We start from the raw sequence: 110872 nt of genomic DNA, 5'->3' as shown, positions 1-110872 counted from the left end.
GGTTCACGCCCGAGGCCGTCGCGCTGCTGGCGAATCAGGTCTGGCGCGTGAGCCCGCAGTCCAACCGCGTCGGCCTGCGGCTGGCCGGCGAGGCGTCGCTCGCGCGCGCCGTCACCGGCGAGCTGCCGAGCGAGGGCACGGCCCTGGGCGCGCTGCAGGTGCCGCCGAGCGGCCAGCCCGTGCTGTTCCTGGCCGACCACCCGCTGACCGGCGGCTATCCCGTGATCGCCTGCGTGGCGACGCACCACCTCGACCGCGCCGGCCAGATCCCGATCGGCGCCGGCGTGCGCTTCAACCCCGTCCGCCCCTTCGCGGAATCCTTTTCCGACGCATCCCTCGACCCCTCCCCGGATTCGCCATGATGAAAAAAGTCCTGATCGCCAACCGCGGCGAGATCGCCGTGCGCATCGCGCGCGCCTGCGCCGACTACGGCGTGCGCTCGGTCGCCGTCTATGCCGACGCCGACATCGACGCCCTGCACGCGCGCGTCGCCGACGAGGCCCACGGGCTCGACGGCGACCGCCCGGCCGACACCTACCTGAACATCGAGAAGCTGCTGGCCGTCGCCGCGCGCTGCGGTGCCGACGCGGTGCATCCGGGCTACGGCTTCCTGTCGGAGAACGCCGGTTTCGCGCGCGCCGTCATCGACGCCGGCCTGACCTGGGTCGGCCCGCCGCCGGCGGCCATCGACGCGCTGGGCGACAAGGTGCAGGCGCGCCGGATCGCCCTGGAGGTCGGCGCGCCGCTGGTGGCCGGCACGCCGGGCCCGGTGGCCGACGCCGACGAGGTCGTCGCCTTCGCCGAGCAGCACGGCCTGCCGATCGCCATCAAGGCGGCCTTCGGCGGCGGCGGGCGCGGGCTGAAGGTGGCCTGGCGCCTGGACGAGGTGGCCGACCTGTACGCGTCGGCGGTGCGCGAGGCCGTCACCGCCTTCGGTCGCGGCGAGTGCTTCGTCGAGCAGTTCCTCGATCGCCCGCGCCACATCGAGGCCCAGGTCGTCGCCGACGCGCACGGCCACGTCGTCGTGCTGGGCACGCGCGACTGCTCGCTGCAGCGGCGCAACCAGAAGCTGGTGGAGGAGGCGCCCGCGCCCTTCCTGACCGACGCCCAGCGCGAGCGCATCCACCAGGCCGCGCGCGACATCTGCGAACGCGCCGGCTATGTCGGCGCCGGCACGGTGGAGTTCCTGCTCAGCCCGTCCGGCGCGATCTCGTTCCTGGAGGTCAACACGCGCCTGCAGGTCGAGCACCCGGTGACCGAGGAGACCGCCGGCATCGACCTGGTGGTCGAGCAACTGCGCGTGGCCGACGGCCTGCCGCTGTCGATCACGCAGACGCCCGTGCCGCGCAGCCACGCCTTCGAGTTCCGCATCAACGCCGAGGACGTGGGGCGCGGTTTCCTGCCGGCGCCGGGACGGGTGCGCGTGTTCGACGCGCCCTCGGGCCCCGGCGTGCGCGTCGACACTGGCGTGGTGGCGGGCTCGACCGTGCCGGGCACCTTCGACTCGCTGATGGCCAAGCTGATCGTGACGGGCCGCACGCGTCAGGAAGCCATCGCGCGGGCACGGCGTGCGCTGCGCGAGTTCCGCATCGAGGGCGTGGCGTCGGTGCTCTCCTTTCACCGGGCGGTGATGGCGCACCCGGACTTCACGGGCGAGGCGGAGGGTGACTTCGCGGTGCACACGCGCTGGATCGAGACCGACTTCGCTAACACGCTGGCCGCCGCCGTGCGCGCCGAGCCGGTGGCCGATGCGGCGCTGGTCAGGACGGTGATCGAGATCGACGGGCGACGGCGCTCGATCGGGCTGCCGGCGGAACTGCTGCGCGGGCTGTCGGCGGCGGGAGGCGCCGGTGCCGCCCAGGCATCGGTCGAGGCCGAGGCCGCCGTCGACCCCGCGACCGTCGCGGCGCCGATCGCCGGGACGCTGCAGGCGTGGAAGGCGGCCGACGGCGACGTCGTGGCCGAGGGCGAGGTCGTCGCCACGATGGAGGCGATGAAGATGGAGATGCAGGTGACGGCGCACCGGGCCGGGCGGCTGTCGCATCAGGCCGCGCAGGGTGCCTACGTGGCGGCCGGGACCGGCATCGGGCGGATCGAGGCCGCCTGAGATCAAGAAGCAGGTCGGAAGACCGGCCTCGCAAACCGACTCAACCGATTGATTCAAAAGGATAAATCGCCAAAGTTAAAATCAACGAAGTGGAGCCGAATGGCGGTTCTGGATCCGGAGGCGAGATGAAACTCGAGAGCAAACTGCGGGTGGCGTTGAGCAAGCGTGCCGACCATGTCGTGCTGCGTCGCGAACTCGCCCAGCTTGGCAGCAGGAGCCAGCTCACGGAAATGATCAAGCGCCTCATCGCGGACCACCGAATGGTGCGCCTGGCGCCGGGTGTGTATGCGAAGACCGCCCGGGGTTCCAAGGACAGCGCGGAGCTCGCTGCACCGCTCGACGTCATCGCCGATGAAATCCACCGCAAGACGGGGCGCTTCGCCATCGTTCGGCGGGTCGATGCCGGTGAAGGGCGGTCGAAGTTCGAGGCCGAGCTCGACAAGGCGCCGGCGACCCCCTCCGCAGGTCCGGCCACCCGCCGACGCCAGCGACGTCCCACGGCATTCAAGCTTCCCGAGAACGTTGCCCAACTCCCGGTCAAGGATGTGGCGACGTACGTCGCAAACTTGGCGGCGGCTCATGGCGTCGTCTTCAAGCGAACCCGGCTCGACGACTTTGCGGAAGCGGTCACGCGCCTGGCGGGCGACGACGAGCGGCTGGACGCCACCGGCAAACTCCTCGCGACCCTGCGGAAGAAGGCGGTCATCGACGGGCCCCAGCTCGCGCGCCTGATGTCGAATCACATGAGAGAGCAGAGACATGCCGTTCGATCCGTTCGGTGACTTCGACACGGCCGGTTATCTCCGGAACATCGAGCACGAGAAGGACATGGATCTGGTGAAGGCACAGGAGAAGGTCTTCTTCGAAGCCCATCTCGAAGAGGCGCTGTGCTTCTTGCGCGCGATCCGCGGCCCGATCACCCATGCGCACTTTCGCCGCGTTCACGCGATCCTCTTCGAGGAGTTCTATCCGTGGGCCGGACGAGATCGTCGAGAGCTGGGCGTCGCGACCCACGTTAGCAAGGGTGGCATCGTCGATTTCGAGCAGGCCGAGCGCATCGGCAAAGCCATGCAGTGGGGCTTGGACATGGGCAATAGCGCGGCATCCATGCGCCGGCAACCCGGTGCGGTCATGGGCGCCTTCGCATGGGCGCATCCGTTCCTCGACGGCAATGGCCGCACCATGATGCTGGTGCACACCGAGCTCTGCCGCCGTGCCGGGATCCTGGTCGATTGGCCGGCGACGAGCAAGATGGCTTATCTGACGGCCCTGACAACTGAGCTGAAGGACCCCGGCGCCAAGCAGCTGGACGCCTACCTTGCGCAGTTTGTACGGAAGTGGGACCAGACCGATGACCTGGTGATGCAACTTCGCGCGCTGCCGGGGCTGGACGGGCTGGCCGCGACCAGCGCGGACGACATCGCCTATGACGCGAGCGACGAGAAAGCGATGGCGTCGTACCTTGAGACGAAACGCGCTCGAGGTGAGACGCGGGATCTGACCGGCGAGGCCGGAGCCTGAACGTCGCGTTCGGTCGGGGTCGAGTGCTGAATGTCGGTCTTGGCATCGGATGCTGTTCTGTCACGCCGCCCTGGCTTATCTGAAGCTCATTGCCATGGCGACAGATTCATCGCTTCAGACTGTTTCGTTCGCCGTCAAGCCGTCTCCGCTCGCCATCGAGGCGTCGGTCGCCGTGGCGACCCTGGGTCTTCTCACCGTCGCGACGTTGATGTGCGTCATCCTCCTGTCGGCCGCCGTGCTGATCCGGGCGGCGAAGTCTCGTCCTGCCCATCCGCTCGCCCGTGCGTGGCGCCGCGCTTCCAGGCCGTGATCGGCTCGGTCGGTGTGAAGATGACGTCGACTTCTTCGAGCGGCTGCCTGAATTCCTCCACCTGTTCAGGGGCCCGCACTGGGACGTGGTCGGCGACGACGTGCGGGCGCTGTGTGAGGCGTCGCGCGCCGCGTGGGCCACGAGGTCGCGTCGCCCCACGGGTTCGCGCCCCTGACCGCGTTGCAGATCGACGTCATGCAGCACGAGGCCGCGCGCAGCCTGGCCTGGGAGCGCGCCTACCGGTCGGGGCGACTGAGCGACCGGATGCGCACGCTGCTGGACGCCGGCGCCAACGGATTGCCGATCGGCTTGCAGGTGGTGGGGGCGATGGGCGACGATGCGCGTGTATTGCGGGCGGGGGCCTGGCTGCAAGGCCTGTTGCGCGATCGGGTGGGGTGAGTGGGCAGCGAGGCGCTGTTTTCTCGCACTTCACCACCTGATCGTTGCTCGTACCCTTGGGCAGAGGAGACCGACATGGCGATCGAGAACGCGGTGATCTATGTGCTGACGGAGTTGCCGGCGCTGGCCATCGCCAAGGTGCTGCGGCGGTGCTTCGCGTGGACGCCTCGGCGGGCGGAGACGGTGGCCACGCTGGTGTTGATGGGCGTTGTCTTCGGGGCTTGTCTGTTGGGCTGGTGGTTGTACGAATGGAAGTAGGGGTGATTGAGTTGCGGTCGACGGCGTTTCATGGGTGAGCAACTTTGGGAAGTCAGCAATCCGCCAAAAGCGGACCTTTCGAACCTGTTTCCAACAAGACCGCAAAGGCGCAAGTTGCAAACTACGCAGCGATTGGATCGCCCCATCGCCGACCCGCCAGCGCGGCAATGCGCGCCCGGACAATTTCATCGATGCCTACAACTTCGCCCGCAGGCTCAAGACTTGGAAGGAACAGTGGCCATCCGAGGCCGAGCGATTCAAGATCGATCCGATCCATCCGATGCCGGGGCTGGACACCCGGTCAAGTTGAATGCACGCTCGACGAAGTCGGGCCGCCCGGTACCGCACCGAGCTGCTGCATGAGACTCAGCGTGTCCATCAGAATGCGAGTGGATTTGACCTTCATGCCTTCGAAGCGGTCGATGACCATGCCTGATACGCTGACCGACTTCTGCGTGGGAGGCATTCCCAGGAAGGCACCTCGATGCGTGCCGTGCCACACGAAGCGCGTCAACACTCGGTCGTCTTCTGCCATCTGCTCTTCCACCTCCCAGCGCATGTCGGGAAACGCCGTGCGCAGCCCGAGCAGCGTTGCCTTGAGGCCATCGAGGCCAGGGCCCTGGCCTGGCAAGGGCACCTCCTCCACCATGTCGTCATGGAAGTAGTCGCCGGTCGCATCGATGTCGCCGAGGGAGAGGACCCGGTGCAGGAACTCTCTCACGATTGCCTTTTTCTGCTCGATCATGCTCTTGGCCCGAAGGGATGGATTCGTTGCGGATACTAGCGGTCGAGTTCGATCGAACACAACATGTTCGTCCGCCCGCAACGGAGGCACGCATCCTCGCCCGAGCCGAGCGAACGAACGTCCATCCATCGTGAGTTCTGTGGCAGCGGCATTTTTGTCTGCACCCGAAGCAGAAGCAGCGGCGTCGCAAGAACGGACATTTGGCGCAGCACCTGCATGCCTGCCGTTCTCCGTCAGACTTCAGCCACCCGTCTCGTTCAAGCCGAGTGCCAGCACTTGCAGAACGACTTCCACGTCGAACGGCCTCAGGGCAACCGCCCGAATCCCGGCACCCGCAACGCCAGATCGTCCACATCCACCCCGAACCCCAGCCCCAGCAGATTCATCTCCACCCCCTCGTCCCGCGCCACCGTCACCCCCGCCAACCCCAGGACCGACAACTGCCAGCCCGTGCCGCTGGGCGCGTGGTCGATGAAGGTGGTCGCGCCCAGGTAGTCCTTGCCGATCGCCGTGGGGGGCAGGTCCAGTCGCAGCGCGGGCACGTGCCGGGCGACCCAGGCCACGAAGGTGTTGCTGTTGGGGCCGGGCCAGAGGCGGTAGGACTCGCGCCAGGGATAGGCCGCCACGGCCGCTTCGATCTGCTCGATCATGGCTTCCGCCTCCGCGCCCCGGTGGTCCGCGAGCAACTGCGGATAGGCGCCGTACCAGAGCATGTCGGGCGCTTCGACTTCGTCGGTGACCAGGGCGTCGCCGCCCCGGCGGGCTCGCCAGCCGACGATGTGGTAGGTGGTGTAGTGGTCCGCGCCGGCGCGCTTCACCGCGATCCAGGGATGGATGCCGAAGGCACCGCGCCATCGCACGATCCGGGCGCCATAGACCTGCACCACCGCGCCGCGATCGACGGCCGGGTCGGGCGCCTGCCCGGTGCTTTCCTGACTCGTCCGGTACCAGGGCGTGTCGAGATCCAGGTCGCCGAAGGCCAGCACGCCGATCGGGCCCAGCATCAGCAAGGCGATCACGCCCAGGAACCTCAGCGGCCAACGTGTCCAGCGCGATGTGCGCTGGCGCACGGGTGGTGAAGCGGAGGGATCGGGCATCGTCCCAGTATGCCGCCGGCCGTCCGGCCTTCCAGTCTTGTGGCGTGGACGCCGCCGGGCGTCATGCCCGCATGGACTCCGCCGCCGCCGCCGTGCCCACATTGACGATCGTCGCCTGCATCAGCGCGACGACCTTGAAGGCGTCGCCGTCGTCGTCCGCGAAGGCCCGGACCTCGCCCGTGCAGACCGTCAGCAGCCGACCGGCGTTGACGACCCGGCCCACGGCCAGGAAGCGCCGCCCCACGGCCGGGCGCAGCAGGTTGAGCTTGAATTCCGCCGTGACGACCTCGAAGCCCTCGGGCGCGCGGGTCAGGGCGGCGTAGCCGCAGGCGTTGTCGGCGATGGCGGCGGTGACGCCGGCGTGGAGGTAGCCGTGCTGCTGGGTCAGGTGGGAGGAGAACGGCAGTTCGATGTGGACCTCGCCGTCCGCCACGAGGACGAGCCGGGCGCCGAGGGTTGCCATCAATCCCTGGGTGGCGAAGCTGGCGGCGACACGGGCCTGGAGAAGATCGTTCATCGGAAAAGAAGAGGCGGAAAGAGTCGTCGGGACGCAGTGGCCGCCATCCTGCCATGGCGGTGCGTGTCGGGGTCGTCCGGCCGTTCCCGCCGGTCTCCGCCTCCCGCCGGCCCGACCCGCCGGGATGTGTCCGCCCGCCGCATCGCGCCTGCACCTACAGGCGGCGCGTGGGGGAGGCGATAGCGTGAAGGCTCATTCTTTTTCCACGGCCTCCCACGGCCTCCACCGCGAATCCACCATGCCCGATCTCGACTCCGCCCCCGGCACCATCATCGACCCCGAACACCGCATCGACCCCCACACCAGCGCCTCCGTCACCGAATGGGCGGAGAAGCTCGGCGTCGGCGAGGACGAGATCATCGACGCCGTGACGGCGGTGGGCGACCGCGTCGCCGACGTCGAGCGGCACCTGAAATCGAAGGGCGACACCCGATGAGGATTGCCTGCCTGGCCTGGGGCTCGCTGCTCTGGAAGACCGGTCCGCTGCGCCTGGCCTCGGGCTGGAAGGACGACGGCCCGCTGCTGCCGATCGAGTTCGCCCGCGAGGGCGACAAGGGCGAGCTCTCGACCGCGATCCTGGAAGGCGCGGCCCCGCAGAAGACGTGGTGGGCATTGCTGCAGGACGAGGACCTGGCCGTCGCGCGCGAGTCGCTGCGGTTGCGCGAGGCGATCGACCCGGCGCATCGGGAATGGGTCGGCAGCCTGCCCGCGGTCGATGCCGTGTCCCATCCCTGCGCCCGGCAGATCGAGGACTGGCTGAAACGGCAGTCCGGGGTCGACGCCGTCGTCTGGACCGCGCTGCCGCCGCGTCATGCCGACGAGGAGGGCCGCACGCCGACCCTCGACGAGGCCATCGGCTACCTCGACGGCCTGCGGGGCGAGGAGCGCGCGCACGCGGAGGATTACATCCGGCAGGTGCCGCCGTCGCTGGACACGGCGTATCGCCAGGGCATCGAGGCCCGGCTGGGGTGGACGCCGCGCGGCGTCCGGTGAGCCGGCCGACCGGGCCTCACGCACCCATCGCTCAGAACGCCGGAACGAGCGCGCCCTTGAACTTCGTCTCGATGAAGGCCTTCACCTCCGGCGACTGGTAGGCCTTCACGAGCTGCTGCGCCCAGGGCTTGTCCTTGTCGGCGCGCCGCACCGCGATGATGTTGGCGTACGGGCCCTTGGGCGATTCCTTGATGACGGCGTCCTTGGCCAGCGAGAGGCCGGCCTTCTCGGCGAAGTCGTTGTTGATGGCCGCGATGGTCAGGTCGTCGAGGGAGCGCGGCAGTTGCGCGGCGTCGAGCGGCACCAGCTTCAGCTTCTTCGGATTGCCCACCACGTCCAGCGGCGTGGCGGTGTTGTTCTTCACCGCCTCGGGCTTGAGCGTGACGAACCCGGCCGACTGCAGCAGCAGCAGGGCGCGGTTGCCGTTGGACGGGTCGTTCTGCACGCCGACCGTGGCGCCGTCGGGCAGGTCGGCGATCGACTTGAGCTTGCGCGAGTAGTAGCCCATCGGCGCGGTGAAGGTCAGGCCGGCGGGGACGATGTCGAAGCCGCGCGCCTTGTTCTGGTTGTCCAGGAAGGGCTGGTGCTGGAAGGCGTTGGCGTCGAGGTCGCCGGCGGCCACGGCGGCGTTGGGCAGCTGGTAGTCGTTGAAGACGGTGATGTCGATGGTCAGGCCGTCGCGCGCCGCCACCTGCTTGACGACCTTGAAGATCTCCTCCTGGCTGCCGACGACGATGCCGACCTTGACGGACTTCTTGTCCTGGGCGTGGGCGGCGCCGGGAGCGAGGAGGGCGGCGGTGAGGGACAGGGCGGCGGCGAGGGCGGCGCGGCGGGGAGCGGAGATCGGCATGGTGGAGAGCGAACGGAATCGATGGAAAAAGAGGCGCGACTGTAGCGGGTCGGGTGGTGTGGCCCAACGAACCGATTCGCACAAGCTCATGCCGCGTGGGGACGAGCCAGGCGGCCGGTCGGCAGGATTCAGGCCGCGCCGTCCAGCATTCCCGCCTGCCGCATCACCGATGCCGTGCCGGCCTCCTCCAGCGCGTACACGCCGCGCTTCTCCCGCCAGATCAGCGACTTGTCCTGCAGCGCGGCCAGGGCCTGCTGGACGTTCGACGTGTCGATGCGGACGTCCTCGCCGGAGGCGATCGTCGTCAGGACGCCGCGGTAGCGCGCCATCGTCGCGGCGTCGAAGGGCGCGTAGCCGGTGCCCTGCGCCGCCAGCACCCGCAGCACGGCCGACTGCAGGGGCGTGAGGGCCTGGACGATCCGCAAGGTCTGCGCGTCGGCGGCCTCGATCTGCTCGGCCACCGCGCGTTCGAAGGCCGCCGGCGTCTCCCGGGCCGTCAGCGCGAAATCCAGTCGCAGCCGGTCGGCGGCCGCGCCGAGGATCTCGGGCTGGTGGCCGGCGTCCTCGAACAGCCGCACGACGCGCTGCGGGTCCAGCGGCGCCAGCAGGTCGACGCCCCGGCAGAACCACTCGACATAGTCGGGGCCGAGCAGCGGGAACTCGACCAGCGGCGCGCCGAAGAAGGCCTGGTCCTTGCTGTTGCGCAGCATCGCCAGCTTGTCGCGGTTGGAGCCGGTCGCGACGATGCGCAGTCCGTGGTGGCGCGAGCTGTTGAGTTCGTCCCTCGCCGCCTTCAGGGCGAACAGGGCGTCGTAGCCGCCCTCGGTGGTGATGGCGTGCTGCGCCTCGTCGACGAGCAGCACGATCATCCGGCCGGTCTCGTCGGACAGCGCGGCCAGGGCGGCACTCAAGGAGATCTCCTTGCCCAGGCCGACCCGGTCGAGCGAGAACGAGACGCCGCCGACGCTCACCTTGTCCATGCCGGCCGACCTGGCCAGCCGCTGGACCAGGCCCTCGTGCGTGGCCAGCTCGGCGCGCACGGCGTCGACGATGACCGTGCCCGGGTCGGCCTTCCGGTTGGCCCAGAGGTCCACGTACATCACGCTGGCGCCGGTGGCCTGCAGCGCGGGGCGCAGGTCCTCGCGCACGAAGGTCGACTTGCCCGTGCGCCGGGGGGCGGAGAGGAAGAGTCCCGACGACGAGGCCGAGCCGACGGCCTGCGTCGTGATGGCCGCGACCATGCGGCGGGCCAGGTCCGGGCGGGGAAAGAATCGGGTCGGCATCGCGCACCTCTCGGTCCGGCGACATGCGACGGGCCGCGCCGGTGGCCTGTATGGCCAATTACAGTGGATTATAGTTTTCTATAGCTCCTCGCTGGGCGGGTGTGGCTTTATTCGGTCCATGCATAAGGTCACAGCGAATGTGTCGTTCTCCGGAAGAACGTTTCTTCGCATACTCGCAGGCTTTGCCGGAAACGGCCTGCCGGCTTCGCGCGCCCACCGGCGTGCGCGACCGGCCGATCGTTCGCCTCCATGACCGCTGCCTCCTCCTCTCCACCGACCGGCGACCATCCGGTCATCCGCCTGCGCGACGTGCGCAAGTCCTTCTCCCTTCCCGACGGCACGACCTTCGACGCCGTCCATTCGCTGTCCCTCGACATCCAGGCCGGCGACGTCTTCGGCCTCATCGGCAAGAGCGGCGCGGGCAAGTCGACCCTGCTGCGCCTGATCAACCTGCTGGAGCGTCCGGACGCCGGCCAGGTCGTCGTCGGCGGGCGCGACCTCACGACGCTGTCGCGTCGCGAACTGCGCGAGACGCGCCAGACGCTGGGCATGATCTTCCAACAGTTCAACCTGATCCAGAACGCGACCGTCGCCGACAACGTCGCCTTCCCGCTGAAGATCCACGGCCGCCACGCGCGTGCCGAGATCGCCGGGCGGGTGCGCGAGTGCCTGCGGCTGGTGGGCCTGGAGGACAAGGCGGGCGCCTACCCGGCCCGGCTCTCCGGCGGCCAGAAGCAGCGCGTGGCCATCGCCCGCGCGCTCGCGCCGCGCCCGCAGGTGCTGCTGTGCGACGAGCCGACCTCGGCGCTCGACAGCGAGACCACGCGCGAGCTGCTGCAGACCCTGCGCGACATCAACCGCCAGCTGGGCGTGACCGTGGTCATCGTGACGCACGAGCTGTCGGTGGTGGAGGCGCTGTGCCGGAACGTGGCCATCCTGGAGCGCGGCGAGCTGATCGAGCAGTTCGCGGTCGATGCCCCGTCGCCGGCGGCCGGTCGCCTGACCGTGCTCGGCCGCGAGATCGACGCCCTGGTGCGCCGGCGCGAGCGCGACGCCCGCGAGGCGCTGGCCGACGAACCCCGTGGCGCCGTCGACGTGCGTCATCTCGATCTGCGGGGAGCGGTCCATGCCTGAGAACATCGTCGCCATCCTCCCCGAGCTGGGCGTGGCCATCGGTCAGACCTGCCTGATGCTGGCCATCGGCCTGAGCGCGGCGCTGCTGATCGGCGGGCCGCTGGGCATCCTGCTGTTCCTGCTCGGCCCCGGCCAGTCGCTGGCCAACCGGCCGATGTTCCTGGTGCTGAACTGGCTCGTGAACACGGTGCGCTCGTTCCCCTTCATCATCCTGCTGGTCGCGCTGGTGCCCTTCACGCGCATCGTCGCGGGCACCTCCATCGGGCCGCTGGCCGCCGCCGTGCCGCTGTCGGTGGCGGCGATCCCCTACCTGGCGCGGCTGGTCGACCAGTGCCTGCGTGAGGTGCCGCGCGGCGTCATCGAGGCCGCGCACGCCATGGGGGCGAGCGAGCTGCAGATCATCTGGCGCGTGCTGATCGTCGAGGCCCGCTCGGGGCTGGTGCTGGCCTTCACCGTGCTGGCGGTGAGCTTCCTGTCGTACTCGGCCATCGCCGGGGTGGTCGGCGGCGGCGGCATCGGCGACCTCGCCATCCGCTACGGCTACTACCGCTTCCAGACCGACGTCATGGTGCTGACCGTGGCCGTGCTGGTGGTGCTGGTGCAGATCATCCAGATCGTCGGCAACACGGCGGCGCGCCGCCTCGACAAGCGCTGAAGCGCCGCGAATCCCTTCCTTTTCGAAAGTCCCTCCCATGAAGCACACCATCCCGCGCCGCGCCTTCCTCGCCCTGTCGGTCGCCGCCACGCTCGGACTCGGCGCCCTGCCGTTCGGCGCCGCCGCCCAGTCCGCGAAGAAGGACCTCGTCATCGGCGCCACCGCCGGCTCCAACTTCGACCAGCTCAAGCAGGGCATCGTGCCGATCCTGGAAAAGAAGGGCTACAAGGTGAAGCTGGTCGAGTTCAACGACTACGTGCAGCCCAACCAGGCCCTGGCGCAGGGTTCGCTGGACGCCAACTTCTTCCAGCACCGCGTCTACCTGACCAAGTTCGCGGCCGACCAGAAGCTCGACATCGTCGAACTGGTGCAGGGTCCGATCGCGCCGCTGGGCGTCTATTCGACGAAGCGCAAGACGCTGGCCGAGGCGAAGGAGGGCGACCGCTTCACCCTGCCCAACGACCCGAGCAACCTGGCGCGCGCGCTGGTGCTGCTGCAGCAGAACCAGCTCGTGACGCTGAAGGCCGGCATCGACCCGATCCGCGCGTCCGAGAAGGACATCGACCAGAACCCGCGCAAGCTGAAGTTCATCCCGCTGGAGGCCGCGCAGCTGCCGCGCTCGCTGGGCGACACCGAGTACGCCATCATCAACGGCAACTTCGCCATCTCGTCGGGCCTGAAGCTGACCGAGGCCGTGGCGCTGGAGAAGACGCCCGACCACTACCTCAATGTCGTGGCCGTCAAGCGCGCCGACAAGGACGCGCCGTGGGCGAAGGACATCGCCGAGGCCTACCGCTCGCCGGCGTTCAAGGCGGTGGTCGACGGCAGGTTCCAGGGCTACGCCAAGCCGGCGTTCCTGCAGTGATCGACGGCGGCGGGTCGGCGGCGCCCGGCGCGCTGTCGACTCCGGCGCAGGGCGAAAGGAGGGTTCTCGTTAGGATGCCCCTCCATCCCCGTCCCGCCACGGACCGATCCGCCTCGCGGACGACGCCGTGGCCCATCGCGCCATGAGTCCTCCCCGCCCCGATCGCAGCGCCGGTCCGTCGACCGCGTCCGTCCGCATCGCCGACCTCGTCACCGCTCCCGACACCGACCCCATGATCGAGAACGCCGCCGCGCCGTCCGGCGCGCCGGCCGACGGCCGCGCGCAGCGCCGCCTGCTCCTGGGCCTGTCGGTCGTCCTGATCGCCTTCAACCTGCGCCCGGTGTTCTCCAGCCTGTCGGTGGTGCTGCCGGACATCGTGGCGGCCACCGGCCTGTCGGCGGCGGGCGCCAGCGCCCTGACCACGCTGCCGGTCGTCTGCCTGGGCCTGTTCGCCATGCCGGCGCCGGGGCTGGGCCGGCGGCTGGGGCTGGAGCGGGCGCTGCTGATCTGCATGGTCATGATCACCGTCGGCACGGCCCTGCGCGGCACCGGCAGCGTGCCGCTGCTGTTCGTCGCCTCGGCGCTCGCGGGCATGGGGATCGCGGTGAGCAACGTGCTGCTGTCGGGCCTGGTCAAGCGCGACTTCGCCGACCGCAACGCGCTGATGATGGGCCTCTATACCATGGCCGTGTGCGGCGGCGCGGCCAGCGGCGCCGGGCTGACGGTGCCGCTGCAGCACGCCGTCGGCGCGCAGTGGGCCGGCGCGCTGGCGCTGTGGGCGCTTCCGGCGCTGGTGGCCACCGTGATGTGGGCGCCGCAGGCCCTGGCGGTGGTCCGGCCCTCGGCCGCGGTGGCGCACGTCCGGCCGCCGAGCCTGTGGCGCGATCCGCTGGCCTGGCAGGTGACGCTGTTCATGGGCCTGCAGTCCGCGCTGGCCTATTCGGTCATGGGCTGGATGGCGCCGATCCTGCGCGAGCGCGGGCTGGCGGCGGCGACCGCCGGCTACGTGGTGTCCGTGTCGGTGCTCACGCAGCTGGCCATCTGTCTGATCCTGCCGGCGCTGGCGGCACGCTGGCGCGACCAGGTGGCGCTGGCGGTCGGGCTGTCGGTGCTGACGCTGGCGGCGATGCTGGCCTGCATGTTCGCACCGCTCGGCGGCATCTGGGTCTGGGCGGTGGCATTGGGCATCGCGCAGGGCGGCACCTTCGCCCTGGCGCTGACGCTGATCGTCATGCGCTCGTCCGACGCCCGGGTCGCGGCGCAGCTCTCCGGCATGGCGCAGGGCGTCGGCTACCTCGTCGCGGCCGGCTGCGGCCCGCTGCTGGTCGGCCTACTGCGCGCCTGGACCGGCGACTTCCGCGCCTCGGCGGTGCTGTTCGTCGCGATCGGCATCGCGCTGGTGATCGCCGCCGCCGGGGCGGGGCGCGCGCGTTTCGTGGGTGGGGCGTCCGGCGGCACGTCGGCGGGTTGAGGCGGGTCGGGCGGGGGCCTCGCGACGGTGCCGTGCGGGTTTCTCCCATGAGAATCGATTTGCTATAAGCGAAATTCGTCCCCTCCATCGGCTTTCCTCACCGGCATCGCGCTCCATGACCTCCCGACCGTCTCGCTCCTGCGCCGTTCCTTCCACCCTCCGTCGACCGATGCGGTCGCCGTCAATCCTCGCAGTATGCGCCGTGCTGACGGCGACGACCACCGCGATGGCGCAGCCGGCCGCCGATCCCGCCGCCGACGTCCAGCGCATCCTCGCCAGCCCGGCCTTCAGAACCGCCGTCGCCACGCTCGACCAGGAGCACGGCCGCATCGTCGAGGACGGCATCAGGCTCACCGAGATCCCGTCGCCGCCCTTCGGCGAGAAGGCCCGCGCGCAGGAGTTCGAGAAGATGCTCAAGGCCGTCGGCCTCGCCGACGTGCAGATCGACGCCGAGGGCAACGTGACCGGCCTGCGCAAGGGCACGCGCGGCGACGGCAAGGTGGTGGTGGTCTCGGCCCACATGGACACCGTCTTCCCGGCCGGCACCGACGTCAAGGTCAAGCGCCAGGGCACGCGGCTGTCGGCCCCGGGCATCGGCGACGACACCATGAGCATGTCGGTGCTGCTGGGCTTCGTGCGCGCGATGAAGGCGGCGGGCATCGGCACGCGCGACGGCATCCTGTTCGTCGGCACGGTCGGCGAGGAAGGCCCCGGCGACCTGCGCGGCGTGCGCCACCTGTTCACCAAGGGTCCGTACAAGGACCGCATCAAGGCCTTCTTCTCGGTCGAGTCGGGCGACATCAACCGCATCACGCACGGCGGCGTCGGCTCCAAGCGCTACCGCGTGACCTTCGCCGGTCCGGGCGGCCACAGCTTCAACGCCTTCGGCGTCGTCAATCCGATGTTCGCGCAGGCCGAGGCCGCTGCGGCGTTCTCCCGCATCCAGGTGCCCGCCGCGCCCAAGACCACCTACAGCATCGGCCTGATCGGCGGCGGCACGTCGGTCAACTCCATTCCCGTGGAGAGCTGGATGGAGGTCGACATGCGCTCCGAATCCGTCGCCGAACTCAAGCGCGTCGAGGACCGCCTGCTCAAGATCGTCCAGGACGCGGCCGACGGCGAGAACTTCGCGCGCTCCACCAAGGAGGGCAAGGTGACCGTCGAGGCCAAGCTGATCGGCGACCGGCCGGCCGGCAGCACCGACGTCAAGTCGCCCCTGGTGCAGGTCGCGAAGGCGGCGATCGAGGCCGGTGGCTACAAGGTGGTCTACGGCTGGAGCTCGACCGATTCCAACATGCCGATGAGCCTGGGCATCCCGGCCATCACCATCGGCCGCGGCGCGCCCGACAAGAGCGGCCGCATCCACTCGCTCGACGAATGGATGGACGTCGAGAAGGAGCCCATGGTCAAGGCCATGGCGACCAGCCTGAGCATCGTGCTGGGCGCCACCGGCATGGAGTGAGGCCGCAGCGCGACGCCCCCGGGGCGCTCAGCGCGCGTCGGCCGGCAGCGCGTAGGCGATCACGTAGTCGCCCCGGTCGGGCGACTGGCGCGCGCCGCCGGCGGTGACGACGACGAACTGACGGCCGCTCTTCGGCGAGCGGTAGGTCATCGGCCCCCCCTGGCTGCCCACGGGCAGGCGCGCCTTCCAGGCTTCCTTGCCGGTGGCGGAGTCGAAGGCGCGCAGGTAGTAGTCCTGCGTGCCGGCGATGAACACCAGGCCGCCCTGCGTCGAGAGCGTGCCGCCCAGGGTCGGCATGCCGATCGGGATCGGCAGGTGCATCTTGATGCCCAGCGGGCCGGTGTCCCGGACCGTGCCCACCGGCACCTGCCAGGCGATCCGGCGGGTCTTGAGGTCGATGGCCGAGAGCGTGCCGTAGGGCGGCTCCTGGCACGGGATGCCGGCGGCCGACAGGAAGCGGTTCTTGTCGACCGCGTAGGGCGTGCCCTTGAGCGGGACCGCGCCCATGCCCGTGTTGACCGCCTCGCCGCCGCCGGCCGCCGCCTGCCGGCCGGTCGCGGGGATCATCCGGATCCACAGGCCCAGGCGCATGTCGTTGACGAAGACGAAGCCGTGCACCGGGTCGGTCGAGAGGCCGCCCCAGTTCATGCCGCCGAGCGAGCCCGGGAAGCTCAGCGACACGTCCGTGCCGGGGGCGGTGTAGAGGCCGTCGTAGCGCATCTTCTTGAAGGCGATGCGGCACAGCAGCTGGTCGAAGGGCGTCGCGCCCCACATCTGCGCCTCGGTCAGGTGCTGGGCGCCGATCTGCGGCATGCCCACCGAGAGCGGCTGCGTCGGCGAGTAGGGCTCGTCGGGGATGTTGCCGGGCTTGACCGGCACGTTCGCGACCTCGGTCAGCGGCGCGCCGGTGGCGCGGTCGAGCACGTAGATCTGGCCGGCCTTGGTGCCGATGGCCAGCGCCGGCACGGTGCCGCCCGCCGGATTCGGGAAGTCCACGAAGCTCGGCTGCATCGGCAGGTCGAAGTCCCAGAGGTCGTTGTGCACGGTCTGGTAGACCCACTTCTGGGCGCCCGTGGTGGCGTCGACCGCGAGGATCGAGGCGCCGTAGGTGTGGTCGAGCGCGGTGCGGCGCACGCCGTAGATGTCGGTCGAGGGACTGCCCATGGGCAGGAAGACGGTGTTGAGCGCCGGGTCGTAGGACATCGGCGCCCAGACGTTGGGCGTGCTGCGCGCGTAGGTCTTGCCGGGCTCGGGCGCGACCTTGTCCTGCGGGTTGCCGGGATCGAAGGCCCAGCGCATGGCGCCGGTGACGACGTCGAAGCCGCGGATCACGCCGCCGGGCATGTCGGCCTGCACGTTGTCCGCCACGCGGCCGCCCACCACCACCGTGGTGCCGGCCATCAGCGGCGGCGAGGTCAGCTGGTAGAACGGATCGGGCGCCGCGCCCAGGCCGGCCTTCAGGTCGACCTGGCCGTCCCGGCCGAAGCCCTGGCAGAACGCACCGGTGTCGGCGTCGACCGCGATCAGCCGGGCGTCGATGGTGTTGGTGAGCAGCCGGCGCTGGCAGTTGGCGCCGGGGGCCACCGCCACGGGCGTCACGGCGGCCGCGCCCGGGGAGCCCGGCTCGGCCAGGGGTACGGCGGCGTCGAAGTACGCCAGGCCGCGGCAGCGCTGCCAGACCGAGGACTTGGCGTCGATCCGCGTCTTCCAGCGCTCGGCGCCGGTGTCGGCGTCGAGCGCGATCAGGTCGTTGTGCGGCGTGCAGAGGAACACCCGGTCGCCGATCTGCAGCGGCGTGGTCTGGTCCTCGGCGCCGTTGCCGTCGCTCACGGCGACGTCGCCGGTGTGGTAGGTCCAGGCGACCTGCAGGTCCTTCACGTTGTCGCGGCGGATCTGGTCGAGCGCGGCGAAGCGGCTGCCGCCGGGCGTGTTGCCGTAGTGCGCCCAGTCCTTCTGCGCGCGGGCCGGATCGACCGGCGTGAGGCTGGGGCCGGTGCCGTCGGCCACCACCGGCGCGTGCGGCACGAACATGCCGGCGAAGCCGGCCGCCAGCGCGACCGCCAGCACGGCGGCGACGCCCCAGCCGCCCCGGCGCCGGGTACCGGTCGAGACCGGCAGCAGCGGCACGACCAGCGCCACCAGGAAGCCCAGCACGCCGAGCGCGAACAAGCGCGAGACCAGCGGCCAGAACTGCCAGCCCGCTTCCCACACCGCCCACACGGCGCTGCCGGCGAGCACGACCGCGTACAGCCAGGCGCCGCTCGGACGCCCGCGCCAGAGGTGCGTGGCCGCCGCCAGCAGGACGACGCCGGCGACGGCGAAGTACCAGCTCCCGCCCAGCCGGGCCAGGTAGGCGCCGCCGAAGAGGAACGCCAGGCCGAACAGGGCGCACAGGGCGGCCACCGAGCGGTAGGCCCAGCGCCAGGGCGGGGTGGGACGCGCGGAGGAAAAGGTATCTGGATGGGTCATGAGCTAAAAAGAAACCTGGATCGGTGGTGGCTGGGCATTCGGCATGCCCGAAGGTGCGAATGCAGGGGTTCGCCGGGAGTGCCGGCTACAGAAGAGGTCGCGACGTCGGAACGATCGACCTCGAATCCCGCATGATCGTAAACCCCAATTTCAATGAGAGGTGGTCCATGATTGGCAACGAACATTCTCCTCCTGGTCACCGATCTTCGGCGTTCGGCCCGTCCGATGACCTCGATCGCTTCGTGCAGGCCCAGGACCGCGTCCACGCGCAGGTCATGGCGGAACTGGCCGCCGGACGGAAACGCAGCCACTGGATGTGGTTCGTCTTTCCGCAGCTCGCGGGGCTGGGGCGCAGCGACACCGCGCGCTTCTACGGCCTGGCCGACCTCCGGACGGCGAGGGCGTACGGGGCGCATCCGGTGCTGGGCCCGCGGCTGAAGGCCTGCAGCGAGGCCGTGCTCGCCCACCGGCATCTCGACGCGCATCGGATCTTCGGCTCGCCCGACGACCTGAAGCTGTGTTCGTGCATGACGCTGTTCGAGGTCGCGCTGCCGCGGGAGCCGGTCTTCGGCACCGTGCTGGCGCATTTCTACGCCGGCGTGCGCGACGCCGCGACGCTGGCGCTGCTGGCCGACGACGTGGCCGGCGGGGATCGGTGATCCGGCGTCGATCCGGAACGCCTCCGGACGGCGCGGTCCGGGGCCGGAGGCGTGCAAGGGCAGGGCGAGGCAGGTGGTATAGCGGCGCGGCATAGCAGCCAGTGCGCGCGCGCGATTGCATGCGTGGCGGCTTCGCGCCACAGTCCGGGCCTCCGGCCGCCAGGCCGCCCGCTCGTCCGCATCGCGCCACCCCTTCATGACCCTCTCACGTCGTCCGTTTCATCCGTCGTCCGGAGCCCCCGAAGCCGGTGTCGCCGCCCGATCCACGCGGATCGCCAGGCTCGCGAGGATCGCCTCGACCGTGGGCCTGGCGGCCTGCGCCGCGGTCGCGTCGGCCCAGGTCGCGACCTCGGCGCCGGCGGCCGCGTCGGTCCGCGACTACCCGAGCGCGCCGATCCGCATCGTCGTGCCCTTCACCCCCGGCGGCTCGACCGACATCCTGGCGCGCGCCATCGGCCAGAAGCTGACGCAGGCCTGGGGGCAGCCCGTGATCGTCGACAACGTGCCCGGCGCGGGCGGTGCCATCGGCGCCGAGCGGGTGGCGCGCGCCGCGCCGGACGGGTACACGCTGCTGATGGGCCACATCGGCACCCTGGCGGTCAATCCGTCGCTCTATCCGAAGCTGCCCTACGACCCGGTCAGGAGCTTCGCGCCGGTGGCGTGGGTGGCCCGGGTGCCCAACGTCCTGGTGGTGCATCCGTCGGTGCCGGCCAAGACGGTGGCCGAACTGGTGGCGCTGGCGAAGGCGCGGCCGGGCACCTTCAACTACGGCTCGGGCGGCAACGGCAGCGCGGCCAACCTGGCGGGCGAGTATTTCAACCTCAGGACCGGCAGCCAGATGGTGCACGTGCCCTACCGCGGCACCGCGCCGGCGGTCACCGACCTCGCGGGCGGCCAGATCCAGGTCATGTTCACCGGCGCGCCGGCCGTGATGCCGCAGGTCAAGGCCGGCCAGCTGCGCGCGCTGGCGGTGTCGTCGGCGCAGCGCATGGCGGCCCTGCCGCAGCTGCCGACGGTGGCCGAGTCGGGCTACGCCGACTTCGAGGCCGACCAGTGGTACGGCGTCGTCGCCCCCGCCGGCACGCCGGGCGCCGTCGTCGCCAAGCTCAACACGGCCATCAACCAGTCGCTGGCCTCGCCCGAGCTGGCCGAGCGCCTGCGCAGCGAGGGCGCCGAGGCGACGCCGACGACGCCCGAGGCCTTCGGCGAACTGATCCGCCGCGAGATCGGTCGCTGGAAGCCCGTCATCCAGTCCGGCCGCGTCAAGGCCGACTGAACCCCGCACATCTGCATACACGAGGAGACGACACGTCATGGGCATCGCACTGGGCATCATCGGTTTCGGCGAGGTCGGCGGCATCTTCGCCCGCGGCCTGCTCGGCAAGGACGGCATCGACAGCGTCCACGCCTGGGACCTGAAGTTCACCGATCCGGCCACGGGCGAGGAGCTTCGCGCGGCCGCCGGGCGCGACGGCATCCGGGCCGAGGCCGACATGGCGGCGCTGTGCGCGCGCGCCGACCTGCTGATCTCGGCCGTGACGGCGTCCGACACCTTGGACGTGGCGCGCGAGGCGGCACGGCACGCGCGCGCCGGCAGCCGCTTCCTGGACCTCAACTCCGCCTCGCCCGGCACCAAGCGGCAGTGCGCCGACGCGCTGCAGGCCGTGGGCGTCGACTACGTCGAGGCCGGCGTCATGACCTCCGTGCCGCCCTACGGCATCCGCGTGCCGATGCTGCTGGGCGGCGCGAAGGCGGCCGCGCTCGCCGAAATGCTGAGCGGCTGGGGCATGGACGCGCAGGTCGTGTCCGACCGGCTGGGCATCGCCTCGGCCATCAAGATGAGCCGCAGCGTCATGATCAAGGGGCTGGAGGCGTTGGTCATCGAGAGCTACACGACCGCGCGCCGCTACGGCGTCGAGGCCCACGTGCTCCCGACGCTGAGGGAGACCTTCCCGCAGATCGACTGGGACCGCCAGGGCGCGTACTTCTTCAGCCGCGTCGTGCAGCACGGCAAGCGCCGCGCCGAGGAACTGCGCGAGGCCGCGCGCACCGTGCAGGAAGCCGGTTTCGCGCCGACCATGGCTGGCGCCATCGCCGAGAAGCAGGACGAGATCGCACGCCTGGCGCGCGAGGGCGTCTTCGACGGACTGGCGGCCGACGCGCCCTGGGAGGCCTACGCCGACCGCCTCATCGACCGGACGACGCCGCCCGCAGACTCGGTTCGATGACGTGGGGCCGGGAGGCTCGCATCCTGCCCAGGGTCGCGCGTCTCGACGCGCCAGGGCACCGGGGCGGGGGGAGCCATCGGCGCGTGCGATGCGTCGCCGCCGTCATGGGGCGCCGTCGGATCGCGATACGGCACAGGTCTTTCGCCAGATCGCCAGGGGCCAGCGCATCGACAACGGCCAGGCGACGTCGGCCGGCCGGTTGACATCCGGCGCCGCCTCGACGCCATGCATGAAGAAGGCATAGAGCGCCTTCGTGTCGGCGTCGGAAAGCCGTGCGTAGCGGGGATAGGGCATGGCCTGACGCAGCGTCTGGCCGTCGCGGGCGATGCCATGCCGTACCGCGCGATCGAAATCGTCGAGCGTGTAGCGACCGATGCCGGCCTGCGGATCCGGCGAGATGTTGGTCGAATAGATCGTGCCCAGCGCCGTGTCCAGTGCGACGCCACCCGCGAAAGGCCGTCCGCCGTCGGCGCTGTGGCAGGCGACGCAGTCGGCCATGGCGAGCCGACGTCCGGCGTGAACGAGTCGAGCGAGTTCGGGCGTGCCTTCGGGCGGGAGAGCGGCATCGGCGATGGGCCGGGTCTGGGTGGGCACGGCCGCCCAGGCTGCGAGCAGCAGCATTGCAGCAATCGACAGTTGGAGCAGCGAACCGATGGGTAGCCAGGCGCTGGGACCTGCGTGGCGCGTCATGCGACGATGCGGGGCAATCCGGATGCCCGCAGCGATCCCTTCGCGCTTCAGGCCCGGCGAACCAGGACATCGTGCGTCGAACGCAGGAATATCGGCTGTCATCCGATTCGCCAATCGGCAGGGCGTGCGGCAACTCTGGCCGTGCATCTGACCAGCGTGCCGTGGAGATGATCGCGGAAGGACCGTTGGCCCCTTGTGGTCTTTAGAAGATCGAATGAAATCGCGTCGACTGCCGATCAAGAAATACATTCAAGTTAACATAAGCTTTATTGTATTTTTCAAAGTAAATCTCAGGTTGAGATATAAGCCGCGCGGTTTTGGCACGCATCGCTACTCGGACGCTTTTCGTTGGACGTCATGGCGGCATGCCGATGTGCTTCGACAGAAATTTATAAGCTAACGCGATTAGGATTTGCTAATTGCCATTCAGTGAAATATGGAATATCAATAGAAACATATTTTTCCAAACACTGAAACATAGAACCTCAATGAAGCAATATCCCATGCGACATCCAACCCGTTAGCCTAATATCAAGTTCATGAAATGAGTTCAGAAGCACCTGCGAAGGCCGTCGAACGCACGCCTCGTCCCGTTCTACACACACCCGACGGCCGGTACATCGTCGTTCGGGGGCGTCTGTGGCGCGCTTCCGATCCCCACCTGCCGCCCGACGCACGCGCCGCTCACGTCGTCCTGCTCATGCAGGCCCGGCGGGCCGTCGGCATGGCGCAGCGTGCCGGCGATGCCGAAGGCCTGCGAGCGGCCCGCCGGCAGGTCGACGAAGCCAAACACCTGCTGGGGGAACGTGGTCCGGTCTGGTGGGACGACGGGGCGCCGGATCTCAATCGTCACATGGCGCGTACCACGCCCTACGCGACGTGGTACGCGGCGACGGCGACCTTGGAACATCCGGGTCCGCCGCCGGCGCCTGGATGAACAATCACGCCGCGCTCGAGAATTGAAGATTGCAACGCCCCTCGCCCCTCGCCCCTCGCCCCTCTGTTCTTCTGCTCGCTGTGTAGGACTGCGTGATGTGCCCACGATGTGCATGTGAAGCGGAGCCGGAATTTGTCTCGTTTCGGCGTTCTGATCGTGTGGAAGCGCCGTATCTGTGCACTGTTGCCTAGGACGCTGAATACTTAAGAAGAAAAATTCAGGTTTTCAGGATCACTGTAGACCATGAGCAATACTTCTTCACTGGCATTGGCGGTCAAGGAACTCGAAGCAGGCGAATTCCACTGGATCCTGCTCGAAGAGACATCGTCTTCGGACGATCTTCTGAGCTATGTCCCCCAGCATTTCAGCGAGCCGCATCGCGACGCGGCGGCGGCGTGGTCGGCAGGGTATCTGGCAGTGCGCGCCCGGATGCGCAAAGGTCCCAAATAACGCCGAGATCGCGCCGGACTCATCGCATCCGGCGCGAGGAACGTTCGCATGGCGTCGCAGCGACTCGTCCCGGACTTCCGTCCTTCGTCCTTGCTTTCTGGGAACGGCACGCCGACGCAGTCCCGATCCACGCCGCTTCCGGCGCGCGGCATCCCTGCTCCAGGACCCCGATGCGTCCTACACCTGACCCGCGCATTTTCGTAAGAGATTCTTCTTCCGTTCGCAGGCCGGCATCCCCTGCGGACTCGACGTGTACGCGCGGACCCGGTCCTTCCGGCCCGCCCGTGCATCCTCTCTCAAATTCAATGGAAGACTCATGGATCTCGACGCCCGCCCCCTTTCATCGGCTGCGCTCGCAGCGCAGTGGTTCGCCCCCAAGGTCGTGGTGATCACCGGCGCCTCCAGCGGCATCGGCCGCGCCACCGCCCTCGCCTTCGCCGAACGAGGCCATCACGTGGTCCTCGCCGCACGCAGCGAGGACACGCTGCAGCCCATCGCCGACGAATGCGAAACCCTCGGCGGACGCGCCCTGGTCGTGCCGACCGACGTCACCGACGCGGCGGCCGTGCGCGCCCTCGCCAACCACGCCATCGCGCACTTCGGGCATGTCGACGTGTGGTTCAACAACGTCGGCGTCGGTGCGGTCGGCCTGTTCGACGAGACGCCGATCGAGGCGCATCGCCGCGTCGTCGAATCGAACCTGTTGGGTCACATGCACGGCGCGCACGCCATCCTGCCGCACTTCCGCACCCAGGGTCACGGCACGCTCGTCAACATGATCTCGCTGGGCGGCTGGGTCCCCTCTCCTTACGCGACCGCGTACACGGCCGCCAAGTTCGGACTGCGCGGCTTCAGCGAAGCGTTGCGTGCCGAGCTCTCGGCGACACCGGACATCCACGTGTGCGAGATCTACCCCACCTTCGTCGACACGCCCGGCATCACGCACGGCGCCAACTACACGGGACGCCGGATCAAGCCGCCGCCGCCGCTGATCGACCCCCGGCGCATCGCGTCGGTGGTCGTGTCGCTGGCGAGTCGCCCGCAGCACAAGGTGTACGTCGGCGCGCCCGCGTGGCCGGGCATCGTGGCACAGGCACTGGTCCCGGGCTGGGTCGGCAAGGCGATGATGTGGGTGACGGGCCGGGCACTCGAGCGCTCGACCCCGGCCGACGAGACGGATGGCAATCTCTACGAGCCGTCGCGCGGCAACGCCGTCGATGGCGGCTTCCGCGCTGCGATGAGCCCGAGCGCGGCGCAGGCGTCGAAGGTGGCGCTGGCGGTCGGCGCCGCGGCGCTGGTCGTCTGGGCGCTCCAGCCCTCCAGACGACGTTGAGCGAGCCGCCGGCAGGTCGACGACGATCCGTCGACGATGTTGCGCTTGACGGAGCGATCGAGACGTGCCGTCAACTCGACGGCTCGGTCAATTGGCGAACATGACATGCTCCCGGACCAGCATCGACCCGTCCGGCAATGTCTGCACGAAGCCGCGGTCTTCGAGCGACTTCATGACGCGGCTGACCATTTCCCGAGACGCGCCGACCATCTTGCCGAGGTCCTGGCGCGAGATCTTGTCGCGGATCACCAAGGCGCCCTGCCCGTCGTCGACGGCGAATTCGATCAGCAAGCGCGCGATGCGACCGTGGACGTCCATGAGCGCCAGCGACTCGATCTTTCGGTCGGCCGCGCGCAGCCGATGCACCAGCACCCGCATGATGTTGTGCGTCATCGACGAGGTGTCAGGCAGGCAATGCCAGAACGCTTCGCGATCGAGTACCAGCACGTCCGTGTCCGTTTCCGTGCGCACGGTCGCGGAATGCGGCTCGTCGTCGATCAGGCTCATCTCGCCGACATAGTCGCCCTGCTGCAGGAGGGAGAAGATCACTTCGCGACCCCGGCCGTCGGTGCTCAGGACCTGGGCGCGGCCGGTGAGGATGATGTAGAGCGCTTCCGAGGACTTGCCCTGCTCCACGATCAGTTCGCGCTTCTTGTAGCGCTTCTTGACGATGGCGTCGGCGACGACCTGGGCCTGCGTCGGAGTCAGCGAGGCGAACAGGGGAACCCGCAGAAGCAGGTCCAGATTGGAGAGGATGGTCATTGCCGAAGCCGGCACGCGGGAACGGGGTTCCCGAGGGACGTGGTGTGGAGGTATGCCTTTGTATCAGGGCGAGACGATATTGGGAATGTGACGACGTCGATTCGTCCTTCCGCCCTGTCAATGCGCGCCTTTCCGAAAGGACCGTGGAGCCTGTTCGACGACCGATGACGTTAACCTGACGGCATGTTCACTCCTTCCCTTTTCGACGAAACCCCGGTCGAGGAAACCTATCGCGTCGCCTTCGGACGCTGGCTCGACGACAAGCGCGCGACGGGCGATCTGCGGCAGCCCGCGTCGGTCCAGGTCTACCGGGACATGTGGGACGCCTTCATGGCCTGGTGCCTCGGCCGTGTTCCGCAGCGGCCCTTGTCGGCGCTGACCCTGGAGGATCTGCAGGCGTTCCAGGCCGCCCGCTTCGGACGCCGCAACACCGACCTGTCGCTGTCGCCCCGGCACGCGCTGCGGCTCGTGCGCCTGGTCGATCGCGTCCTCAGGCACCATGCGCGGCAGACCGGCACGCCCGTCAACACGGCGGCGGCCGACTGGATCGCCTCGCGGCCGGAGGTGCGCTTCGCCGACGCGGCCCAGGGCGACCCGCTGCCTGAATTCCTCTCCGTCGCCGAAGCGCGCCTGCTGATCACGTTCGTCTCCAGCGCCCGTCCGCGGCCCGGCCTGTCGCCGTCGCGGCGCAACAGCCATGTCGCCTTCACCTGGCAGGAACTGCGCGACCGCACGGCGGTGGCCTTGCAGCTCGGCGGCGGGCTGACGCCGGGCGACGTCCGCACGCTCACGCTCGCCTCGCCGATCGCGTCGACCGGGTTCGGCGCTCGCCCCCGGCCCCGGAAGATCGCCGTGCCCGGCAACGGCAGCTCGACGCCGCGCGAGACGCCGCTGGCGTCCTGGGCCGCCGAGCTGCTCCAGTACTGGCTGCAGGTGCGCGTCGAGGCGCGCATCCAGGGCGACCTCCTGTTCCCCGCCACCCGCTCGGGCCGGCCCTGGCCGAAGGAGGCGCAGTACCGCTGTGCGATGGGCGTGCTGGAGAACGCCGGGCTCGACCGGACCGAGGGCGGCTCCTTCCAACTGCGCCACACCTTCGCCCTGAGACAGTTGCGCCGCGGCGTCGCGCCGACGGTCGTCGCGCGCTGGCTCGGCGTCGAACCCGAGCTGATGGACCGCTACCGCCGTGTGCTGACCTCGCCGGTCGACGTGATCTAGATCGGCCCGCGCCATGGAAAAGGCCCCGGCGGGCCGATGGCGGAACCTCTCCGCGTCGACCCACCGGGGCCATCGGCTTGCCCGGTGAGGGCCTCGTGCGTCAGTGACCCGACGCGCCCGAGGCACCGATGCCGGTCTCCGAGCGCACCTGCTGCGGCAGGAAGCCGGCGCGGTCCTGCGCCGCGCGCGGGCTCTTGTCCAGGATCGAGAACAGCCAGATGCCGACGAAGCCGATGGTCATCGAGAACAGCGCCGGCGACGCGTAAGGGAACAGGGCCGAGCCCTTCGGATGGCCCAACGTGGCCTCCCACACCGCTGGCGAGACGATCGTCAGGACCACCGAGGAGATCAGTCCCAGGAAGCCGCCGATGACCGCGCCGCGCGTGGTGCAGTCCTTCCACAGCACCGACATCAGCAGCACCGGGAAGTTGGCCGACGCCGCGATGGCGAACGCCAGGCTCACCATGAAGGCGATGTTCTGCTTCTCGAAGGCGATGCCCAGCACCACCGCGATGATGCCCAGCGCCACCGTCGTGATGCGCGAGACCTTCAGCTCGGACTTGCTGTCGACCTGGCCCTTCTTGATGACCGTGGCGTAGATGTCGTGCGACACCGCCGAGGCGCCCGAGAGCGTCAGGCCGGCGACCACCGCCAGGATGGTGGCGAAGGCCACGGCCGAGATGAAGCCCAGGAACACGTTGCCGCCCACCGCCTTGGCCAGGTGCACCGCCGCCATGTTGCCGCCGCCGAGCAGCCCGCCCTTGCCGTCGAGGAATTCGGGGTTCGTCAGCACGAAGGTGATGGCGCCGAAGCCGATGATGAAGGTCAGGATGTAGAAGTAGCCGATCCACGTCGTCGCCCACAGCACCGACTTGCGCGCTTCCTTGGCGTTGGGCACCGTGAAGAAGCGCATCAGGATGTGCGGCAGCCCGGCGGTGCCGAACATCAGCGCCATGCCGAAGCTGATGGCCGAGATCGGGTCCTTGATGAAGCCGCCCGGGCCCATGATGGAGAAGCCTTCGGCCGCCGCCACCTCGGGCGTCTTGCCCGCCGCCCGGGCGATCCCGGTCTTGATCTCCACCGCCTTGGCGAACATCGCCTCGGGGCTGAAGCCGAAATGCAGCAGCACCATGAACGCCATGAAGCTCGCCCCGGCCAGCAGCAGGCAGGCCTTGATGATCTGCACCCAGGTGGTGGCCGTCATGCCGCCGAAGAGCACGTAGACCATCATCAGCGCGCCGACGATGACCACCGCGATCCAGTACTCCAGCCCGAACAGCAGCTTGATCAGCTGCCCGGCGCCCACCATCTGCGCGATCAGGTAGAACGCCACCACGACCAGCGTGCCGGAGGCGGCGAACACGCGCACCGGCTTCTGCTCGAACCGGAAGGCCGCCACGTCGGCGAAGGTGAACTTGCCCAGGTTGCGCAGCCGCTCGGCCAGCAGGAAGGTGACCACCGGCCAGCCCACCAGGAAGCCGATCGAGTAGATCAGGCCGTCGAAGCCGCCGACCATCACGGCCGCCGAGATGCCCAGGAACGACGCCGCCGACATGAAGTCGCCGGCGATCGCCAGCCCGTTCTGGAAGCCGGTGATGCCGCCGCCGGCGGTGTAGAAGTCCGACGCGCTCTTGGTCTTGGCCGCCGCCCACTTGGTGATGAACAGCGTCGCCACCACGAAGGCGGCGAACATGCCGATCGCTGTCCAGTTGGTGGCCTGCTTCTGCGCCTGGCCGAGGTCGGCGCCGGCCGCGTGGACGACCGTCGCCAGGGTCGACGCCAGCGCCAGGCAGGCGGCGCCGCCGAAATAGCGTTTCGATGCGTGGCTCGAATTCACTTGTTCACTCCCCGGGCGATCTGTTCGGTCAGCGCGTCGTATTCGCTGTTGGCCCGGCGCACGTAGATGCCGGTGATGAGGACGGTGAAGACGATGACGGCCAGTCCGATCGGCATGCCGAGCGTGGTGACGCCGGCGCCCAGCCGCTTGAAGAGCAGTTCCTTGTCGAAGGCCACCAGGATGATGAAGCCGTAGTACACGACCATCATCGACAGGGTCAGCCACCAGCCGAAGCGGGTGCGCTTGCGCTTGAGTTCGATGTAGCGCGGATCGCTCGAGATGCGCTTGAAGAGAGCGTCTTCCATGGTGTTCAATTCAGTTCCTTTCGGCCAGCTGTTCGAGGATGGCCGGGTTCTCCAGGGTGGAGGTGTCCTGGGTGATGGGTTCGTCCTTGGCCACCGAGCGCAGCAGGCGGCGCATGATCTTGCCGCTGCGCGTCTTGGGCAGGTTGTCGCCGAAGCGGATGTCCTTGGGCTTGGCGATCGGCCCGATCTCCTTGCCCACCCAGGCGCGCAGCTGCGCGGCGATCTGCTTGGCCTCCTCGCCCGTGGGGCGCGAGCGCTTGAGCACCACGAAGGCGCAGATCGCCTCGCCGGTCGTGTCGTCCGGGCGGCCCACCACCGCCGCCTCGGCCACCAGGTCGGTCATCGACACCAGCGCCGACTCGATCTCCATCGTGCCCATGCGGTGGCCCGAGACGTTGAGCACGTCGTCGATGCGCCCGGTGATAGTGAAGTAGCCGGTCTTCTCGTCGCGGATCGCACCGTCGCCCGCGAGGTAGTAGCCCTTGAGCTCGGCGGGGAAGTAGCTCGACTTGAAGCGCTCGGGGTCGCCCCAGATGGTGCGGATCATGCTCGGCCAGGGCTTCTTCACCACCAGGATGCCGCCCTGGCCGTGGGGCACGTCGGCGCCCGCCTCGTCCACGATGGCCGCGGTGATGCCGGGGAAGGGCAATGTGCACGAGCCCGGCACCATCGGCGTGGCCCCGGGCAGCGGCGTGATCATGTGGCCGCCCGTCTCGGTCTGCCAGAAGGTGTCCACGATCGGGCAGCGCCCGCCGCCCACGTGCCGGTGGTACCACTCCCAGGCGGCCGGGTTGATCGGCTCGCCCACCGAGCCCAGGATGCGCAGGCTCGCGAGGTCGTAGCGGTCGGGGTGCACCGCCGCGTTGCCCTCGGCGGCCTTGATCAGCGAGCGGATCGCCGTCGGGGCCGTGTAGAAGACGGTGACCTGGTGGTCCTGGATCATCTTCCAGAAGCGCCCGGCGTCCGGGTACGTGGGCACGCCCTCGAAGACCACCTGCGTCGCCCCGAGCGCGAGCGGGCCGTAGGCGATGTAGGTGTGGCCGGTGACCCAGCCGATGTCGGCGGTGCACCAGAAGACGTCCGTGTCGTGCAGGTCGAAGGTCCACTGGGTGGTCAATGCCGCGTGCAGCAGGTAGCCGCCGCTCGAATGCTGCACGCCCTTGGGTTTGCCGGTGGAGCCGGAGGTGTAGAGCAGGAACAGCGGGTGCTCGGCGCCCACCCACTCGGGCTCGCAGGTCTCGGCCTGGGCGGCGGTCTCCTCGTGCAGCCAGCGGTCGCGCTCGGGGTGCCAGGCGATGTTCCCGCCGGTGCGGCGGTAGACGATCACGTCACGCACGGACTCGCACCCGCCCAGGGCGATGGCCTCGTCGACGATGGCCTTGAGCGGGAGCTGCTTGCCCCCGCGCAGCTGCTCGTCGGCGGTGAGGACCATGACCGCGCCGGCGCCCTCGATGCGGTCGCGCAGGCTCTGCGCGGAGAAGCCGCCGAAGACCACCGAGTGGGTCGCGCCGATGCGCGCGCACGCCTGCATCGCCACGATGCCTTCCACGCTCATGGACATGTAGATGACCACGCGGTCGCCCTTCGCGACGCCACGTGCGCGCAGGGCGTTGGCCAGGCGGCAGGTGCGCGAAAGCAGCTCGGCGTAGGTCACGCGGCTGACCTGGCCGTCGTCGGCCTCGAAGACGATGGCGGTCTTCCCGCCCAGGCCGCGTTCGACCTGGCGGTCCAGGCAGTTGTAGGAGACGTTGAGGGTGCCGTCGTCGAACCACTTGAAGAACGGCGCGGCGCTGTCGTCCAGGGTGCGCGTGAAGGGCGTGCGCCAGGCGACGAACTCGCGCGCCAGGCGGCCCCAGTAGGCCCCGTGGTCGGCCTCGGCCTCGGCCACCAGGGCTTCGTAGGCCGGGAAGCCCGAGACGTGGGCATTCTTCTCGATGGATTCGACGACCGGGTAGGTGGTCAAGGGGGTTTCTGACAAGGACATCTCCTGTGTAGCTATTTTGTTAATCCGGAGAAGTCTAGGTGGCGCCCTTCAACTGGCAACGCGTGTAAGTACCCATGCGGGCGTCTGTTTGCGAAATGTCAAGATGAACGAAATCAATCGTGGCACCCATCGGAATGCGCAAGTGAAAACTCCCGGACGCAGCGACGAGGCTGGCCGGGAGTCGGGGCCACGCGTCGGCGCAGGGCCGTCGCGTGCGGGGTGGGGAAGGCGTCAGGCCGTGCGGACGACGTCGGGCAGCTTGCCGTCGGCGATGGCCTTCTGGCGCAGGCGCTCGTACTCGGCTTCGGGCACCGGCACGGCGTTCTTGTTGCCCAGGTCGAGCATGTGGACGCGGTAGGTCTCGCGCGCCGTGAAGGCGGCGATGGCGGCCACGATCGTGACGGCCAGCGTGATCGAGCCGATCATGAACGGGATGTTCATGGCACCGGGAGGCGCCACCGCCACGAACAGCGCCGGCAGCAAGGCGGTCACGGCCGTGCCCAGGTTCTGCGAGATCGCCATGCCCGAGACGCGGGTGCGGGTCGGGAACATCTCCGGATAGAAGCTCGGGAAGACGGCGTTGTAGCCCTGGTAGACCACGCCCCACATCAGCAGCGAGAAGATGATCGCCATCGGCACGTTGTGGATGCTGATCGCGTACAGGTAGGCGAAGGACAGCAGGCCCGAACCGACCGCGCCGACCATGATCGGGATGCGGCGGCCGATCTTGTCCGACAGGTTGCCCACGAACGGGATCACCAGCACGGCGACGATGTTGCCCATCACCGGGATCCAGAGGTAGACGTCCTTCTCGAAGCCGATGCCGTAGCCCGGCTGGACCGCGTAGGCGGCGCCGAAGATGGTGGTCACCACCGGGATGACGTTCATCAGCGAGCAGGCCATCACGCGCAGCATGTCGCCCCAGCTCTCGGTCACGGCCTGGATCAGGGGCGCCTTGGGCACCTTGCCCGACGCGTCGACGTCGGTGAAGGCCGGGGTCTCGGCGACTTCACGGCGGATGATGTAGCCCGCCACGATCACGATGAAGCTCAGCAGAAACGGAATGCGCCAGCCCCAGGTGTTGAACTGTTCGGCGGGCATATAGTGCGCCAGCGGCAGGAACACCGCCGCCGCCATGATCTGGCCGGCCTGCACGCCCTGCAGCGTGAAGCTGGAGAAGAAGCCGCGGCGACCGAAGGGCGCGTGCTCCAGGATCATCGAGCTGGCACCGGAGATCTCGCCGGCGACCGCGAAGCCCTGCACCAGGCGCAGCAGCACCAGCAGGAACGGGGCCAGCAGGCCGACCTGGTCGTAGGTCGGCAGCAGGCCGACGGCCACGGTCGAGAAGCCCATCAGGAACATGCAGATCACCAGCACCTGCTTGCGGCCGTGGGTGTCGCCCCAGTGGCCCAGCACCGCCGCGCCGATCGGGCGCGCGATGTAGCCCACGCCGTAGGTCGCGAGCGAGGCGATGATGGCGGTCTTCGGGTCGCCCTTGGGGAAGAAGATCTGCGGAAAGATCAGCGCCGCCGCGGTGGCGTAGATGAAGAAGTCGTAGTACTCGAGCGCCGAGCCGATCCAGCCGCTGGCGGTGGCCTTCTTGGTCTGGTGCCGGCCCGAAGGCTCGTGGTCTGTCGCGGGATTTGCCATGGTTGTCGTCTCCGATAGTGATTGGGGCGGTGGCGGTAGTGGGAGGGGGAAAGGTGTGCGGAATCAGTGCTGCTGCTGGGCCTGGGAGGCCATCCGGGCCGGCGCGTTGGTGCTGCCGTAGCCGTCGTAGGCGCCCAGGCGCTGCACGATCTCGAAGAAGGTGCCCTCGCCTTCGAGGCTCTCGGCGTAGATGTGCAGGTAGTCGCCCGCGGCCGAGCGGTCGAACACCACGCCGGCGGCGCGCATGCGCTCGACCAGACCGGCGCTCAGGTCGAGCCGGGTGGGCAGGTCGTCGTAGTAGTTCTCGGAGATCGGCACGAAGCGCGCGCCACGCTGGCGCAGCCGGTCCACCGTCTCGAAGATGTCGGCGCAGGAGAAGGCGACGTGGTGCACCGCGCCGCCACCGGTCACGCCGATCATGCGGGCGGTGCGCGTGCGCTGGCTCAACGACACGTTGAGCACCAGGCGCACGCTGCGCTCGGCGTTGGCCACGCCGCGGCTGCGGATCAGGCCGAAGGGATCGGCCAGCTCCAGGCTGTCGCCCGGCTCCAGCCCCAGGACGGCGCGCGAGAACAGCACCCAGGTGTCGAGTTGGTCGACCGCCAGGCCGAGGGCGACGTGGTCGATGGCCTGCAGCCCGGCGCCGATATCGTCCGTGCCGTCCGCTGTCGCGTCGTCGAGGATGAAGTCGGCTTCGTAGAGGCCGCGGGCGCCCAGCGCCGACGGCACGAAATGCAGCAGGTTGCCTCCGGGCGCGACGATCGCCGGCATCGCCACCTCGTCGGGACCGATCGGGCTGTCGTGGCGCTGCGAGCGCATGGCCACGGCGCGCGCGACGGCGGCCTGCGGATCGGGCGTGCGCAGTCCCAGCGCACACACCGAGGTGCCGTGCGCGTCGAAGCGTTCCCGCGCGAACGAGTCCGGCTCGGCATTGACGATCAGATGGATGTCGCCTTGACGGTAGAGCGACACCGCCTTGGAGCGGTGCCGGCCGATGCGGCGGAAACCGAACTGCTCGAAGGTCGCGCCCAGCGTCGGTCCGGAGGCCGCATCGGCCGCGAACTCGACGAAGGTGATGCCCTCGAGCCGGGGCAGCGGCGGCGGCACGATCAGCTCGACCGCCGGCATCGGCGCCCGCGTCGCGGCCAGCCGCTCGCGCGCCTCGCTCTCCAGGTACAGCAGCGAACGCATGGCGTCCACCGCGATGCGGCGGTTGGGCGTCTCGCGGAAGACGTCGTTGAAGATCTCCAGCGACAGCGGCCCGGTGTAGCCGGCGCGCAGGGTCTGGACGAAGAAGTCGACGACGGCGAAGTCGCCCTGGCCCGGGAACGAGCGGTGGTGACGCGCCCATTGCAGCACGCTCATCTCCATCAGCGGCGCGTCGGCCATCTGCAGGAAGAAGATCTTGTCGCCGGGGATGGCCGCGATGCCGGCCGGATCGTCCTTGAGCGACAGCGTGTGGAAGCTGTCGAGGATCAGGCCCAGGCTCGGATGGTCGGCGCGGCGCACGATCTCCCAGGCCTGGCCGTAGAGCGAGGTCTTGCGGCCCCAGGCCAGCGCCTCGAAGCCCACGCGCAGGCCGCGGCGCGCGGCGCGCTCGGCGAGTTCGTGCAGCTGCGACGCGGCCAGATCCGGATCGTCGATGGTCAGCGCAGAGGTGTTGGAGCAGCACAGCACCAGCGGCGCGCCCATCGCCTGCATCAGGTCGAACTTGCGCTCGGCGCGCTCCAGGCTGCGGCGGAACTGCGGCTCGGGCATGCCCTCGAAGTCGCGGAACGGCTGGTAGAGGTCGATCGACAGGCCGAGGTCCGAGGCGATGCGGCCGAGCTCGGCGGCCGTGCCCTTGAAGTTGATGAAGTCGGCCTCGAACAGCTCGATGCCGTCGAAGCCGGCGGCGGCGATGGCTTCGAGCTTCTGACGCAGGGTGCCGCTCAACGAGACGGTGGCGATGGAGCGATGCATGTCAGCGTTGCGCGTCGAATGGCTTTGTTTTACGCATGGCGCCGACTGTAGGAAGCCCGGGAATTCGTCACAATGCTCACGAACCCTGATGCGAGCGATGATCGACCGCACGCGTGCGCTGCACGATCGAAACGGGGGTTAGCCCTGAGACGAGATGACCACCCTCCCCGCGCCCGAAAATCCCGGCATCGACCGCAAGCTGCTCATCGAGGGGCTCGGCAAGGGGCTGCGCGTGATCGAGGCCTTCACCGACGACCGACCGCGCATGACGGCGACCGAGGCCGGCCTGGCCGCCGATCTCACGCGCACGGCGGCACGGCGCTACCTGATGAGCCTGGTGCATTTCGGCTATGCCGCCACGGACGGCAAATACTACTGGCTGCTGCCGCGCGTGCTGCGCCTGGGCCAGTCCTTCCTCGACAGCGCGCGCGTGCCGCGGCTGGTGCAGCCCTACCTCCAGCGCGCGTCGATGCAGTGCGGCGAGGCTATCAACGTCGGTGCGCTCGACGGCCACGAGGTGATCTACATCGCGCGCAGCAATGCGCCGCGCATGGTCTCGATCGGCTTCCATCCCGGCGCGCGGGTGCCGGCGCACGTGGTGTCGCAGGGCTTCGTGCTGCTGTCGGCCTTCGACGACGAGGCCCTCGCCGCCTGGATCGCCCGGCACGATTTCGTCGAGTACACGGGCTCGGATTCCGTCGATGCCGCCCGCTTCGCCGAGAGCGTGCGCATGGCGCGCGCGCTCGGCTACTGGAAAGCCGACCAGCATCTGAATTTCGGCCTGTGCGGACTGGCCGTGCCGCTCCAGGACCGCAAGGGCCGCTGCCAGTACGCGCTGAGCGTGACGGTGCAGCGCCAGGTCTACCCGGGCGACCAGATCGTCACGAAGCTGCTGCCGGTGCTACGCGACGTGGCCGACACGCTGCGGCCGCTGCTGTGAGGGCAGCGCGGGACGCCCTCAGAGATTGCGCCAGAAATCGATCAGCAGTTCCACGAACTCCGCCGGCCGCTCGGCGGCGCTGACGTGCGCCGCGTCGATGGTGGCCAGCCGCGCGCCGGGGATCGCCGCGACGATCGCCTCGGACATCGCCGGCGGCGTGGCCAGGTCCTGCGTGCCGGCGATCACTAGCGTCGGCACTGCGATGCGGCGGTTGCTCTCGCGGAAGTCGATGGCGGCGACGGCGGCGCAGCTCTCGATGTAGCCCTGCGCGTCGTTGCGCACCAGCACGTCGTGCAGCGATCGGGCGACGGCGGCGCCCTCGGAGGTGGCGGCGAAGGCCGGCGTGAGCCAACGCTCGACGGCGCCGGCCGCGATGGCTTCGATGCCCTTGGCATGGACGGTCTCGGCGCGCATGCGCCACGGCGCCTGGTCGGGGTAATGGGCCGACGAGTTGGCGATCGTCACGCTGCGCAGCAGCTCCGGGCGTTCCGCCGCCAGCGCCTGCGCCGTCATGCCGCCCATCGACAGACCGACGAAATGCACCGGCTCGCCGCCGGCCTCGCGCTCGACGAGTTCGGCGGCGTCGCGCGCCAGCGTCTGGACGCCGAACGGCCCCGCCACGCGTTCGGAGGCGCCGTGGTTGCGGTGGTCGTAGCGGATCACGGTGTGGGCGCGCGCGAGCAGCGCGGCCACGCCGTCCCACATGTGCAGGTCGCAGCCCAGGGCGTGGCTGAGGACGACGAAGGGGCCTTCGCCCTCGCGGACGACGTGGAGACGGGGTGAGGTCATGGTGTTTCCTTGGGTTGGGGAGGAAGGCGCGGCAGCCAGAGGAAGGCGATGGCCACCAGCGTGGCGCCCGCCAGCAGCATGGGCACCACCATCGGCCAGGCGCCGCGGGAGAAATCGGCATCGACGAAGGAGGACGCGAACTGGCCGGCGCAGAAGGCCACCATCATCATGCCGAAGCCCGACCACGCCACCGCGCGACCGGCCAGGTGCGGCAGCTCGCCGACCGCACCGGCCTGCCCGCACGGCTGGTGGATGCCGTGGGCAAAGGCGTAGAACGCGTGGCCGAGAAGCAGCGGCCAGGCGCTCTCGGCCAGCAGCCAGCAGCCCAGCGCCTGGATCGCCGCCCCGCCCAGGCTGAGCAGCGAGGCGAGTTGGACCGCCCACCGCGCGCCATGGCGATGCAGCAGGCGTCGGCATCCGAGGGTGCCCAGGATGTAGATCAGCGCGCCGCCGGCCGGGATCCAGCCGTACGTGGCGGGCGACAGTCCCAGGTGGCCGATGTAGACCATCGGCGAGAACAGCAGGAACATGAACAGTCCGCCGAAGGTGACCGCCGCCAGGCTGGCCCAGGCCCGGAACGCCGGGCTGGCGAACACCTCGCGGACGCTGCCGGCCGGCCCCGGGTCGCCCGGGCCGCGCGACACCCGGGTCTCGTCGAAGCGGCGCCAGCACAACGCCAGCAGCGCCGCCGCGTACAGCGCCATCGCCAGCAGCACGGCGCGCCAGCCGACGGCCTGCACGATCTGCGCGCCCAGCACCGGCGCCAGCAGCGCGACCACGCCCAGGCCGGTGAGACCGCGCGCCATGACCTGCGGCCCCTCGTGCGCCGGGTACAGGTCGCGCACGGCCGCGCGCGAGCACACCAGGATCGCCGCCATGGCCAGCCCCTGCAGAGCACGCCAGGCCGCGAGCGTGACGACGCCGGCCGCGAAGGCGCCGCCGATCGCCGCGACGACATAGAGCGCCAGCCCGCCCAGCAGCACCGGCCGACGGCCGAAGCGGTCGGCCAGCGGCCCGCACGCCAGCTGCGCGATGCCGAAGGCGAGGACGAAGAGCGTCAGGCTGGTGCTGGCCGACCCCAGCTCGCGCGCGATGGCCGGCAATGCCGGCAGGTAGCTGTCGGTGGCCACGGGCTGCGCCGCGAGCAGCAGCGGCAGCAGGAGCGCGAAGCTCGCGCCCCGCCGGGGCGGCGCTCCGGTCACGCCCCGGCGGCGGGCGCGGGCGCGTCGAACGGCGCCAGCAGGCCCTTCTCGCGCAGGATGCCGCCGGCGATGCCGAAGGCGTGGTTGGCGACCGGCACGCCGCAGTAGATGGCCGACATCATGATCACCTCTTTGATGTCGTCGGGCGTGAGGCGCGATTCGGGCGGGCCGTCGAGGGCGGCGCGCACGTGCATCGCGAACTCCTCGTAGGCGTGGATGCCCAGCATCATCGACAGCACCATGAAGCGGCGCGTCTTGTCGCCCAGCGCGGGGCGGCCCCAGATGTCGTTCCAGGCGTGGCGCGTGATGAGTTCCTGGAACTCGGCGTTGAAGCCGGTGCGGTTGGCGAGCGACTTGTCGACCCAGACGTCGCCGAGCACGCGACGGCGGTTGACGAGGCCGGACGCGTAGCCGTCGGCGGACGTCGCGGAGACCGATGCGGATGCGAGGTCGGAAGGGGTCGTGTCGGGTGTGTTCATTGGACGGTCTCCTCAGTTCTTCGTCGGCGTCGATCCGTCGAGCCGCGCGCGCAGGCGGGCGACCTCGGACCGCGCGATCGCTCCGGCGTGTTCTGCCAGCGCGGGATCGAACCACTCGTCGGCGGCCGAGGCGGGCAGTTCGGCGCGCAGGCGATCGATGTTGGCGCGCATGCGCGGCGCGTCGATGCGCAGGCCGGGCAACGCCGCGGCCAGGGCGCGCACGCCGCCGTGCGCCGACATCGCCAGCTGCGGCCATTCGGCCAGTTCGGCCTGCCAGGCGCCCAGGGCGCGCTCGTGCTGCTGCGGCATCGCCGCGAGCATGGCGGCCACGCGCTGGGGCGCGCGGTGCGCGGCGGCCACGGCGACCATCGAGGCGACCGGGTTGCGCTTGTGCGGCATGGCCGACGACCCGCCGCGCCCGGCCTCGCTCGGCTCCGACACCTCGCCGACCTCGTACTGCCCGAGCAGGCCGATGTCGAGCGCGATCTTGCCGAGGCTGCCGGTGACCAGGCCCAGCTCGCAACCCAGCGCGACCCACTCGTCGCGCTGCGTGTGCCAGGTCGCGCCGGGGTCGCCCAGGCCGAGGTCGCGCGCGACCCGCGCGCGCACCGCCGCGCCGTGCGCTCCCATCTGCGCCAGCGTGCCGACGGCGCCGCCGAGCTGCACCTGCAGCGCGCGCGCGGCCGTCTCGCGCAGCCGGCCGACGCCGCGCACCAGGGGCGCGGCCCAGCCGACGCACTTGAAACCGAAGCTGGTGACCGAGGCCGGCTGCATCAGCGTGCGCGCCAGCATCGGCGTGGTCGCGTGCGCCTCGGCATGCGCCAGCAGCGCCGACGCGGCGGCGACCAGGTCGGCCTCGATCGCCGCGACCACGTCGCGCGAGACCAGCGATACGGCGCTGTCGATCACGTCCTGGCTGGTGGCGCCGAAGTGCACGTGCGGCCCGGCGGCGGCATCGCGCGCGACCACCGCCTCGCGCAGCGCCTTCACCAGAGGGATGGCGACGGTGCCGGCGCGGCCGCTGTCGCGGACGATGCCCGGGACGTCGAAGCGCGCGACGTCGCAGGCGGCCACGATCGCGTCAGCGGAGGATGCGGGGATCAGGACCTCGGCCGCCTGGGCGCGCGCGAGCGCGGCCTCGAAGCGCAGCATGGCCGCGACCACCGCGCGGTCGCCGAAGGCGTCCAGGGTCTCGGGCGTCGAGAGGAAGCCGTCGAAGATGCTCATGGCGACGGCGCTCAGTAGCGCAGCTGGGCCACGGCGCGCAGTTCGTCGGCCGTGGTGGTTCCGAAGCCGAAGAACTCCAGGTAGGCCGGGATCATCTCGAACAGCATGTCGGTGCCCACCTGCACGGCGCAGCCCTTGGCCTTGGCGGCCTGCAGCAGCGGCGTGTACTCGGACTTCATCACCACCTCGCCGACGAAGGTCTCCGGCGCGATGCGGTCGATGTCGAAGGGCAGCGGATCGCTGTCCTTCATGCCCAGCGGCGTGGCGTTGACGACGACGTCGAAGCCGGCCGGGTCCCTGGAACCGGTGGTGACGGTCATCTGCGGATAGTGCTCGCGCAGGCGCGCGGCCAGGGCCTCGGCCGAGGCGTCGCTCATGTCGAACAGGGCCAGTTCGGCCGCGCCGGCCGCCGCGATGGACGCCGCGATCGCCGAGCCGACCCCGCCGGTGCCCGAGACCAGCACGCGCGTGCCCTTGAACGGCCGGCCCTTGCGCTCGACGCCGCGCACGAAGCCGGCGCCGTCGAACTGGTCGCCCAGCAGGCTGCCGTCGGGCCGCTTCAGGATGGCGTTGCAGGCGCCGGCGATGCGCGCGGTGGGCGTCACCTCGTCGACCAGGCCCATCGTGACGACCTTGTGCGGCATCGTGACGAGCGCGCCGTGGATGTTGCTGAACTTGAAGATCTGCGCCAGCGAGGCGGCGTAGTCCTCCGGCTTGACGCCCATCGGCACGACGACGGCGTCGATGCCCTGCTTGTCGAACCAGGGGTTGTAGATCATCGGCGCCTTGAAGGCTTCGGTCGGATAGCCCAGGTGGGCGATGAGGGTGGTCTTGCCGGAGATCATGGCGATCGGCTCCAGGAGGAAGGGGTTCTGGGAAGAGAACGAATGAAGAAGGAAGGCCGCCGGTGCTCAGGAGGCGCCGGGCGCACGGTCCAGGGGATGCCAGCGCAGCGGCCGGGCGATCTCGCCCTGCATCGCCGGCGGATAGATCAGCTCGCGCAGGAAGTCGGCGTCGTCGTGCACGGCCTCGGCGGCGGCCTCGTGGCCGAAGTAGCGCAGGTAGTGCGGCATCTGCTGGATCAGCATCTCGAAGCCGGCCTGGGCGTTGAGCCCGCGCGCGCGCGCCGCCCGCACCAGCGCGGTCGGCTGGTTGCGCAGCAGGATGTCGAACAGCGCCGCGTGCGGCGCCATGCGACCGACGTCCAGCGGCAGCGGATCGTCGTCGTTCAGCCCCATCGCCGTGGCGTTGATGACCAGGTCGAAATCCGCCGGGTCGCTGTTCGGCGCGGCGATCACCTCGGCGTCGAAGAAGGCGTCGAGCTGGGCCGCCAGGCCCGCCGCCTTGCCCGCGACGCTGTCGTGGAAGGCGATGTAGGCCGCGCCGTTGACCGTGCCGCCCTCGGCCAATGCCGTGCCGATGGCCGCGCCCGTGACGCCCGCGCCCAGCACCAGCACGCGCTTGCCGCGGTAGGGAATCGCGTAGTGGTCGAGCGCGTCGAGCAGGCCGTCGCCGTCGAACAGGTCGCCTTCCAGTGCCCCACCCGCCGTGCGCCGCACCACGTTGACCGACCCGGCCACGCGCCCGGCCAGTCCGCAGCCGTCGAGCAGGTCGACCACCAGCGGCTTGTGCGGCGGCGCGATCACCATGCCGCCGACGTTGCGCGCCAGGAAGGCGGCCTTGAAGAAGACGGCGAAGTCGCGCCGCGACACGTGCATCGGCAACAGCACGGCGTCGATGCCGAAGCGCTCGAACACGGCGTCGAACATGCGCGGCAGGCGCACGTTGCGCACCGGGTCGCCGGGGATCAGGTAGACGGTGGCGTCGCCCTGGAAGCGCGAGCGCGCGGCGGCGGTCGGTGCGCGGTCGACCATGCTCAGACGCGTTCGAGGATGACCGCGATGCCCTGGCCGACGCCGATGCACATCGTGCACAGCGCATAGCGCCCGCCCTGCTTGTGCAGCTGGTTGACGGCCGTGGTCGCGAGCCGCGCGCCGCTCGCGCCCAGCGGGTGGCCCAGCGCGATGGCGCCGCCGTTGATGTTCACGCGCGCGTCGTCGTCCGCCAGCCCCAGCAGGCGCAGCACCGCCAGGCCCTGGGCGGCGAAAGCCTCGTTCAACTCGATGACGTCGATCTGGTCGAGCGTGAGGCCGGTCAATGCCAGCACCTTCTGCGTGGCGGGCGCCGGGCCGATGCCCATCACGCGCGGCGGCACGCCGGCGGTGGCCATGCCGACCACGCGGGCGCGCGGCGTCAGGCCGTACTTCGCGGCGCTGGCCTCGTCGGCCAGCAGCAGCGCGGCAGCACCGTCGTTCACGCCGCTGGCGTTGCCGGCGGTCACGGTGCCGTCGGGCCGGACCACGCCCTTGAGCTTGGCCAGCGTCTCCAGGGTGGTGTCGCGCGGGTGCTCGTCCTTGGAGACGACGACCGGGTCGCCCTTCTTCTGCGGCACGGTCACGGGCACGATCTCGGCGTCGAAGAAGCCGGACTTCTGCGCCGCCACGGCGCGCTGCTGCGAGGCGAGCGCCATGCGGTCCTGCGCCTCGCGCTCGATCTTGTAGTCGGTCGCGACGTTCTCGGCCGTCTCGGGCATCGAGTCGACGCCGTAGAGCTCCTTCATCTTCTTGTTGACGAAGCGCCAGCCGATGGTGGTGTCGTAGACCGCGTTGGCACGGCTGAAGGCGCTCTCGGCCTTGGGCATCACGAAAGGCGCGCGGCTCATGCTCTCGACACCGCCGGCGATCATCAGGCCCGCCTCGCCGGCCTTGATGGCGCGCGACGCGGTGCCCAGGGCGTCCAGTCCCGAGCCGCACAGGCGGTTGACGGTCGAGCCGCCCAGCTCCAGCGGCAGACCGGCCAGCAACGCCGACATGCGCGCGACGTTGCGGTTGTCCTCACCGGCCTGGTTGGCGCAGCCGTAGATGACGTCGGTGACGGCCTGCCAGTCGACGTTCTTGTTGCGTTCCATGAGGGCGCGCAGGGGCACGGCGCCCAGGTCGTCGGCGCGCACCGAGGACAGCGCGCCGCCGTAGCGGCCGAAGGGCGTGCGAACGGCGTCGCAGATGAAGGCTTGGTTGGTCATGGGGTGTCTCTCTCTGTCTCTCAAAAAGTGGATCGGTTGTCAGGCTGGAACACCGCGGAACCGGCTCCGCCGGGCCGCTGGTGTCGCCCCGTGGAAAGGGGTCGGCGAAGCGACACGAAGTGCGCGAAGACCGGGGGTCAGCCGGATATCGGAAGACCCACCAGGCGTTCGAGTTCGGCGTGGTCCAGGCCGTCGACCTTGTCGATCAGCTTCAGGCCCTCGGGCGTGCATTCGAGGGTAGCGAGGTCGGAGTAGACGCGCTTGACGCAGCCGATGCCCGTGAGCGGGTAGGAGCACTGCTTGACCAGCTTGCTCGCGCCCTGCTTGGTCAGCAGGTCCATCATGACCCAGGTCTGCTTGGCGCCGATGGCCAGGTCCATCGCGCCGCCGACGGCGGGGATGGCGTCTTTCTCGCCGGTGTGCCAGTTGGCCAGGTCGCCGGTGGCCGAGACCTGGAAGGCGCCGAGCACGCAGATGTCGAGGTGGCCGCCGCGCATCATCGCGAAGCTGTCGGCGTGGTGGAAGAACGAGCCGCCCGGCAGCAGGGTCACGGGCTGCTTGCCGGCGTTGATGAGGTCGTAGTCCTCCTCGCCGGCGGCCGGCGCCGGGCCCATGCCCAGGATGCCGTTCTCGCTCTGCAGGATGACCTCGCGGCCGGCCGGCAGGTGGTTGGCCACCAGCGTCGGCTGGCCGATGCCGAGGTTGACGACGGCGCCGTCGAAGATGTCCTGCGCCACGCGGGCGGCGAGTTCGTTCTTGCTGCGGCGCTGGTAGGCGGGGGTCGTGGTCGTGGTGGTGTTCATGGTCAGGCTGCCTTCTTGAAGCCACCGGCTTGCGTGGCGACGCGTTCGATCTTGACGACCTGGTGCACGAAGATGCCGGGCGTCACGATGGTCTCGGGGTCGAGGGTGCCGAGCTCGGCGATCTCGTGGACGGTCGCGATGGTCTTCTTCGCGGCCATGGCCATCACCGGGCCGAAGTTGCGCGCGGCCTTGCGGTAGACCAGGTTGCCCCAGCGGTCGCCGCGCTCGGCCTTGATCAGCGCGACGTCGCCGTGGATCGGGTACTCCAGCACGTAGTGGACGCCGCCGATGACGCGCGTCTCGCGGTCGCCGGAGAGCTGCGTGCCGTAGCCCGTCGGGCAGAAGAAGCCGCCGATGCCGGCGCCGGCGGCGCGGATGCGCTCGGCCAGGTTGCCCTGGGGCACCAGTTCCAGCTCCAGCTTGCCGGCGCGGTAGAGGCCGTCGAACACCTGGCTGTCGGCCTGGCGCGGGAAGCTGCAGATGATCTTGCGCACCCGCCCGGCCTTGAGCAGCGCGGCCAGGCCGACCTCGGCGTTGCCGGCGTTGTTGTTGACCACCGTCAGGTCGGTCGCGCCCTGCTCGATCAGGCCGTCGATGAGTTCGTTGGGGATGCCGGCCGTGCCGAAGCCGCCGATGAGGACGGTCGAGCCGTCCTTGATGTCGGCCATCGCGTCGGCGACGGAGCGTGCGATCTTGTCGATCATGTGAAGTTGTCTCCTGCGGGATTGAGGGTGGTCACCGAGTTCTTCCTCCCTATCGATTCAATTTGTTCGTATGTCGAACATTTGTTCTTATAATGAATTCTAGGAGCTTTGAACGCGCATGGCAACCACCCTTTCCGAATCCGAGGCGCCCCGGCCGGGCGACAGCTACGTGCAGTCCTTCGCGCGCGGGCTGGAGGTCATCCGCTCGTTCAGCGCCCGGGCGCCGCGCCAGACGCTCAGCGAGGTCGCCGCCGCCAGCGGCCTCACGCGCGCCGGCGCGCGGCGCATCCTGCTCACGCTGCACACATTGGGCTATGTCGAGAGCGATGGCAAGTTCTTCGCGCTGACACCGCGCATCCTCGACCTGGGGTTCGCCTACCTGTCGTCGATGCCGATCTGGAACCGCGCGGAACCCCTGATGGACGCACTGGCCCACGAGGTGCAGGAATCCTGCTCGGCCGCCGTGCTCGACGGCACCGACATCGTCTACGTGATGCGGGTGGCGACGCAGAAGATCATGAGCATCAGCCTGGGCGTGGGCTCGCGCCTGCCGGCGTCTTGCACGTCGATGGGCCGGCTGCTGCTGTCGGACCTGGGCGAGGCCGAGGCCCGCGCCCGCATCGAGGCTTCCGCGCGCGAGCCGCTGACGCGCCACACCGTGACCGACGTCGACACCCTCCTCGCCCGCGTCGCGCAGGCCAGGCGCCAGGGCTGGTGCCTGGTCAACCAGGAACTGGAGGAGGGCCTGGTGTCGATCGCCGCGCCGATCGTCAACCGCGCCGGGCGCATGGTGGCCGCGCTCAACATCAGCGGCCAGGCCAACCGCACCAGCGCCAAGGTGATGCAGGAGACGATGCTGCCGCCGCTGCTGGCGGCGGCGCGGGGGATCTCGGGGTTGCTCTAGAACGGAGATCCGCGGTTTCCGCGAGGTTCGACGATGCAGGAACGTTCCCATGAGACCGTCTGTCGTGCTCCGTTCGAAGCGCAATGCGATGCGAGATACCGCACAACACTTTCACACGGCAGCTCCGCGACGTTCGGCTCGGTATTGCGCCGCATCGATCATTGCGGCAGCAATCTGAGTTTCCGGGTCGATCTGCCACCCAGTGTCACCTCGGTTGATCCGGATGGTTTGCGAAATGCCACGCGGCACGGATCGAGAAGGGTGCTGGTTTCGGCTACAGCGGGGCATGTTCCTTGTACAGCCTCTTGAATCTGCCTTTGTCGAAGAGGTACACAGTTTTTGCACGACCATACGGATCGTCCTTCGGACCGTCCTCGACACCCACGGTCAGCAGCAACTTGCTGGTCAGGGAAAAACCCGGGTTGTGGTTGCCAAATCCTGGCAAGTTTTCCTCTTCACCACCCGAGAGCGCGATGCACACCTCGGGCGGCTCGTAAACCGCTCCGTTTACCGCGTCAACGACGAAGAACATGAAAGCCCCTGCTCCGCACCCCCATCGCACGACGGTGTAGTGACCTGCGAAATTAGGGCCGGCCTTTGCGCCTTCGTTGATGCGGGTTCTGTAGAGCCGCGCCAATCTGCTTTTGAGGACCGGCTTGGCAGGCGTTGCGACATTCATCGAAACGGCTGGGTATTCGGATGGGTCCGGTAATTTTTCAGCGTTGCAAGCCGTGGCGACAACCATGAAAAAAACGAGAGTCAAACCAGGATGAGCCTTCATTTCACCGCTCCCCCAGCCGTTTTATACCAACCCTCTAAAACGCCATAAGAGTGAACTTGAAAAGATACCCACTGATTCGCCTTGAGCAGGTTTATCGCGGTCTTGATGTCTCCTTCGACGATCGAATTCATCGCCTTGTGCACCCTGATGTTTTGAACTGCAATCAGGTCTTGGGTATGTGGTGAAAAATCCGTCAGGCCCTGCGCCTTTTTTCCCATTTCGGTCCAGCATGCCCGGTTGATTTGATACAGGCCAGCAGCAGTAGTTTTTCCATCTTTTCCAGCACCCGGGTGAGTGGACTCATCCGTGAACGTCCATTTCGTCGTGTGATGCCATCCATACAGGGCGTGGTAATCACCCCCTTCGGATTTGCCAATCATAAAGAGGAACGCCTTGACATTGGCGTCCTTCAAGAATTCCTCGTTTTCGGCCTTGCGAACAGGCCGGTAGTCTACTTTGATAGTCTGAGGCTTTTTGTCGTGCAGCGGCGTGGTTTGCCCAGTGCCGACCCTGACGAGTTTCCTACTGGTCATGCTTGGTTCGCCACGAGATAAACCATTACAGGTTGAGCGTCTGATCTGGCGTGGATGGCATCGGTCATTCCATCAGCGTCAGTCATACCTTCCACACAAAACCCATCGCACTCGAGTACATAGGCTGCGCCTGCCAATGCTTCTCCAGTAGTTAAATCTGTTATCAAAAACCGTTGGTCTTCCCTCAATCCAATAGTTGCAGGATCATGCCCGGCTCTGATGAACCAAGCCACCGCATCACCAACGATTTCATGCTTCTCAAAGCCCATGCGAACGTTGGCAAACGATGCCTTGAGCCGTGGTGGAATCGGGCATTTACATAGACACAAATCCCCGTCCAGGTTCGCCTGTCGCCCTTCTGGATCAGTGCTTGGGCGATAGGGTGGCACACACTTGGTCACGCCCCAGCTTTTGCATGCATTGCAATACACAGGGTCACCCTCGTAACAAGCTAATTTCCCGTGATAGGTTGATGGATATCGCTGCGGCCTGGGTTTTACCGAGCCTCCTCCCGGTGCGAGGCTGTCGTCTTCACGAATGAACGGGCGCCAGTACATTACTACTCCTTTTTCGTCAGTGGCTCGAAGCCAATTCTCGACAAGCAAAACATCGGGCTTTCACCCGACATGGAATAATTTTCGATTCTTTCTATGAATCGGCTCCGAGTGCTTCACTGCTTTAACTACGGCCATCCATCGCGGTCGATGGGTGGCCTCCATAAAGGAAAGCATAGTCCACACCAAAAACAATGAAAGTTTCCCGCCATTCAAGCGCCAAACTGATTTTTTGGGAAGAAAATTCAAAACCCGGTTTTCCTGAACATAAGCATGAACTGCATTGCGCCACTCAGTGGCTGGGCCGTGCATAGCCACTTGGAAGCCTATTTTTGGTGGTTATCCATTCTTTTTAGTCGGGCACATGCGTCTTTCGGCAAATTCCGAACGCCAGAGCAAGGACTTGCAGCGCGATGAGCTGCTCTCCGTTGGCGTCAATCTGCGTCACTCGTCCATGGATCGCGTCTTCGGCGAGAAGAGTGACCGCGCCGGCTCGGCGGGCCTTGTCATCGTTCCAAGCTCACGAAGCGCTTGTCGTGTGAAAGCTCGACCGCCTCAATCACTCGCCTCCAACATCAGCGGCCAGGCCAACCGCACCAGCGCCAAGGTGATGCAGGAGACGATGCTGCCGCCGCTGCTGGCGGCGGCGCGGGGGATCTCGGGGTTGCTGTAGCCGGCAGCGCCGATCCTCAGGAACTGCCGAGGCCCGGCGAGCGTCGCCCGGTCCGACGGACCCGGCCGGCCGACGGCGCCCCCGCCGCCGCCAAGCCCCGCGCCGCCTCCCGCAGCAATCCCGCCATCGCCCCCCGCAGCGCCGACGGCTCGGCGTCGCTCCTCACCAGCAGGCCGACCGGCTCCTCGGTGCCGGTGGTGTCGATGGGCAGGCGCACCAGCCGGCCCTCTTCCAGGTCGGCGCGCGCCGCGCCCAGCGGCGTGATCCAGACGGCGTCGGAGCGCGCCACGACGGCGCGCGCCACCGAGACGTCGAGCGTCTGCAGCGTGGCCGGTGGCAGCGCCAGGCCGAGGGCGGACAGGAAGCTCTCGGTGGTGTGGCGCGGGATGGTGCCGTCGCCGTAGACGACCAGCGGACAGGCCAGCACGGCCGCGACCCTGGCGGCGCTGCCCCCGGCGCCGCCACCCCCGCCGTCGCCGTCGCGCGCGAGCGGATGGCCGGCGCGGGCGACGAACACCAGTGGCTCGGTCTGCAGCAGCTCGAAGCTCAGGCCGGTCATCAGGCGCGGATCGCTCATGCGGCCGGCCACCAGGTCGAGCTCGCCGGCGCGCAGGGCGTCGAGCAGCACGCCGTTGGCCGCGCTCTGGACGATCAACCGCACGTGCGGCCATTGCGCGCGGAATTCGGCCAGCGCGCCGGGCAGCAGGGCCGGCGCCACGCTCGGCAACGCGCCGATGCGCAGGCGCTGCACCTGGGCGCCGGTGGCCGGGGCGATGGCCAGCGCGCTGGCGTCCACCGCCTCCAGCACGCGCAGCGCGTGCACCAGCAACTGCTCGCCGGCCGGCGCCAGCCCCTGCACGCCGCGCCGGCCGGCGCCGCCGCGCTCGACCAGCCGCGTGCCGGCCAGCGCCTCCAGTTCGGCCAGGGTCTTGGAGACGGCCGGCTGGCTCAGCGCCAGGCGCTCGGCCGCGCGCGCCAGGTGGCGCTCCTGCGCCACCGCCACCAGGCAGCGCAAGTGGCGTAGCTGCACGCCGCGGGCGAAGGCGTCGGCGGAGAGGATCGCCATGTGGATTACCGTTGGTTATGAAAAATCGACGAATCTTCAATTTACAGCATGATTCGCCGATCCTAAAGTTCGGGCTTCCCCACCGGAGACAAGCCATGCCGAACGAACCCACGCAGACCGCCCTGCCCCGCCTCGACCCGCGCGACTGGGACAGCCACCCGTCGTACATCTATCCCGGCTACCGCTCGACCGCCAAGCGCGGCCCGACGAAGCCGCTGATTCCGCTGAAGGCCTCGCTCGGCGAGCTGCAGCAGCCGGTCTACGGCCACGACTGCATCGGCGAGTTCGACAACGACCTCACGCGCAACGCCCGCCGCAACGGCGAGCCGCTGGGCGAACGCATGATCCTCACCGGCCAGGTGATGGACGAGCGCCGCCGCCCGGTGGCCAACACGCTGGTGGAAATCTGGCAGGCCAACGCCGCCGGCCGCTACGTCCACAAGGTCGACCAGCACGACGCGCCGCTGGACCCCAACTTCCTGGGCGCCGGCCGCTGCATGACCGACAGCGAGGGCCGCTACCGCTTCCTGACCATCAAGCCGGGCGCCTATCCGTGGGGCAACCACCCCAACGCCTGGCGGCCGCAGCACATCCACGTCTCGCTCTTCGGCCAGCACTTCGCCAGCCGGCTGGTGACGCAGATGTACTTCCCCGGCGACCCGCTGATGCAGTACGACCCGATGGTCACCGGCACGCCGGAGAAGTACCGCAACCGGCTCGTGGCCGATTTCAGCCTCGACGTGACCGAGCCCGACTACGCCCTGGGCTACCAGTTCGACATCGTGCTGCGCGGCGCCGATGAGACCCCGTTCGAGAACCGTTGAAGCGACACCGCAGACCGAGGAGACACCCACCATGATGAGCGCCCTGGAAACCAATTTCGGCCAGACCCCGTCGCAGACCGTCGGCCCCTACTTCGCCTACGGCCTCGCGGCCACCCAGTACGGCTACGACTTCGACCAGCCCTTCGACGCCGTGCTGGCGCTCGACGACGCCTCGGGCGAGCGCATCCGCCTCGAGGGCCGGGTGATCGACGGCGACGGCAACGCGATCATCGACGCGCTGGTCGAGATCAGCCAGCCCGACGGTCGGGGCCGCTATCCGTCCTCGGTGGAGGACGCCAAGGCGATCGGCTTCCGCGCCTTCGGTCGCTGCGGCACCGGCACGGACGCGCAGAACCGCTTCGTCTTCCACACCGTCAAGCCCGGCGCGGAATCGCCCGGCGAAGCACCGCACGTCAACGTCATCGTGACGATGCGCGGCCTGCTGCTGCACGCCTTCACGCGGGTCTACTTCGACGACGAGGCGACCGCCAACGCGGAGGACGCCGTGCTCGCCAGCGTGCCGGCCGAGCGCCGCGCCACGCTCGTCGCCAAGCGCGTGGAGGAAGGCGGCGCGGTGCGCTACCGCCTCGACATCCGCATGCAGGGCGCCGACGAGACGGTGTTCTTCGACGTCTGACGCCCCCGGCCCCTCGGCCCCAGGTCCCGGCGCATCGCGACACGCGATGTGCCGGGTCCCGGTCCCTCGGCGCCTGGGTCCCTCAGCGCTTCTTGGCGCGCTTCTTCGTGCCGGCCGTCAGCGGCGCAGTCCAGAGATCCATCATTCCCTTGGCCACGCTCGTCGTCGCGGTGCGCCCGGCGCGCTTGGCCTGCGCCGTGGCGCGACCGCGGGCCGCACCGGCCGCGGAATTGGCGGCGCTGAGCCACATGCTCATGAAGGGGTTCTTCTTCAACCAGGGATTGGCCATGTCGATGCTCCGGTGATGTTGCGATGCACCAATGGTCGCGCCGCATCGGGCGCGCCGGCGGTGGAGAAATGCCGCCCTCGCCTGTCGGTCGGGGACGCACGTCGCAGGCGTGATTCACCCGCGCCTCGCATACCAGCCTTGCGGCGGACCCCGGTGGCACGCCCGTCTCCGCTGTCCAGAATGCGGCGAAGGAGACACCGATGCCATCCCATCCCTTCGCCCTCCGTCCGGACGTTCGTTTCCCGGACCGTCCCGCCCGCCGCCGCCTGCTGGCGCTGATCGCCTTCGGCTTCGGCGCGCGCGGCGCGCTCGCGGCCGAGCCGGAACGGCCGGTCCGCCTGATCGTTCCCTTCCCCGCCGGTGGCGCGGCCGACGTCATGGCGCGCGGCATGGCCCAGCGCCTGGGCGAGGCGCTGGGCACCACCGTCGTTGTCGACAACCGGGGCGGCGCCGGCGGCGCCACCGCCGCCGAGGCCGTGGCCCGCTCGGCGCCCGACGGCCGCACCCTGTTCTTCGCCACCATGGGCACGCAGGCCATCAACCCGGCGCTCTACCCGAACCTGCGCTACGACCCGGTGAAGGACTTCGCGCCGATCAGCGTCACCCACCTGACGCCGCGCGTGCTGGTGGTGGGGCCGCAGGTGGCGGCGCGCGACGTCGCGCAGCTGATCGCGCTGGCCCGTGCGAAGCCCGACGCCCTGACCTACGGCTCGGCCGGCAGCGGCAGCTCCAGCCACCTGGCCGGCGCATTGTTCGAGAGCATGACCGGCACCCGCATGCTGCACGTGCCCTACAAGGGCAGCGCACCGCTGCTGACCGACCTGCTCGCCGGCCGGGTCAACCTGGCCTTCGACTCCTACACCGTGTACGCGGAGCACATCAAATCGGGCCGCGTCCGGGCGCTGGGCGTGACCTCGACGCGCCGCCTCGCGGCCCTGCCGACCGTGCCCACCATCGCCGAGGCGGGCGTGCCGGGCTACGAGGTCTCGAACTGGCTGGGCGTCCTGGCGCCGGCCGGCACGCCGAGCGACGTGCTGGCGCGCCTGCACGCCGCGCTCGGCCGCGCGATGGCGACGCCGGCCCTGCGCGCCCAGCTGACCGACCTGGGCATCGAGCCGGTCTTCGGCCCGCCCGAGGCCTTCGGCGCGCTGATCCGCGGCGAGATCCCCAAGTGGGCCGCGATCGTGCGCAGCTCCGGCGCCAAGGCCGACTAGAGGCCGGCCCTCAGGCCTTCTGCGCCGCCAGTTCCCCCACCAGGCGCACCACCTCCGACGCCGGCGGCAGGTCGACGGTGCGCAGCGCCAGCCGGCCCCGGCGGTCGAACAGGAACACCTGCGTGGTGTGGCGGTCGGCTCCGGCGCGCCGGCCCTGCAGGAAGTCCAGCCAACGGTCGAGGTCGGCGACCGCCGGGCTGGCCGCGCGCCACAGGCCGCCGGCGCCGAAGCGCGCGAGCCAGGCGGCCAGCGCCACCGGATCGTCGCCCAGCGGATCGATGCTCGCCGAGACCAGCTGCACGTCGCCCGGCGCCGCCCTGCGCGCCAGCAGCTGGCGCTCGACCTCCGCGAACAGCGCGCCCTGCAGGGGGCAGGTGGCGCTGCAGCCCGTGAACATCAGCTGCAAGGCGGTGACGCGGCCCTCGAACAGCGTGGCCGGGGTCGCGGCGCGGCCGTCCTGCAATCGCAGCCGCACCGGCGGCGGGGCCAGCGGCGGCAGCACGAGGCCGCCGTGCGCCCGGGCGTCGGGCAGGCGGGCGGCGACGGGCAGGGCGGCGGCGGCGCGAAGGAGGTGGCGGCGGTGCATGCGGGGGACTTTCAGGAGCGGGACGGACTGGACAGGCGGGCCCACAGCGCCTCGCACTGCGCGTCGCTGACGGCGTAGCGCGGCATGGCCGCGTCGACCATCACCCAGGCGGGATCGATGCCATCGCGCAGCAGCCGGCACAGGCTGGCGGCGTCGTAGCGCGAGGGCGGGCCGCCGCGCCGGGACACCGCCCGCGTCAGCGTCGCGGGACCGAGCGACGGGCCGAAGGCGGCGGTGGCCGGCGATGCCGCCGCGCCGCCGGCCGCGTGGCAGTTCACGCAGCGCGTGGCCTGCGGCGGGAGGTCCGACGCGTGCCCGGCCAGCCGGCCGTGCAGCACCGGCGCGGCACCGTCGGCATCGGTCGCCCGCTCGCCGTCGGCCACGCCCCGCAACAGCCGCTCGCCCAGGTCGACGCGCTGGCGTTCCTGCCAGAGATGCCGTCCGGCCGGCACCAGCATGCAGAGCGTGACGAGCAGCACGGCCAGCCCCAGCCAGCCCCACACCGCGCGGCGGCGCGACGGCACGGCGGCGGCGCGTCCGGGCGCGGGCGTCGCGTCAGCCACCGAACATCACCGACTTGGTCAGGTCGGCCGCCCCGAGCGTCGAGAGGTTGCCCTGGCGGACCGGCTGACCCCAGTTGACCCCGTCCGTGGAGACGTAGATCCGGTAGGCGTCGACGGTGCCGTTGAGGCCGCCGGCGCGCGGCTGGTAGCGGAAGCCGCCGAAGTCGCGCGTGGCCCCGGTGTCGATCACGATCCAGTGGGGGTACGGGGCGTTGCCGCCGGACCAGGTCGTGTGCCAGATCGTCGCGGCGTTGCCGTCGAGCAGGTTGGCGGCCCGGCCGTCCTCGCCGCCGGTCTCCTGGCTGTCGTAGGCGGTGACCTTCCAGCCCGTGCGGGAGAACGCCTGGGCGCTCTTGTCGAGCATGGAGAACTCCGCCATCGACGCCCACGGCCCGCCGCGCACCTCGGACAGCGCCTCGAAGCGCACGTAGCGTCCGCGCGCGGTCGTCGCGCCGGTCGACGGCGCCGTCACGGCCGCTTCGGTGCCGCCGATCTGGCGCACGAAGGCGGCGACGGTGGCGACGTCCGCCGCCGACAGCGCCGGCAGCTTGGTGTGGGCGCGCACGGCGTCCTCCACCGTGGCGGCCGAGCCGTCGTGCAGGTAGGGCGCGGTGGCCCAGGTGTCGCGCAGGGTCGGGATGTCGATGCCCGCGAGCGTCGCGCCCAGGCGCGTGCCGCTGGTCGATTTCAGCGTGCCGACGTCCTTGAGCAGGCCGGCCGCGCTCTGGGTGAAGGCCGATCCGCCGTGGCAGCTGATGCACTGGTTCTGGAACACCGTGCGGCCGGCGACGGCCACCGCCGTCAGGGTGCCGTCGGCCTGGCGCGCCGGGCTGGGCGCGAAGGCGTCGAGCGAACCCAGGTACGCGGCCAGGGCGTCGAGGTCGGCGCTGACGCCGGCCTTGGCGTCGCCCAGCGGCTGACCGCGCGTGCCGGTGGCGAACTGCGCGTCGCTCATCAGGCCGGTGCCGCCGGCGAGCGCGCGGATCTGGCCCTCGAAGTCCTGCACCTCGTCGAAGTTGCCGCTCCAGTGCAGCCGGCCCTGCTGGGCGCGGCCGCGCAGCGCGGTCGTGTTGCGCAGGCCCTCGCCCAGGCCGGTCAGGTCCCAGGTCCGGCCGTCGTGGCCGCCGTCGTTGTGGCAGGTCGCGCAGCTCATGTAGCCGTCGCGGGCCAGGCGCGTGTCGCGGGCGTCGTAGAAGAACTGCTTGCCGCGCAGCACCTGCGCCGCCAGCTTCTCGGTCGCCACCGCCGCCAGCGTGGCCTTCGCCGGCAGCGCGAGCTGGCCGAAGCCGACCAGCGGCCCGAGGTCGTAGGCGCCGACCGTGCGGTCCATGTAGTTGGCGACGAACAGCGTCCGGCCGTCGGCCGACACCGCCAGGCCCTGCGGCGCGCGGCCGGCGTCGACGCGGAACAGCTCGCGCCGGCCCACCGGGTCGACGACGGCGATCTGCCGGCTGGTCTCCAGCGCGGTGAACAGGTAGGCGCCGCTCGGGTGGAACACGCTGGCGCTGGCGAGGCTGGCGTTGTCGTGGTCGATGCGCGCGCCGATGTCCTCGGCCAGCGGGCCCAGCGCGATGCGCGAGTCGATGGCGCGCACGGTGTTCTCGAAGTTCAGGTCGAGCCCGTCGCGCAGCCGGCCGCGCTGGATGTTGTCCTGCTTGGACGGCACCCAGGCCGACAGGCCGTCCGGCGCGATGGCCGGCGCGCCCAGGTAGTTGGGCACGCCCCGGCCCTGCACGGTGCTGTCGGCCTTGGTGCCGTGGACCAGCACGACGGTCTTCTGCAGCGCCAGCGGCGCCGTCGCCAGCGCCCAGACCTCGCCGCCGGCGGCCACGCCGTTGCGGCCGGTGAGCACGGTGGCGGTCTCCTCGCCCGGCTGGGGCGGGCTGACGAAGCGCGACACCAGCAGCTGGCCGCCGTTGCCCGCGACCGCCATGTGGCGCGGCGCCCCGGGCAGGTCGAGCGTGGACAGCACGGCGCCGGCCGTGTCGAGCTGCAGCACCCGAGCGCTCGCTTCCAGGCTGACGTAGACGCGGTTGCCCGCCGGCGCCGCCACGATGCCCCACGGCTGCGAGGCCGCCGGCAGCGCCTGGGTGCGCAGCACGGCGCGGCTGGCGGTGTCGATGACGGTGACGCTGGCGCCGTCGCGGTTGGCGACCCACACCTGGCGCAGGGCCGGCAGCAGCGCCAGCGTGCGCGGCGCCCTGCCCACGGTCACCTCCGCCAGCTTGGCGAAGGTGGCGCCGTCGAACACGCTGACGGAGTCGTTGTCCGGATTGACCACCCACAGCCGCGCGCCCTGGCCCGACGCGGCCGGCTCCCAGGCGATGGCGGTGGTGGCGGTCGGCGCCGCGGCGCCGGCGGCGACCGCGCCGGCGACCGCCTGCGTGAAGCGGTAGACGGTCTCCTGGCCGTCGGCGCCGCGCACGCGCGCCGTCACGGTGTAGAGGCCGGGGGCGTCGTAGCGGTGGGTGGTGGTGTTGGAGACGCCGTAGCCCGTGGCCGCGCTGCCGTCGCCGAAGTCCCAGGCGAAGCGCAGGCCCGACGCGTCGCCCGCGACCTGGGCCGTGAAGGTGGCGGTGCCGCCGCTCGCGATCACCGGCGCGGCGACGCTCGGCGTCGGCGGCAGCAGCGACTGCACGCGCCAGGTGAAGGCGGTCTGCGACGTGGCGCCCGCGCGGTCGGTGGCCGCGACCGTGACGGCGTAGGTGCCCGTCGCGGTGGCGCGGCCGGTGATGGCGCCGGAGTCGGCGCGCAGGGCGAGGCCCGGCGGCAGGCCGGTGGCGGCGAAGGCCAGCGGCTCGGCTTGGTCGTCGGAGGCGACGATGTCCAGCGCCACGGTGTCGCCGACGTAGTTCGTCAGGTCGCCGGGCCAGCCCAGTACCGGCGCGTAGTTGGCGGTGATGCCGGCGTTGAAGGGCACGGTCTTCTCGCCGGCGGCGTTGGCGACGATCTGGCGGAAGTCGCCGTCGACCAGCGGGTTGCCCCAGTTCACGCCGTCGGCGCTGGCGTAGATGCGAAAGCGCGCCAGCGTGCCGTTGACGCCGCCCGCCGCCGGGCGCGGCAGGTAGCGCAGGCCGCCCAGGCGCTGGGCCGCGCCCAGGTCGACCACCACGCTGTGCGGCGGCGGCGTCGAGCTGGGCGTGAACTGGGTGTGCCAGAAAGTGTTCGGGTCGCCGTCGACGGCGTGGGTCACCGGGGCGTTCTCGTAGGTGCGCTCCTCGCTGTCGGCGGTGAGCTTCCAATTGGTGCGCGGCAGGACCTGGCCGGCGGCGTCGAGCAGGTTCAGCTCGGCCATCGAGCCCCAGGGGTTGCCGTTGATCTCGCTGAGCTGTTCCAGCTTGACGAAACGCACGGCGCCGGCCGCGTCGACGCGCCACAGGAAATCCGTGCTCGTGGCGCCGGCGGCGTTGCCGGCCAGCACGGTGACCGTGTAGCGCCCGGGCACGCTCGGCGTGCCGCTCAGGGTCCGGCTGGCGGCGTCGAAGGCCACGCCGGGGGGCAGGTTGGTCACCTCCAGGCGCGTGGCGTTGGTCGCCGCCAGCACCAGCGACGCCGCGCGGCCGACGGTGGCCGACTGCTCGGCGATCGGCGCCAGACCCGGCGTGCCGCCGGCGGCCACGGTCACGATGCGCGCCACCGAGGGCACGCCCTCGGCGTCCAGCGCGAACAGCATGTACTTGCCCGGCAGCGCCCAACCGGGGTTGGTCGGCATCGCCACGGCGTAGCGGTTGTCGCCGGTGCGCTCGTGGCGCAGCGCCAGGCGCCGCTGGTCGTTGTTGACGGTGTGCGTGACCGAGCCCAGGCGGATCAGCGAGAACGAGGCGATCGGGCCGTCGGTGGCGACCTGCATCGCAGTGCCGTGGACCGCCGTGGCGGGCGCCTCGACGATGACCGGGCGCTTCGCCGCGCTGCCGTCCTCGTTGAACAGGTAGTGCGGCGAAAAGATCTGCGCGTCGGCGTGGTTGGCGGCGCAGCCGGCGCCGCACAGGCCGCCGCCGGCCGAGACCACGCGCGCGTCGGGCAGCAGCAGCGCCACGCTGTGGTAGTTGCGCGGCACGCTCATCGGCGCGAGCGTGGTGAAGGTCTCGCTCACCGGGTCCCAGAGTTCGGCCGGCAGCACCGAGGTGTTGTCGGAGAACGGCACCGGGTAGCTCTGGCCGCCGACCACCATCACCTGCCCGTTGGGCAGCACCACGCTGTTGTGGAAGGCGCGCGCATACGCCATGGGCGCGAGCTTGCGGACCTTGGCCTCGGCGCGGATGTCGATCACGTAGCTCGCCGCCGTGGCGTTGCTGTCCTGGTAGGCCGGCGAGCCGCCGACCTTGAGCACCTTGCCGGTGTCGTACATGACCGCGTTGCCGCTCATGCTGTCGGCGTCGTCGCCGCGCGCGCCGGCCGGCTGGGTGCGGCCGGTGCCGGTGGTGTCGATCCAGTGCATCCTCGCGCTCGGGCCGGCGTGGAAGACCTGGCCGTTGCCCGCCGGCAGCAGCCACATGTGGTTGTCGGCGCGGTAGACGCCGGCCGGGTCGGCGGTCAGGAAGTCGTCGACCCGCACCCCGGTCAGCAGGTTCCAGCCGGCGGCGTCGCTCCAGGTCTCGCCGTGCTTGTTGCCCGCGCCGCCGGCCCACGAGCCGCCCAGCGTGAAGACCGAACCGTCGCGCAGGATGGTGTTGGCCTGGTAGGCGCGCGGGATGCGCATCTGCGCCCCCGTCGACCAGACGCCGGTGGCGGGGTCGTAGACGCTGGTCTTCTCGGCGTTGGAGCCGCCGCTGACCAGGATGCGTCCGTCGGCGAGGTTGGTGGTGCCGGGGCAGAACATGTTCTGGCCGGTCTGGTTGACGAAGCGCTCCGTGGACTGGCCCGTCGCCGGGTCGAACACCGCCGTGTAGGCCTGGCCCACCGTGGCGAAGCTGAAGCGGTCGTTGGCCGACCAGAACAGCACCCGGCCGTCGGGCAGGTTGGCCGCCGACGCGGGCACCAGCGGCAGCGCGATCGGCGCGCTCCAGCGGCCCGCCGCGGGCAACGCCGTCTTGCGCGCCGCGACGGTGTCGACGCGCGCGGCGCCGGCCGACGTGGCGGCATCGGCGCCGGGGGCGGTGGACGTGGCGACCTCGTCGCCGCCGCCGCCGCCGCACGACGCGAGCAGCAGGACGCAGGCCAGGGCCACCCCTGCACGGCGCATCCGGCGTTCCGCCCGGGTCGGTGCATGCATGCAGTTCTCTCCTCGATCAAGTCAAAACGTGTACTTCCGTATGACATTGTAAAAAAATCGAGGAAACTTCTTAAAACCAAAGTATCTATATTTGACGAATAGTCGGTTTGTGTGACTTTCTTCACACGAGGCGACCGCGCCGACGACAACCGGCGGCGACGCCGAGACGCCGTAGGACGACGTCGATCGCCCGGCCGGACGGCCTGCGACGGTCCTTCGCGGGAAGCGACGGAGGCCGCGTCGCCCCGGTACCGGCCGGGGCGCTCAGGCCGGTTCGACAGGGTGCGTGCGGCCCGCGCGCTCGAGGTGGTCGAGCAGCAGCCGGGCCGCCGGCGAGAGGCCCGCCTCGTCCTTGAAGCACAGCGTGAAACGCCGCCGCGCCCAGGCATCGGCGAGCGGCACGACGACGACGCTTCCCTCGTCCGCCATCGGCCCGGCCACCTCGCGCGGCACCACCGCGATGCCCAGACCGGCGCGCACGCAGCGCAGGCTGGCGTCGAAGGTGGAGACCACGGCGCGGTAGTTCAGCGGCCGGCCGGCGATGGCGGCGGCGCGGGCCAGCAGGGTGTAGACGGCCGTGGAGGCGGGCAATCCGACGTGCTCGTACCCCAGCGTGTCGACGAAGGCGCAGCGTGGCCGCCGGGCGATCGGATGGGCCGGATGCGCGACGATCGCGAGGTGGTCGCTGCGGTAGGGCCGCGTGCGCAGGCCCTCCAGGTCCGCCGCGTCCCAGCCGACGCCCAGCGGCGCCAGCCCTTCCCGGATGGCGCGCGCCATCTCCGAGGTCGGTCCCTCGGCGATGTCGACGCGGATGTCGGCGTGGTCCGGGTGCCGCAGGAAGTCGGCGATGTCGTCGGGCAGGAATTCGGCGATGGCCGACAGCGAGGCCAGCACCCGCACCTGTCCCTTCACGCCGCGCCCGTGGTCGGCCATGTCGCGCGCCAGCCGGTCCGAGGCCGCCAGCAGCGCGCGCGCGTGCCCGAGCAGCAGCTCGCCGGCCGCCGTCGGCACCACGCCGCGCCGCTGGCGCTCCAGCAGCGGCGCGCCCACGGCCTCCTCGAGCTGCGCCAGCCGCTTGCTGATGGCGGAGGCGCCGATGTGCTCCTGGGCGCCGGCACGCGCGATGTTGCGGTGGTCGCAGGTGGCGACGAACAGGCGCAGGCTGGTGAGGTCGAGGTCTCTCATGCGTGGCTTTCCGGATCGGAATGTCTGGCCGGAAATATTAGCGCTTTAGCCATCTTCAAGGAATGCCTACAGTGCGGGCATCGGCGGGACGGACACGGTCGCCGCATCCACAGGAGACACACACATGAACCGATTCCCCGACCGCGCCGTGGTGCGCGAGGTGGGCCTGCGCGACGGCCTGCAGAGCATCCGGCGGGTGCTGCCCACGGCGCGCAAGCTCGAATGGATCGCCGACGCCCACGCCGCCGGCCAGCGCGAGATCGAGGTCGGCTCCTTCGTGCCGGCGCGCCTGCTGCCGCAGCTGGCCGACACCGCCGAGCTGGTCGCCTTCGCGAAGACGCTGCCGGGCCTCGTGGTCTCGGTGCTGGTGCCCAACCTCCGGGGCGCGGAGAAGGCGATCGAATGCGGCGCCGACCTGATGCTGGTGCCGCTGTCGGCCAGCCACGCCCACAGCCTGGCCAACCTGCGCAAGACGCCGGACGACGTCGTCGCCGAGGTCGCCAGGATGCGCGCGGCGCGCGACGCGGCGGGTTCGAGGATCGTCATCGAGGGCGGCATCGGCACCGCCTTCGGCTGCACGCTCCAGGGCCGGGTCGAACGCGCCGAGGTGCTGCGCTGCATGCAGGCGCTGCTCGACGCCGGCGCCGACCGCGTGAGCATCGCCGACACGGTGGGCTACGCCAACCCGGCCGCCGTGCGCGAGCTGTTCTCCCAGGCCCGCGCCATCGCCGGCGAGCGCTTGTGCTGCGGCCACTTCCACGACACGCGCGGCATGGCGCTGGCCAACGTCTGCGCGGCGCTGGAGACCGGCGTGGCGCGCTTCGACGCCACGCTCGCGGGCATCGGCGGCTGCCCGCACGCGCCGGGCGCCAGCGGCAACGCGGCCAGCGAGGACCTGGCCTACATGCTGGCCGACATGGGGATCGACACCGGCATCGACATCGAGGCCCTGCTCGCCCTGCGCGCCAAGGTCGCCGGCTGGCTCGACGGCGAGACCCTGCGCGGCGCGCTGTGGCAGGCCGGCGTGCCCCAGACCTTCGCACGCTCCGGTGCCGGTGCCGCCATCGCCGTCTGAACGGCCGCCTCCCACGCCCCGACGACCACGAGACCACCCGCATGACCAGCGCCGACGCCTTCCCTGCCACCGCCGAAACCCCCGCCGCCCCGCCCCCGCCCCTGCCGCTGGCCGGCCTGCGCGTGCTCGAATTCACCCACATGGTCATGGGCCCGACCTGCGGGATGATCCTGGCCGACCTCGGCGCCGAGGTCATCAAGGTCGAGCCGCCCGGCGGCGACAGGACCCGCTCGCTGCCCGGCCTGGGCATCGGCTTCTTCCGCTCCTTCAATCGCAACAAGTTGAGCGTCGTCATCGACATCGCCACCGAGGAGGGCCGCGCCACCGCCGCCGAACTCGCCGGCGAGTGCGACGTGGTGCTGGAGAACTTCCGCCCCGGCCTGATGGCCGGCTTCGGGCTGGACTACGAGACGCTGTCGAAGCGGTACCCGAAGCTCATCTACGTCACGCACAAGGGCTTCCTGCCCGGTCCCTACGAGCACCGGCTGGCGCTCGACGAGGTGGTGCAGATGATGGGCGGGCTGTCGTACATGACCGGCCCGATCGGCCGGCCGCTGCGCGCGGGCACCTCGGTCAACGACATCATGGGCGGCATGTTCGGCGCCATCGGCGTGCTCGCCGCCCTGCGCGAGCGCGAACGCACCGGCCGCGGCCAGGAGGTGCAGAGCGCGCTGTTCGAGAACTGCGTCTTCCTGTCGTCGCAGCACATGCAGCAGTACCTCATGACCGGGGAGCCGCCGCCGCCGATGCCCTCGCGCGTGTCGGCCTGGAGCGTCTACGACGTCTTCACGCTCGACGAGGGCGAGCAGCAGCTGTTCATCGGCGCGGTCAGCGACAAGCAGTTCGCCACCCTGTGCCGGGTGCTGGAGCGGACCGACCTGCTCGACCAGCCCGGCTTCGGCGACAACGCCTCGCGCGTGGCGGTGCGCCCGCAGCTGCTGGCCCAGCTCGGCGAGATCCTGCTGCACCACCGCGTCGCCGAGCTGGCGCCGAAGCTGGAGGCGGCCGGCATCCCCTACGCGCCGATCATGCGGCCCGACCAGCTGGTCGAGGACCCGCACCTGGTCGCCAGCGGCGGCCTGGTGCCGATGCGGACCGAGGACGGCGGCACGACCGACGTCGTGCTGCTGCCGCTGACCATGGGCGGCCAGCGGCCCGGCGTGCGCCGGGCGCTGCCGCGCGTCGGCGAGCACACCGACGAGGTGCTGGCCGGGCTGAGGAGCCGGCGGGCGGCCTGACCGGACCCGGCACGGCCCGTCCGCGCGCCCACCGGCGGCCGACCGCGGGCCGCCGCCTTCCGATTCGAACGATCCGAGAGACACCCCCCATGAACGCCACTTCCAAGACCGCCACGACCTTCCGCCCCGGCCGGCGCCGGGGCCTCGCCGCCCTCTGCGCGGGTGCCCTCGCCGCGTCCACCGCGCTGCTGGCCTCGCCCGGCGCCCTCGCGCAGGCGACGGACAGACCCCTGCGCGTCATCCTGCCCGTGGGCGCCGGCTCGGGCGTCGACACCATCATGCGGGCGGCCGCGCCGTCGCTGACCCGGGCGCTCGGCGGCCAGCCGGTGGTGATCGAGAACCTGCCCGGCGCGGGCGGCATCACCGGCGCGTCGGTGCTGGTGCGCGCGCCGGCCGACGGCCTGACCGTCGGCGTGGTGTCCAACAACCACGTCGTCAATCCGAGCGTCTTCCGGAAGATGCCCTTCGACGCGGTCGCCGACATCACGCCGATCTCGGTGGTCGGCGCCACGCCCTTCGTGCTGGTGGTCAACCCCAAGGTACCGGCGAGGAACGCGAAGGAGCTGCAGGCGCTGCTCAAGGCCCGGCCCGACGGCTACAACTACGCCTCCTCGGGCAACGGCACCATCCTGCACCTGGCCGGCGCCCTGTTCCTGGACGCCGCCGGCGTGCAGGCGCGGCACATCCCGTACAAGGGCGTCGGCCCGATGGTGGCGGACATCCTGGGCGGCCAGGTCGAGATGGGCGTGGTGTCGCTGCCCTCCGTGCAGGGCCAGCTCAGGACCGGCCAGCTGCGCGCCATCGGCGTGATGGGCAAGGCCCGCGTGGCGTCCCTGCCCGACGTGCCGACCCTCGCCGAGCAGGGCTTCCCCGAGGTCGACATCGCCGGCTGGTTCGCCGTCGTCGGCCCGCCGAAGCTGCCGGCCGCGACCGTCAAGCGCCTGCACGACGCCGTCGTCGCCGCCTTCGACACGCCGGAGACCCGGGAGGCGATGGCCAGGCAGGACAACGTCGTCCAGCCGATGTCGCCCGAGGCCTCGCTGCAGTTCTTCCGGAGCGAGCAGGCGCGCTATGCGAAGCTGGTGAAGAAGGCGGGGGTCGAGGCGGAGTGACGCGGCGATCGCCTCTCGATCGGACCGTGGGCTGTCGATTCGTCCCCGATCGGTTCGTGCGAAAGAGCGGCACGGTGCCGTCCGCCGGTGGTAGAACGCCGTTCGATTGCCTCTTCATCGATGAAGGAGAAGGAGTATGGCCGTGACGATCCGATCAGGCGGTTGCTTCTGCGGCGCCGTCCGCTACACGCTCTCGGGCGAACCGGCGTTCGTCGCCCTGTGCCATTGCCGCGACTGCCGGCGCAGCGCCGGCGCCCCGATGGTGGCCTGGGCGATGTTTCCCGACGCGGCGCTGACCGTGACCACGGGCCAGCCCAAGACCATCAATTCGTCCGGCACCGCCATGCGCGGCTTCTGCGCCGACTGCGGCACCGGGTTGTTCTACCGCAACGCGGCCGTGGTCGCGGGCATGGTCGACGTGCAGACGGCGACGCTCGACGATCCCGAGGCACTGCCCCCGACGCTGCAGTCGCAGCTGGCCGAACGGCTCGGCTGGATGGCGCACATCGACGAACTGCCCGGCTTCGAGCGCTATCCCGGCGGTTAGAAGGGCTCGTCGCCCGACGAGCGACGAGCGACGATGCTCGGGTTCGGTCCACGACGGCGATGGTCGGAAGCGCCGGTCATCGGACGACGGCCGCCGAACTCGAGCCCTTTCGACTCGCGCGGGGAGACGTCCACCGGACGGCGGCCGGGCGGCGGCCGGGCGGGCGCCGGCGTGTCAATGCGACGTCGTGCGGCCCTCCAGGCCGCCCTCGCCGTGGCTCCGGTCCCGGCCCTGGCCCTCGTCCGCGTCGCTGCGCCGCAGCAGTCGCCGGCCTTCGGACGTGATGGCCAGGACCCGGATCACGCGGGACGCGACCGGGCAGTACCTGTCGTCGCCCCTGCCGTGCGGCACCGGCGGCACCTTGAGGGACAGGCCGGTGATCAGGCCGGCGGCCATGAGCACCCGCAGTTCATCGACTTCGTCATCGTCGCTCACGTTGTAGGGCAGGCGCAGTCGTGCGATCTGCCTGAGCTTTGCGATCGACATGGTGGTTCCTCGGCATGTGGGATGTGGGATGTGGCGCCTAGCGATGCGGCAAACGGCGTGCCAGGGCCGTCCCGTCCGCGACCGCCGGGCGGGACGCCGGGCACGCGCATTGCCCCTCCACGGGAACGCCGCCCGGCCTTCGCCCGTGTGAAGTCGCGCGCCATCCGCCATGCCACCCCGGGGCGATCGTCCGCGGACGGTCGCCCCGCACGAGGGCCCTTCCATGCCGCTGTCCCAGCACTACCATGCCGCACAGGCCCTGAGTCCCACGGCCGCCCGACTGGCGGCCCGCCTGCTCGACCTGTCGGTCGGCGTTCCTTTCGCGTGGCGGCTGTCGCTGCGCATGGCGCTGGTGGAGCGCGGCCGGCTGGCGCCGCCGTTCGACGCCCCCGACCTGGCGCCGCTGCGTGACCTCGTCGACACGCCGGCGCCCGAGTCGCCGCCGCTCGACCAGGCCCGCCGCTTCATCCGCGCGCTGTGCGCCGATCCCGCCGCGCGGCACGACCTGTGACGACGCACCGGAACCGCTCGCGGCGCTCCCCGGCGCCGCCTCGTCGCGCCGACGGCTTGCATGCGCGGCCCATTTGCGCGACAACCCCTGTGCCGCGTCTTCCCGCCCAGCGGCGCATCCACCGCGTCATTCGCTTCCTCCGCATGCCAGCCGTTCCCACGGATCGTCCCCCCGCCCCCGAGGTCGACGCCTTCGCCCCCCGCACTGTCGCCGCCGACGGGCCGGCCGCCCCGCACCGGGCGCCGCCGGTGCCGGCGGGCGCCTTCTTCCGCGAGCCGGCCGGTCTCGCCGTGCTGCGCGAGCGGCTGCCGGCGCTGCTGCGCCGCAAGGGACCGAACGACACGGTGCGCATCTGGGTCCCCGGCTGCGCCACGGGCGAGGAGGCCTGGTCCATCGCCATGCTGCTGAGCGAGTGGGCGCACGCGCTGGAGGCGCCGCCGGCGCTGCAGGTCTTCGCGACCGACGTGGCGCCCGAGGCCGTCCGCGTCGCGCGCGAGGGCCTCTACCCGGCGACGATCCGCGCCGACGTGGGCGACGCGCGGCTGCGGCGCTTCTTCGTGCGCGAGCGTGGCGCCGTGCGGGTGGGCCGAGAACTGCGCGAGATGGTGCTGTTCGCGGTGCACGACGTGCTGCAGGACCTGCCCTTCGCCCACCTCGACCTGGTGAGCTGCCGCCGCCTGCCCGCCGGCCTCGCGCCGCCGGCGCGGGCCCGGCTGTGCGACCTGCTGCATTTCGCCCTGCTGCCCCACGGGCAGCTGTTCGTCGGCGCCGCGCAGGCCCCGCCGGAAGACGCCGCGCGCTTCACGGTCGTCGACGCGGCGCACGGGCTGTATGCCAAGGCGCCGGCCCCGGTCTCCGCCCGCGCCGTCGCGCGCGCCTCGACACCGCCCCGCCGGGCACGGCCGCTGTCCGCCGACGCCGCCGCGCCGTCGCCACCGGCATCCGGGCCGCGCAGCGCCGGACGCGACGCGCCCTGGGGTCAGCTGCATCTGGGGATGCTCGAGCAGCTGGGGCCGCCGTCCATCCTGGTCGATGCCGCACACGACATCGTCCACCTCTCGCCCAGCGCCGGACGTTGGCTGGAACACCCGGCCGGCGAGCCCGAGCGCAACCTGCTGCAGCTGGTGCCGCAGGCCCTGCGCATCGAGCTGCGCGCCGCGCTGCACCGCGCCGCGAGGAGCGCCCGGCCGGTCGAGGTCCGCGTGGCCGGCGGCGCCCGCGACGGCGGCACGGCGCCGGACGCGCCGCTCGCGGTGCGCGTGGTGCCGTTGCGCGAGGGCTCGACGAGCCTCTACCTCGTGCTGCTGGGCGGGCCCGGGCCGCAGCCCGAGGCCATCGCGCTGCGGCCGGCGGCCGACCGCGCGGGCGCGGGCGAGCTCGACCGCGAGATCGCCGACCTGCGCGTCCGGCTGAGCGAGACGGTGCGGCGGCACGAGCAGTCGACGCGGGAACTCGTCGCCGGCAACGAGGAACTCCAGACCATCAACGAGGAGCTGCGCTCGGCCACCGAGGAACTGCGCGCCAGCCGCGAGGAGCTGCAGTCGATCAACGAGGAGTTCGTCACCGTCAACCGCGAACTCAAGGCCAAGGTCGACGAACTCGGGCACGCCAACAGCGACCTGCAGAACCTGATGAACGCGACGGCCATCGCGACCCTGTTCCTGGACCGGGACCTGCGCATCGTGCGCTACACGCCCACGGCCGTGACGCTGTTCAACCTCATCCCTGACGACATCGGCCGGCCGCTGGGCGACCTGACGCCGCACCTGCGCCATGCCGAACTCGTCGGCGACGCGGCGCGCGTGCTGGAGCGCCTGACGCCCATGGAGCGCGAGGTCGGCCTGGACGACGGCACGTGGTTCCTCGCGCGCCTGCTGCCCTACCGGACGATGGAGGACCGCATCGCCGGGGTGGTGCTCTCCTTCATCGACATCACCGAGCGCAAGCGCGCCGACGAGGTCAGCCAGTGGCTCTCGGCCGTGGTGGCCTCGTCGATGGACGCGATCATCAGCTTCTCGCTGCAGGGCGCGATCCTGAGCTGGAACGGCGGCGCCCGGCGCGTCTTCGGCCACGTCGCCGAGGAGATGATCGGACGGCCGCTGTCGACCCTGGCGTGGGACGGGCAGGCCGCCTGGTGCGAGGAGATGCTCGAGCGCGTCAACGGCATGCGCAGCATCGGCAGCCTCGAGACCCTCGGCCGCGCCCGCGCCGGCCACGCGCTGCACCTGGCGGTCACGGCCTCGCCCATCGTCAACGTCGAGGGCCGCGTGGTCGGCGGCACCGCCAGCCTGCGCGACATCAGCGAGGCCCGGCGCAACGAGGAGGCGCTGCGGCGCAGCCAGGACGAGCTGCTGCGCGCCCTGGCAGCCCAGGCCAAGGCGCACGTCGAGCTCGAACGCGCCGACTCCGCCAAGGACCGGTTCCTGGCGGTGCTCTCGCACGAGCTGCGCAATCCGCTGGCGGCGGTGATGACCGCCTCGGAACTGCTCGCCCGGCCCGCCCTGCCGGTCTCCGAGCAGGCGCGCGCCACCGCGCTGATCCAGCGCCAGGCACGCACCATGAAGCTGCTGCTCGACGACCTGCTCGACGTCTCGCGCCTGGCGGTGGGGCGCCTGGCGCTGCGCACGCGCGACGTCGACCTCGCCGAGGCGGTCGAGCCCGCGCTCGAGGCGGTCGAGGCGGCCCTGCGCGCGGCCGGGCACCGCCTGGTGCTGGACCTGCCGGCGGTGCCGGTGCGGCTGCACGTCGATCCGCTGCGCATCACGCAGGTGCTGGTGAACCTGCTGGGCAACGCCGCCAAGTACACGCCGCCCGGCGGCGAGATCGGCCTGCGCGTGCATGTCGAGCGCGACGTGCTGCATATGGTGGTGAGCGACGACGGCGTGGGCATCGCGGCCGAACGCCTCGACCAGATCTTCGAGCTCTACACCCAGGGACCGCTGGCCACGCACGCGCTCAACGACGGCCTGGGCGTGGGGCTGTCGCTGGCGCGCACCATCGTCGGCCTGCACCAGGGCACGCTCGAGGGCGCGAGCGAAGGCCCGGGGCGCGGCAGCCGCTTCACCATCCGGCTGCCCCTGCGGGTCGCCGCGGCGGCGCCACCGGCCGCGCCCGACGCCTCCGAGGTCCCCGGAACGGCCTCCCCCGTCCGGGCGCCGCGCGAGATCCTGGTGGCCGACGACAACGCCGACGCGGCCTGGGCGCTGTCGCAGGTGCTGCGGCGCGCCGGCCATCGCACGCGCGTGGCCGGTGGCGGCGCCGAGGCGCTCGCCAGCGCCGGCGCCCGGGTGCCGGACGTGGCGGTGCTCGACATCGGCATGCCCGACGTCGACGGCGTGGAGGTGGCGCGCCGGCTGCGCGCCGCGCCCGCCACCCGCGACATCGTGCTCATCGCCCTGACCGGCTGGAGCAGCGAGGCCGACCGCGCCCGCGCCGTGGCGGCGGGTTTCGACGCGCTGCTGAGCAAGCCCGCCGGCCTGCCCGAACTGCTGGCCGCCATCGACCGGGCCGCCGCCGCGCGCCGCGGGTGACGGCCCGACCTAGGCTCCGTACTCCTTGAGCCGGTTGTAGAGCGTCTTCATGCTGATGCCCAGGGTGGCGGCGGTGCGCTCCTTGTGGCGCTCGCAGTGGGCGTAGGTGGCGAGGATGACCTGGCGCTCCACGTCGGCCAGCCGGGTGCCCAGCGCGATGCGCAGCAGGCCGTCCGCCGCCGCGCCGGCGTCGGGCGCGTCCGCGCCCGGTTCCTCCGGCGGCACCGCCGGGGGCGGCGGCGATGACGCGGCCGGCGCGCGCACCGGCACCGGCCGCGGCAGCCACTCCTCGTCGATGACCTCGCCCGCGGTCATGACCCACGCGCGCTGCACCACGTTGCGCAGCTCGCGCACGTTGCCCGGCCACGGGCCGGCGCGCAGGCGCGCCAGCGCATCGTCGGAAAAACGCTTCTCGCGCCCTTCCCGCGCGCTCATGTCGGCCAGCAGGCTGCACGCGATCAGCCCGACGTCGTCCCCGCGCTCGCGCAACGGCGGCAGCGCGATCGGGAAGACGTTCAGGCGGTAGAACAGGTCCTCCCGCAACCGGCCGCGCTCGACCGCCTCCAGCGCGTCGCGGTTGGTGGCGGCGATGATGCGCACGTCGGTCTGCTGCAGCTGGGTCGAGCCCACGCGCATGAAGGTGCCGGTCTCCAGCACCCGCAGCAGCTTGACCTGCAGCTCCGGCGGCATCTCGGTCACCTCGTCGAGGAACAGCGTGCCGCCGTGGGCGCGCTCGAAGAAGCCCTGGTGCTGGCGCTCGGCGCCGGTGAAGCTGCCCCGCTCGTGGCCGAAGATCTCGCTCTCCACGAGGTGCGGCGACAGCGCGCCGCAGTTGACCGCCAGGAACGCCATGTCGCGCCGCCGGCTCATGTCGTGAACGGCGCGCGCGGCCAGTTCCTTGCCGGTGCCGCTCTCGCCGTGGATGAACACCGTCACGGCCGTGCCGGCCACGCGCGAGATCTGCCGGTAGACGCGCTGCATCGCCTCGCAGGCGCCGATGAGGTCGCCGAAGCGGCCGGTCTCGCGCCACTGCTCCGTGATCTGCGCCAGCTCCTCGCGCAGGCGCGACGGCCGGATCAGCCGCGACAGCAGTCCGCGCAGGTGCGCCGGGTTGACCGGCTTGACCAGGTAGTCGGCCGCGCCCATGCGCAGGGCCTTCACCGAGGTCTCGACGCTGGCCTGGCCCGTGATGAGGATCACCTCCGTGTCGCTCAGGAGTCCGCCGTGGTCGGCCAGCAGGTCGAAGCCGTTGCCGTCGGGCAGATGCAGGTCCAGCAGCAGCAGGTCGGGCGACTGCAGGGCCAGCAGGCGGCGCGCGGCATGCAACGAATGCGCGCTGGCCACGCTGTGCTTCTCGCGGACGATCAGCGCACTCAGGGTGCGCGCCGCATCCTCGTCGTCCTCGACGACCAGGATGTGCCCCATCTCAGGCGCTCCGGGCGTCGCCGCCTGGCGGAACGCAGCGCCGCGAGATTTCGCGCAGCTCGTGCGTCAGCGCGTGCATGCGCGCGATCTGCCGCTCCAGGACGGCGATCGACGCCGCGCGCAGTTCCGGGTCGGACGGATCGTCGCGCAGCAGTTCGACCGCCGCCGCCATGGTGCCCAGCGGGGTGCGCAGGTCGTGGTCGAACCGGCGCAGGAAGGCGACCACCGCGGGGTCGCACGGGATCGGCGGCGGACGGTCGCCGCGGTCGCCGGACGGTTCGGAAGGAAGGATCGGCATGGTCGGGAGTTTGCGACAAGCCCGATCCCTCCGTCCCGCCAACTCGGCGGCAAGATTTACGGCAAGTCTTGCCACCCGACTGGAGGCGGACCGGAAAAAATCGATTTCCTGAATACTTTAATGCTATTTTCTTACAAGGCATGGTCGTTGCGGTAGGAAGGAAGCCGCCCACCGCGGCGGAGCCCGCCATGAACGCCGTCAGCCTGCAACCCCGACTCGCCTCCACCGCCAACTTCTCGCCGCGCCTTCAGCACGCCGTGCGCCTGCTGCAGATGTCCACCCTCGACTACAAGCAGGCGCTGCGGGAGGTGGCGCTGGACAACCCGTTCCTGGAGGTCGAGGGCGCCGAGCCGGCACCCGGCGCCGACGAGGGCCCGGCGACGTCGGAGGCGGACGCGGAGATCGAGTGGGCCCGAGGGCTCGATCGCCTGGCCGGCGACGGGCCTCCGGCGCTGCGGCACCTGTCGCACGACGAGAGTCTCGACGTGCTGCAGCGGACGCCGGTGCGCGCGAGCCTGGCGGCGCACCTGCGCGCCCAGCTCGGCACGCTGCGGCTCGACCGGCGCGAACGCCTGTTCGCCGAACTGATGGTGGAGGCGCTGGACGACGACGGCTACCTGCGCGTCTCGCTGGAAGACCTGGCCGCCGACCTGGGCGACGAGGACCCCGCGCGCGCGATCGACGAGTTGCGCGCCGCGCTGGTCCGCGTGCAGGCGCTCGACCCGGCCGGCGTGGCCGCGCGCGGCGTGGCCGAGTGCCTGTCGCTGCAACTGCGCGACGTCGCCGACCCGCAACTGCGCGCCCTGGCGGGACGCATCGTCTCGGACCACCTCGAGCTGCTGGCCACGCGCCGGCTGTCGCGGCTGGCCGTGCAGCTGGGCGCCTCGGAGCGCGCGACGCGCGCGGCGGTCGACTGCATCCTCGGGCTCGACCCCCGCCCCGGCGCGCGCCACGACGACACGCACGCGCAGGCCATCGTGCCCGACGTGGTCGTGCACAAGGTCGGCGACGCCTGGCGGACGGCGTTGAACGACCGGGCCCTGCCCCGCGTGCGCCTGCACCAGTCCTACGCCGCCCTGTTCGAGCGCCATCGCGCCCAGGGCGACGTGGCGTTGAAGGACTGTCTCGAACAGGCGCGCTGGACCGTGCAGAACGCGGCGCAGCGCGTCGCCACCATCCTGGACGTCGCCACGGCGATCGTCGCGCGGCAGACACTGTTCCTCGACTACGGCCACCTGGCGATGAAGCCGCTGGGCCTGCGCGAGATCGCCGACGCCGTCGGCGTCCATCCGTCGACCGTCTCCCGCGCGGTCCACCACAAGTACCTGGCCACCCCCCACGGCGTCTTCGAACTGCACCGTTTCTTCTCGCGCGGCATGGCCCACACCAGCGGCGGCGCCAGCGCCCCGGCGGCGCTGCAGGCGCTGATCCGCGAGCTGATCGGCGCCGAGCGCCCCCACACGCCCCTGAGCGATGCCGCGCTGGCGCGCGAGCTGGCCCAGCAGGGCTTCCTCATCGCCCGGCGCACCGTCACCAAGTACCGCCAGGGCCTGAACATCGAGGCGGTCGAGCGCCGCCGGCTCGCCTGAGCCGAATTCCCCGCCGGTGCCGGTCGCCGGGGGACTTCCGGCGCGGGCCTCGCATGGAAGCAGCACCCGAACGCACCGTTCCCGTGAATTGAATCAATTCGTCCGATCCGCCGTCGTCTTCGTGAGGGACGGGTGCGCCATTTCGTAATTGGATTTCCAGTTCCTGGCGAAACGGACGTCGAATCGAATCGATGATCATTTCGGTAAAGGCGTATTATCCAATTCTGGAATTGACGATCCTCTCCGATCATGGAACCTTGCTCGATTCCTCCTCGACGCAGGGATCCGCCATGCCGATGAGATTGCTCGACCGACTTTCCAGGGAGACCCTGCCCTGCGGATTGACCGAGTCCCGGGACCTGTTCAACCTGCACATCCTCAAGGCGGCCGGTTATGTGCAGGCGACCATTCCGCTGCCGTACTGTTCCTTCGACGGGCGCTGGCATCGCGAGCCGGCGACGGTGAGCCGGCTCACGCCCCTGGGCCGTGCGGTGCTCGGCTATCTGAAGCCGACGTTCGCGTCCCGGGCACCGGCGCGAGATCCGGCCGCGACGGACGGCGCGGCCCGCATCGATTCGCCTGAATTCAAGATCCCTCCACGCGGCGGAAAAGACGCCTGAAACGCATTCCCGGACCGTCCGCGCCGTCCGGTCCGGCCTTTCCGGCGGTCGCGTCGCAGGTAATTCGATCCATCGACGATGGAGAAAGGCAGGATCCGATGAGAATTTCCCGCGACATCGTCGCCATTGGCGTGCTCGGAGAAAACAATTCCAGAAGCATGGAGAAATTGATCGCCGGTCTGCCGACGGATTTCCCGGCCTCGATCCTGATCGTCCTGCAGATTCCGGCGGAGGTCTCGACGCTCGAGAAGGTCCTGGTCGGGCAGGGCTCGCTGCCCGTCGTCCGGTCGCGCGAAGGGCAGGACATCCGGCGGGGTTGCGTCTACCTGGGGTCGTCCCATGCCAGCCTGGTGACGCGCCCCTGGGGGGTGCTCGGCCTGGAACCGGCCATGGCCAACGACCACCATCACTTCGCCGTCAACCGGTTCTTCGATTCCGCGGCGCACGTCTGGGGCAACCGGGTCATCGGCGTGCTGCTGAACCCGGAAAACGCCGGCCATGCGATCGGCCTGGCCGCCGTTAAAGCCGCCGGCGGCATCGCCGTCATCGAGGATGCGGAAGGCAACTTCGCGTCGTCGCTGGGCGACGAGGTCGACCCGGATGAATCGCATCGCCTGCTTCCCTCGCCCGCCATCGCGGACCTGCTTGCCAAGCTGGTCGAAATGCCCCAACCGAAGCTCGCGAGGCATTTCTCGTTCAAGAAGCGGCGTCAGCAAATCTACGATTGCTGAGGCCCTCCACGTCGAGACGTGGCACGCGGTGCGCTTGGCGATCCAGCCGCAGGATCACGACGGCCCGCGCGTCCTGGCGGGGACTTCGCGGAACGCCCCGGAAGCGCTGCTCGGCGCGGAGGGGCAGCGCGGGGGCGGGGTCGGCGCCCGCTGCGTCCATCGCGACGCCATCGAGCAGGTGGCGCCGCATCACCACCGTTGCCCGCCCCGGCTGCCCAGAGGCCTCCGGACGGTGGATTTCCTTCTGGCCGGCGACGCGGCCGGTCGCGCGGGAGCCTCGGCCGATGCGACGGAAGGTGCAAGATGGCGCACCGCCCGAACCCGTCACCTCCGCATCGAGGCCGCCCGCACCCATGAGCCCCACGCCCTCCGCCGACGCCGACGGCGATTCCCTCGCCGCGCTGCAGCCCAGCCTCCTGCGGTTCCCCGTGGTCGGTCTGGGCGGTTCGGCCGGCGGCCTTCAGGCGCTCATGAGCTTCTTCGAGCACATGACGCCCCGGCCCGGCATGGCCTTCGTCGTCATCCTGCACCTGTCGCCCCACCACGAGAGCAACGCGGCTCAGCTGCTGCAGCAGGTCACGCCGCTGCCGGTGCTGCAGGTCACCGACTCGGTGCCCGTCGAGATCGATCACGTCTACGTCATCGCGCCGCGCTCGGACCTGCAGATGAACGACGGCCACCTGCAGGTGCTGCCCCACGAACGCGCGATCGGCCGCGCGGTGGCGATCGACATGTTCTTCCGCACTCTGGCCCAGGTCCACCGGAAGCACGCGTTCTCCATCGTCCTCTCGGGCACGGGCAGCGACGGCGCCGTGGGCATCGCGCGGGTCAAGGCGCAGGGCGGCATCACGCTGGCCCAGGCCCCCGACGACGCTCAGTACGGCGACATGCCGCGCGCGGCCATCGCCACGGGCATGGTGGACCTGGTGCTGCCGGTCGCCGGCATGGGCCGGCGGCTGGTCGCGCTGTGGGCCAGCGCGCGGCGCATCCGGCTGCCGCGCGCGGAGGCCGGCGCGCCGCCGGCGCCCGCCGCCACGCCCGAGCAGCCGGTGCCGGCGCACCGCCGTGACATCCTTCTCAACGAGATCCTGGCCCTGCTGCGCGTGCACACGCGGCACGACTTCCGGCGCTACAAGCGCGGCACGGTGCTGCGCCGGATCGAGCGGCGGCTGCAGGTCAACGAGCTGACCGACCTCGGGAGCTACCGGGACTTCCTGCACGGCCATCCGCAGGAGGCGTTGCCGCTGCTGCAGGACATGCTCATCAGCGTGACGAGCTTCTTCCGCGATCCGGAGGCCTTCGAGGCCCTGGCCCGCGACGTCGTGCCCGACCTGGTGCGCCACGCCCTCCCCGGGGAGGCGGTGCGGGTGTGGGACGCGGGCTGCGCGACCGGCGAGGAGAGCTACTCGCTGGTCATGCTGCTGCGCGACGCCGCCGAGGCGCAGGGCCGGGCGCTCGACGCGCAGGTCTTCGCCACCGACATCGACGAGCGCGCGCTCGCGGTGGCGCGCCGCGGCATCTATCCGGGCGGCATCGCGGCGGACGTCCCGCCGATGCGGCTGCGGCGCCATTTCGTCAGGGAGCAGGATCGCTTCCGCGTCCAGGCCGGGATGCGCGAACAGGTCCTCTTCGCCAGCCACAACCTGCTGCACGACCCGCCGTTCTCCCGGCTCGACCTGGTCTGCTGCCGCAACCTGCTGATCTACCTGGAGCCGGGCGCGCAGGTCGGCGTGCTGGAGATGTTCCATTACGCCCTGAAGCCGGGCGGCCACCTGTTCCTGGGCGCGTCGGAGTCCGTGGACGTCGCCGACACCCTGTTCGAGACGGTCGACAAGCAGCACCGCATCTACCGGGCGCGGGACCGCGCCTCGTGGCGTCCGAGGTCGCCGGGACCCGCGGCGGTGCCGCGGATCGTCCCGCCGCCGCCGCCGGCGCCGGCGCCGGACCCGGTGCCGGTGCGCGTTCCGGTACGGCGCGGCGCCTGGGAGGGGCCGGCTGCCGACATGCACCTGCACGCGCTGCAGGCCGTGTCGCCGGCGAGCGTGCTCATCGACGGCCGGCACCAGATCCTGCACCTCTCGCCGACCGCCGGGCGCTACATGCGGCACGCGGGCGGCGTGCCGTCGAACGACCTGCTGCACAACGTCGAGACCGACCTCCGCCTGGAACTGGGCACCGCGCTGTTCCAGGCCGAACGCTCCCGCTGCCGCGTCGACGCCCGGCTGACGCGCGCCCGCGCCGACGGCGGCACCGCGCAGCTGCGCCTGACGGTGCATCCGCTGCCCGGCGAGGCGACGACGCCCGCGTCGATGCTCGTCGTCTTCGACGAGCCGGCGCTGCCCGACGACGCCGAGGGCGGCCCGGGCGCGCGCGACGCGCTGCACCAGGTCATGCTGGCCCATGCCACGCAGGAGATCCAGCGGCTCAAGGTCGACCTGCAGGACACGCTGGAGCGCTCCGCCCTGTCGACCGAGGAACTCAAGGGCGCCAACGAGGAGCTGCAGGCCATCAACGAAGAACTGCGCTCGGCCACCGAGGAGCTGCAGACGAGCAGGGAGGAACTCCAGTCGATCAACGAGGAGCTGACCACCGTGAACCAGGCGCTGCGCCTGAAGGTCGAGGAGCGCGGGCAGATCAACGACGACCTGCAGAACTTCATCACCGCCTCCGACATCGCCACCGTCTTCGTCGACAGCGCCCTGCGCGTCAAGCGCTTCACGCCGCAGGCGCGCACCGTCTTCAACCTGATCGCGTCGGACGCCGGCCGGCCGCTGACGGACATCACGCACCGCCTGGACTACGAGGCGCTGGAGCGCGACGCGCAGGCCGTCTTCGAGAGCCTGCGGCCGATCGAGCGCCGCGTGACGACCGACGACCGGCGCCACCTGCTCGCGCGCATCCTGCCCTACCGCACGGCGGGCGACCGCATCGAGGGCATCGTCCTGACCTTCGTCGACATCACCCGGCTGCATCTGGCCGAGGAGCGGGTGCGGGCCACGGAGGAACGCCTGCGCGGCGGCGCGGCGGCCGGTCCGGACGCCGCCGACGAAGCGTCCTGACCCGCCGCGCCCGGGGCCGCCCGCGCCGACCCGGACCGCGCGCCGGCCTCAGGCGCCGGCGGGCCCGCCGCGCCCGGTCCGCGTGGCGTCGAGCAGGTCGTCGACCCGCCGCAGCCGGTCCTGGCTCTCGCGCAGCTGCGCCTCGGCCCGGCGCCGCTCGGTGACGTCCACCACCATGCCGACCACGAACCGGCGCCCGTCGCGCAGCGCGCCGGGGGCGGAGGCCGAGAACAGCCAGTGCCGCGTCGCGCCGTCGCGCGTCGTCAGGTCGAACTCGGCGTCGAGCACGCTCACCTCGCCCTGGAACAGGCCCTGCATGTGATCGCGCACCCGATCGGCTCCGGGACCGTAGGCGCGGCCGAGCCAGGCGTCGAAGGTCGGGACGTCGGCCGGCGCGAAGCCGGTCAGCGCGGTCCAGGCCCGGCTGATCTGCAGCACCTGGCCGTCCTCGGCCTGCATGATCACGGGAATCGGCGCCTCCTCGATCGCGCGGCGGAACTGCTCCTCGCTCGCGCGCAGGGCCGCCTCGAAAGTCCGGCGCTCGGTGATGTCGACGAAGGTCATCACCACCCCGGCGATGTGGTCCTCCACCGTGCGGTAGGGCAGCACCCGCGCCAGCAGCCAGCGGCCGTCGGCGCGCGTCTCGCGGTCCACCGGCACCAGCGTGCGCAGCACCTGATCGGCATCGGCGGTGAGTTCCGGATAGTCCAGGCGGCGCTTGAGGTCGGAGATCGGCCGGCCGATGTCGCCGGCGATGAGGTTGAACAACGGCGCGGCCGAGGGCGTGTAGCGCTTGATGCACAGGGCGCGGTCGAGGAAGACCGTGGCGATCTGCGTGGCGCTCATCAGGTTGTGCAGGTCGGAGTTGGTGCGGCTGAGTTCCTCGACCCGGTTCCTGAACTCGGTGTTCAGGGTGGTGAGCTCCTCGTTGACGCTCTGGAGTTCCTCGCGCCCGCTCTCCAGCTCCTCGCCGGCGCTGTGCAGCTCCTCGTTCATGGCCTGCAGCTCCTCGTTGCTGGCCTTGAGTTCCTCGGTCGAGATCTCGTACTGCGCGATGGTCGCGCGCAGCCGGGCGCTGGCGCGCGCGAGCTCCTGCTCGAGCTGCGCGACGATGATCTGCGTGTCGGCCGCGGGCGCGATCGCGACCGTGGCCTCGTCGCCCGGACGCGCCTCCCGCGCGTCGAACAGGACCAGGAAATGCCCGGGCGCGAGTTCACCCGCCGGCGCGACCCGCAGCCCCAGCACCACCGCGGCGCCGGCCAGCGCCACCGTGCGGTCGCGGATCTCCACCGGATGGCCGCGCTCCTCGGCCGCCAGCAGCGCGGCGCGCAGGTCCAGGCGCAGGGCCGGCTGCACCAGACGCAGCAGGTTGCTGGTCAGTTCGCCCTCGGGAAAACGCAGGAAGCGGCTCGCGTTCTCCGACAGATGGACGATGTCGTGCCCGGCATCGACCAGCACCGACGCCGGCCCCCAGCGCCCCAGCAGGCGGAAGTGCAGTTCGCCGGCCGGCGGCAGGTCGCCCGACAGGCCCGCGGCGCGCATCGGCGCGGGCACCGCCGGGTACGCCATCAGCCCCTGGCCGGGCAGCGCCGTCGCGGGGTGGCGCATGTCCTCGTGCTGCTGCAGCACCCGATGCACCGCGTTGTCCTCGCGAGCGCCGGTGGTCGCCGGCAGGCCCAGACGGTCCGCCGGACGCTGCCGGTAGATGCGGTTGCGCTTGTCGAGCGCGGCGAACAGCGCGCTGTCCTCCGGCACCGTCTCCGACGATCCCAGGAACAGCAGGCCGCCGGGGTTGAGCGAGAAGTTGAAGATCTCGAAGCAGCGCGTCTGGGCCTGCCGGTTCAGGTAGATGAGCAGGTTGCGGCACGACAGCAGGTCGATGCGCGAGAACGGCGCGTCCTTGAGCAGGTCGTGCGTGGCGAACAGCACCATCTCGCGCACCTCGCGGCGCACCAGGTAGCCGCTGGGCACCTTGGTGAAGAAATTGCGCAGCCGCTCCTCGCTCACGTCCGCGGCGATGGATTCCGGGTAGAGCCCGGCGCGCGCGAAGCGGATGGCGTCGTCGTCGAGGTCGCAGGCGAAGATCTGCAGCCGGGGCGGGGCGTCGAGCCCGCGCGTGTGCTCCAGCAGCAGCATGGCCATCGAATAGGCCTCCTCGCCGGTCGCGCAGGCCGCCACCCAGAGGCGGAACACGTCCTCCGACCGCTTGGCCCGCAGCACCTCGGCGATGCGCGGCGCCAGCTCCTCGAAGGCCTCGCGGTCGCGGAAGAAATTGGTCACCGAGATCAGCAGCTCGGCCACCAGCGCCGCCGCCTCGCCCGGCCGGGTGCGCAGCACCTCCAGGTAGTCCGCCAGTTCCTCGACCCCGCAGACCTGCATGCGCCGCGAGATGCGGCGCACGACCGTCGCGCGCTTGTAGCAGGCGAAATCGCGTCCGGTGCGCGCGCGCAGGAAATCCAGGATGTCGCGCAGCCGCCGCTCGCCGTCGGCCGCCGGCTCCAGGGACGCCGTCGGCGGGCCGTCCTCCGGCGGCAGCCGCAGGCGCGATTCGCGCGCCCGGTAGTCGACGATGCGCCGCGGCATCTCGGCCACGCGCAGGACCCAGTCGACCATGCCGGTGCCGATGGCCGAACGCGGCATCGACGGATGCTCGGCCTCGCCCGGGTCCTGGGCGATGGTGAGGCCGCCGCGTTCCTTGATGCGCTTGAGGCCGTTGGCGCCGTCGCCGTCGCCACCGCTGAGCACGATGGCGGTGGCGTGCGGGCCGTGCGTGTCGGCCAGGGCGCGGAAGAACAGGTCGACCGCGACGCGCCGTCCCGGCTCGGACTGCAGGTCGGCCAGCCGCAGCCGGCCCTCCTCGGTCGTCAGGTGCTTGCCCGGCGGGATCACGTAGACGTGGTCCGGCGCCAGTTCGATCCCGTCCCGCGCGGTCTCGACCCTCATGGCCGTGGCGTTCTGCAGCAGCTCCGGCAGGAGGCTGTGGTGATCGGGCGCCAGGTGCAGGATCACGACGTACGCCGCGCCCGTGTCCGCCGGCGTGTGCTCGAAGAACCGGCCCAGCGCGGGGATGCTGCCGGCGGACCCGCCCAGGCCGACCACCGGCAGCTTCTGGAAGTCCGACGCCGGCACGGCAGCGTCGGTCTCGTCGCCGTGCGCCTGCTCGGCGGCGTCGGGGGCGACCCGGGGCAGGCCGTCGGCGCGCGGCGGGTCGGGAAGGATCTCGGGGGTACCGGACGTCGCCATCGTTGCTTTCTTTGCTTGCACGGATGCCGCGGCAAGAGCGCCGGCATCGCGATAGCGTACGGGGGAAAGCAGGCGCCGCGCGGCGGGTCGCGCAAATTACATCCGTCGCCGCCGCCGCCGGATGCGCGTGGCTCCCGGTCCTTCGCTCCGGCGGCGGGCCGGGGCGCACCGCGTCAATCGACCGGCGGCCCGACGAACTCGATCCCGTGCCGCCGGCAGGTTTCGACGAGCGCCTCGATCTGCTGCGGCGTCGGCTCGTCCTGGGGCGGCAGGCCCGGCGATCCGGCGGGCCGCGACAGGCTGCGGACCATGTCCTCGAACCGGCCCGTCGTCACGGTCAGGAAGCGCGCCTCCGGGGACACGACGCGCAGCGAATGAGGCACTCCGGCGGCGATGCGCACCGCCTCGCCCGGCGCCAGCTCCCGCACCTCGTCGCCCGTGCGCAGGCGCAGCCGCCCGTCCAGCATGTAGAAGCTCTCCTCCTCGTCGCGATGCACGTGCAGCGGCACGGCGAAGTCCCGCGCCATGTGGTGCTCGATCAGCGAGATCCCGTCGGCGCTGTGCGACTTCGACTGCAGGATCGTGAGGTGCGCGGTGGTGAACCAGAGATGCTCGGCCATGGCGGTCTCCGTGGGTGGATGGCGTGACGCACATTCTTGCCGCTCGGCGCGCGCCTGATAAGTCCTCCCCGGGGGAACGCGGTCGCGCCGGCGGCGCGCACGGCCCCGGTGCCGCGCGCTGTCGCCTGCCTCGACCACCGGGCCGGCGCGCGCGCCGCGGCGACCGGCACTCCGGGACGCCTCAGATCATTCCCGCCTTGGTCATTGTCGTGCGCAGGCTGGCGAATTCGTCCTCGACGAACTTGCCGAACGCGTCGCCGCCGAGCAATGCCGGCGTCCAGCCGTTCTGTTCCACGGCCTGCTGCCAGGCGCGCGTCTGCGTCGCCTTCACGATGCCGTCGATGAGCGCCTTGCGCTGCTCGGGCGTGATGCCGGGCGCGCCGTGGACGCCGCGCCAGTTGCCGATCACGACGTCCAGGCCCTGCTCCTTGAGCGTCGGCGCGTCGATGCCCGGCAGGCGGGTCTCGGAGGTCACCGCGAGGGCGCGCATCTTGCCGGCCTTGATGTACTCGCCGAACTCGGTGTAGCCGCTGCCGCCCACCGTGACGTTGCCGCCGAGGATCGCGGAGACCGCCTCGCCGCCGCCGCGGAACGCCACGTAGTTGACCTTGGTCGGGTCGACGCCGGCCGCGCGCGCGATCATGACCGCCGCGATGTGCTCGGTGGTGCCGCGCGAGCCGCCGGCCCACTTCACGCTGCCGGGGTTCGCCTTCAGCTGCGCCACCACGTCCTGCATGCTCTTGAGCGGCGAGGCGGTCGGCACCACGAACACCTGGTACTCGCTCATGAGCCGGACCAGGGGCGTCGCGGCCTGGAGCTGGGAGGCCTGCTTGCTCGCGAGGATGCCGCCGACCATGGTCGCCCCGGTCATGACGATCGCGTGCGGATCGCGCTTGCTGCTGCCGATGAACTGCGCCAGGCCGATGGTGCCGGAGGCGCCGCCCTTGTTCTCGTAGCTCACCGACGAAGCGAATCCCGCCTCCTGCATGGCCTTGCCGAGCGCGCGGCCGGTGGTGTCCCAGCCGCCGCCGGGGTTGGCCGGGATCATCGTCTTGATGTTGACGTCGGCGGCGGCGCGGGCCGCGAGCGGCAGCGCGCCGGTGGCCGACAGCGCCAGGAGGGTCTTGAGGAAGTCGTTGCGACGCATGGGGATTCCTTGGGTGGGAGGGTGGGTCTGCGGAAGTGGGCGGATGGGCGGGTGGGGTCTTCAGTTGTCGGGGGTGATCTTTCCCGCCTCCACGATCCGCCCGTACTGCACCGATTCGGTCCGGATGAAGGCGCGGAACTCGTCGATGCTCATGGGGGCGGGCTCGCCGCCCTGCTCGGTCAGCTTCTTCGCGAGCACGGGGTCCCGCAGGGCCTGCGTCACGGCGGCGTTGAGCTTCTGCTGCACGTCGGCCGGCGTCTTCGCGGGAGCGAACAGGCCGAACCAGTTGTCCAGGGCGTAGGCCGCCATCGGCTTGTACTCGGCGATGGCCGGGATGTCGGGCGCGAAGCTGGCGCGCCTGGCCGACGTGACGGCCAGCGCCTTCAAGCGTCCGCCCTTGATGAACGGCGCGGCGCCGGCCATGCTGACGAAGCTCAGGTCGACGTTGCCGCCGGCCACGTCGACCAGCTGCCCGGCCGACCCCTTGTACGGGATGTGGTTCATCCGGATGCCCGCCAGCGAATCGAACAGCTCGCCGTTGAGGTGCTGCGGATTGCCCACGCCGCTGGTCGCGTACGACAGCTTGCCGGGGTTCTTCTTCGCGTAGGCGATCAGCTCCTCGACGTTCTTCACCGGCAGCGCGGGATTGGCGACCAGCACGTTGGGCACGCGCGTGACCAGCGTGATCGGCGCCAGGTCCTTCTCCGGCGCGTACTGCATGCGGGCCTTGTAGACGAAGGGATTGATCGCCGTCTCGCCGGCCGAGCCGAGCAGCAGCGTGTAGCCGTCGGGCGCGGCCTTGGCGACGTAGCCCGCGCCCAGCATGCCGCTGGCGCCGGGCCGGTTGTCGACGACGACCGACTGTTTGAGCGACGCGCGCAGCTGCTCGGCCAGCAGCCGGGCCATGGCGTCGACGCCGCCGCCGGCCGAGAAGGGCACGACGATGGTGACGGTGCGCGCGGGGTAGTCCTGCGCGGCGGCGGTGGCGGGCACGGCCAGCAGCGCGATGCAGGCGGTGGCGGTGGCGGCGCCGATCAGGGCGCGGCGGTGGATCGAGGTCATGGCGGAATCCTGGGGAAAGGTTGGATGGGGCGGAAACGGGTCGTGCGGAAGCCGGGCTCGCGGCGTCTCAGGGAGAAAACACCATGCACACCGGACTGCCGAAGGCGACGCTCGCGCCGGTCGGCCGCAGCCGCCCGGTGTCGGCGTCGACGGCCAGCGTGACGATGGCGTCGCTGTCCTCGTTGAGGGCGAACACGAAGCGGCCGTCCGGGCCCGGCGTGAAAAAGCGCGGCGTGCGGCCCCGCGTCGGCGCCGCCTCGACGAAGCGCAAGGCGCCCGTGGCCGGGTCGATGGCGAAGACGGCGATGCTGTCGCAGCCCCGGTTGGAGGCGTAGACGAAGCGCCCGCGCGCATCGACCTGGATGCCGGCGGCGCGGCTGTTGCCGGTGAAGTGGTCGGGCAGGGTCGGCAGGATCTGGAACGGCGTGAGTTCCCCCGTTCCCGCCGAGAAGCGGCAGGCCGTCACGGTGGAATCGAGTTCGTTGACGACGTAGGCGTACGGCGCGCCCGGGTGGAACGCGAGGTGGCGCGGTCCGGCGCCTTCGCGCGTCGCCGTGAACGGCGTCGCCGCCGGCCGCAGCCGTCCGTCCTCGAAACGGAACGTGAACACGCGGTCGAGCCCCTTGTCCGGCACGACGACGAAGCGCCCGCCGGGGTCGAAGGGATTGAAGTGCGGCTTGGCCTGCCGCTGCTCCACGCGGTGCGGGCCGATCGGGCCGTCGAGCGTCACCCGTTGTTCGACCGCGCCGAGCGAGCCGTCGGCCTTTACCGGCAGCACCGCCAGGCTGGCGCCGAGGTGGTTGGTCACGATCAGGAAGCGCCCGGTCGGGTCCAGCGCCAGGTGCACGGGATTGCGGCCCTGCGTGTCCTGCCGGCCGACGAGGCGCAGCCCGCCGGTGGCGCGGTCGACCGCGAAGGCGCTGACCTCGTGCCCGTCGCCGTGCACGGTGTAGAGGAAGTCGCCGCCCGCGCTCAGGGCGAGGTACGACGGATTGACCAGGTCCCGCACGACGTCCACGGGCGTCAGCGTGCCGGTCGCGGCATCGACCTCGAAGATGCCGATGCCCTCGCCGCGCGCGTTGCGTTCGCGGGTGGTACGGCTGCCGACGTAGGCGTGCATGGAAGGTCCTTGTCTCGGGTGGATCGGTGGCTCGGCGGGATCGCGAACCCCTGCCGTGGCGGCTTGCGGGTTTGCACTGAATTGCATTTTATTAACTTCAAATGCAAAATTGCTCTCATGGAAAACACCGAGACGACCCCGCTCCGGCTGCACGCGGCCGGCACCGACTACCTGGCGACCGACCTCGTCGCGCTGTGCGGCGACCGGCTCGGCCGGCTGCCCGTGGTGCTGCGACTGCTGATGGAGAACGCCGCGCGCCACATGCGCGGCGCGGAGCGCGAGGCCGCCCTGGACGCGCTGCGGGCCTGGACGGACACGGGCACGAGCGAGGCGGAGATCGCCTTCCAGCCCGGCCGGGTGCTGATGCACGACACCACCAGCACGCCCGCGCTGGTCGACCTGGCCGCCATGCGCAGCACCCTGGCCGAGGCCGGCGTCGATCCGGCGGTGCTCAATTCCAGCCTGCCGGTGGACGTGTCGATCGACCACTCGCTGGCCGTGGAGGCCTTCGCCCGGCCGGACGCGCCGGCGGTCAACATGGCCTTCGAGATCCGCCGCAACGCCGAGCGCTACGGCTTCCTGCGCTGGGCGTCGAAGGTGCTGCGCGGCGTGCGCATCAACCCGCCGGGGACGGGGATCATGCACACCATCAACCTGGAGCAGCTCGCCACCGTCGTCGCGGTGGAGGCGCGCGACGGCGCGGCCTGGCTGGTGCCGGACATGATGATCGGCACCGACAGCCACACGCCCATGGTCAACGGCATCGGCGTGCTGGGCTGGGGCGTGGGCGGGCTGGAGGCGCAGACCGTGATGTTCGGCATGCCGACCATGCTGCGCATTCCCGACGTCGTCGGCGTGCGGCTCACCGGCGCCCTGCGCCCCGGCGTGCTGGCCACCGACCTGGCGCTGACCGTCACGCAGCGGCTGCGCGCCATCGGCGTCTCGGGCGAGTTCGTCGAGTTCTTCGGCCCCGGCGTGCCGACCCTGAGCGCGGGCGACCGCAGCGTCGTCGCCAACATGGCCCCCGAGTACGGCGCCACCACCGGATTCTTTCCCGTCGACCGCCGCACGCTCGACTACCTGGCGCAGACCGGGCGCGACGCCGCGCAGATCGAGCGCGTCGAGGTGCTGGCGCGCGCCACCGGCCTGTGGTTCGACCCCGCCGCCGAGCCGGTCTACACGCGCTCGATCCACGTCGACCTGGACGCCGTCGACATGCACATCGCCGGTCCGCGCCGGCCGCAGGACCTGCTGGGCTACGGCGAGGCACGGGCCACGCTGGCGGCCCTGGACTTCCGGCCGCGCGCGGGCGGCGCCGAGGCCGGTGCCGACGCGGAGGCCGGCGCCACGGCGGTCATCGCCGCGATGCCGCGCCACCCGGTCGCCATCGCCGCGATCACCAGCTGCACCAACACGTCGGACCCGCGCCTGCTGATCGCCGCCGGCCTGGTCGCGCGCAAGGCGCGGGCTCTGGGGCTCAGGGCGCCGGCCTGGGTCAAGACCTCGCTCGGCCCCGGCTCACCCGCCGCCGCCGACTACCTCGCGCGCGCCGGCCTGCTCGACGACCTTTCGGCCGTCGGCTTCGACATCGTCGGCTACGGCTGCACGACCTGCATCGGCAACTCCGGCCAGCTGCTGCCGGTGGTGCGGCGGGCCATGGCCGACGGCGCCGTCCACCCGGTCGCGGCGCTGTCGGGCAACCGCAACTTCGCCGGCCGCGTGCACCCGGACCTGGACCTGGGCTTCCTGATGTCGCCGCCGCTGGTGATCGCCTTCGGCCTGGCCGGCAACGCCGAGCGCGACCTGCGCGTCGACCCGGTGCAGGTGACGGCCGACGGCCGGGCCGTGCACCTGCGCGAGCTGTGGCCGACGCCGGAGGAGATCGACGCCGCGCTGGCCCGGTCGCAGGACCCGGCGGACTACCGCCGCGCCTTCGCCGTCGCCACCGCCAACCCGCTGTGGCACGCACTCGACGCGCCCGACACCCCGCTCTACCCCTGGGACCCGGCCTCCACCGCCCTGCGCCGCCCGCCCTTCGCCGCCCTGACCGAAGGCAGCCTGCTCGGCCGCTACACGGCCCATCCGCTGCTGGTGGTGGGCGACGACGTCACCACCGACCACATCTCGCCGGCCAGCGCGATTCCGCGCGACAGCGAGGTGGCCGACTTCCTGGTGGCGCGCGGCGACGACCGCGACGACCTGAACGTCTTCGCCTCGCGGCGCGGCAACTGGGAGGTGATGGTCCGCGCCGCCTTCCACAGCAAGACCCTGAAGAACCTCTTCGCCCCCGGCGCCCCGGTGGCGCACACCCTGCACGTGCCCAGCGGCGAGGTCGTGTCGCTGTGGGAGGCCGCGCAGCGCTACGGCGCCGCCGGCGAATCGGTCGTGCTGGTGGCCGGCGAGCGGTACGGCACCGGCTCGTCGCGCGACTGGGCGGCCAAGGGCCAGCGCCTGCTGGGCATCCGCGCCGTGCTGGCGAACAGCTTCGAGCGCATCCACCGGTCGAACCTGATCGGCATGGGCGTGCTGCCGCTGCGGATGCCGGCGGGGGTGACGCCGGTCACGCTGGATCTGCGGGCGGGGGATCGGATCGAGGTCGATGCGCGGGCGGAGGACATCGCGCCGCGCGGCGCCGTGGCCGTGGCGGTGCATCGCGTCGACGGGCGCGTGGAGCGCTTCGAGGCGACCGCGGCCGTGGAGACGCAGCTGGAAGTGGGTCTGCTGCGGGCCGGCGGCGTCATTCCGTCGACATTGCAGAAGATGGTCCAGCGCCATGGCGCATCGGCCGGCGTCGATGTCGCCGCCGCGCACTGAGACGCCTTCTCCGGCGTCGAGGCACATGACCCTGAATGGAGGAGGCACCGGCCGCATCGGACAATCCGGCCCCATGCGGACCGACCAATCCATCCCCTCCCAGATCCTCGACCTGATCCGCGCCGACGCCCTCCCCGCCGGCAGCCACCTGCCCGCGCAGCTGCTGGCCGACCGCCTGCGCGTCTCGCGCTCGCCGGTCAACGAGGCGCTGTCGCTGCTGGCCGAGAAGGGCGTGCTGCAGCGCCAGCCCAACCGGGGGTATTTCCTGGTCAAGCCGATCGGCGACGGCGAGCGCGGACTGGCCGACCGGCTGGGGCTGGACGAGTCGGGCGTCGTCACGCAGGTCTACTTCCGCATCGCCGACGACCGGCTGCGCGGCCTGCTGCCCGACGAGTTCTCCGAGGCCCTGCTCAAGCAGCGCTACGGCCTGACGCCGGCGCAGCTCAACGCGGTGCTCGGGCGCATCGCCAGCGAGGGCTGGGCGGAGAAGAAGCCGGGCTACGGTTGGGTGTTCTCGTCGATGCTGACCACGGCCGACAGCCTGCTGCAGTCCTACCGGCTGCGGCTGGCGCTGGAGCCGGCGGCCCTGCGCGAGCCCGGCTACCGGCTCGCGCCCCACGTCGTCGCGCGCTGCCGGGCGGCGGAGACGCACCTGCTCGAGGGCGGCATCGAGACCGACACGGCCGACCAGCTGCACGAGCGCGGCGTGCGCTTCCACGAGTCGCTGGTCGAGGGCTCGGGCAACGCCTTCTTCATCGACACCATCCGCCGCGTCAACCGCGTGCGCCGGCTGCTGTCGTACCGCTCGATGCAGGACCGCAGCCGCTACGTCGAGCACTGCCGCCAGCACCTGGGCCTGCTCGACCTGCTGGAGCGCGGACGCAACGACGAGGCCGCCGAGGCGATGCACGCGCACCTCTCCAGCACCCTGCGCAACGTGCAGAAGATCAGCGGCATCCTCAAGTCCGGCCCCGAGGGCGAATCGCCGTGACGCCGTGGGAGCGGCGGTCAGATCGCGCCGGGGCGCGACGACGGGCTCCTGCCGGCTTCGAGCGCCAGCAGCAGCTCGTCGGTGGCGCGCAGGCGGCGGCAGACCTCGCGACCCATGTTCATCTGGATCAGCGTGAACTGCGCCAGGTCGCGCTCGAAGAGCTCGATCAGGTCGCCGGGACCGATCTCGAAGGCGCGACAGTCCTCCAGCGCCGTGACCGTCGCGCTGCGCGGCTGCAGGTCCATCAGCGCCATCTCGCCGAAGCAGTCCCCCGGCCCCAGCTCGCCGAAGACGAAATCGCCCTCCGGCCGGTGGCGCGACACCGCGACGCGTCCGGTCTCGAGCACGAACATCCCGGTGGCCGCGTCGCCCTCGCGGAAGAAGGGCGCGCCGGCCCTCACCCGGTGCGCCCGCGCGCGTTCGACCAGGAAGTCGAGCGTCGATTCGTCGATGGCGCCGAAGATCGGCATGGCCTGGAGCAGGGCGATGCGATGGGGATGCATGGTGGGAGGGGTGCTGCTCGACCCATGCTAGTCCCGTGCGGGTCCGGCCATGACAGCGACAACCCGCAGGAAAGTCTCGTGGGCGGAAGATTCGGAGCCCGCCCGAGAATCGTTCGTCCCCGGGTGCCGGCCTCGCGACGCCCCCGCAGAGCCCCGGCGCCTTCCAGAAATCGCCCCCCATCCTTATTTATGCAATCCCTTCCCCTTCGCCTCGCCCCCGGCGACGACCTGCGCTCCACGCTGGAGACCCTGGCCCGGCGCGCCTTCCCGGACGGCGCCTTCGTGGTCTGCGGCATCGGCAGCCTGGGCGACGTGCGGCTGCGTTACGCGGGCGCCGACGAGGCCGCGCGCCATGCCGGCGACCACGAGATCCTGACGCTGTCGGGCACCGTCACGCCGCAGGGTGCCCACCTGCACATGAGCGTCGCGTCGGCCACGGGCGAGGTGCGCGGCGGGCACGTGGTGGCGGGCAACCGCGTGCGCACGACCGTCGAAGCGCTGCTGGTCGCGCTGCCCGGCTGGCGCCTGTCGCGCGCGCCGGACGACGCGACGGGCTATCCGGAGCTGACGGTCCAGGCGACCGCCGGACCACCGCCGCCGTCCGGCGCCTGAGGTCCGACCTCCGAGGCGTCGCCCCGGCGCATTGACGCCCGGGTGCCTTTCCCTTCCACTGGCGCCCTCGCTTTTCCTCCCTCCTCCCTCCTCCCTCTCCCTCTCCCTCTTCCTCCTCTTCACCTCGTCACCCCGCATCCACCCATGACCACCGCCATCGATCCCTCCGTCGTCTCGGCCTTCACGCCCCGGGGCGTGCTGCGCGCCTCCATCAACCTGGGCAATCCGATCCTCGCGAACCGCGGCCCGGACGGCCAGCCCGTCGGCGTGTCGATCGACCTGGCGCGCGCCTTCGCCGAGCGCCTGGGCGTCGCGCTCGAACTGGTGGTGTTCGACGCCGCCGGCAAGTCCGTCGAGGCGGTGGCCGACGAGCGCGCCGACATCGGCTTCTTCGCCATCGACCCGGTGCGCGGCGCGCAGATCGCCTTCACCGACGGCTATGTCCACATCGAGGGCGCCTACCTCGTGCGCGAGGCCTCGCCGCTGCGCGCCAACGACGAGGTCGACCGCGCCGGCACGCGCGTCACGGTCGGCAAGGGCAGCGCCTACGACCTGTACCTGACGCGCGAGCTCAAGCAGGCCGAGATCGTGCGCGCGCCGACCTCGCCGACGGTGGTCGCGACCTTCCTGGAACAGGCGCTCGACGTCGCCGCGGGCGTGAAGCAGCAGCTGGAGGCCGACGCCGCCCGCCACCCCGGCCTGCGCCTGCTGCCCGGGCGCTTCATGGTGATCCGCCAGGCCATGGGCTGCCCGAAGTCGCGCGGCGAGGCGGCCGCCCGGGTGCTGGGCGACTTCGTCGAGGCGATGAAGGCCGCCGGCTTCGTCGCCGACGCGTTGCGCCGGCACGGCATCGAGGGCGCCTCGGTGGCGCCGGCCGCCGGCACCTGACGCGCATCCGACGACCCGGACGCCAGGGACGTCGCGCCGGACGGATCGGCCGGGCCCGGCCGGGTCGATCCGTCCCGCCGCGGGCGCCGACGCCCGGCCGATAATCGCCCGCCATGCCCTCGAACCCCCGCCGCCTCGCCTTCCTGCATCGCTGGGTGCTGGCGTGGTTCATGCTCTCGCTGGGCGTGGCGGTGGCGGCGCCGCTGGCGCATCCGCAGTCGCTGGAGCTGGTGTGCACCGGCGCCGGCATGGCGAAGGTGATCGTCCACGACGACGACGGTGCGCACGAGCCGGGCCGCATGGCGATGGACTGCGCGCTGTGCGGCGTCACCGGCGCGCCGCCGCCGGCCGCCTCCGCGCTGCACGGACGCCGGCCACCGCCGCTGGCCCACGCGCTGCGATCCATCCCGTCGGCCCGCATCGCATCGGCCACCCGCTCGCCCCTGCCCGCGCGCGGGCCGCCCCGCCTCTCCTGAACCGATCCTCCTTCCTCCCCGCTGTCCGAGGGCGTCCGCGCCCGCGTCGCAGCGGGGCCCCGGTTCGACGACGTTCCGCCGCGACGGCCTGATCGCCGGGCGGCGGACGTCCGCAGAGCGACCCGCCCCGACGGCGGTCGCCGGAGAGTTCTTCCATGCCGCTTCCCCATCCCCCCGGCGCACGTCCGCCGTCCGCCCGCCGGTCCGCATCGACGAGGTCCGCCCCGTCGGCCGTCGCCGCCGCCGCAACCTCGCTGGCCGCCGGCGTCGGCGCCCTGCTGCTGCCGCCCTCGTTCGCCATCGCCCAGGAGACCGAAGCGCGCTCCCTGTCGCCGGTGACGGTGACCGCGCCGGCCTTTCCCGCCGCGCAGCGCGCCGGCAACCTGGCCACCGGCATCGCGGGCTCGACGCTCGACACGCCCTTCTCCGTGACCGACGTGCCGGCCGGGCTGGTGCGCGAGCAGGCCGGCACGACCTTGCAGGACGCCCTGCGCAACGTGCCGGGCGCGCAGGCCGACTCGGGCTTCAACGGCTCGCACACCCAGTTCTTCATCCTGCGCGGCGCGGTCGCCGACAGCGGCACCGGTTCCAACCGGGTGCTGCGCGACGGCGTGCGGCTGTCGAACTACCCGTTCGAGCCGGCTTTCCTCGAGCGCGTCGAGGTGCTGCGCGGCCCCGGCGCGGCGCTGGGCGTGCGCAGCGAGCCGGGCGGCACCGTCAACCTCGTCATGCGCCAGCCGCAGCTGGCGAACTTCGGCGGCGTCACGCTGGGCGCCGGCAGCCACGGCGCGCGCGAGACCTCGATCGACCTCAACCGCGTGCTGTCGGCGGAGCACGAACTCGCCGCCCGCCTCACCGCCACCCGCTCCGAATCCGGCGAGTGGCGCCACGTGCCCGACCGGCTCGACGGCGTGCGCTTCGGCATCGCGAAGAGCGACGGCGCGCGCTACCACCTGCGCGCCGGCGTCGAGGCCACGAACCAGACCTACCGGCCCGACTACGGCATCCCGGCGCTGGGCGGCCGCCCGGTGGACGTGCCGCGCGACCGCCAGTTCGGCGAGCCCTTCGGCGACTCGACCACGGACAACCGCATCGTCGACCTGCACGGCGACGTCGCCCTCGCGGCGGACACCCGGCTCGCGCTGGACCTGACGCACCTGGAAGCCGCCTCGACATCGATCAAGAACCTGCTCAACGGCAACCCGCTGGCCGGCCAGCCGCCGGGCACCTGGGCGCGCGTGTCGGCCTGGGAGCCGGGCACCACGCGGCGCATCGACTCGGTGGCGGCGTCGCTCACGAGCGCGCCGACCTGGGGCGGCCTGCGGCACCAGCTCTACGTCGGCGCCGAGTACTACAAGGAGCGGCTGAACCAGCCCTCGCTCGCGGTGCCGGCGGCCACCAGCCCGGCCATCAACGTCTACGCGCCGGTGTACGGCCGCGTGAGCGCGCCGGCGGCCGGCGCCGCCTTGCCGTCGCCGCTCACCACGCAGGACCTGGAGAGCACGGCGGTGTCGGTGCAGGACCGCATCGACCTGGGCGACTGGTCGGTCGTCGGCGGCCTGCGCTTCACGCGGCAGACCTTCCTCTACGGCACGGCCGGCGTACAGCCGGTGGACGAATCGCGCGGCTCGCCCAAGCTGGCCGTGCTGCGGCGGCTGTCGGAGCGCGACACGGTGTACGCCAACGTGTCGACGGGCCTCTCGCCCAACCAGGTGGCCTCGTCGAGCAACCGGTCGCTGCCCTCGCGCCGCTCGGCCCAGGCCGAGCTCGGCTGGAAGTCGCTGTGGCGCGACGGCCGGCTGGTCGGCGACGTCGCGCTCTACCGGCTCGACCAGACGAACATGATCGCGTCGGACCTGAGCACGCCGAACCCCTTCGACTTCACGACCGGCGGCAGCGCCCGCTCGCAGGGCCTGGAGGCCTCGCTGCGCGGCGACGTCGGCGAGCGCCTGGACGTGGCCCTCGCCTGGGCCTGGACCGACGCGCGCTACCTCGACAACCCCGTCTACGGCGGCCGTCGCGTGCCCAACGTGGCGCGGCAGTCGCTGAGCCTGTGGGGCCGGTACGCCTGGGACGCGCGCTGGCGCACCGGCGTCGGCCTGTATGCGCAGGGCCGGCGCTTTGCCGACGAGGCCAACACCACCGTGCTGCCGGGCTACGCGCGCTTCGACGTCGTGCAGGGCTGGCGCATGGCGCTCCCGGACGGCCGGTCGGTCGAGGTGCAGCTGGCCCTGCGCAACCTGTTCGACAGGCCGTACTTCGTCTCCAGCCACCTTCACGTGAGCCGCTGGATCACGCCCGGCCAGGGGCGCAACGTCGCGCTGTCGGCCACCTACAAGTTCTGAAATGACGACCATCCGAGGCCACGGCCGTTTCCATCGCGCGGTCTGGCGCTGGCATTTCTACGCCGGGCTGCTGGTGCTGCCGCTCCTCGTCTGGCTGGCGCTGACCGGGAGCCTGTATGCCTTCAAGACGCAGATCGACGGGTACTTCCACCGCGAGCTGAAGACGGTGCCGCCCGCCGCCGGGCCGGCGCGCCCGCCGGGCGAGATCGTCGATGCCGCGCTGGCCGCGCATCCGGGCACGTGGTTCAGGTACGCGCCGGCCGCGCGCGACGGCGCCTCGGCCGAGGTCGGCGTCGCCACGGCGGCGGGCGAGCGCCTGTCGGTCTTCGTCGATCCGCGCGACGCGCGCGTGCTGGGGCACCTGTCCGACCAGGGCTCGGTGGCCTGGACGATCCGCCGCCTGCACAGCCTGAAGGCCTTCGGCCCGGTGGCGCGCGGCTTCGTCGAACTGGCCGCCGGCTGGGCCGTGCTGCTGGTGGCCACCGGCGTGTACCTGTGGTGGCCGCGCGGGCGCCGGGGCGGCGGCGTCACGCGGGTGCGGGGCCGGCCGCGCCAGCGCGTGTTCTGGCGCGACCTGCATGCGGTGACGGGCGTGGTCGTCGGCGGCGCGCTGGTGTTCCTGGCGGTCACCGGCCTGCCGTGGTCGGTGCTGTGGGGCGCGCAGGTCAACCGCTGGGCCAACGGATCGAACTTCGGCTACCCCGCCGGCGTGCGGGTGCAGGTGCCGATGTCCTCGACGCAGCGCCTGGCCGACGACGCGCCGACGAGCTGGTCGCTCGCGCAGGCGCGCGTGCCGCGCTCGACGCCGCCGGACGCGCGGGACGAGCACGCGGGCCACGCGGGATCGGCGGAGCACCCCCCGTTTGCCGTCGCGCACGCCGAGCACGCCGAGCACGCCGAGCACGCCGAGCATGCGGGCCGTTCCGCTCCGGCATCGACCACCGCCACCGCCACCGCCGCCGCGACGGCTGCCTCAGCCGAGGCAGCCGCCGTCGGAGCGCCGCCCGGCATCGACCTCGCCACCGCCGTCGGCATCGTCGAGCGCCTGGGCATCGGCCCCGGCTACACGCTGACGCCGCCCCGGGGGCCGACCGGCGTCTACACCGCCTCGGTCTACCCCGACGACCTGGCGCGCCAGCGCGTGATCCACCTCGACCGCTACAGCGGCCGGCCGCTGCTGGACATGCGCTACGCCGACTACGGGCCGCTGGGCCGCTGGCTGGAATGGGGCATCAACGTCCACCTGGGCCAGGAATTCGGCGTGCCCAACCAGCTCGCGCTGGTGGCGGCGTGCCTGGGCATCGTGGGGCTGTGCGCGAGCGGCGCGGTGATGTGGTGGAAGCGCCGGCCGGCCGGCGCGCTCGGCGTGCCGCCGCCCGTGGACCGGCGGACGATGCTCGGCGTCACGGCCCTGCTGGCGGTGGGCGGCGTCGCGTTCCCGCTGGTGGGGGCGTCGATGCTGGTGATGGGGGCGGTGGACCGGTGGGTGTTCCGGGACGCCTGACCAGCCGTCCGCCGGCCCGACTGCCGCGACCTCGGATCGATTCGTAGTTTACCGACCGTTCAAGTATTGGCTATCATCCGGCCCATGAGTGGAAGACCCCGGGAATTCGACGACACGGCGGTGATCGAGGCCGCCATGGACGTCTTCTGGTCGAACGGCTACGACGGCAGTTCGGCCGAGCAGCTGTGCCAGCGCACGGGCCTGGGGCGCGGCAGCATCTACAACGCCTTCGGCAGCAAGCAGCGGCTTTACGAACTGGCCTTGCGCCGCTACCAGGAGCTGGGCCTGGAGATGCAGGCGCGACTGTTGAACGCGCCGGGCCCGGCGAAGGACCGGCTCCGCGCCCTGCTGCAGTGGGGCATCGACGGCGACCTGGGGCACATGAAGGGGCGCGGCTGCATGGCCTTGTTCGCCGCCCTGGACCGCGGCGGCAAGGACCCGGTGATCGCCGACATCGGCCGCGTCTACGTCACCCGGCTGGAGCAAGTGCTCTGCCACGTCTTCACCGTCGGCCAGCGCAACGGCGAGCTGTCGTCCACGCAGCCGCCGCTGGAATCGGCGCGCGCCTTCCTGGGCAGCTACTACGGCCTGCGCGTCCTGGGCCAGTCCATGCCCGAGCGGGCGTTCCTCGAGGACGTCATGGAAGGCACGCTGGCCCGGCTCTGAGCTGTACCGACGTCCGACGGAGGCCTGACCGGGCCTTTTTTCGGACCAATACTTGAACGATCATTCAACTTCAGGAGTTCCACCGTGCCCCTCGTCGTCCACCTCCTCGGCCTGACCATCTTCACGCTGACCACCGCCGAGTTCATGGTCGCCGGCATGATGCCGGCGCTGGCCGCCGCGTTCGGCGTCGGCGTGGGAGCGATCGGCTTCCTGATCTCGCTGTACGCGCTCGGCATGGCGCTGGGCGGCCCGGTGCTGACCGCCCTGCTGCTGGCGCGTCGCACGCCCCCTCGGCAGGCGCTGTTGCGGCTGCTGGGCTTCTATGTCGTGGGCGCGGTGGCGGCGACCCTCGCCCCCGGCTACGCGGCGATGGCGGTGGCGCGCTTCGCGATGGGCGTGGCGAGCGCGGCCTGCTTCGGCGTCGCACTGAACCTGTGCGCCGGCCTGGTGGCGCCCGAGGCGCGCGGCCGGGCGGCCTCCATCGTCCTGGGCGGCCTCATGTTCGCCCCGGTCCTGGGTCTGCCGGTCACCTCGCTCGTCGAGCAGCACTTCGGCTGGCGCGCGAGCTTCGGGGCGGTCGCGGTCCTGTCGATGGTCTGCACGGCGATCGTCGCGCGCTTCGTGCCCGCCACCGGGAGCGGAGAAACGCCGAGCCTGGCCGCCGAGGTCCGGGCCCTGTCGAACGGCCCGCTCTGGGCCGCCTACGCCACCAGCGGGCTCGTCATCGGCGCGACCTTCGCCGCGTTCAGCTACAGCGCGCCCATCCTCATCGGCGTGACCGGCCTGCCCGCCTCCGCCATGCCCGGCCTGCTGGCGGCCTATGGCGCGGCCAACGTCGTGGGCAACGTGATGGTGGGACGGCTGGCCGATCGCCACACCCTGGCGGTGCTGGCGGGTGGGCTGGGCCTGCTCACGCTGGCGCTCGTCGCCTTCGCGTCCTTCGCGCAGCACCCCGTCGTCGGCATCGGCGCCTTCCTGGTCATCGGGCTGACCGGGGTCGCGCTGAATCCGGCCCTGGTGGCGCGGGTCATGCGTCTGGCGCCGCCCGGCGCCCTGGTGAACACCCTGCACGCCTCGGTCATCACCGCCGGCCTGGCCTTCGGCACCTGGGCGGGCGGCGCCGGCATCGACCACGGCCACGGCCTGCGCGCACCCCTGTGGGTGGGCGCGGCGCTGGCGTTGCTGGGGCTGGCGAGCCTGGCGCCGTCCCTGGCCCGATCGCGCCGGACGGCGCCGGCCGCCGGACCTCGCACCTCGCGGTGCTGAGACGAGCTTCGAAAGGAACACGGCCATGGATTCATTCGATGGAAGGAACGCGCTGGTCACCGGCGCGGGCTCGGGCATCGGGCGCCACGTCGCCATCGCGCTGGCGGCGGCCGGGGCGCGCGTCGTCCTGGCCGGTCGGCGCCGCGCCGAACTCGACGCCACGGGCGCGGCGATCGAGGGCGCGGGCGGCAGCTGGCTGGCCGCGACGTGCGACGTGACGGACAAGACGAGCGTCGCGGCGCTGCTCGACGCCGCGCTCGCCGGAGCGCGCCGGCTCGACATCGCCGTCAACTGCGCCGGCCTGCTGCGCGCGGGCGCGGTCGACGAGCTCGACGTCGACGACTTCCGGCAGACCCTGGAGACCAACACGCTGGGCACCTGGCTGTGCCTGAAGCACGAGATCCTGGCGATGAAGCGGCAGGGCGGCGGCGGCGCGATCGTGAACGTCGCCTCCAACATCGGCCAGCACCTGACGCGTCCCGGCACCGGCGCCTATGCCGCCTCGAAGGCGGCCGTCGCCGTGCTGACGCGGACCGCCGCGCTGGAGGCGATCGGCAGCGGCATCCGCGTCAACTGCGTCAGTCCGGGGCCGGTCGACGCCCCCATGTCCTACCGCCCCGGCGAGGACCGGTCGGCGCGCGACGCGCGCGTCGCCGCGGCCAATCCGTCCGGGCGCGTCGCCCGGCTCGACGAGGTCGCGTCGGCCGTCCTGTGGCTGTGCTCCGACGGCGCCGGCTACGCCGTCGGCCACGACCTGGTCGTGGACGGGGGCGCCTCGGTCTGAGGACACGCCGGCCTCCGATGGGGCGGCATGGCGCGCTTCAGCCGCCACGCCGCATGGCGGCGGCCAGTTCGGTCTCCCCGCGCGCGGCCAGGACCCCGGCCGCTCCCTCGCGATCGCGCGCCTCCCGGTTCTGACTCAGCTTGGCCTTGCCCACCAGCGAGGTGACGGCGATCTCGATGCCGACGATGGCGCGCAGCATGCCGTCGATGAAGTCGGGCGCCGAGTCGCCCATCTTCCACGGTACCGGCTCGCCGGCCTCGTAGCGCCGCGTCAGCCGCGCGACGAGGCCGCGCACGAAGCGCTCGTCGTCGCGCACGGTCAGCACGCCGTGGGCATGCACCACCTCGTAGTTCCACGTCGGCACCTGGCGGTGGGTCTTGTGCTTGCTCGGATACCAGTTGGGCGAGACGTAGGCCTCGGCGGCGCGGAAGACCACCATCACCGGCGTGCCGGTCGGGCAGCGACGCCAGAGCGGATTGGCGCGCGCGACGTGGGCCGACAGCACGCCGTGCCCGCCCGCGCCCGCGCCGGGATCGGGGTCGGGGTCGAACTCGAACGGCAGGTGGTCCGCGTCCAGCGCGCCGTCGGCGTCGCGCGTGACCAGGATGCCCAGCGGGTGGTCGCGGATGACGCGCTGCAGGGCCTCGGGGCGGTCTTCGAGGAAGTGGGGCGGGATGTACATGGGAATGGGGTCGTCGGGATCGGGTCGTCGGTCGGACGGAAGGGCGCCGCGTCAGTCGCGCCTGCGGGCCCTCGTCACCGTGCTGGGCGCCCGGCCGTGGTACCGCTCGAAGGCCGCGCTGAAGCTGGACAGGTGCGCATAGCCGACCTTGTACCCGACGGTCGAGACGTGCAGGCCGGTCTCCAGCAGTTCCCACGCCCGCTTCATGCGGATGTCGGTCAGCATGCGATGCGGGCTGGTGCCGAACATCGCCCGGAAACCCTGCTTGAGCTTGAATTCGTTGACGCCCACCGCCAGGCACAGGGCGGCGACGGTCAGGGGGCGATCGAACTGGCTCGACAGCAGGTCCCTGGCGCGCAGCATCGCGTCCTGGTCGGCCGGGCGCATGCCGCCCGTCGCGGCCCCGGGGCGGACGAAGGGGCCGACGTGCTCGGCCAGCAGCCCCAGCGCGCAGACCTGCATGTCCAGCAGGCTGCCGCCCTGGTCGCGCAGGTGGATCAGCGAATCGGCCAGCCTGCGGACGGCGCCGCCGTGCCGGCCGGACGCAGGCCGGCGCGCCGCGGGATCGTCGCCGGCGCCGTCGAGCAGGTCCTCGAGGCCGTAGCGGCGCAGCAGCGGCGCCTCGACGATCAGACGCAGCTGCCGGACCGACTGCCGGGCCGGAAAGCGCCGTTCGCCGCGCACGCTCGCGTAGGCGGCCACGGTGCTGTGTCCGGCGACGAAGTCGAAACGTCGCCCGTCCGCGCGGACGGTGCTCGACCGCCCTTCGAGCGCGACGGCCACGGTCAGGCAGCGCTCGCGCTCGATCTCGCCGATCTCCGTCAGGTCGACCCTCGGCGTGTAGCTGGCATAGGCCACCGTCAGGCCGTCGCCCAGCGCCAGACGGTCGACGAAGCAGGTGCCCAGCGCCTCGGGAAGCCACGAGCGCTGCCAGGACAGCCGGCCCGGCGATGTCGGCGCGGACGGGTCCGAAGTCGTCGGGCGGTGGTTCACGGCGCACTCCTCCATGGAATCGGTGAGCGGTCCGGTCCCGTTTCCGGGATGCCTCCGGAATGCCAAACGAAGAATCCGGATCGCCTGAACATCGAATCATAAGCAGCGGTCGCGCCGTCCTAGAGTCGTTCAGATCAACCGAGGAACGCATCCATGACGCCACGTCACCCATCCCACCGCCCACGCCGATCCCGCGAAGTCAGGCTGGCCGCCCACACGTCGGGGGCCTTGACGGCCGATCACTTCACCCTCGTCGAGCGCTCCGTGCCCGACCCCGGCCCGCGGCAGGTCCTGGTGCGCAACCGCTGGTTCCGCGTTTCCATCTCGACGCGCCTGATGGCGAGCGAAGGGGCCGCGCGGGTCGAGGGCATTCCCTTCCCGCCGCTCCAGCCCGGCGACGTGCTCGCCGACGAGGCGATCGGCGAGATCGTGCAGGCGGGACCGGGGTGCGGGCTGGGCGTCGGCACCCTGGTGCTGCATCCGTCGGGCTGGCGGGAGTACGCGGTCGTCGACGCGGACCAGTGCACGGCGGTGGACGACGGGGACGTCGACCCCGCCGCCTGGCTCGGCCATGGCTGGACGGCCTACGCCGCGCTGACCAAGGGCGTCGGGGTCCATCCCGGCGACACGGTCCTCGTCACCAGCGGCGCCGGCGCGATCGGCTCGATGGCCGGACAGATCGCGCGGCTGCTCGGCGCCGGGCGGGTGGTCGGCAGCACCCGCGGCGCGGACAAGGCGCACTGGATGCGCACCGAGCTGGGCTACGACGCGGTGGTCACGCACGACGGCGGCCCCCTGCGCGACCAGCTGGCGGCGGCGGCGCCCGAGGGCATCGACGTCGTCGTCGACATGATGGGCGGCGAGCAGCTGGCGGCGGCGCTCGAGCGGGCGAACCGGGGCGCGCGCTGCGTCCTGCTGGGCGCGCTGAGCGCGGAACTGGGCTCCCGTCGCGCCACCTCGAAGGCACCAGTCGAGCTGGACTCGTTCCAGCTCATCCTCAAGGGCGTGACCCTGCGCGGCTTCAGCGCGGACGCGCAGGCGCCGGAGCTGTTCGACGCCTGGCTGCGTCAGGTGAAGGTCTGGCTACGCAAGGGCGCCATCCGACTGCCCTGCACGTCGATCAGGGGGATCGAGCAGGCCCCGCTGGCCCTGCAGGACGCTTGCGCCGGCCGGCTCAGGGGCCTGGTCCTGGTCGAGCTGGAGCCGCGGTCGTGAGCGCCGACGTCGCATCGTCCGACCGCGCGGCGGCGTCCTCCCGGCCGGCGTCGCGGCAGTGGCCGCTCTGGGCCGGCTTCGTCCTGGTGGCGCTGAACCTGCGCCTGATCTTCGCCACGATCGGACCGCTGCTCGAGCCCCTGGGACTCGGCTTCGCGTCCACCCTGCTGGTGACGACCCTGCCGCTGGCATTGCTCGGCCTGTGCGCCATGCCCGGCGTCAGGCTGCGGCAATGGCTGGGGGAGGAACGCGCCCTGGCGCTCGGGCTGGCGTTGCTGATCCTCGGATGCGGCGCGCGCGGGTTCGGCGAGGCCGGCCTGATCCTGGGCACCGTGCTCGCCAGCGCGGGCGTCGCGGTCATGAACGTGATCATGCCCACGCTGGCGCGCAAGCGCTTCGGGCCGCGACGCATGGGCCTGGTCATGGGCGTGTACGCGCTGATGCTGGGCATGGGGGCGGTGATCGGAGCCGGGCTTTCCCTCCCGCTCTTCCAGTGGCTGGGTGCGGATGCCCGCGCCGCCCACGTTTCGCTGGGGCTGTGGGCGCTGCCGGCCGCGCTGGCGCTGCTCGCATGGCTGCCGCAGCTGCGTCATGGGGCCGACGCGGAACGGCCGGGGGACGGACCTGCCGCTGCGGCGGTGCCGGTGTACCGCAACCGGATCGCGTGGTCGATCACGCTCTTCTTCGGGCTGCAGGTGCTCAACCTGTACGTCTTCCTGCCCTGGATGCCCACGCTGCTCGCGGATCGCGGAGCGACACCGCGCGCGGCGGCGCTGATCTTCTCGATCTCGCAGATCGGGCTGATGGCGGCCAGCTTCGCGGCACCGCTGCTGGCCGCCCGCGCCGGCGACCAGCGGCCCCACATCGCCGCGACGGTCCTGCTGTGCCTGGCGGGGACGCTGGGCCTGCGGTACGCACCGGCCGGCACGGCGATGCTGTGGGCCTCGCTCCTGGGTCTCGGGCAGGGCGGCGGTCTGGCGCTGGGCACCTTCCTGTTCGTCGCCCGGGCCGCCAGCGCCGACACGGCCGCGCGCATCTCGGCGATGGCGCAGACCGTCGGCTACGCGATCGCCGTGGCCGGACCGCTGCTGATCGGCATCCTCCACCACGCGACGGGCGACTGGAACGCGCCCGTGCTGATCCTGAGCGCCCTGCTGGTCCTGCAACTGGTCGTCGCGCTGCCCGCCGGTCGCGACGTCAGGGTGTGAACGCGCGTGGGAGCGACGCTGCGACGCGTCAGTTCAGCACGCCCTTCCTCACCGCCACCACCGGCGGGTCCGAGAGGTGGCCGACCATCTGGTGCAGGTCGACCTCGATGGCGCGCGTGATGGCCTGCATGGGCACGTCGTGCAGGGTGCCTTCGAACGGGTCCTCCAGGTCGATGCCGACCTGGTCGAGCGCCAGGAACATGAAGCCCACCAGCGCCGAGCCCAGCGGCGTGAACCAGCCCAGGTCGTGTACCAGGCCCAGCGGCAGCAGCAGGCAGAACACGCGCACGAAGATGCGCGGGAACTGGCTGTACTGGCGCGCCAGCGGCGTGTTCTTGATGCGCTCCAGGCCGCCCTGCGCGCTCGCCAGCGCGGAGAGGCTGACGTTGAGCGCGGCCAGTCCGATGTTGTCGACGTGGCCGGCGACGCGCGCTCGTCCCAGGCGGTCGGCGATGTCGGTCTGCAGCGCCAGCGGCACGTTGGCCGCCCCGCGCACCCGCTCGATGGTCTCCCCGGGCAGCAGCCGCTCCAGGTCGTCCCAGGGCGGCAGGCGCAGCAGGTGCAGGCGCAGGGCCTGGGTGTAGGCCACCTGGTGCTTGGTCAGGCGGATCTGCAGGCCGACGTCGCCGGTCATGGCGATCAGCCCGCGCACGAAGCTGCGCGAGTCGTTGACGATCTGGCCCCACAGCATGCGACCCTCCCACCAGCGCGCGTAGGCGGCGTTGTTGCGCAGGGTCACGACCAGCGCGACGGCGGTGCCCACCAGCGGCAGCGGCAGGTTGTCCAGGCCGATCTCGCTCCAGTCCTCGACCATGTAGAGGTAGGTGACGGCGATGTCGTAGGCCAGCAGCACCAGCAGGGGCGGCCCCACGATCCCCAGCAGGTGCCGCAGGTTCAGGCTGCGCTGGACAATCATTCGATGTCGATGCCCGGCACGTCCTCGTCGCCGCGCAGGGGACGCAGCTCGCCGCTGACCTCGTCGACCGCGCGGACGTCGCCCGACTCGATGTCGTAGACCCAGCCGTGCAGGGTGAGCTGCTGCGTGGCCAGCCGCGCGGCGACCGCCGGGTGCGTGCGCAGGTGGCCCAGCTGCGTGCGCACGTTCTGCACCACCAGCGCCGCGACGCGTTCCGGGCCTTCCAGGTGCGGCATCGTCGCCTCGACCACGGTGCGCGCGGCCTCGGCGTTGCGCAGCCACGAGGCGACCGTCGGCATCTTCTGCAGCACCGGATCGTTCGGGTTGAGCAATGCCTTCATGGCGCCGCAGTCCGAGTGGCCGCAGACGACCACGTCGGTCACTTCCAGCGCCGTGCAGGCGTACTCGACCACCGCCGACACGCCGCCCATCATCTCGCCGTAGGCCGGCACCACGTTGCCGATGTTGCGGCACAGGAACAGCTCGCCCGGGTCGGTCTGCGTCATCAGTTCGGGCACGACGCGGCTGTCGGCGCAGCAGATGAACAGGGTCTTGGGCTGCTGCTGCGTGGCCAGCTGCTGGAACAGCTCGCGGTTCTCCTCGAACTGCTTGCTGCGGAAGTTCTCGACGCCGTCGATGAGGCGGGAGAAGGGTTTGAAGGGAGTGGGGTTCATCGATGCTTCGTCGGTGTGGGGGCGACGGCGGATTGCCGACGCGCGAGAGGCAGCATCTTCCACGCCAGCGGACGCGACCCGCTGTCAGCCGATCGTGGCGAGCGCTGTGAGAGGAGCCATGAAACGATGCGTGCCGGCGTCGCCCGGGCGCCTCAGAGATCGAAGTTCGTCGGCATCATCACCACGTCGCGGATGGTCATGCCGCGCGGGCGCGTGAGCATGAAGCGCACCACCTCGGCCACCTCCGCGGCCTCCAGCAGGCTGCCCGAAGCCTTGGCCTCGGCGAGCTTCTCGGCCGGCCAGTCCGCCAGCAGCGCGCTGATCACCGGACCCGGCGAGATCGAGCCCACGCGCAGGCCGTGCTTGAACACCTGGCGCCGCACGGTCTGCACGAAGCAGTTGATGGCCCACTTCGACGACGCGTAGACCGGCTCCCACGGCGTCGGGTAGTGCGCGGCCAGCGAGCTGGTGACGACGATGTCGCCCGACCTGCGCTCGATCATGTGCGGCAGCACGTCGTGCACGTTCTTCATGACGACGTTGACGTTCAAGTTGAGCATGCGGTCGATCTCGTGCGTGTCGGCGTCGACCAGGTCGCCGCCCACGTAGGTACCGGCGTTGGCGTGCAGGATGTCGATGCGGCCGGCCTTCGCGAGCGCCTGCGGCACCAGCGTCGCGCAGTCCTTCGGGTCGAGCAGGTCGATCACGAGCGGCACGGCCCGCTCGCCCAGGCGCTCGCAGAGCGCCTTCAATGCGGCCTCGTTGCGGTCGGCCAGCACCACGCGGGCGCCGGCGGCCAGCAGCATCTCCGTGCTCGCCAGGCCGATGCCCGACGCGGCGCCGGTGACGAGGGCGACTTGGCCTTCCAGTTCTGAGGTCGTGTTCATGGTGTGTGTCCTTGCGATGCGGAGCGTGAGGGACGAGCCCGCCGGGTACGAAGGGACCGGGGCTCGGTGTACGGCACGCAAGATAGATCGGATCGGCGGGCGTCCCGATACCGGAATTCCACGCGCCGGTACTCTGGAATCGCCGCCACCCCGGGGGCTTCCCTTAGAACGGCCGGCGGTCGCGGTCCACGCCCGCGCGACACGCCCTGGCGGCGTCGCGTCACCGGAACGACGCCAGGTTCCTGCGCGCCAGGTCCCTCACGCCGGGCAGGCCGGCGTCGACCTGCGCCCGGATGCGGTCGAGTTCGCCGACGAAGGACCGCAGGCGCGATGCGAGCGTCGCCCGGTCGAACAGCTCGGCGCCGGGAATCGCCAGCCCGGGGTCGAGCCCGAAATGCGCCAGCAGGCCTTCCATCTTGCCCTTGTAGCCGAACGCCAGGACCGGCACGCCCATGCCCAGCGCCGCGATGGCGAGGTGCATGCGCCCCGAGACGACGCCGTCGAGGTGCGCCACGCCGGCCTTGAGTTCGACCGCGTCCATCGGTTCGACCGGATGGAACACGCGGTCCGCGCAGCCGTGGCGGCGCAGGCACTCCATCAGCGGATCGAAGCAGTTGCGATCGGCCGACGCGCCCCTGAAATCGTGTTCGAGCAGCACCAGGCTCACCCGTGTCGACCCGATCAGTTCCTTCAGGGCCGCGCCGACCTCGGCGACGAGCGCGGGCAGCCGGTGCCGCTGGTCGAGCTCGACGAGCAGCGGATGGATGTTGAAGCCGATGACCGTGTCGCCCCGCTCCCGCCGCGACCGGACCCAGGCCGCCAGGGGTTCGATGCGCGCCTCGCTCGCCGCCTGCGCATCGAGCAGGAAGGCGATGTCGGCCGTCGATTCGGCCGGGACGCCGGCGAACGCGACGAAGCGCCGGTGCGAGACCGGGTCGCGCAGGTTGAGCACCAGCGCCCGGCTCAACCCCGCGAAGACCGCCGCCAGGCCGGGATAGGCCCGGTCGCTGAAGCTGAAGCCGTTGACCACGCAGCGCGCGCCGCTGCGCAGCACCAGGTCCGTGAGCAGCAGCAGCCGGGCGGAGAACACCGGGTCGTAGCTGCCGTCGCAGACGTCGGCGCCGAGGGTGACGCAGTGCGTGACCTCCAGCGCCGCAACGGCGTCCATCGACCGGCGCAGGCAGAGGCCGTCGTCGAGGGCCCGGCACGGCCGGGCGCCGAGCCGCCGCGCGCACCGGTCGGCCTCGTCGCCGGCCGTGGCGATCACGAATTCGGGCCCGTCGAAGAGATCCCGGCACGACGCCATCAGCGCGAGCAGCATGGCCTCGTCGCCGCGCGAGGCGGTCAGCAGCAGGGGGTCCGGCGGAATCAGCAGCACGCGGGCCCGGCGCGACGCCGCGGGCCGGACGGCGGGGGGCGCGTCGTCGACGGGGACGAGGTCGCGCCATTCCCGGCGCAGCCGGCGGAAACGGTGCGCCGTCCAGAGCGCCTTGGCACCCGAACGGCGCCAGAACCAGCGCGCCCACCGGGCGGACCTCCCGGGCCTCGCGGCGCCCTCCCCCTGGTTCCCGGCCGTGCCGGGGCTCGAAATGGTGACCATCGTTGTTTCCGCGCTCGGTGCCGTCGAAGGGACATCGCGGGGCCGCGCACCCGGCCCCGCGCGTGCCGAGGCATCTTGGCCCGGGACGGCGACGGCCCCGTTCATCGCCAGTCCGATAGTGCGGCGGCCGAGGCACGGCACGGCACGGCACGGCACGGCGCGGCGCGGCGCGCGGCCGGCCGTCGTCAGGGGCGTCCGAGTTCCCGGAGCTCGTCCGACACGCCGGTCCAGGCCACCTCGCAGCGCGACACCGCGCGCGGCGGCGCGATGTCCAGCGCGGCCAGCGCCTGCCGCGCGCCCGCCGCCACGCTGTCGATCAGCGGCAGCGCCGACGCGCCCTGCAGGCGCGCCGCCATGCCCGCCAGGCCGGCGCCGCCGACGATCACGGCGCGCACGCCCGCGACGCGGGCGGCGCGCGCGCAGGCCTCGGCCAGCACGCGCTCGGCCATCGGCGGATCGGCCGCCAGCTCGGCCCCCGTGGGCGCCACGATCTCGACGGCGGCCAGCGCGTCGCCGTGGCCGAGCATGTGGGCGAGCCGACGCAGCATCGGATCCCAGGCGACGCCGCCGGTGACGACGGCGAAGCGGCCGTGTCGCGCGGCCTCGACGAACGCCGCTTCCGCCAGCCCGATCACCGGCACCGTGGCGCACTGGCGCAGCGCCAGCAGGCCCGGGTCGCCGAAGCAGCCCAGCAGGATCGCCCCGGGCGGTTCGGCCGGCGGCCGCGCGGCGGCGGCCCAGGCGTCGAGCGCGGCATGGCCGGCCACGGCGTAGCTGGCCTCGCAGGCGATGTAGGGCGCGCCCAGCCGGGCCGTCGCGACGTCGACCGCCGCGCGCTCGCCGCAGACGGCCCGGACGTGGGTCGCGAGCAGCGCGCTGACGTGGGCGGAGGTGTTGGGATTGAGGACGAGCAGGCGCGGCATGGCGGTCGGATGGGTGAGGGATTCAGGCACCGGCACCGGCGCCGAACAGCCGGGCGAGGTCGGGGGTCGCCGCCGCCGGCGACGCGAAGCACAGCTGCGCCTCCAGCCGCGCCAGGTGCTCGTCCATGCGGCGCGCGGCCTCGGCGGCGTCGCGCAGCCGCAGGGCGTCGATCAGGGCGCGGTGGTCGTGGCAGCCGCAGCCGGCGCCGCCGCCACTGTCCGCGCCGGCCGGGCCGTAGGTCATGAGCACCAGCGTCGTGCGCGAGACCAGCTCGCGCAGGATGCGCCCGAGCGTCAGGTGGCCCGCGCCCTGCGACAGCCGCAGGTGGAAGTCGCCGGCCAGCCGGATCGCCCGGCGCGTGTCGCCGTCGCGGCGCGCCTGCGCCTCGGCCTCGACGCAGCGGCGCAGCTCCTCGATGTCGCCCTCGCTGGCGCGCTCGACGAAGAAAGCCACCAGCGTCGGCTCGATCAGGCGGCGCGCCTCGAAGACCTCGCGCGCCTCCTGCGCGGTCGGCCGGGTGATGGTGGCGCGGCGGTGCGGGGTCAGTGTCACCAGGTGCTCGCCGGCCAGGCGCGCGAGCACCGGCCGGATGCGCGTGCGCGAGACGCCGAAGGCGCCGGCGAGCTGCTCCTCGACCAGCAGCGTGCCCGGCGGCAGGTGGCGGTCGAGCACGGCCGAGAGGATGCGTTCGTAGATCGCGTCGTCGCCCGGCGGCGCGATCGCGGTCGACGTCGCGGTCGGTGCCGCCGCTCCGGGCGGGAGTTCGCTCGGCGACGCCGGCGCGTCGCCGGCGCTCGGGTGCGCGCCGTCCTGGAGCGTCATTGCGGCGGCGTCCCGTCTCAGATCGCCGCGGCCCGCGCGCGGCGGCGCAGCAGCATGGCCGCGACCAGCGCCAGGCCGATGACGCAGAACGACAGCAGCGTCGTCACCGTGCCTAGCGCGTAGATCGACGGCGTCGTCACGGTCGAGGTCAGGCCCTGCAGCTCCAGCGGCAGCGTGTTGACGTCGCCGATGGCCTGCGAGGTGCGGGCGATCTCGTCCCAGCTGAGCGTGAAGCCGAACATGCCCACCCCCACCAACGACGGCCCGATCAAGGGCAGCACGACGTGGCGCAGGGTCTGCCACGGCGTCGCGCCGAGGTCGCGCGCGGCCTCCTCGTAGGCCGGGTCGAAGCGGTTGAAGACCGCGAACATGATCAGCAGGCCGAAAGGCAAGGTCCAGGTCAGGTGCGCGCCCAGGGCCGAGCTGTAGAGGCCGGTCAGGGTCGTGAAGGACTCGCGCGCCTCGGTCCAGCCCAGGGCGTCGAGCGCACCGCCGACCGCGCCGTCGAGCAGCCGGAACTGCAAGGCGATGCCCAGCGACACCACGATCGACGGCATGATCAGGCTGGCCACCGCCGTGTAGAAGAGCGCCGAGCCGCCGCGCAGCGCCTTGCGGAAGGCCAGGCCGGCGAGCACCGACAGCAGCACCGTCAGCCCCATCACCACCACGCCCAGGACGAGCGAGCGGCGCACCGCCGCGCCGATGTCGACCGTGCCCAGGCCGTTCCACAGCTCCCGGTACCAGTGCAGCGAGGCGCCGCGCATCGGGAAGGTCAGGCCGCCCTCGGGCCCCTGGAAGCTGAGCACGAAGATGGTCATCACCGGACCGTAGAGGAACAGCACGTAGAGCGCGCAGACCAGCGCCAGCGGCCAGAAGCCGCGCGAGCGCGAGCGGGAGGAACCGGCCATCTCACAGCTCCTTTCTGAGGTCGACGAGCCGGTTGAGCGCGACGATGAACAGCATCACCACGCCCAGCAGCACCACCGCGTTGGCCGCGGCGAGCGGGAACTGCAGGTACGACGTCTGCACCTGGATGATCTTGCCGACCGAGGCGATCTGCTGGCCGCCCATCACGCCGACGGTGACGAAGTCGCCCATCACCAGCGTGACGACGAAGATCGAACCGATCAGGATGCCGGTGCGGCACAGCGGCACGATCACCTGCCACACCGTCTGCCAGGCCGAGGCCCCGCAGTCGTCGGCCGCCTCGATCAGCGAGCGGTCGATCTTCATCATCGAGTTGAAGATCGGCACCAGCATGAAGGTGGTGTTGAGGTGCACGAAGGCCAGCACCACCGAGAAGTCGGAATACAGCAGCCAGTCGAGCGGCGCCTTCGTGACGCCGAGCGACTGCAGCGTGTCGTTGATCCAGCCGTTGCGCCCGAGCAAGGGCATCCACGAGATCATGCGGATCACGTTGGAGGTCCAGAACGGGATCGTCATCACCGTGAAGATCACCGTCTGCGCGGCCAGGCTGGGCACGTGGAAGGCGACGAAGTAGGCGATGGAGAAACCCAGCACCAGCGTGATCGCCCAGACCAGCACGCCGAACTTGAGCGTCGACAGGTAGGTCTTGAGCGTCACGCACAGGTCGCCCGAGTCGGCGTCGAACGGGCAGCCGCGCAGGATGGTCGCGTAGTTGTCCAGCGTGAAGCCCGGCTGCAGCGTGTAGTCGTTCTGCGGCCACAGGCTGACCACGCCCACCAGCAGCACCGGCAGCAGGAAGAACACGAGGAACACCAGCCCCATCGGCGTGGCCTGCAGCCACGCCGGGACCGCCCCGGCGCGAAGACTTTTCATGGAACGGCTTTATGCGGCGACGAACTCATTCCACTTCTGCACCATGTAGGTGTTCTCGTCCATCAATGCGTTCCAGCAGGCGATGGCGCCCATGCGCTGGTCGTAGCTGCCGCCGTCGCGCACCGCGCCGGCCTTGGCCAGCAGGTCGCCCTTGGGGCTCTTGATGTCCTGCGCGGCGGGCTTGCCTTCCATCCAGTAGGCCCACTCGTAGGCTTCCATCTTGGCCTTGGCGGTGTCGAGCACGGCGCTGTAGTAGCCCTGGCGGTTGAGGTAGGCGCCGGCCCAGCCGTCGAGGAACCAGTTGATGAACTCGTAGGCGCCGTCGAGCTTGCGGCCCGACAGCGTCGCCGGCAGGCCGAAGCCGGCGGCCCAGGCGCGATACCCCTCCTTGAGCGGCTGGAAGGTGCAGTCGATGCCCTTGGTGCGCACCGCCGTCACGGCCGGGCTCCACATCGACTGGATCACCACCTCGCCCGAGGCCATCAGGTTGACCGACTCGTTGAAGTCCTTCCACAGCGCGCGGAACTGGCCGGCCTTCTTGGCCTCGATCAGCGTCCTGATCGTCAGGTCGATCTCGGCCTTGGTCATGTTGCCCTTATCGGGGTACTTGTACTTGCCCATCGCCTCGACCACCATCGCCGCGTCCATGATGCCGATGGAGGGGATGTTCAAGAGCGCCGTCTTGCCCTTGAACTCGGGGTTGAGCAGCTCGGCCCAGCTGGTGATGGGCCGCTTGATCAGGTCGGGGCGGATGCCCAGCGTGTCGGCGTTGTAGACCGTCGGGATCAGCGACATGAACTGCGTCGGCGCCGAGGCGAAGACCTTGCTCTTCTCGCCTTCGAGGTAGATCACCTTCTTGGGCGCCGTGCCCTGGTCGCCCACCGCCTTGCCGCCGACCGTGCCCTTGGTGAACAGCGGCGTGATCTTGTCGGCGTTCTTGATGCGCTTGGTGTCGATGCCCTTGAGGTTGCCGGTGGGCACGATCTTCTTGAGCGAGAAGAACTCGGTGTCGATCAGGTCGAAGCTGTTGGGCGCGGTGACGGCGCGCTTGGTCACGTCGTCGGTCTGCACCGCCACGTACTGCACGGTGATGCCGGTGTCGGCCTTGAACTTGTCGGCGATGGCCTTGTCCTGGTTGACCGCCGTGCCGAGGTAGCGCAGCACGATGGCTTCCTGCGCGTGCACGGCCGGGGCCATGCCGGCGGCCAGGATGCCGGCCAGGCCGGCGCCGCCCTTGAGCAGGGTGCGGCGCTGCTGCGCGAGGACGTTCGGGGAATTGGTTTCGTCGTTCATGGCTCGGGACCTCGGAGTGAAGGGATGAAGCGGGAGGGAGGGAAAGCGGGACAGCGGGAAGGGGTCGGATCGGCGCGGACCTCAGGCGGCCAGCAGGTGGACGTCGGACGCGTCCCAGGACAGCGACACGCGATCGCCGACCTCGCGGCAGGGCTGCAGGCCGAAGGCCGACTCCGGCACCATCACCGCGACGGCGGTGGCGCCGGCGGCGTCGAGCGCCTGCAGGGTCAGCAGGACGTAGGTGCCCTGGTACTCGACGTCGGTGATGGTCGCGCTCAGGCCGTCGGAGGCGCTGGTCTGCGGCGCCAGGCGCATGTGGTCGCTGCGCACGGCGGCCTTGCCCACGGGCAGGTTCAGCACGTTGTGGCCGCCCATGAAGCGGGCGACGAACTCGCTCGCCGGCCGGTTGTAGATCTGGTGCGGCGTGCCGACCTGGGCGATGGTCCCGCGGTTCATCACGACCATCGTGTCGGCCAGCGCCATCGCCTCCTCCTGCGAATGCGTGACGTGGATGAAGGTCAGGCCCAGGTCCTTCTGCCAGCGGCGCAGCTCGGCGCGCATCTGGATGCGCAGGAAGGGGTCGAGCGCCGACAGGGGCTCGTCGAGCAGCAGCACCTTGGGCTCGGTGATGAGCGCGCGGGCCAGCGCCACGCGCTGCTGCTGGCCGCCGGAGAGCTCGTGCGGCTTGCGCTGCGCCAGCGGCCCCATCGACACGCGCTCGAGCAGGTCGGCCGCGCGCCGGTGGCGTTCGGTCTTGGCCACGCCCTTCATCTTCAGGCTGAAGGCCACGTTGTCCAGCGCCGAGAGGTGCGGGAACAGCGCGAAGCTCTGGAACATCATGGCCGTGCCGCGCCCGGAGGCGGGCAGGTCGGTGATGTTGCGGTCGTGCAGCAGGATGTCGCCGCTGGTCACGCTCTCGTGCCCCGCGATCATGCGCAGCGTGGTGCTCTTGCCGCAGCCCGAGGGCCCCAGCAGGCAGCAGTAGCTCCCCGGCGCGATCTGCAGGTCGATGGCGTCCACGGCCGGCGCGCCGTCGGCATAGCGCTTGCTGAGGGCGACGAGTTCGACGGCGCTGGCGTTCGCCGGAGCGACGGCGTTGGCGTGGATGTTCGGCACGGGGCTGGGCTTCATGCCCGACCCGTATGCAGGTTGTGTGCCAACCTGTACACAGGTTCTTCTTGCCGTGCCGACCGCCCGATGCACGGTTTCAAGGCATGGCGCGTCGGTCTGCGGCCCCAGTTCGGACCATCCCGGATGATCGTCCGGGCGGCGTCCCGAGAGCCAGGGGTACTTGCGCTCGACGGCCTGGACGGGGTTGGTCGTCGATGGATGCGTGACGGTGCGTCATCGGTCCGTCCACGTCGAATTCCCGCTTCTCGTTGCCATGGAGCAGCGGGCCGACCAAACCGACGGCGTTCTGCTCGAAGACGTCGAACAGCACGCCGCACACCACCAGCGAGATGATCGTCCTGTGCGAGCGCGTGACGCCGATGCCCTCGAGCGCCGTCTCGCGCTGGCGCATCTGCGCGTTCGGGGGTGCGGGCGACGCCGCGATTCACCGTCAGGCGAGAAAATCCGGATCGCCGGGCACCGCCCGGCCGTGCGTCAGGCGGCCGCGCGGCGGGTCTCGCGCGGCGGGCGCAATTCGGCGAGGGCGTCGTGCGCGGCCTCGACCCGCGACAGGCGCTGCCGCCCGGCGGCGCCGGCCTGCGCCATCGCGCGGGTGGCCAGCACGTCGCACAGCAGCATCAGCGCGACGTGGTTGTCCAGCGGTCCGGGCGCGGCCGAATGGCACCGGATCACCCACCGCGCGCCGGCCGGCGCGCGGGACTGCGGGTCGGTGACGTAGAGGACGCGGGCCCCGGCGGCGACGGCCAGCTCGGCGAAGCGCGCGGCGATGGCCGGGCTGCGCCGCAGGGCGAACACCACCAGCACGTCCTGCCCGTCGAGATCGACCGCGTGCTCGCCCAGCGTCTCCCCGGGGCCGGGGATCACCCGGGTCTGCGGCAGCAGCTGCGCCAGCTGCCAGCGCAGGTAGGCCGCGAAGTGGCGGTTGTTGCGGTAGCCCAGGAACCACACGCCCCGCGCCTGGACGATCGCCTGCGCGATCTCGTCGACCAGCGCCTCGCCGACGTGGGCGAAGGTGGCCGCGATGTTCTGCTGGGCGCGCTGCACGTGGGCGTCGATCGAGCCTTCCGGCGCGCCCTGGCCCAGGGGCGGCAGGAACAGCGGCGAGCCCTCGGCGCGCTCCTCGCGCGCGTGGCGCCGCGCCGCCTCGTAGCCGTCGTAGCCCAGCCGGCGCACGAAGCGCGTCACCGTGGCGTTGGAGACCTCGACCAGCGCCGCGAGCTCGGAGGCGTTGTAGCTCGCGAGGTCGCCGGGGAAGGCCAGGATGAAGTCGCCCAGGCGCTGCTCGCTCGGCGGCAGGGCGTCGCGCACGTGGCGGATCTGGGCCAGGAAGGAGGTCGGCGGGAGCGAGGGGGCCATGGTCGTTCGGGAGGGGGTGCGGTGCCCGTCCCATTCTCCACGGCCCCGGCGGCCGGCACCGCCGCTCTCAGCCGCTGGTGATGACCTCGCCCGTCGCGCGGGCGAAGAGCGCACTGAGGCGATCGAACGCGATCCCGCAGCGCGACAGCGCCTGCGCGGGTTCGACGGGCTTGAAGCCCTCCATGAGCTGCGCGATGAGCAGCATGTCGCCCAGCCGGCCCTCGAGACGCAGGATGGCCGCCTCGATGCGCGGCCCGGTCCCCGTCTGCGCCAGCAGCTCCTCGCTGGTCTGCCGGGTGACCACGTGCATCAGCGAGAAGATGCCCGTCTGGAACGCGGCGTCGGCCAGGACGTCGTCGTCGGGCCAGCGCTCCTGCGCCATCAGTTCCATGAAGCGGGCCCGCGCGTGGACCAGCTGCAGCAGCGGGCTGTCCTCCAGGTGCCGCTGGTCGTCGCTGGCGAACAGCAGCAGCTGCGCGAGCCGCGCGAGCTGGCGCGTGCCGACCCGCGCGATGGCCTCGCCCACCGTGAGGTCGGAGCGGCCCGCCTGATGCGCCGAGCCGGCGAACTTCATCAGTTGCGCGAGCAGCACCGGATTGCGCTTCACCTTCCACGCCAACTCCTCCACGCCGGGGTCGTCCGCCAGCATCCGGTGGAGCTTGAGCAGCGAGGTCTGCGAGGCGCTGACCCTGCTCTGGCGAAGGACCTCCGGGC

104 protein-coding genes and 2 pseudogenes (1 of these 106 cut by a window edge) are annotated in these 110872 nt (G+C 71.2%); 49 read left to right on the top strand and 57 right to left on the bottom strand.

Features of this window, described 5'->3' with window-relative positions:
- From ABID77_RS15420 to ABID77_RS15385, 8 genes and pseudogenes are all read left to right on the top strand, one after another.
- Positions 1 to 362, top strand: partial view of a 5-oxoprolinase/urea amidolyase family protein gene (locus ABID77_RS15420; RefSeq protein ID WP_429597645.1) — the 3' portion only. It extends 1363 nt beyond the left edge of the window; 362 of the gene's 1725 nt are visible here — the last part of the coding sequence; the start codon falls outside the window, past its left edge; it ends in the stop codon at positions 360 to 362.
- On the top strand, positions 362 to 2107 hold the full coding sequence (locus ABID77_RS15415) for an acetyl/propionyl/methylcrotonyl-CoA carboxylase subunit alpha (protein WP_429597889.1): 1746 nt from the start codon (positions 362 to 364) through the stop codon (positions 2105 to 2107). The genes ABID77_RS15420 and ABID77_RS15415 overlap by 1 nt, the downstream gene beginning before the upstream one ends.
- Before the next feature lie 125 nt (positions 2108 to 2232).
- On the top strand, positions 2233 to 2889 hold the full coding sequence (locus ABID77_RS15410) for a hypothetical protein (RefSeq protein WP_429597642.1): 657 nt from the start codon (positions 2233 to 2235) through the stop codon (positions 2887 to 2889).
- The gene (locus ABID77_RS15405) at positions 2867 to 3628 is read left to right on the top strand and encodes a Fic family protein (RefSeq protein ID WP_429597639.1); all 762 of its coding nucleotides are present in this window, start codon (positions 2867 to 2869) and stop codon (positions 3626 to 3628) included. Before ABID77_RS15410 ends, ABID77_RS15405 begins: the two co-directional genes overlap by 23 nt.
- A gap of 49 nt (positions 3629 to 3677) precedes the next feature.
- Positions 3678 to 3938 carry a hypothetical protein gene (locus tag ABID77_RS15400; protein WP_429597636.1) on the top strand — a complete coding sequence of 87 codons (261 nt, stop codon included), beginning with the start codon at positions 3678 to 3680 and terminating at the stop codon, positions 3936 to 3938.
- A gap of 180 nt (positions 3939 to 4118) precedes the next feature.
- Complete coding sequence (locus ABID77_RS15395; protein ID WP_429597633.1) at positions 4119 to 4337, top strand: hypothetical protein; 219 nt, start codon at positions 4119 to 4121, stop codon at positions 4335 to 4337.
- 75 nt (positions 4338 to 4412) lie between these two features.
- A complete protein-coding gene (locus ABID77_RS15390) occupies positions 4413 to 4595 on the top strand; it encodes a hypothetical protein (protein ID WP_429597630.1) in 183 nt (60 codons plus the stop codon).
- A 181-nt stretch (positions 4596 to 4776) separates the two neighbouring features.
- Positions 4777 to 4905: pseudogene (locus tag ABID77_RS15385) on the top strand (IS481 family transposase); the annotation flags it as partial.
- Here the strand turns inward: ABID77_RS15385 and ABID77_RS15380 are convergent.
- From ABID77_RS15380 to ABID77_RS15365, 4 genes are all read right to left on the bottom strand, one after another.
- Positions 4897 to 5340, bottom strand: coding sequence for an ester cyclase (locus tag ABID77_RS15380; RefSeq protein WP_429597626.1), 444 nt, complete (start codon positions 5338 to 5340; stop codon positions 4897 to 4899). The pseudogene ABID77_RS15385 and the gene ABID77_RS15380 sit on opposite strands and share 9 nt — an antisense overlap.
- A 35-nt stretch (positions 5341 to 5375) precedes the next feature.
- The gene (locus ABID77_RS15375; protein ID WP_429597623.1) at positions 5376 to 5558 is read right to left on the bottom strand and encodes a hypothetical protein; all 183 of its coding nucleotides are present in this window, start codon (positions 5556 to 5558) and stop codon (positions 5376 to 5378) included.
- Between the two features lie 87 nt (positions 5559 to 5645).
- Positions 5646 to 6437, bottom strand: coding sequence for a DUF3750 domain-containing protein (locus tag ABID77_RS15370; protein ID WP_429597620.1), 792 nt, complete (start codon positions 6435 to 6437; stop codon positions 5646 to 5648).
- 61 nt (positions 6438 to 6498) lie between these two features.
- Positions 6499 to 6954 carry a PaaI family thioesterase gene (locus ABID77_RS15365; protein ID WP_429597617.1) on the bottom strand — a complete coding sequence of 152 codons (456 nt, stop codon included), beginning with the start codon at positions 6952 to 6954 and terminating at the stop codon, positions 6499 to 6501.
- A gap of 238 nt (positions 6955 to 7192) precedes the next feature.
- Here ABID77_RS15365 and ABID77_RS15360 point away from each other — a divergent pair, with 238 nt between their 5' ends.
- A complete protein-coding gene (locus ABID77_RS15360; protein ID WP_429597613.1) occupies positions 7193 to 7390 on the top strand; it encodes a DUF3606 domain-containing protein in 198 nt (65 codons plus the stop codon).
- On the top strand, positions 7387 to 7947 hold the full coding sequence (locus ABID77_RS15355) for a hypothetical protein (protein ID WP_429597611.1): 561 nt from the start codon (positions 7387 to 7389) through the stop codon (positions 7945 to 7947). The genes ABID77_RS15360 and ABID77_RS15355 overlap by 4 nt, the downstream gene beginning before the upstream one ends.
- Positions 7948 to 7978: 31 nt before the next feature.
- On the opposite strand, the gene ABID77_RS15350 is transcribed toward ABID77_RS15355, so the two are convergent.
- Together ABID77_RS15350 and ABID77_RS15345 are read right to left on the bottom strand one after the other, a co-directional pair.
- Positions 7979 to 8797: a MetQ/NlpA family ABC transporter substrate-binding protein gene (locus ABID77_RS15350; protein WP_429597608.1), complete on the bottom strand. Its 819-nt coding sequence runs from the start codon at positions 8795 to 8797 to the stop codon at positions 7979 to 7981.
- A gap of 128 nt (positions 8798 to 8925) precedes the next feature.
- The gene (locus ABID77_RS15345; RefSeq protein ID WP_429597605.1) at positions 8926 to 10080 is read right to left on the bottom strand and encodes an ATP-binding protein; all 1155 of its coding nucleotides are present in this window, start codon (positions 10078 to 10080) and stop codon (positions 8926 to 8928) included.
- Between the two features lie 249 nt (positions 10081 to 10329).
- Between ABID77_RS15345 and ABID77_RS15340 the strand changes: the two genes are divergently transcribed.
- The 5 genes from ABID77_RS15340 to ABID77_RS15320 all read left to right on the top strand — a co-directional run bounded on the left by ABID77_RS15340 (position 10330) and on the right by ABID77_RS15320 (position 15667).
- On the top strand, positions 10330 to 11214 hold the full coding sequence (locus ABID77_RS15340; protein ID WP_429597602.1) for a methionine ABC transporter ATP-binding protein: 885 nt from the start codon (positions 10330 to 10332) through the stop codon (positions 11212 to 11214).
- Positions 11207 to 11869: a methionine ABC transporter permease gene (locus ABID77_RS15335; RefSeq protein WP_429597599.1), complete on the top strand. Its 663-nt coding sequence runs from the start codon at positions 11207 to 11209 to the stop codon at positions 11867 to 11869. Before ABID77_RS15340 ends, ABID77_RS15335 begins: the two co-directional genes overlap by 8 nt.
- 37 nt (positions 11870 to 11906) lie before the next feature.
- Entirely contained in the window at positions 11907 to 12734 is an 828-nt protein-coding gene (locus tag ABID77_RS15330) for a MetQ/NlpA family ABC transporter substrate-binding protein (RefSeq protein ID WP_429597596.1), read from the top strand.
- 142 nt (positions 12735 to 12876) lie between these two features.
- Positions 12877 to 14205: a CynX/NimT family MFS transporter gene (locus ABID77_RS15325; protein WP_429597592.1), complete on the top strand. Its 1329-nt coding sequence runs from the start codon at positions 12877 to 12879 to the stop codon at positions 14203 to 14205.
- A 202-nt stretch (positions 14206 to 14407) separates the two neighbouring features.
- Positions 14408 to 15667, top strand: coding sequence for a M20/M25/M40 family metallo-hydrolase (locus tag ABID77_RS15320; RefSeq protein WP_429597588.1), 1260 nt, complete (start codon positions 14408 to 14410; stop codon positions 15665 to 15667).
- Between the two features lie 27 nt (positions 15668 to 15694).
- On the opposite strand, the gene ABID77_RS15315 is transcribed toward ABID77_RS15320, so the two are convergent.
- Positions 15695 to 18136, bottom strand: a complete 2442-nt coding sequence (locus ABID77_RS15315) for a membrane-bound PQQ-dependent dehydrogenase, glucose/quinate/shikimate family (RefSeq protein ID WP_429597585.1) — start codon at positions 18134 to 18136, stop codon at positions 15695 to 15697.
- A gap of 167 nt (positions 18137 to 18303) precedes the next feature.
- On the opposite strand from ABID77_RS15315, the gene ABID77_RS15310 reads away from it, so the two are divergent.
- The 3 genes from ABID77_RS15310 (at position 18304) to ABID77_RS15300 (ending at position 21023) form a co-directional block, all read left to right on the top strand.
- On the top strand, positions 18304 to 18795 hold the full coding sequence (locus tag ABID77_RS15310) for a DUF1810 domain-containing protein (RefSeq protein ID WP_429597887.1): 492 nt from the start codon (positions 18304 to 18306) through the stop codon (positions 18793 to 18795).
- Between the two features lie 196 nt (positions 18796 to 18991).
- Positions 18992 to 20071, top strand: coding sequence for a Bug family tripartite tricarboxylate transporter substrate binding protein (locus ABID77_RS15305; RefSeq protein ID WP_429597582.1), 1080 nt, complete (start codon positions 18992 to 18994; stop codon positions 20069 to 20071).
- A gap of 37 nt (positions 20072 to 20108) precedes the next feature.
- Positions 20109 to 21023 carry a DUF1932 domain-containing protein gene (locus ABID77_RS15300; protein WP_429597579.1) on the top strand — a complete coding sequence of 305 codons (915 nt, stop codon included), beginning with the start codon at positions 20109 to 20111 and terminating at the stop codon, positions 21021 to 21023.
- 102 nt (positions 21024 to 21125) lie between these two features.
- On the opposite strand, the gene ABID77_RS15295 is transcribed toward ABID77_RS15300, so the two are convergent.
- Positions 21126 to 21644 (bottom strand): c-type cytochrome, encoded by a 519-nt coding sequence (locus tag ABID77_RS15295; protein WP_429597576.1) that lies wholly within the window; start codon positions 21642 to 21644, stop codon positions 21126 to 21128.
- Positions 21645 to 22308: 664 nt separating this feature from the next.
- Positions 22309 to 22566, bottom strand: coding sequence for a hypothetical protein (locus ABID77_RS15290; RefSeq protein ID WP_429597573.1), 258 nt, complete (start codon positions 22564 to 22566; stop codon positions 22309 to 22311).
- Positions 22567 to 22893: 327 nt separating this feature from the next.
- Here ABID77_RS15290 and ABID77_RS15285 point away from each other — a divergent pair, with 327 nt between their 5' ends.
- Together ABID77_RS15285 and ABID77_RS15280 are read left to right on the top strand one after the other, a co-directional pair.
- A complete protein-coding gene (locus tag ABID77_RS15285; protein ID WP_429597570.1) occupies positions 22894 to 23100 on the top strand; it encodes a hypothetical protein in 207 nt (68 codons plus the stop codon).
- Between the two features lie 316 nt (positions 23101 to 23416).
- On the top strand, positions 23417 to 24433 hold the full coding sequence (locus ABID77_RS15280; protein ID WP_429597566.1) for an SDR family oxidoreductase: 1017 nt from the start codon (positions 23417 to 23419) through the stop codon (positions 24431 to 24433).
- Positions 24434 to 24520: 87 nt separating this feature from the next.
- Here the strand turns inward: ABID77_RS15280 and ABID77_RS15275 are convergent, their stop codons facing one another.
- Positions 24521 to 25195 carry a Crp/Fnr family transcriptional regulator gene (locus tag ABID77_RS15275; RefSeq protein WP_429597563.1) on the bottom strand — a complete coding sequence of 225 codons (675 nt, stop codon included), beginning with the start codon at positions 25193 to 25195 and terminating at the stop codon, positions 24521 to 24523.
- 183 nt (positions 25196 to 25378) lie between these two features.
- Here ABID77_RS15275 and ABID77_RS15270 point away from each other — a divergent pair, with 183 nt between their 5' ends.
- Entirely contained in the window at positions 25379 to 26410 is a 1032-nt protein-coding gene (locus ABID77_RS15270; protein WP_429597560.1) for a tyrosine-type recombinase/integrase, read from the top strand.
- A 100-nt stretch (positions 26411 to 26510) separates the two neighbouring features.
- Here the strand turns inward: ABID77_RS15270 and ABID77_RS15265 are convergent, their stop codons facing one another.
- The 5 genes from ABID77_RS15265 to ABID77_RS15245 all read right to left on the bottom strand — a co-directional run bounded on the left by ABID77_RS15265 (position 26511) and on the right by ABID77_RS15245 (position 34148).
- On the bottom strand, positions 26511 to 28247 hold the full coding sequence (locus tag ABID77_RS15265; protein ID WP_429597557.1) for a cation acetate symporter: 1737 nt from the start codon (positions 28245 to 28247) through the stop codon (positions 26511 to 26513).
- Positions 28244 to 28552 (bottom strand): DUF485 domain-containing protein, encoded by a 309-nt coding sequence (locus tag ABID77_RS15260; RefSeq protein WP_429597554.1) that lies wholly within the window; start codon positions 28550 to 28552, stop codon positions 28244 to 28246. The genes ABID77_RS15265 and ABID77_RS15260 overlap by 4 nt, the downstream gene beginning before the upstream one ends.
- A gap of 10 nt (positions 28553 to 28562) precedes the next feature.
- Complete coding sequence (gene acs, locus ABID77_RS15255; RefSeq protein ID WP_429597551.1) at positions 28563 to 30536, bottom strand: acetate--CoA ligase; 1974 nt, start codon at positions 30534 to 30536, stop codon at positions 28563 to 28565.
- 231 nt (positions 30537 to 30767) lie between these two features.
- Positions 30768 to 32186, bottom strand: a complete 1419-nt coding sequence (locus ABID77_RS15250; protein ID WP_429597548.1) for an MFS transporter — start codon at positions 32184 to 32186, stop codon at positions 30768 to 30770.
- Positions 32187 to 32249: 63 nt separating this feature from the next.
- Positions 32250 to 34148, bottom strand: a complete 1899-nt coding sequence (locus ABID77_RS15245; protein WP_429597545.1) for a bifunctional sugar phosphate isomerase/epimerase/4-hydroxyphenylpyruvate dioxygenase family protein — start codon at positions 34146 to 34148, stop codon at positions 32250 to 32252.
- Between the two features lie 154 nt (positions 34149 to 34302).
- On the opposite strand from ABID77_RS15245, the gene ABID77_RS15240 reads away from it, so the two are divergent.
- Positions 34303 to 35088, top strand: coding sequence for an IclR family transcriptional regulator domain-containing protein (locus ABID77_RS15240; protein WP_429597542.1), 786 nt, complete (start codon positions 34303 to 34305; stop codon positions 35086 to 35088).
- 18 nt (positions 35089 to 35106) lie between these two features.
- Here the strand turns inward: ABID77_RS15240 and ABID77_RS15235 are convergent, their stop codons facing one another.
- The 9 genes from ABID77_RS15235 to ABID77_RS15195 all read right to left on the bottom strand — a co-directional run bounded on the left by ABID77_RS15235 (position 35107) and on the right by ABID77_RS15195 (position 43374).
- Positions 35107 to 35877, bottom strand: coding sequence for an alpha/beta fold hydrolase (locus tag ABID77_RS15235; protein ID WP_429597539.1), 771 nt, complete (start codon positions 35875 to 35877; stop codon positions 35107 to 35109).
- Positions 35874 to 37079, bottom strand: a complete 1206-nt coding sequence (locus tag ABID77_RS15230; RefSeq protein ID WP_429597536.1) for an MFS transporter — start codon at positions 37077 to 37079, stop codon at positions 35874 to 35876. Before ABID77_RS15230 ends, ABID77_RS15235 begins: the two co-directional genes overlap by 4 nt.
- Positions 37076 to 37558, bottom strand: coding sequence for a carboxymuconolactone decarboxylase family protein (locus ABID77_RS15225; protein ID WP_429597533.1), 483 nt, complete (start codon positions 37556 to 37558; stop codon positions 37076 to 37078). The genes ABID77_RS15230 and ABID77_RS15225 overlap by 4 nt, the downstream gene beginning before the upstream one ends.
- Before the next feature lie 12 nt (positions 37559 to 37570).
- The gene (locus tag ABID77_RS15220) at positions 37571 to 38785 is read right to left on the bottom strand and encodes a lyase family protein (protein ID WP_429597530.1); all 1215 of its coding nucleotides are present in this window, start codon (positions 38783 to 38785) and stop codon (positions 37571 to 37573) included.
- 11 nt (positions 38786 to 38796) lie between these two features.
- The gene (locus ABID77_RS15215) at positions 38797 to 39630 is read right to left on the bottom strand and encodes a shikimate dehydrogenase family protein (RefSeq protein ID WP_429597527.1); all 834 of its coding nucleotides are present in this window, start codon (positions 39628 to 39630) and stop codon (positions 38797 to 38799) included.
- A gap of 66 nt (positions 39631 to 39696) precedes the next feature.
- Positions 39697 to 40659 (bottom strand): shikimate dehydrogenase family protein, encoded by a 963-nt coding sequence (locus ABID77_RS15210; protein ID WP_429597525.1) that lies wholly within the window; start codon positions 40657 to 40659, stop codon positions 39697 to 39699.
- Positions 40660 to 40661: 2 nt separating this feature from the next.
- Positions 40662 to 41867: a 3-oxoadipyl-CoA thiolase gene (gene pcaF / locus ABID77_RS15205; protein WP_429597522.1), complete on the bottom strand. Its 1206-nt coding sequence runs from the start codon at positions 41865 to 41867 to the stop codon at positions 40662 to 40664.
- A gap of 137 nt (positions 41868 to 42004) precedes the next feature.
- On the bottom strand, positions 42005 to 42670 hold the full coding sequence (locus tag ABID77_RS15200; RefSeq protein ID WP_429597519.1) for a 3-oxoacid CoA-transferase subunit B: 666 nt from the start codon (positions 42668 to 42670) through the stop codon (positions 42005 to 42007).
- 2 nt (positions 42671 to 42672) lie between these two features.
- The gene (locus ABID77_RS15195; RefSeq protein ID WP_429597516.1) at positions 42673 to 43374 is read right to left on the bottom strand and encodes a 3-oxoacid CoA-transferase subunit A; all 702 of its coding nucleotides are present in this window, start codon (positions 43372 to 43374) and stop codon (positions 42673 to 42675) included.
- Between the two features lie 118 nt (positions 43375 to 43492).
- Here ABID77_RS15195 and ABID77_RS15190 point away from each other — a divergent pair, with 118 nt between their 5' ends.
- Positions 43493 to 44278, top strand: a complete 786-nt coding sequence (locus ABID77_RS15190) for an IclR family transcriptional regulator domain-containing protein (protein WP_429597513.1) — start codon at positions 43493 to 43495, stop codon at positions 44276 to 44278.
- A gap of 274 nt (positions 44279 to 44552) precedes the next feature.
- Here ABID77_RS15190 and ABID77_RS15185 read toward each other — a convergent pair whose 3' ends face one another.
- From ABID77_RS15185 to ABID77_RS15175, 3 genes are read right to left on the bottom strand one after another with little or no spacing between them, the layout of a single operon-like run.
- Entirely contained in the window at positions 44553 to 45059 is a 507-nt protein-coding gene (locus ABID77_RS15185; protein WP_429597510.1) for a hypothetical protein, read from the bottom strand.
- Positions 45056 to 45592, bottom strand: a complete 537-nt coding sequence (locus ABID77_RS15180; protein WP_429597508.1) for a paar repeat-containing protein — start codon at positions 45590 to 45592, stop codon at positions 45056 to 45058. Before ABID77_RS15180 ends, ABID77_RS15185 begins: the two co-directional genes overlap by 4 nt.
- The gene (locus tag ABID77_RS15175) at positions 45589 to 46149 is read right to left on the bottom strand and encodes a hypothetical protein (protein WP_429597505.1); all 561 of its coding nucleotides are present in this window, start codon (positions 46147 to 46149) and stop codon (positions 45589 to 45591) included. Before ABID77_RS15175 ends, ABID77_RS15180 begins: the two co-directional genes overlap by 4 nt.
- 562 nt (positions 46150 to 46711) lie before the next feature.
- Between ABID77_RS15175 and ABID77_RS15170 the strand changes: the two are divergent.
- Positions 46712 to 46819 (top strand): annotated as a pseudogene (locus tag ABID77_RS15170) (IclR family transcriptional regulator); the annotation flags it as partial.
- 16 nt (positions 46820 to 46835) lie between these two features.
- Here the strand turns inward: ABID77_RS15170 and ABID77_RS15165 are convergent.
- Complete coding sequence (locus ABID77_RS15165; RefSeq protein WP_429597503.1) at positions 46836 to 47885, bottom strand: LysR substrate-binding domain-containing protein; 1050 nt, start codon at positions 47883 to 47885, stop codon at positions 46836 to 46838.
- A gap of 95 nt (positions 47886 to 47980) precedes the next feature.
- Here ABID77_RS15165 and pcaH point away from each other — a divergent pair, with 95 nt between their 5' ends.
- Together pcaH and pcaG are read left to right on the top strand one after the other, a co-directional pair.
- Entirely contained in the window at positions 47981 to 48709 is a 729-nt protein-coding gene (gene pcaH, locus ABID77_RS15160; protein ID WP_429597500.1) for a protocatechuate 3,4-dioxygenase subunit beta, read from the top strand.
- A gap of 31 nt (positions 48710 to 48740) precedes the next feature.
- The gene (gene pcaG, locus ABID77_RS15155) at positions 48741 to 49346 is read left to right on the top strand and encodes a protocatechuate 3,4-dioxygenase subunit alpha (RefSeq protein WP_429597498.1); all 606 of its coding nucleotides are present in this window, start codon (positions 48741 to 48743) and stop codon (positions 49344 to 49346) included.
- A gap of 82 nt (positions 49347 to 49428) precedes the next feature.
- Here the strand turns inward: pcaG and ABID77_RS15150 are convergent, their stop codons facing one another.
- Positions 49429 to 49635 (bottom strand): hypothetical protein, encoded by a 207-nt coding sequence (locus tag ABID77_RS15150; RefSeq protein ID WP_429597495.1) that lies wholly within the window; start codon positions 49633 to 49635, stop codon positions 49429 to 49431.
- 200 nt (positions 49636 to 49835) lie between these two features.
- On the opposite strand from ABID77_RS15150, the gene ABID77_RS15145 reads away from it, so the two are divergent.
- Positions 49836 to 50849 (top strand): Bug family tripartite tricarboxylate transporter substrate binding protein, encoded by a 1014-nt coding sequence (locus ABID77_RS15145; RefSeq protein WP_429597492.1) that lies wholly within the window; start codon positions 49836 to 49838, stop codon positions 50847 to 50849.
- Between the two features lie 10 nt (positions 50850 to 50859).
- On the opposite strand, the gene ABID77_RS15140 is transcribed toward ABID77_RS15145, so the two are convergent.
- The 4 genes from ABID77_RS15140 to ABID77_RS15125 all read right to left on the bottom strand — a co-directional run bounded on the left by ABID77_RS15140 (position 50860) and on the right by ABID77_RS15125 (position 58395).
- The gene (locus ABID77_RS15140; RefSeq protein ID WP_429597489.1) at positions 50860 to 51435 is read right to left on the bottom strand and encodes an SCO family protein; all 576 of its coding nucleotides are present in this window, start codon (positions 51433 to 51435) and stop codon (positions 50860 to 50862) included.
- A gap of 11 nt (positions 51436 to 51446) precedes the next feature.
- Complete coding sequence (locus ABID77_RS15135) at positions 51447 to 51998, bottom strand: hypothetical protein (protein WP_429597486.1); 552 nt, start codon at positions 51996 to 51998, stop codon at positions 51447 to 51449.
- Positions 51991 to 57210, bottom strand: a complete 5220-nt coding sequence (locus ABID77_RS15130) for a discoidin domain-containing protein (RefSeq protein ID WP_429597483.1) — start codon at positions 57208 to 57210, stop codon at positions 51991 to 51993. The genes ABID77_RS15135 and ABID77_RS15130 overlap by 8 nt, the downstream gene beginning before the upstream one ends.
- 264 nt (positions 57211 to 57474) lie before the next feature.
- A complete protein-coding gene (locus ABID77_RS15125) occupies positions 57475 to 58395 on the bottom strand; it encodes a LysR family transcriptional regulator (RefSeq protein ID WP_429597480.1) in 921 nt (306 codons plus the stop codon).
- A 124-nt stretch (positions 58396 to 58519) separates the two neighbouring features.
- Between ABID77_RS15125 and ABID77_RS15120 the strand changes: the two genes are divergently transcribed.
- From ABID77_RS15120 to ABID77_RS15105, 4 genes are all read left to right on the top strand, one after another.
- Positions 58520 to 59470, top strand: a complete 951-nt coding sequence (locus tag ABID77_RS15120; RefSeq protein WP_429597477.1) for a hydroxymethylglutaryl-CoA lyase — start codon at positions 58520 to 58522, stop codon at positions 59468 to 59470.
- 41 nt (positions 59471 to 59511) lie between these two features.
- The gene (locus ABID77_RS15115; RefSeq protein ID WP_429597474.1) at positions 59512 to 60708 is read left to right on the top strand and encodes a CaiB/BaiF CoA transferase family protein; all 1197 of its coding nucleotides are present in this window, start codon (positions 59512 to 59514) and stop codon (positions 60706 to 60708) included.
- A gap of 89 nt (positions 60709 to 60797) precedes the next feature.
- The gene (locus ABID77_RS15110) at positions 60798 to 61820 is read left to right on the top strand and encodes a Bug family tripartite tricarboxylate transporter substrate binding protein (RefSeq protein ID WP_429597471.1); all 1023 of its coding nucleotides are present in this window, start codon (positions 60798 to 60800) and stop codon (positions 61818 to 61820) included.
- A 142-nt stretch (positions 61821 to 61962) separates the two neighbouring features.
- Positions 61963 to 62367: a GFA family protein gene (locus tag ABID77_RS15105; RefSeq protein WP_429597468.1), complete on the top strand. Its 405-nt coding sequence runs from the start codon at positions 61963 to 61965 to the stop codon at positions 62365 to 62367.
- A 174-nt stretch (positions 62368 to 62541) separates the two neighbouring features.
- Here the strand turns inward: ABID77_RS15105 and ABID77_RS15100 are convergent, their stop codons facing one another.
- Complete coding sequence (locus tag ABID77_RS15100) at positions 62542 to 62853, bottom strand: hypothetical protein (RefSeq protein ID WP_429597465.1); 312 nt, start codon at positions 62851 to 62853, stop codon at positions 62542 to 62544.
- 223 nt (positions 62854 to 63076) lie between these two features.
- Here ABID77_RS15100 and ABID77_RS15095 point away from each other — a divergent pair, with 223 nt between their 5' ends.
- Both ABID77_RS15095 and ABID77_RS15090 read left to right on the top strand, forming a co-directional pair.
- On the top strand, positions 63077 to 63364 hold the full coding sequence (locus ABID77_RS15095) for a hypothetical protein (protein ID WP_429597462.1): 288 nt from the start codon (positions 63077 to 63079) through the stop codon (positions 63362 to 63364).
- A gap of 143 nt (positions 63365 to 63507) precedes the next feature.
- Complete coding sequence (locus ABID77_RS15090; protein ID WP_429597459.1) at positions 63508 to 66894, top strand: CheR family methyltransferase; 3387 nt, start codon at positions 63508 to 63510, stop codon at positions 66892 to 66894.
- A 9-nt stretch (positions 66895 to 66903) separates the two neighbouring features.
- Here ABID77_RS15090 and ABID77_RS15085 read toward each other — a convergent pair whose 3' ends face one another.
- Entirely contained in the window at positions 66904 to 68319 is a 1416-nt protein-coding gene (locus ABID77_RS15085; RefSeq protein WP_429597457.1) for a sigma-54-dependent transcriptional regulator, read from the bottom strand.
- A gap of 1 nt (position 68320) precedes the next feature.
- On the bottom strand, positions 68321 to 68617 hold the full coding sequence (locus ABID77_RS15080) for a histidine kinase dimerization/phospho-acceptor domain-containing protein (protein ID WP_429597454.1): 297 nt from the start codon (positions 68615 to 68617) through the stop codon (positions 68321 to 68323).
- Positions 68618 to 68805: 188 nt separating this feature from the next.
- Between ABID77_RS15080 and rpoN the strand changes: the two genes are divergently transcribed.
- From rpoN to ABID77_RS15060, 4 genes are all read left to right on the top strand, one after another.
- Entirely contained in the window at positions 68806 to 70206 is a 1401-nt protein-coding gene (rpoN, locus tag ABID77_RS15075; RefSeq protein ID WP_429597451.1) for an RNA polymerase factor sigma-54, read from the top strand.
- Positions 70207 to 70397: 191 nt separating this feature from the next.
- The gene (locus ABID77_RS15070; protein ID WP_429597448.1) at positions 70398 to 70826 is read left to right on the top strand and encodes a hypothetical protein; all 429 of its coding nucleotides are present in this window, start codon (positions 70398 to 70400) and stop codon (positions 70824 to 70826) included.
- Positions 70827 to 70924: 98 nt separating this feature from the next.
- Positions 70925 to 71557: a chemotaxis protein CheB gene (locus ABID77_RS15065; protein WP_429597445.1), complete on the top strand. Its 633-nt coding sequence runs from the start codon at positions 70925 to 70927 to the stop codon at positions 71555 to 71557.
- Positions 71558 to 71910: 353 nt separating this feature from the next.
- A complete protein-coding gene (locus ABID77_RS15060; protein ID WP_429597442.1) occupies positions 71911 to 74616 on the top strand; it encodes a CheR family methyltransferase in 2706 nt (901 codons plus the stop codon).
- A 48-nt stretch (positions 74617 to 74664) separates the two neighbouring features.
- On the opposite strand, the gene ABID77_RS15055 is transcribed toward ABID77_RS15060, so the two are convergent.
- The 5 genes from ABID77_RS15055 to ABID77_RS15035 form a co-directional block, all read right to left on the bottom strand.
- A complete protein-coding gene (locus ABID77_RS15055; RefSeq protein ID WP_429597439.1) occupies positions 74665 to 77859 on the bottom strand; it encodes a chemotaxis protein CheB in 3195 nt (1064 codons plus the stop codon).
- A gap of 173 nt (positions 77860 to 78032) precedes the next feature.
- Positions 78033 to 78479 carry a cupin domain-containing protein gene (locus tag ABID77_RS15050; protein WP_429597436.1) on the bottom strand — a complete coding sequence of 149 codons (447 nt, stop codon included), beginning with the start codon at positions 78477 to 78479 and terminating at the stop codon, positions 78033 to 78035.
- Between the two features lie 181 nt (positions 78480 to 78660).
- On the bottom strand, positions 78661 to 79626 hold the full coding sequence (locus ABID77_RS15045) for a Bug family tripartite tricarboxylate transporter substrate binding protein (protein ID WP_429597434.1): 966 nt from the start codon (positions 79624 to 79626) through the stop codon (positions 78661 to 78663).
- 60 nt (positions 79627 to 79686) lie between these two features.
- Entirely contained in the window at positions 79687 to 80688 is a 1002-nt protein-coding gene (locus tag ABID77_RS15040) for a Bug family tripartite tricarboxylate transporter substrate binding protein (RefSeq protein WP_429597431.1), read from the bottom strand.
- 67 nt (positions 80689 to 80755) lie between these two features.
- Positions 80756 to 81808, bottom strand: a complete 1053-nt coding sequence (locus tag ABID77_RS15035) for a lactonase family protein (RefSeq protein WP_429597428.1) — start codon at positions 81806 to 81808, stop codon at positions 80756 to 80758.
- Between the two features lie 117 nt (positions 81809 to 81925).
- On the opposite strand from ABID77_RS15035, the gene acnA reads away from it, so the two are divergent.
- Together acnA and ABID77_RS15025 are read left to right on the top strand one after the other, a co-directional pair.
- Positions 81926 to 84622, top strand: coding sequence for an aconitate hydratase AcnA (gene acnA / locus ABID77_RS15030; RefSeq protein ID WP_429597425.1), 2697 nt, complete (start codon positions 81926 to 81928; stop codon positions 84620 to 84622).
- A gap of 73 nt (positions 84623 to 84695) precedes the next feature.
- Positions 84696 to 85613 carry a GntR family transcriptional regulator gene (locus ABID77_RS15025; protein ID WP_429597422.1) on the top strand — a complete coding sequence of 306 codons (918 nt, stop codon included), beginning with the start codon at positions 84696 to 84698 and terminating at the stop codon, positions 85611 to 85613.
- A 17-nt stretch (positions 85614 to 85630) separates the two neighbouring features.
- Here ABID77_RS15025 and ABID77_RS15020 read toward each other — a convergent pair whose 3' ends face one another.
- Positions 85631 to 86116 (bottom strand): Crp/Fnr family transcriptional regulator, encoded by a 486-nt coding sequence (locus tag ABID77_RS15020; protein ID WP_429597419.1) that lies wholly within the window; start codon positions 86114 to 86116, stop codon positions 85631 to 85633.
- Positions 86117 to 86305: 189 nt separating this feature from the next.
- On the opposite strand from ABID77_RS15020, the gene ABID77_RS15015 reads away from it, so the two are divergent.
- The 8 genes from ABID77_RS15015 (at position 86306) to ABID77_RS14980 (ending at position 94657) form a co-directional block, all read left to right on the top strand.
- The gene (locus ABID77_RS15015) at positions 86306 to 86728 is read left to right on the top strand and encodes a PPC domain-containing DNA-binding protein (protein WP_429597416.1); all 423 of its coding nucleotides are present in this window, start codon (positions 86306 to 86308) and stop codon (positions 86726 to 86728) included.
- Between the two features lie 144 nt (positions 86729 to 86872).
- Entirely contained in the window at positions 86873 to 87616 is a 744-nt protein-coding gene (locus tag ABID77_RS15010) for an ABC transporter substrate-binding protein (protein WP_429597413.1), read from the top strand.
- 113 nt (positions 87617 to 87729) lie between these two features.
- On the top strand, positions 87730 to 88092 hold the full coding sequence (locus tag ABID77_RS15005) for a DUF2946 family protein (protein WP_429597410.1): 363 nt from the start codon (positions 87730 to 87732) through the stop codon (positions 88090 to 88092).
- Between the two features lie 155 nt (positions 88093 to 88247).
- On the top strand, positions 88248 to 90437 hold the full coding sequence (locus tag ABID77_RS15000; protein WP_429597406.1) for a TonB-dependent receptor: 2190 nt from the start codon (positions 88248 to 88250) through the stop codon (positions 90435 to 90437).
- Between the two features lies 1 nt (position 90438).
- The gene (locus ABID77_RS14995; protein ID WP_429597402.1) at positions 90439 to 91941 is read left to right on the top strand and encodes a PepSY-associated TM helix domain-containing protein; all 1503 of its coding nucleotides are present in this window, start codon (positions 90439 to 90441) and stop codon (positions 91939 to 91941) included.
- A gap of 84 nt (positions 91942 to 92025) precedes the next feature.
- Positions 92026 to 92607 (top strand): TetR/AcrR family transcriptional regulator, encoded by a 582-nt coding sequence (locus ABID77_RS14990; protein WP_429597399.1) that lies wholly within the window; start codon positions 92026 to 92028, stop codon positions 92605 to 92607.
- Positions 92608 to 92691: 84 nt separating this feature from the next.
- On the top strand, positions 92692 to 93873 hold the full coding sequence (locus ABID77_RS14985) for an MFS transporter (RefSeq protein WP_429597396.1): 1182 nt from the start codon (positions 92692 to 92694) through the stop codon (positions 93871 to 93873).
- A 25-nt stretch (positions 93874 to 93898) separates the two neighbouring features.
- Complete coding sequence (locus ABID77_RS14980; RefSeq protein WP_429597393.1) at positions 93899 to 94657, top strand: SDR family NAD(P)-dependent oxidoreductase; 759 nt, start codon at positions 93899 to 93901, stop codon at positions 94655 to 94657.
- A 37-nt stretch (positions 94658 to 94694) separates the two neighbouring features.
- Here the strand turns inward: ABID77_RS14980 and ABID77_RS14975 are convergent, their stop codons facing one another.
- On the bottom strand, positions 94695 to 95339 hold the full coding sequence (locus ABID77_RS14975) for an FMN-binding negative transcriptional regulator (RefSeq protein WP_429597391.1): 645 nt from the start codon (positions 95337 to 95339) through the stop codon (positions 94695 to 94697).
- Positions 95340 to 95390: 51 nt separating this feature from the next.
- The gene (locus tag ABID77_RS14970; protein WP_429597388.1) at positions 95391 to 96332 is read right to left on the bottom strand and encodes a helix-turn-helix transcriptional regulator; all 942 of its coding nucleotides are present in this window, start codon (positions 96330 to 96332) and stop codon (positions 95391 to 95393) included.
- Between the two features lie 153 nt (positions 96333 to 96485).
- Here ABID77_RS14970 and ABID77_RS14965 point away from each other — a divergent pair, with 153 nt between their 5' ends.
- Together ABID77_RS14965 and ABID77_RS14960 are read left to right on the top strand one after the other, a co-directional pair.
- Complete coding sequence (locus ABID77_RS14965) at positions 96486 to 97547, top strand: MDR family NADP-dependent oxidoreductase (protein WP_429597385.1); 1062 nt, start codon at positions 96486 to 96488, stop codon at positions 97545 to 97547.
- Entirely contained in the window at positions 97544 to 98755 is a 1212-nt protein-coding gene (locus tag ABID77_RS14960; RefSeq protein WP_429597382.1) for an MFS transporter, read from the top strand. The genes ABID77_RS14965 and ABID77_RS14960 overlap by 4 nt, the downstream gene beginning before the upstream one ends.
- A gap of 28 nt (positions 98756 to 98783) precedes the next feature.
- Here the strand turns inward: ABID77_RS14960 and ABID77_RS14955 are convergent, their stop codons facing one another.
- From ABID77_RS14955 to ABID77_RS14895, 13 genes are all read right to left on the bottom strand, one after another.
- Entirely contained in the window at positions 98784 to 99671 is an 888-nt protein-coding gene (locus tag ABID77_RS14955; protein WP_429597379.1) for a bestrophin family protein, read from the bottom strand.
- The gene (locus ABID77_RS14950) at positions 99668 to 100345 is read right to left on the bottom strand and encodes a carbonic anhydrase (RefSeq protein WP_429597376.1); all 678 of its coding nucleotides are present in this window, start codon (positions 100343 to 100345) and stop codon (positions 99668 to 99670) included. The genes ABID77_RS14955 and ABID77_RS14950 overlap by 4 nt, the downstream gene beginning before the upstream one ends.
- A 152-nt stretch (positions 100346 to 100497) precedes the next feature.
- Positions 100498 to 101232: an SDR family oxidoreductase gene (locus ABID77_RS14945; protein ID WP_429597373.1), complete on the bottom strand. Its 735-nt coding sequence runs from the start codon at positions 101230 to 101232 to the stop codon at positions 100498 to 100500.
- Between the two features lie 220 nt (positions 101233 to 101452).
- Positions 101453 to 102832 (bottom strand): polysaccharide pyruvyl transferase family protein, encoded by a 1380-nt coding sequence (locus tag ABID77_RS14940; protein ID WP_429597370.1) that lies wholly within the window; start codon positions 102830 to 102832, stop codon positions 101453 to 101455.
- Between the two features lie 185 nt (positions 102833 to 103017).
- Entirely contained in the window at positions 103018 to 103755 is a 738-nt protein-coding gene (locus tag ABID77_RS14935; protein ID WP_429597367.1) for an aspartate/glutamate racemase family protein, read from the bottom strand.
- 22 nt (positions 103756 to 103777) lie between these two features.
- Positions 103778 to 104578 (bottom strand): GntR family transcriptional regulator, encoded by an 801-nt coding sequence (locus ABID77_RS14930; protein ID WP_429597365.1) that lies wholly within the window; start codon positions 104576 to 104578, stop codon positions 103778 to 103780.
- 17 nt (positions 104579 to 104595) lie between these two features.
- Positions 104596 to 105486, bottom strand: a complete 891-nt coding sequence (locus tag ABID77_RS14925) for an ABC transporter permease (protein WP_429597362.1) — start codon at positions 105484 to 105486, stop codon at positions 104596 to 104598.
- 1 nt (position 105487) lies between these two features.
- Entirely contained in the window at positions 105488 to 106378 is an 891-nt protein-coding gene (locus tag ABID77_RS14920) for an ABC transporter permease (RefSeq protein WP_429597359.1), read from the bottom strand.
- Positions 106379 to 106387: 9 nt separating this feature from the next.
- Positions 106388 to 107671, bottom strand: coding sequence for an ABC transporter substrate-binding protein (locus ABID77_RS14915; protein ID WP_429597356.1), 1284 nt, complete (start codon positions 107669 to 107671; stop codon positions 106388 to 106390).
- 81 nt (positions 107672 to 107752) lie between these two features.
- The gene (locus tag ABID77_RS14910; RefSeq protein WP_429597353.1) at positions 107753 to 108802 is read right to left on the bottom strand and encodes an ABC transporter ATP-binding protein; all 1050 of its coding nucleotides are present in this window, start codon (positions 108800 to 108802) and stop codon (positions 107753 to 107755) included.
- A gap of 76 nt (positions 108803 to 108878) precedes the next feature.
- Entirely contained in the window at positions 108879 to 109193 is a 315-nt protein-coding gene (locus tag ABID77_RS14905; protein ID WP_429597350.1) for a hypothetical protein, read from the bottom strand.
- A gap of 83 nt (positions 109194 to 109276) precedes the next feature.
- Positions 109277 to 110158 carry a MurR/RpiR family transcriptional regulator gene (locus tag ABID77_RS14900; RefSeq protein ID WP_429597347.1) on the bottom strand — a complete coding sequence of 294 codons (882 nt, stop codon included), beginning with the start codon at positions 110156 to 110158 and terminating at the stop codon, positions 109277 to 109279.
- A 67-nt stretch (positions 110159 to 110225) separates the two neighbouring features.
- On the bottom strand, positions 110226 to 110872 hold a 647-nt coding region (locus ABID77_RS14895; protein ID WP_429597344.1), incomplete at its 5' end, for an HDOD domain-containing protein.

The organism is Variovorax sp. PvP013 (assembly GCF_050435945.1).
Lineage (GTDB): Bacteria > Pseudomonadota > Gammaproteobacteria > Burkholderiales > Burkholderiaceae_C > Variovorax.
Note: the sequence above shows the minus strand (reverse complement) of the source record. Positions and strands in the feature narration are given on the sequence as shown.

What these genes read in the sequence shown, in the direction of transcription:
- ABID77_RS15000 (WP_429597406.1), top strand. Translation starts at nt 88,248, where the DNA reads ATGCCGCTTCCCCATCCCCCCGGCGCACGTCCGCCGTCCGCCCGCCGG.
- ABID77_RS15295 (WP_429597576.1), bottom strand. Translation starts at nt 21,644, where the DNA reads ATGCTGCTGCTCGCAGCCTGGGCGGCCGTGCCCACCCAGACCCGGCCC.
- ABID77_RS15185 (WP_429597510.1), bottom strand. Translation starts at nt 45,059, where the DNA reads ATGAAGGCTCATCCTGGTTTGACTCTCGTTTTTTTCATGGTTGTCGCC.
- ABID77_RS15315 (WP_429597585.1), bottom strand. Translation starts at nt 18,136, where the DNA reads ATGACCCATCCAGATACCTTTTCCTCCGCGCGTCCCACCCCGCCCTGG.
- ABID77_RS15335 (WP_429597599.1), top strand. Translation starts at nt 11,207, where the DNA reads ATGCCTGAGAACATCGTCGCCATCCTCCCCGAGCTGGGCGTGGCCATC.
- ABID77_RS14935 (WP_429597367.1), bottom strand. Translation starts at nt 103,755, where the DNA reads ATGCCGCGCCTGCTCGTCCTCAATCCCAACACCTCCGCCCACGTCAGC.
- ABID77_RS15310 (WP_429597887.1), top strand. Translation starts at nt 18,304, where the DNA reads ATGATTGGCAACGAACATTCTCCTCCTGGTCACCGATCTTCGGCGTTC.
- ABID77_RS15035 (WP_429597428.1), bottom strand. Translation starts at nt 81,808, where the DNA reads ATGCACGCCTACGTCGGCAGCCGTACCACCCGCGAACGCAACGCGCGC.
- ABID77_RS15115 (WP_429597474.1), top strand. Translation starts at nt 59,512, where the DNA reads ATGACCAGCGCCGACGCCTTCCCTGCCACCGCCGAAACCCCCGCCGCC.
- ABID77_RS15080 (WP_429597454.1), bottom strand. Translation starts at nt 68,617, where the DNA reads ATGCCGATCCTTCCTTCCGAACCGTCCGGCGACCGCGGCGACCGTCCG.
- acnA (WP_429597425.1), top strand. Translation starts at nt 81,926, where the DNA reads ATGGAAAACACCGAGACGACCCCGCTCCGGCTGCACGCGGCCGGCACC.
- ABID77_RS15225 (WP_429597533.1), bottom strand. Translation starts at nt 37,558, where the DNA reads ATGAACACACCCGACACGACCCCTTCCGACCTCGCATCCGCATCGGTC.
- ABID77_RS15200 (WP_429597519.1), bottom strand. Translation starts at nt 42,670, where the DNA reads ATGAACACCACCACGACCACGACCCCCGCCTACCAGCGCCGCAGCAAG.
- ABID77_RS15340 (WP_429597602.1), top strand. Translation starts at nt 10,330, where the DNA reads ATGACCGCTGCCTCCTCCTCTCCACCGACCGGCGACCATCCGGTCATC.
- ABID77_RS15065 (WP_429597445.1), top strand. Translation starts at nt 70,925, where the DNA reads ATGAGAATTTCCCGCGACATCGTCGCCATTGGCGTGCTCGGAGAAAAC.
- ABID77_RS15120 (WP_429597477.1), top strand. Translation starts at nt 58,520, where the DNA reads ATGAACCGATTCCCCGACCGCGCCGTGGTGCGCGAGGTGGGCCTGCGC.
- ABID77_RS15055 (WP_429597439.1), bottom strand. Translation starts at nt 77,859, where the DNA reads ATGGCGACGTCCGGTACCCCCGAGATCCTTCCCGACCCGCCGCGCGCC.
- ABID77_RS15280 (WP_429597566.1), top strand. Translation starts at nt 23,417, where the DNA reads ATGGATCTCGACGCCCGCCCCCTTTCATCGGCTGCGCTCGCAGCGCAG.
- ABID77_RS15085 (WP_429597457.1), bottom strand. Translation starts at nt 68,319, where the DNA reads ATGGGGCACATCCTGGTCGTCGAGGACGACGAGGATGCGGCGCGCACC.
- ABID77_RS15100 (WP_429597465.1), bottom strand. Translation starts at nt 62,853, where the DNA reads ATGTCGATCGCAAAGCTCAGGCAGATCGCACGACTGCGCCTGCCCTAC.
- ABID77_RS15005 (WP_429597410.1), top strand. Translation starts at nt 87,730, where the DNA reads ATGCCCTCGAACCCCCGCCGCCTCGCCTTCCTGCATCGCTGGGTGCTG.
- ABID77_RS14965 (WP_429597385.1), top strand. Translation starts at nt 96,486, where the DNA reads ATGACGCCACGTCACCCATCCCACCGCCCACGCCGATCCCGCGAAGTC.
- ABID77_RS15095 (WP_429597462.1), top strand. Translation starts at nt 63,077, where the DNA reads ATGCCGCTGTCCCAGCACTACCATGCCGCACAGGCCCTGAGTCCCACG.
- ABID77_RS15140 (WP_429597489.1), bottom strand. Translation starts at nt 51,435, where the DNA reads ATGCACCGCCGCCACCTCCTTCGCGCCGCCGCCGCCCTGCCCGTCGCC.
- ABID77_RS15390 (WP_429597630.1), top strand. Translation starts at nt 4,413, where the DNA reads ATGGCGATCGAGAACGCGGTGATCTATGTGCTGACGGAGTTGCCGGCG.
- ABID77_RS15400 (WP_429597636.1), top strand. Translation starts at nt 3,678, where the DNA reads ATGCTGTTCTGTCACGCCGCCCTGGCTTATCTGAAGCTCATTGCCATG.
- ABID77_RS15190 (WP_429597513.1), top strand. Translation starts at nt 43,493, where the DNA reads ATGGCAACCACCCTTTCCGAATCCGAGGCGCCCCGGCCGGGCGACAGC.
- ABID77_RS15165 (WP_429597503.1), bottom strand. Translation starts at nt 47,885, where the DNA reads ATGGCGATCCTCTCCGCCGACGCCTTCGCCCGCGGCGTGCAGCTACGC.
- ABID77_RS15040 (WP_429597431.1), bottom strand. Translation starts at nt 80,688, where the DNA reads ATGACCTCGATCCACCGCCGCGCCCTGATCGGCGCCGCCACCGCCACC.
- ABID77_RS15240 (WP_429597542.1), top strand. Translation starts at nt 34,303, where the DNA reads ATGACCACCCTCCCCGCGCCCGAAAATCCCGGCATCGACCGCAAGCTG.
- ABID77_RS15210 (WP_429597525.1), bottom strand. Translation starts at nt 40,659, where the DNA reads ATGGTCGACCGCGCACCGACCGCCGCCGCGCGCTCGCGCTTCCAGGGC.
- ABID77_RS15235 (WP_429597539.1), bottom strand. Translation starts at nt 35,877, where the DNA reads ATGACCTCACCCCGTCTCCACGTCGTCCGCGAGGGCGAAGGCCCCTTC.
- ABID77_RS15070 (WP_429597448.1), top strand. Translation starts at nt 70,398, where the DNA reads ATGATCATTTCGGTAAAGGCGTATTATCCAATTCTGGAATTGACGATC.
- ABID77_RS15015 (WP_429597416.1), top strand. Translation starts at nt 86,306, where the DNA reads ATGCAATCCCTTCCCCTTCGCCTCGCCCCCGGCGACGACCTGCGCTCC.
- ABID77_RS14995 (WP_429597402.1), top strand. Translation starts at nt 90,439, where the DNA reads ATGACGACCATCCGAGGCCACGGCCGTTTCCATCGCGCGGTCTGGCGC.
- ABID77_RS15410 (WP_429597642.1), top strand. Translation starts at nt 2,233, where the DNA reads ATGAAACTCGAGAGCAAACTGCGGGTGGCGTTGAGCAAGCGTGCCGAC.
- ABID77_RS14980 (WP_429597393.1), top strand. Translation starts at nt 93,899, where the DNA reads ATGGATTCATTCGATGGAAGGAACGCGCTGGTCACCGGCGCGGGCTCG.
- ABID77_RS15350 (WP_429597608.1), bottom strand. Translation starts at nt 8,797, where the DNA reads ATGCCGATCTCCGCTCCCCGCCGCGCCGCCCTCGCCGCCGCCCTGTCC.
- ABID77_RS15270 (WP_429597560.1), top strand. Translation starts at nt 25,379, where the DNA reads ATGTTCACTCCTTCCCTTTTCGACGAAACCCCGGTCGAGGAAACCTAT.
- pcaH (WP_429597500.1), top strand. Translation starts at nt 47,981, where the DNA reads ATGCCGAACGAACCCACGCAGACCGCCCTGCCCCGCCTCGACCCGCGC.
- ABID77_RS14900 (WP_429597347.1), bottom strand. Translation starts at nt 110,158, where the DNA reads ATGGCCCCCTCGCTCCCGCCGACCTCCTTCCTGGCCCAGATCCGCCAC.
- ABID77_RS15090 (WP_429597459.1), top strand. Translation starts at nt 63,508, where the DNA reads ATGCCAGCCGTTCCCACGGATCGTCCCCCCGCCCCCGAGGTCGACGCC.
- ABID77_RS15365 (WP_429597617.1), bottom strand. Translation starts at nt 6,954, where the DNA reads ATGAACGATCTTCTCCAGGCCCGTGTCGCCGCCAGCTTCGCCACCCAG.
- ABID77_RS15025 (WP_429597422.1), top strand. Translation starts at nt 84,696, where the DNA reads ATGCGGACCGACCAATCCATCCCCTCCCAGATCCTCGACCTGATCCGC.
- ABID77_RS15355 (WP_429597611.1), top strand. Translation starts at nt 7,387, where the DNA reads ATGAGGATTGCCTGCCTGGCCTGGGGCTCGCTGCTCTGGAAGACCGGT.
- ABID77_RS14950 (WP_429597376.1), bottom strand. Translation starts at nt 100,345, where the DNA reads ATGAACCCCACTCCCTTCAAACCCTTCTCCCGCCTCATCGACGGCGTC.
- ABID77_RS15045 (WP_429597434.1), bottom strand. Translation starts at nt 79,626, where the DNA reads ATGCGTCGCAACGACTTCCTCAAGACCCTCCTGGCGCTGTCGGCCACC.
- acs (WP_429597551.1), bottom strand. Translation starts at nt 30,536, where the DNA reads ATGTCCTTGTCAGAAACCCCCTTGACCACCTACCCGGTCGTCGAATCC.
- ABID77_RS15360 (WP_429597613.1), top strand. Translation starts at nt 7,193, where the DNA reads ATGCCCGATCTCGACTCCGCCCCCGGCACCATCATCGACCCCGAACAC.
- ABID77_RS15325 (WP_429597592.1), top strand. Translation starts at nt 12,877, where the DNA reads ATGAGTCCTCCCCGCCCCGATCGCAGCGCCGGTCCGTCGACCGCGTCC.
- ABID77_RS15020 (WP_429597419.1), bottom strand. Translation starts at nt 86,116, where the DNA reads ATGCATCCCCATCGCATCGCCCTGCTCCAGGCCATGCCGATCTTCGGC.
- ABID77_RS15285 (WP_429597570.1), top strand. Translation starts at nt 22,894, where the DNA reads ATGAGCAATACTTCTTCACTGGCATTGGCGGTCAAGGAACTCGAAGCA.
- ABID77_RS15180 (WP_429597508.1), bottom strand. Translation starts at nt 45,592, where the DNA reads ATGACCAGTAGGAAACTCGTCAGGGTCGGCACTGGGCAAACCACGCCG.
- ABID77_RS15345 (WP_429597605.1), bottom strand. Translation starts at nt 10,080, where the DNA reads ATGCCGACCCGATTCTTTCCCCGCCCGGACCTGGCCCGCCGCATGGTC.
- ABID77_RS15245 (WP_429597545.1), bottom strand. Translation starts at nt 34,148, where the DNA reads ATGCATCGCTCCATCGCCACCGTCTCGTTGAGCGGCACCCTGCGTCAG.
- ABID77_RS15260 (WP_429597554.1), bottom strand. Translation starts at nt 28,552, where the DNA reads ATGGAAGACGCTCTCTTCAAGCGCATCTCGAGCGATCCGCGCTACATC.
- ABID77_RS15175 (WP_429597505.1), bottom strand. Translation starts at nt 46,149, where the DNA reads ATGTACTGGCGCCCGTTCATTCGTGAAGACGACAGCCTCGCACCGGGA.
- ABID77_RS15275 (WP_429597563.1), bottom strand. Translation starts at nt 25,195, where the DNA reads ATGACCATCCTCTCCAATCTGGACCTGCTTCTGCGGGTTCCCCTGTTC.
- pcaG (WP_429597498.1), top strand. Translation starts at nt 48,741, where the DNA reads ATGATGAGCGCCCTGGAAACCAATTTCGGCCAGACCCCGTCGCAGACC.
- ABID77_RS15010 (WP_429597413.1), top strand. Translation starts at nt 86,873, where the DNA reads ATGACCACCGCCATCGATCCCTCCGTCGTCTCGGCCTTCACGCCCCGG.
- ABID77_RS14940 (WP_429597370.1), bottom strand. Translation starts at nt 102,832, where the DNA reads ATGGTCACCATTTCGAGCCCCGGCACGGCCGGGAACCAGGGGGAGGGC.
- ABID77_RS14915 (WP_429597356.1), bottom strand. Translation starts at nt 107,671, where the DNA reads ATGAACGACGAAACCAATTCCCCGAACGTCCTCGCGCAGCAGCGCCGC.
- ABID77_RS15380 (WP_429597626.1), bottom strand. Translation starts at nt 5,340, where the DNA reads ATGATCGAGCAGAAAAAGGCAATCGTGAGAGAGTTCCTGCACCGGGTC.
- ABID77_RS15300 (WP_429597579.1), top strand. Translation starts at nt 20,109, where the DNA reads ATGGGCATCGCACTGGGCATCATCGGTTTCGGCGAGGTCGGCGGCATC.
- ABID77_RS15150 (WP_429597495.1), bottom strand. Translation starts at nt 49,635, where the DNA reads ATGGCCAATCCCTGGTTGAAGAAGAACCCCTTCATGAGCATGTGGCTC.
- ABID77_RS14975 (WP_429597391.1), bottom strand. Translation starts at nt 95,339, where the DNA reads ATGTACATCCCGCCCCACTTCCTCGAAGACCGCCCCGAGGCCCTGCAG.
- ABID77_RS15405 (WP_429597639.1), top strand. Translation starts at nt 2,867, where the DNA reads ATGCCGTTCGATCCGTTCGGTGACTTCGACACGGCCGGTTATCTCCGG.
- ABID77_RS15110 (WP_429597471.1), top strand. Translation starts at nt 60,798, where the DNA reads ATGAACGCCACTTCCAAGACCGCCACGACCTTCCGCCCCGGCCGGCGC.
- ABID77_RS15050 (WP_429597436.1), bottom strand. Translation starts at nt 78,479, where the DNA reads ATGGCCGAGCATCTCTGGTTCACCACCGCGCACCTCACGATCCTGCAG.
- ABID77_RS14910 (WP_429597353.1), bottom strand. Translation starts at nt 108,802, where the DNA reads ATGAAGCCCAGCCCCGTGCCGAACATCCACGCCAACGCCGTCGCTCCG.
- ABID77_RS15415 (WP_429597889.1), top strand. Translation starts at nt 362, where the DNA reads ATGAAAAAAGTCCTGATCGCCAACCGCGGCGAGATCGCCGTGCGCATC.
- ABID77_RS14925 (WP_429597362.1), bottom strand. Translation starts at nt 105,486, where the DNA reads ATGGCCGGTTCCTCCCGCTCGCGCTCGCGCGGCTTCTGGCCGCTGGCG.
- ABID77_RS15250 (WP_429597548.1), bottom strand. Translation starts at nt 32,186, where the DNA reads ATGGCAAATCCCGCGACAGACCACGAGCCTTCGGGCCGGCACCAGACC.
- ABID77_RS15060 (WP_429597442.1), top strand. Translation starts at nt 71,911, where the DNA reads ATGAGCCCCACGCCCTCCGCCGACGCCGACGGCGATTCCCTCGCCGCG.
- ABID77_RS14990 (WP_429597399.1), top strand. Translation starts at nt 92,026, where the DNA reads ATGAGTGGAAGACCCCGGGAATTCGACGACACGGCGGTGATCGAGGCC.
- ABID77_RS15195 (WP_429597516.1), bottom strand. Translation starts at nt 43,374, where the DNA reads ATGATCGACAAGATCGCACGCTCCGTCGCCGACGCGATGGCCGACATC.
- ABID77_RS15220 (WP_429597530.1), bottom strand. Translation starts at nt 38,785, where the DNA reads ATGAGCATCTTCGACGGCTTCCTCTCGACGCCCGAGACCCTGGACGCC.
- ABID77_RS14945 (WP_429597373.1), bottom strand. Translation starts at nt 101,232, where the DNA reads ATGAACACGACCTCAGAACTGGAAGGCCAAGTCGCCCTCGTCACCGGC.
- ABID77_RS14920 (WP_429597359.1), bottom strand. Translation starts at nt 106,378, where the DNA reads ATGAAAAGTCTTCGCGCCGGGGCGGTCCCGGCGTGGCTGCAGGCCACG.
- ABID77_RS14905 (WP_429597350.1), bottom strand. Translation starts at nt 109,193, where the DNA reads ATGCGCCAGCGCGAGACGGCGCTCGAGGGCATCGGCGTCACGCGCTCG.
- ABID77_RS15375 (WP_429597623.1), bottom strand. Translation starts at nt 5,558, where the DNA reads ATGCAGGTGCTGCGCCAAATGTCCGTTCTTGCGACGCCGCTGCTTCTG.
- ABID77_RS15145 (WP_429597492.1), top strand. Translation starts at nt 49,836, where the DNA reads ATGCCATCCCATCCCTTCGCCCTCCGTCCGGACGTTCGTTTCCCGGAC.
- ABID77_RS14930 (WP_429597365.1), bottom strand. Translation starts at nt 104,578, where the DNA reads ATGACGCTCCAGGACGGCGCGCACCCGAGCGCCGGCGACGCGCCGGCG.
- ABID77_RS15125 (WP_429597480.1), bottom strand. Translation starts at nt 58,395, where the DNA reads ATGAGAGACCTCGACCTCACCAGCCTGCGCCTGTTCGTCGCCACCTGC.
- ABID77_RS15370 (WP_429597620.1), bottom strand. Translation starts at nt 6,437, where the DNA reads ATGCCCGATCCCTCCGCTTCACCACCCGTGCGCCAGCGCACATCGCGC.
- ABID77_RS14955 (WP_429597379.1), bottom strand. Translation starts at nt 99,671, where the DNA reads ATGATTGTCCAGCGCAGCCTGAACCTGCGGCACCTGCTGGGGATCGTG.
- ABID77_RS15215 (WP_429597527.1), bottom strand. Translation starts at nt 39,630, where the DNA reads ATGATCTCCGGCAAGACCACCCTCATCGCCCACCTGGGCTATCCGACC.
- ABID77_RS15305 (WP_429597582.1), top strand. Translation starts at nt 18,992, where the DNA reads ATGACCCTCTCACGTCGTCCGTTTCATCCGTCGTCCGGAGCCCCCGAA.
- pcaF (WP_429597522.1), bottom strand. Translation starts at nt 41,867, where the DNA reads ATGACCAACCAAGCCTTCATCTGCGACGCCGTTCGCACGCCCTTCGGC.
- ABID77_RS15130 (WP_429597483.1), bottom strand. Translation starts at nt 57,210, where the DNA reads ATGCATGCACCGACCCGGGCGGAACGCCGGATGCGCCGTGCAGGGGTG.
- rpoN (WP_429597451.1), top strand. Translation starts at nt 68,806, where the DNA reads ATGAACGCCGTCAGCCTGCAACCCCGACTCGCCTCCACCGCCAACTTC.
- ABID77_RS15330 (WP_429597596.1), top strand. Translation starts at nt 11,907, where the DNA reads ATGAAGCACACCATCCCGCGCCGCGCCTTCCTCGCCCTGTCGGTCGCC.